The organism is Sorangiineae bacterium MSr11367 (genome assembly GCA_037157805.1).
In the GTDB taxonomy this organism is placed as follows: domain Bacteria; phylum Myxococcota_A; class Polyangia; order Polyangiales; family Polyangiaceae; genus Pendulispora; species Pendulispora rubella.
In genome coordinates this window covers 12,949,559-13,064,901 of record CP089983.1, presented here as the reverse complement: position 1 = coordinate 13,064,901, position 115,343 = coordinate 12,949,559, and the positions used below count along the sequence as shown (strand labels likewise).

The 115,343-nt window shown below is 64.1% G+C and carries 100 protein-coding genes (2 of these 100 running past the window's edge); 39 read left to right on the top strand and 61 right to left on the bottom strand.

The window, feature by feature from the left end; genetic code table 11:
* From LVJ94_51015 to LVJ94_50990, 6 genes are all read left to right on the top strand, one after another.
* Nucleotides 1-42: the end of a Gfo/Idh/MocA family oxidoreductase gene (locus tag LVJ94_51015; GenBank protein WXB05217.1), read on the top strand. Its footprint begins 960 nt before the window's first position; the window shows 42 of its 1,002 coding nt (coding positions 961-1,002); its start codon lies off the left edge, out of view; it ends in the stop codon at nt 40-42.
* The gene (locus LVJ94_51010) at nt 39-1,010 is read left to right on the top strand and encodes a sugar ABC transporter substrate-binding protein (protein ID WXB05216.1); all 972 of its coding nucleotides are present in this window, start codon (nt 39-41) and stop codon (nt 1,008-1,010) included. Before LVJ94_51015 ends, LVJ94_51010 begins: the two co-directional genes overlap by 4 nt.
* Nucleotides 1,011-1,174: 164 nt before the next feature.
* Complete coding sequence (locus LVJ94_51005; GenBank protein WXB05215.1) at nt 1,175-1,789, top strand: helix-turn-helix domain-containing protein; 615 nt, start codon at nt 1,175-1,177, stop codon at nt 1,787-1,789.
* Nucleotides 1,786-2,937, top strand: a complete 1,152-nt coding sequence (locus tag LVJ94_51000; GenBank protein ID WXB05214.1) for a pyridoxal phosphate-dependent aminotransferase — start codon at nt 1,786-1,788, stop codon at nt 2,935-2,937. The genes LVJ94_51005 and LVJ94_51000 overlap by 4 nt, the downstream gene beginning before the upstream one ends.
* Nucleotides 2,938-3,024: 87 nt before the next feature.
* Nucleotides 3,025-4,920, top strand: a complete 1,896-nt coding sequence (locus LVJ94_50995; GenBank protein WXB05213.1) for a glycosyltransferase family 39 protein — start codon at nt 3,025-3,027, stop codon at nt 4,918-4,920.
* Between the two features lie 2 nt (nt 4,921-4,922).
* Nucleotides 4,923-6,173, top strand: coding sequence for a glycosyltransferase 87 family protein (locus tag LVJ94_50990; protein WXB05212.1), 1,251 nt, complete (start codon nt 4,923-4,925; stop codon nt 6,171-6,173).
* Here the strand turns inward: LVJ94_50990 and LVJ94_50985 are convergent.
* The 8 genes from LVJ94_50985 to LVJ94_50950 all read right to left on the bottom strand — a co-directional run bounded on the left by LVJ94_50985 (nt 6,115) and on the right by LVJ94_50950 (nt 15,217).
* The gene (locus LVJ94_50985) at nt 6,115-7,032 is read right to left on the bottom strand and encodes a DUF1259 domain-containing protein (protein ID WXB05211.1); all 918 of its coding nucleotides are present in this window, start codon (nt 7,030-7,032) and stop codon (nt 6,115-6,117) included. The two genes, LVJ94_50990 and LVJ94_50985, sit on opposite strands and share 59 nt — an antisense overlap.
* The gene (locus LVJ94_50980) at nt 7,029-8,195 is read right to left on the bottom strand and encodes a multidrug effflux MFS transporter (GenBank protein WXB05210.1); all 1,167 of its coding nucleotides are present in this window, start codon (nt 8,193-8,195) and stop codon (nt 7,029-7,031) included. The genes LVJ94_50985 and LVJ94_50980 overlap by 4 nt, the downstream gene beginning before the upstream one ends.
* Nucleotides 8,183-9,664, bottom strand: coding sequence for a 4-hydroxyphenylacetate 3-hydroxylase family protein (locus tag LVJ94_50975; GenBank protein WXB05209.1), 1,482 nt, complete (start codon nt 9,662-9,664; stop codon nt 8,183-8,185). The genes LVJ94_50980 and LVJ94_50975 overlap by 13 nt, the downstream gene beginning before the upstream one ends.
* Entirely contained in the window at nt 9,661-10,503 is an 843-nt protein-coding gene (locus tag LVJ94_50970) for a TauD/TfdA family dioxygenase (GenBank protein WXB05208.1), read from the bottom strand. Before LVJ94_50970 ends, LVJ94_50975 begins: the two co-directional genes overlap by 4 nt.
* Complete coding sequence (locus tag LVJ94_50965; GenBank protein WXB05207.1) at nt 10,500-11,501, bottom strand: isocyanide synthase family protein; 1,002 nt, start codon at nt 11,499-11,501, stop codon at nt 10,500-10,502. Before LVJ94_50965 ends, LVJ94_50970 begins: the two co-directional genes overlap by 4 nt.
* Before the next feature lie 148 nt (nt 11,502-11,649).
* Nucleotides 11,650-12,498: a LysR family transcriptional regulator gene (locus tag LVJ94_50960; GenBank protein ID WXB05206.1), complete on the bottom strand. Its 849-nt coding sequence runs from the start codon at nt 12,496-12,498 to the stop codon at nt 11,650-11,652.
* A 285-nt stretch (nt 12,499-12,783) separates the two neighbouring features.
* Nucleotides 12,784-13,725 carry a DUF5829 family protein gene (locus tag LVJ94_50955; protein WXB05205.1) on the bottom strand — a complete coding sequence of 314 codons (942 nt, stop codon included), beginning with the start codon at nt 13,723-13,725 and terminating at the stop codon, nt 12,784-12,786.
* Nucleotides 13,726-13,762: 37 nt separating this feature from the next.
* Nucleotides 13,763-15,217, bottom strand: coding sequence for a hypothetical protein (locus LVJ94_50950; protein ID WXB05204.1), 1,455 nt, complete (start codon nt 15,215-15,217; stop codon nt 13,763-13,765).
* Between the two features lie 170 nt (nt 15,218-15,387).
* Here LVJ94_50950 and LVJ94_50945 point away from each other — a divergent pair, with 170 nt between their 5' ends.
* Nucleotides 15,388-17,556, top strand: a complete 2,169-nt coding sequence (locus tag LVJ94_50945) for a prolyl oligopeptidase family serine peptidase (GenBank protein WXB05203.1) — start codon at nt 15,388-15,390, stop codon at nt 17,554-17,556.
* Between the two features lie 54 nt (nt 17,557-17,610).
* On the opposite strand, the gene LVJ94_50940 is transcribed toward LVJ94_50945, so the two are convergent.
* Nucleotides 17,611-17,832, bottom strand: coding sequence for a hypothetical protein (locus tag LVJ94_50940; protein WXB05202.1), 222 nt, complete (start codon nt 17,830-17,832; stop codon nt 17,611-17,613).
* A 48-nt stretch (nt 17,833-17,880) separates the two neighbouring features.
* Nucleotides 17,881-19,152 (bottom strand): amidohydrolase family protein, encoded by a 1,272-nt coding sequence (locus LVJ94_50935; GenBank protein ID WXB05201.1) that lies wholly within the window; start codon nt 19,150-19,152, stop codon nt 17,881-17,883.
* A 319-nt stretch (nt 19,153-19,471) separates the two neighbouring features.
* Here LVJ94_50935 and LVJ94_50930 point away from each other — a divergent pair, with 319 nt between their 5' ends.
* The gene (locus LVJ94_50930) at nt 19,472-20,380 is read left to right on the top strand and encodes a LamG domain-containing protein (protein WXB05200.1); all 909 of its coding nucleotides are present in this window, start codon (nt 19,472-19,474) and stop codon (nt 20,378-20,380) included.
* Nucleotides 20,381-20,384: 4 nt separating this feature from the next.
* Here the strand turns inward: LVJ94_50930 and LVJ94_50925 are convergent, their stop codons facing one another.
* Nucleotides 20,385-21,278, bottom strand: coding sequence for a hypothetical protein (locus LVJ94_50925; protein WXB05199.1), 894 nt, complete (start codon nt 21,276-21,278; stop codon nt 20,385-20,387).
* A gap of 2 nt (nt 21,279-21,280) precedes the next feature.
* On the bottom strand, nt 21,281-22,945 hold the full coding sequence (locus LVJ94_50920; protein ID WXB05198.1) for a serine/threonine protein kinase: 1,665 nt from the start codon (nt 22,943-22,945) through the stop codon (nt 21,281-21,283).
* 525 nt (nt 22,946-23,470) lie between these two features.
* Here LVJ94_50920 and LVJ94_50915 point away from each other — a divergent pair.
* Nucleotides 23,471-24,112, top strand: coding sequence for a LysE family transporter (locus LVJ94_50915; GenBank protein WXB05197.1), 642 nt, complete (start codon nt 23,471-23,473; stop codon nt 24,110-24,112).
* Between the two features lies 1 nt (nt 24,113).
* Here LVJ94_50915 and LVJ94_50910 read toward each other — a convergent pair whose 3' ends face one another.
* The 6 genes from LVJ94_50910 to LVJ94_50885 all read right to left on the bottom strand — a co-directional run bounded on the left by LVJ94_50910 (nt 24,114) and on the right by LVJ94_50885 (nt 31,044).
* Complete coding sequence (locus LVJ94_50910) at nt 24,114-24,650, bottom strand: hypothetical protein (GenBank protein ID WXB05196.1); 537 nt, start codon at nt 24,648-24,650, stop codon at nt 24,114-24,116.
* A gap of 64 nt (nt 24,651-24,714) precedes the next feature.
* On the bottom strand, nt 24,715-25,695 hold the full coding sequence (locus tag LVJ94_50905; GenBank protein ID WXB05195.1) for a proline iminopeptidase-family hydrolase: 981 nt from the start codon (nt 25,693-25,695) through the stop codon (nt 24,715-24,717).
* Nucleotides 25,692-26,534: a ThuA domain-containing protein gene (locus LVJ94_50900; GenBank protein ID WXB05194.1), complete on the bottom strand. Its 843-nt coding sequence runs from the start codon at nt 26,532-26,534 to the stop codon at nt 25,692-25,694. Before LVJ94_50900 ends, LVJ94_50905 begins: the two co-directional genes overlap by 4 nt.
* Before the next feature lie 196 nt (nt 26,535-26,730).
* Nucleotides 26,731-29,340 carry an esterase-like activity of phytase family protein gene (locus tag LVJ94_50895; protein WXB05193.1) on the bottom strand — a complete coding sequence of 870 codons (2,610 nt, stop codon included), beginning with the start codon at nt 29,338-29,340 and terminating at the stop codon, nt 26,731-26,733.
* A 124-nt stretch (nt 29,341-29,464) separates the two neighbouring features.
* Entirely contained in the window at nt 29,465-29,770 is a 306-nt protein-coding gene (locus tag LVJ94_50890; protein ID WXB05192.1) for a hypothetical protein, read from the bottom strand.
* A complete protein-coding gene (locus LVJ94_50885) occupies nt 29,728-31,044 on the bottom strand; it encodes an FAD-dependent monooxygenase (protein WXB05191.1) in 1,317 nt (438 codons plus the stop codon). Before LVJ94_50885 ends, LVJ94_50890 begins: the two co-directional genes overlap by 43 nt.
* Before the next feature lie 93 nt (nt 31,045-31,137).
* Here LVJ94_50885 and LVJ94_50880 point away from each other — a divergent pair, with 93 nt between their 5' ends.
* The gene (locus LVJ94_50880; GenBank protein WXB05190.1) at nt 31,138-31,854 is read left to right on the top strand and encodes a TetR/AcrR family transcriptional regulator C-terminal domain-containing protein; all 717 of its coding nucleotides are present in this window, start codon (nt 31,138-31,140) and stop codon (nt 31,852-31,854) included.
* Between the two features lie 31 nt (nt 31,855-31,885).
* On the top strand, nt 31,886-32,638 hold the full coding sequence (locus tag LVJ94_50875; protein WXB05189.1) for an SDR family oxidoreductase: 753 nt from the start codon (nt 31,886-31,888) through the stop codon (nt 32,636-32,638).
* 3 nt (nt 32,639-32,641) lie between these two features.
* Here the strand turns inward: LVJ94_50875 and LVJ94_50870 are convergent, their stop codons facing one another.
* The 6 genes from LVJ94_50870 to LVJ94_50845 all read right to left on the bottom strand — a co-directional run bounded on the left by LVJ94_50870 (nt 32,642) and on the right by LVJ94_50845 (nt 37,276).
* Nucleotides 32,642-34,438 (bottom strand): hypothetical protein, encoded by a 1,797-nt coding sequence (locus LVJ94_50870; protein WXB05188.1) that lies wholly within the window; start codon nt 34,436-34,438, stop codon nt 32,642-32,644.
* A gap of 50 nt (nt 34,439-34,488) precedes the next feature.
* Nucleotides 34,489-34,938 carry a hypothetical protein gene (locus tag LVJ94_50865; protein WXB05187.1) on the bottom strand — a complete coding sequence of 150 codons (450 nt, stop codon included), beginning with the start codon at nt 34,936-34,938 and terminating at the stop codon, nt 34,489-34,491.
* 255 nt (nt 34,939-35,193) lie between these two features.
* Complete coding sequence (locus LVJ94_50860) at nt 35,194-35,703, bottom strand: hypothetical protein (protein WXB05186.1); 510 nt, start codon at nt 35,701-35,703, stop codon at nt 35,194-35,196.
* Nucleotides 35,704-35,762: 59 nt separating this feature from the next.
* Nucleotides 35,763-36,290: a DinB family protein gene (locus tag LVJ94_50855; protein ID WXB05185.1), complete on the bottom strand. Its 528-nt coding sequence runs from the start codon at nt 36,288-36,290 to the stop codon at nt 35,763-35,765.
* Nucleotides 36,291-36,299: 9 nt separating this feature from the next.
* Nucleotides 36,300-36,857 (bottom strand): hypothetical protein, encoded by a 558-nt coding sequence (locus LVJ94_50850; protein WXB05184.1) that lies wholly within the window; start codon nt 36,855-36,857, stop codon nt 36,300-36,302.
* A 32-nt stretch (nt 36,858-36,889) separates the two neighbouring features.
* Nucleotides 36,890-37,276 (bottom strand): VOC family protein, encoded by a 387-nt coding sequence (locus LVJ94_50845; GenBank protein WXB05183.1) that lies wholly within the window; start codon nt 37,274-37,276, stop codon nt 36,890-36,892.
* Nucleotides 37,277-37,604: 328 nt separating this feature from the next.
* On the opposite strand from LVJ94_50845, the gene LVJ94_50840 reads away from it, so the two are divergent.
* Nucleotides 37,605-38,444, top strand: coding sequence for a hypothetical protein (locus LVJ94_50840; GenBank protein WXB05182.1), 840 nt, complete (start codon nt 37,605-37,607; stop codon nt 38,442-38,444).
* Between the two features lie 13 nt (nt 38,445-38,457).
* On the opposite strand, the gene hflX is transcribed toward LVJ94_50840, so the two are convergent.
* From hflX to LVJ94_50825, 3 genes are all read right to left on the bottom strand, one after another.
* Nucleotides 38,458-39,834 carry a GTPase HflX gene (gene hflX, locus LVJ94_50835; GenBank protein WXB05181.1) on the bottom strand — a complete coding sequence of 459 codons (1,377 nt, stop codon included), beginning with the start codon at nt 39,832-39,834 and terminating at the stop codon, nt 38,458-38,460.
* A 74-nt stretch (nt 39,835-39,908) separates the two neighbouring features.
* A complete protein-coding gene (locus tag LVJ94_50830) occupies nt 39,909-40,478 on the bottom strand; it encodes a hypothetical protein (GenBank protein WXB05180.1) in 570 nt (189 codons plus the stop codon).
* 96 nt (nt 40,479-40,574) lie between these two features.
* On the bottom strand, nt 40,575-41,030 hold the full coding sequence (locus LVJ94_50825) for an Rrf2 family transcriptional regulator (protein ID WXB05179.1): 456 nt from the start codon (nt 41,028-41,030) through the stop codon (nt 40,575-40,577).
* A 157-nt stretch (nt 41,031-41,187) separates the two neighbouring features.
* On the opposite strand from LVJ94_50825, the gene LVJ94_50820 reads away from it, so the two are divergent.
* Nucleotides 41,188-41,679 (top strand): hypothetical protein, encoded by a 492-nt coding sequence (locus LVJ94_50820; GenBank protein WXB05178.1) that lies wholly within the window; start codon nt 41,188-41,190, stop codon nt 41,677-41,679.
* 3 nt (nt 41,680-41,682) lie between these two features.
* Here LVJ94_50820 and surE read toward each other — a convergent pair whose 3' ends face one another.
* Complete coding sequence (gene surE, locus LVJ94_50815; protein ID WXB05177.1) at nt 41,683-42,387, bottom strand: 5'/3'-nucleotidase SurE; 705 nt, start codon at nt 42,385-42,387, stop codon at nt 41,683-41,685.
* Nucleotides 42,388-42,479: 92 nt separating this feature from the next.
* Here surE and LVJ94_50810 point away from each other — a divergent pair, with 92 nt between their 5' ends.
* Nucleotides 42,480-43,355, top strand: coding sequence for an NAD(+)/NADH kinase (locus LVJ94_50810; GenBank protein ID WXB05176.1), 876 nt, complete (start codon nt 42,480-42,482; stop codon nt 43,353-43,355).
* Here LVJ94_50810 and LVJ94_50805 read toward each other — a convergent pair.
* Nucleotides 43,352-43,957 (bottom strand): TetR/AcrR family transcriptional regulator, encoded by a 606-nt coding sequence (locus LVJ94_50805; GenBank protein ID WXB05175.1) that lies wholly within the window; start codon nt 43,955-43,957, stop codon nt 43,352-43,354. The genes LVJ94_50810 and LVJ94_50805 overlap by 4 nt on opposite strands.
* Nucleotides 43,958-43,990: 33 nt before the next feature.
* On the opposite strand from LVJ94_50805, the gene LVJ94_50800 reads away from it, so the two are divergent.
* Nucleotides 43,991-44,749: an SDR family oxidoreductase gene (locus LVJ94_50800; GenBank protein ID WXB05174.1), complete on the top strand. Its 759-nt coding sequence runs from the start codon at nt 43,991-43,993 to the stop codon at nt 44,747-44,749.
* Nucleotides 44,750-45,298: 549 nt separating this feature from the next.
* On the opposite strand, the gene LVJ94_50795 is transcribed toward LVJ94_50800, so the two are convergent.
* The 9 genes from LVJ94_50795 to LVJ94_50755 form a co-directional block, all read right to left on the bottom strand.
* Entirely contained in the window at nt 45,299-47,032 is a 1,734-nt protein-coding gene (locus LVJ94_50795) for a hypothetical protein (GenBank protein WXB05173.1), read from the bottom strand.
* 93 nt (nt 47,033-47,125) lie between these two features.
* Complete coding sequence (locus LVJ94_50790; GenBank protein WXB05172.1) at nt 47,126-48,103, bottom strand: DUF6492 family protein; 978 nt, start codon at nt 48,101-48,103, stop codon at nt 47,126-47,128.
* 116 nt (nt 48,104-48,219) lie between these two features.
* Nucleotides 48,220-48,987 carry a glutathione S-transferase N-terminal domain-containing protein gene (locus LVJ94_50785; GenBank protein WXB05171.1) on the bottom strand — a complete coding sequence of 256 codons (768 nt, stop codon included), beginning with the start codon at nt 48,985-48,987 and terminating at the stop codon, nt 48,220-48,222.
* 19 nt (nt 48,988-49,006) lie between these two features.
* Nucleotides 49,007-50,923 (bottom strand): hypothetical protein, encoded by a 1,917-nt coding sequence (locus LVJ94_50780; GenBank protein WXB05170.1) that lies wholly within the window; start codon nt 50,921-50,923, stop codon nt 49,007-49,009.
* 143 nt (nt 50,924-51,066) lie between these two features.
* Nucleotides 51,067-52,410: a GH1 family beta-glucosidase gene (locus tag LVJ94_50775; GenBank protein ID WXB05169.1), complete on the bottom strand. Its 1,344-nt coding sequence runs from the start codon at nt 52,408-52,410 to the stop codon at nt 51,067-51,069.
* Between the two features lie 23 nt (nt 52,411-52,433).
* Nucleotides 52,434-53,294: a carbohydrate ABC transporter permease gene (locus LVJ94_50770; GenBank protein ID WXB05168.1), complete on the bottom strand. Its 861-nt coding sequence runs from the start codon at nt 53,292-53,294 to the stop codon at nt 52,434-52,436.
* Nucleotides 53,287-54,195 carry a sugar ABC transporter permease gene (locus tag LVJ94_50765; protein WXB05167.1) on the bottom strand — a complete coding sequence of 303 codons (909 nt, stop codon included), beginning with the start codon at nt 54,193-54,195 and terminating at the stop codon, nt 53,287-53,289. Before LVJ94_50765 ends, LVJ94_50770 begins: the two co-directional genes overlap by 8 nt.
* 1 nt (nt 54,196) lies before the next feature.
* The gene (locus LVJ94_50760; protein ID WXB05166.1) at nt 54,197-55,519 is read right to left on the bottom strand and encodes a sugar ABC transporter substrate-binding protein; all 1,323 of its coding nucleotides are present in this window, start codon (nt 55,517-55,519) and stop codon (nt 54,197-54,199) included.
* Nucleotides 55,520-55,635: 116 nt separating this feature from the next.
* On the bottom strand, nt 55,636-58,200 hold the full coding sequence (locus tag LVJ94_50755; GenBank protein WXB05165.1) for a DEAD/DEAH box helicase: 2,565 nt from the start codon (nt 58,198-58,200) through the stop codon (nt 55,636-55,638).
* A 74-nt stretch (nt 58,201-58,274) separates the two neighbouring features.
* On the opposite strand from LVJ94_50755, the gene LVJ94_50750 reads away from it, so the two are divergent.
* The 4 genes from LVJ94_50750 to LVJ94_50735 all read left to right on the top strand — a co-directional run bounded on the left by LVJ94_50750 (nt 58,275) and on the right by LVJ94_50735 (nt 65,210).
* A complete protein-coding gene (locus LVJ94_50750) occupies nt 58,275-58,928 on the top strand; it encodes a dihydrofolate reductase family protein (protein WXB05164.1) in 654 nt (217 codons plus the stop codon).
* 11 nt (nt 58,929-58,939) lie between these two features.
* Nucleotides 58,940-60,970: a primary-amine oxidase gene (locus LVJ94_50745; protein WXB05163.1), complete on the top strand. Its 2,031-nt coding sequence runs from the start codon at nt 58,940-58,942 to the stop codon at nt 60,968-60,970.
* 702 nt (nt 60,971-61,672) lie between these two features.
* On the top strand, nt 61,673-62,932 hold the full coding sequence (locus LVJ94_50740) for a cupin domain-containing protein (protein WXB05162.1): 1,260 nt from the start codon (nt 61,673-61,675) through the stop codon (nt 62,930-62,932).
* A gap of 463 nt (nt 62,933-63,395) precedes the next feature.
* Complete coding sequence (locus LVJ94_50735; protein ID WXB05161.1) at nt 63,396-65,210, top strand: hypothetical protein; 1,815 nt, start codon at nt 63,396-63,398, stop codon at nt 65,208-65,210.
* 17 nt (nt 65,211-65,227) lie between these two features.
* Here LVJ94_50735 and LVJ94_50730 read toward each other — a convergent pair whose 3' ends face one another.
* The 5 genes from LVJ94_50730 to LVJ94_50710 form a co-directional block, all read right to left on the bottom strand.
* The gene (locus tag LVJ94_50730; GenBank protein ID WXB05160.1) at nt 65,228-65,962 is read right to left on the bottom strand and encodes a hypothetical protein; all 735 of its coding nucleotides are present in this window, start codon (nt 65,960-65,962) and stop codon (nt 65,228-65,230) included.
* 163 nt (nt 65,963-66,125) lie between these two features.
* Nucleotides 66,126-67,730 carry an FGGY-family carbohydrate kinase gene (locus tag LVJ94_50725; GenBank protein ID WXB05159.1) on the bottom strand — a complete coding sequence of 535 codons (1,605 nt, stop codon included), beginning with the start codon at nt 67,728-67,730 and terminating at the stop codon, nt 66,126-66,128.
* Entirely contained in the window at nt 67,727-69,127 is a 1,401-nt protein-coding gene (locus tag LVJ94_50720; protein WXB05158.1) for an aminotransferase class V-fold PLP-dependent enzyme, read from the bottom strand. Before LVJ94_50720 ends, LVJ94_50725 begins: the two co-directional genes overlap by 4 nt.
* A gap of 27 nt (nt 69,128-69,154) precedes the next feature.
* Nucleotides 69,155-69,823, bottom strand: a complete 669-nt coding sequence (locus tag LVJ94_50715) for a hypothetical protein (GenBank protein WXB05157.1) — start codon at nt 69,821-69,823, stop codon at nt 69,155-69,157.
* Nucleotides 69,824-69,853: 30 nt separating this feature from the next.
* Complete coding sequence (locus LVJ94_50710) at nt 69,854-71,287, bottom strand: aldehyde dehydrogenase family protein (GenBank protein ID WXB05156.1); 1,434 nt, start codon at nt 71,285-71,287, stop codon at nt 69,854-69,856.
* Nucleotides 71,288-71,375: 88 nt separating this feature from the next.
* Here LVJ94_50710 and LVJ94_50705 point away from each other — a divergent pair, with 88 nt between their 5' ends.
* From LVJ94_50705 to LVJ94_50695, 3 genes are read left to right on the top strand one after another with little or no spacing between them, the layout of a single operon-like run.
* On the top strand, nt 71,376-72,320 hold the full coding sequence (locus tag LVJ94_50705; protein WXB05155.1) for a LysR substrate-binding domain-containing protein: 945 nt from the start codon (nt 71,376-71,378) through the stop codon (nt 72,318-72,320).
* Nucleotides 72,317-73,633 (top strand): hypothetical protein, encoded by a 1,317-nt coding sequence (locus LVJ94_50700; protein ID WXB05154.1) that lies wholly within the window; start codon nt 72,317-72,319, stop codon nt 73,631-73,633. The genes LVJ94_50705 and LVJ94_50700 overlap by 4 nt, the downstream gene beginning before the upstream one ends.
* Nucleotides 73,621-74,265, top strand: a complete 645-nt coding sequence (locus tag LVJ94_50695) for an ABC transporter ATP-binding protein (protein WXB05153.1) — start codon at nt 73,621-73,623, stop codon at nt 74,263-74,265. Before LVJ94_50700 ends, LVJ94_50695 begins: the two co-directional genes overlap by 13 nt.
* Nucleotides 74,266-74,291: 26 nt before the next feature.
* On the opposite strand, the gene LVJ94_50690 is transcribed toward LVJ94_50695, so the two are convergent.
* From LVJ94_50690 to LVJ94_50675, 4 genes are all read right to left on the bottom strand, one after another.
* On the bottom strand, nt 74,292-75,032 hold the full coding sequence (locus LVJ94_50690) for a hypothetical protein (protein ID WXB05152.1): 741 nt from the start codon (nt 75,030-75,032) through the stop codon (nt 74,292-74,294).
* Nucleotides 75,029-75,325 carry a hypothetical protein gene (locus tag LVJ94_50685; GenBank protein WXB05151.1) on the bottom strand — a complete coding sequence of 99 codons (297 nt, stop codon included), beginning with the start codon at nt 75,323-75,325 and terminating at the stop codon, nt 75,029-75,031. Before LVJ94_50685 ends, LVJ94_50690 begins: the two co-directional genes overlap by 4 nt.
* A 755-nt stretch (nt 75,326-76,080) precedes the next feature.
* Nucleotides 76,081-77,697, bottom strand: coding sequence for a tannase/feruloyl esterase family alpha/beta hydrolase (locus tag LVJ94_50680; protein WXB05150.1), 1,617 nt, complete (start codon nt 77,695-77,697; stop codon nt 76,081-76,083).
* A gap of 17 nt (nt 77,698-77,714) precedes the next feature.
* Nucleotides 77,715-79,094, bottom strand: coding sequence for an FAD-containing oxidoreductase (locus LVJ94_50675; GenBank protein WXB05149.1), 1,380 nt, complete (start codon nt 79,092-79,094; stop codon nt 77,715-77,717).
* A 180-nt stretch (nt 79,095-79,274) separates the two neighbouring features.
* Here LVJ94_50675 and LVJ94_50670 point away from each other — a divergent pair, with 180 nt between their 5' ends.
* Complete coding sequence (locus tag LVJ94_50670) at nt 79,275-79,973, top strand: pirin family protein (GenBank protein ID WXB05148.1); 699 nt, start codon at nt 79,275-79,277, stop codon at nt 79,971-79,973.
* 98 nt (nt 79,974-80,071) lie between these two features.
* On the top strand, nt 80,072-81,061 hold the full coding sequence (locus tag LVJ94_50665) for an amidohydrolase family protein (GenBank protein ID WXB05147.1): 990 nt from the start codon (nt 80,072-80,074) through the stop codon (nt 81,059-81,061).
* An 82-nt stretch (nt 81,062-81,143) separates the two neighbouring features.
* On the opposite strand, the gene LVJ94_50660 is transcribed toward LVJ94_50665, so the two are convergent.
* Complete coding sequence (locus tag LVJ94_50660) at nt 81,144-82,154, bottom strand: sugar phosphate isomerase/epimerase (protein ID WXB05146.1); 1,011 nt, start codon at nt 82,152-82,154, stop codon at nt 81,144-81,146.
* A gap of 21 nt (nt 82,155-82,175) precedes the next feature.
* Nucleotides 82,176-83,357, bottom strand: a complete 1,182-nt coding sequence (locus LVJ94_50655) for a Gfo/Idh/MocA family oxidoreductase (GenBank protein ID WXB05145.1) — start codon at nt 83,355-83,357, stop codon at nt 82,176-82,178.
* 329 nt (nt 83,358-83,686) lie between these two features.
* Here LVJ94_50655 and LVJ94_50650 point away from each other — a divergent pair, with 329 nt between their 5' ends.
* From LVJ94_50650 to LVJ94_50640, 3 genes are all read left to right on the top strand, one after another.
* Nucleotides 83,687-85,657, top strand: coding sequence for a DUF885 domain-containing protein (locus LVJ94_50650; protein WXB05144.1), 1,971 nt, complete (start codon nt 83,687-83,689; stop codon nt 85,655-85,657).
* Nucleotides 85,658-85,726: 69 nt separating this feature from the next.
* A complete protein-coding gene (locus LVJ94_50645) occupies nt 85,727-88,252 on the top strand; it encodes a penicillin acylase family protein (protein ID WXB05143.1) in 2,526 nt (841 codons plus the stop codon).
* A 43-nt stretch (nt 88,253-88,295) separates the two neighbouring features.
* Nucleotides 88,296-88,943, top strand: a complete 648-nt coding sequence (locus LVJ94_50640; protein WXB05142.1) for a hypothetical protein — start codon at nt 88,296-88,298, stop codon at nt 88,941-88,943.
* On the opposite strand, the gene LVJ94_50635 is transcribed toward LVJ94_50640, so the two are convergent.
* From LVJ94_50635 to LVJ94_50615, 5 genes are all read right to left on the bottom strand, one after another.
* Nucleotides 88,940-89,134 (bottom strand): hypothetical protein, encoded by a 195-nt coding sequence (locus LVJ94_50635; protein ID WXB05141.1) that lies wholly within the window; start codon nt 89,132-89,134, stop codon nt 88,940-88,942. The genes LVJ94_50640 and LVJ94_50635 overlap by 4 nt on opposite strands.
* A gap of 292 nt (nt 89,135-89,426) precedes the next feature.
* The gene (locus LVJ94_50630) at nt 89,427-90,149 is read right to left on the bottom strand and encodes a hypothetical protein (protein WXB05140.1); all 723 of its coding nucleotides are present in this window, start codon (nt 90,147-90,149) and stop codon (nt 89,427-89,429) included.
* Between the two features lie 15 nt (nt 90,150-90,164).
* On the bottom strand, nt 90,165-91,418 hold the full coding sequence (locus LVJ94_50625; protein ID WXB05139.1) for a hypothetical protein: 1,254 nt from the start codon (nt 91,416-91,418) through the stop codon (nt 90,165-90,167).
* A 204-nt stretch (nt 91,419-91,622) separates the two neighbouring features.
* A complete protein-coding gene (locus tag LVJ94_50620; GenBank protein WXB05138.1) occupies nt 91,623-92,105 on the bottom strand; it encodes a VOC family protein in 483 nt (160 codons plus the stop codon).
* A 2-nt stretch (nt 92,106-92,107) separates the two neighbouring features.
* Nucleotides 92,108-92,734, bottom strand: a complete 627-nt coding sequence (locus tag LVJ94_50615; protein ID WXB05137.1) for a TetR/AcrR family transcriptional regulator — start codon at nt 92,732-92,734, stop codon at nt 92,108-92,110.
* Between the two features lie 41 nt (nt 92,735-92,775).
* Here LVJ94_50615 and LVJ94_50610 point away from each other — a divergent pair, with 41 nt between their 5' ends.
* The 3 genes from LVJ94_50610 to LVJ94_50600 all read left to right on the top strand — a co-directional run bounded on the left by LVJ94_50610 (nt 92,776) and on the right by LVJ94_50600 (nt 95,253).
* Nucleotides 92,776-93,300 carry a GNAT family N-acetyltransferase gene (locus tag LVJ94_50610; protein WXB05136.1) on the top strand — a complete coding sequence of 175 codons (525 nt, stop codon included), beginning with the start codon at nt 92,776-92,778 and terminating at the stop codon, nt 93,298-93,300.
* Between the two features lie 183 nt (nt 93,301-93,483).
* On the top strand, nt 93,484-93,870 hold the full coding sequence (locus LVJ94_50605) for a hypothetical protein (GenBank protein ID WXB05135.1): 387 nt from the start codon (nt 93,484-93,486) through the stop codon (nt 93,868-93,870).
* 9 nt (nt 93,871-93,879) lie between these two features.
* Complete coding sequence (locus LVJ94_50600) at nt 93,880-95,253, top strand: amidohydrolase family protein (GenBank protein ID WXB05134.1); 1,374 nt, start codon at nt 93,880-93,882, stop codon at nt 95,251-95,253.
* On the opposite strand, the gene LVJ94_50595 is transcribed toward LVJ94_50600, so the two are convergent.
* Nucleotides 95,237-95,758: an exonuclease gene (locus tag LVJ94_50595; GenBank protein ID WXB05133.1), complete on the bottom strand. Its 522-nt coding sequence runs from the start codon at nt 95,756-95,758 to the stop codon at nt 95,237-95,239. The two genes, LVJ94_50600 and LVJ94_50595, sit on opposite strands and share 17 nt — an antisense overlap.
* A 212-nt stretch (nt 95,759-95,970) precedes the next feature.
* On the opposite strand from LVJ94_50595, the gene LVJ94_50590 reads away from it, so the two are divergent.
* Nucleotides 95,971-96,576: a chorismate mutase gene (locus LVJ94_50590; GenBank protein WXB05132.1), complete on the top strand. Its 606-nt coding sequence runs from the start codon at nt 95,971-95,973 to the stop codon at nt 96,574-96,576.
* Between the two features lie 573 nt (nt 96,577-97,149).
* Here the strand turns inward: LVJ94_50590 and LVJ94_50585 are convergent.
* Nucleotides 97,150-98,184, bottom strand: coding sequence for a hypothetical protein (locus LVJ94_50585; GenBank protein WXB05131.1), 1,035 nt, complete (start codon nt 98,182-98,184; stop codon nt 97,150-97,152).
* 37 nt (nt 98,185-98,221) lie between these two features.
* Nucleotides 98,222-99,502, bottom strand: coding sequence for a cytochrome P450 (locus LVJ94_50580; GenBank protein WXB05130.1), 1,281 nt, complete (start codon nt 99,500-99,502; stop codon nt 98,222-98,224).
* 641 nt (nt 99,503-100,143) lie between these two features.
* Between LVJ94_50580 and LVJ94_50575 the strand changes: the two genes are divergently transcribed.
* The 3 genes from LVJ94_50575 (at nt 100,144) to LVJ94_50565 (ending at nt 105,373) form a co-directional block, all read left to right on the top strand.
* Nucleotides 100,144-101,736, top strand: a complete 1,593-nt coding sequence (locus LVJ94_50575) for a cellulose binding domain-containing protein (protein WXB05129.1) — start codon at nt 100,144-100,146, stop codon at nt 101,734-101,736.
* Nucleotides 101,737-101,749: 13 nt separating this feature from the next.
* Nucleotides 101,750-103,519 carry a glycoside hydrolase family 18 protein gene (locus tag LVJ94_50570; GenBank protein WXB05128.1) on the top strand — a complete coding sequence of 590 codons (1,770 nt, stop codon included), beginning with the start codon at nt 101,750-101,752 and terminating at the stop codon, nt 103,517-103,519.
* Between the two features lie 732 nt (nt 103,520-104,251).
* Nucleotides 104,252-105,373, top strand: coding sequence for a glycoside hydrolase family 88 protein (locus tag LVJ94_50565; protein ID WXB05127.1), 1,122 nt, complete (start codon nt 104,252-104,254; stop codon nt 105,371-105,373).
* A gap of 146 nt (nt 105,374-105,519) precedes the next feature.
* Here the strand turns inward: LVJ94_50565 and budA are convergent, their stop codons facing one another.
* A complete protein-coding gene (gene budA, locus LVJ94_50560) occupies nt 105,520-106,302 on the bottom strand; it encodes an acetolactate decarboxylase (GenBank protein WXB05126.1) in 783 nt (260 codons plus the stop codon).
* 326 nt (nt 106,303-106,628) lie between these two features.
* On the opposite strand from budA, the gene LVJ94_50555 reads away from it, so the two are divergent.
* Entirely contained in the window at nt 106,629-109,121 is a 2,493-nt protein-coding gene (locus LVJ94_50555) for a discoidin domain-containing protein (protein ID WXB05125.1), read from the top strand.
* Between the two features lie 5 nt (nt 109,122-109,126).
* On the opposite strand, the gene LVJ94_50550 is transcribed toward LVJ94_50555, so the two are convergent.
* Complete coding sequence (locus LVJ94_50550; protein WXB05124.1) at nt 109,127-110,011, bottom strand: SMP-30/gluconolactonase/LRE family protein; 885 nt, start codon at nt 110,009-110,011, stop codon at nt 109,127-109,129.
* Nucleotides 110,012-110,120: 109 nt separating this feature from the next.
* Here LVJ94_50550 and LVJ94_50545 point away from each other — a divergent pair, with 109 nt between their 5' ends.
* Both LVJ94_50545 and LVJ94_50540 read left to right on the top strand, forming a co-directional pair.
* Nucleotides 110,121-110,993 (top strand): AraC family transcriptional regulator, encoded by an 873-nt coding sequence (locus tag LVJ94_50545; GenBank protein WXB05123.1) that lies wholly within the window; start codon nt 110,121-110,123, stop codon nt 110,991-110,993.
* Nucleotides 110,994-111,064: 71 nt separating this feature from the next.
* The gene (locus LVJ94_50540; GenBank protein ID WXB05122.1) at nt 111,065-111,799 is read left to right on the top strand and encodes a hypothetical protein; all 735 of its coding nucleotides are present in this window, start codon (nt 111,065-111,067) and stop codon (nt 111,797-111,799) included.
* On the opposite strand, the gene LVJ94_50535 is transcribed toward LVJ94_50540, so the two are convergent.
* Together LVJ94_50535 and LVJ94_50530 are read right to left on the bottom strand one after the other, a co-directional pair.
* A complete protein-coding gene (locus LVJ94_50535) occupies nt 111,775-112,416 on the bottom strand; it encodes a TetR/AcrR family transcriptional regulator (GenBank protein ID WXB05121.1) in 642 nt (213 codons plus the stop codon). The genes LVJ94_50540 and LVJ94_50535 overlap by 25 nt on opposite strands.
* A 40-nt stretch (nt 112,417-112,456) precedes the next feature.
* Nucleotides 112,457-113,329 carry a M23 family metallopeptidase gene (locus tag LVJ94_50530; GenBank protein WXB05120.1) on the bottom strand — a complete coding sequence of 291 codons (873 nt, stop codon included), beginning with the start codon at nt 113,327-113,329 and terminating at the stop codon, nt 112,457-112,459.
* 492 nt (nt 113,330-113,821) lie between these two features.
* On the opposite strand from LVJ94_50530, the gene LVJ94_50525 reads away from it, so the two are divergent.
* Nucleotides 113,822-114,919, top strand: coding sequence for an ATP-dependent DNA ligase (locus tag LVJ94_50525; protein WXB05119.1), 1,098 nt, complete (start codon nt 113,822-113,824; stop codon nt 114,917-114,919).
* Between the two features lie 43 nt (nt 114,920-114,962).
* Nucleotides 114,963-115,343, top strand: partial view of a hypothetical protein gene (locus tag LVJ94_50520; protein WXB05118.1) — the 5' portion only. 369 nt of this gene lie beyond the right edge of the window; only the first 381 of its 750 coding nucleotides appear in the window; the start codon lies at nt 114,963-114,965; its stop codon lies beyond the right edge, outside the window.

The following is a 115,343-nucleotide window of genomic DNA, read 5'->3' as shown; positions in this document are numbered from 1 at the left end:
CGCGAGGGTCGCCCCGTGCAAATGTCCGAGGTGCAGCCGTGAGGGCCCTCGCCGCGTTCACATTTGCCGCCCTCGCGCTCATCGCCTGCAACAAGGACAAAGGAAACGCGACGGCGACGGCGGCCACCAGCGAACCGGTGAAGCCCACCCCGGAATTGACCTTTGCATTGGTGTCGCATGCCAATGCCGGTGACAAATATTGGGATGTCGTGAAGACCGGCGAGGAGCAGGCCGGCAAAGATCTCGGCATCAAGGTGACGTACCAGGGCTCGGGCAATCCGCAGAAGCAGGCACAACTCATCGATGCGGCCGTGAGCCAGAAGGTCGATGGCCTCATCGTCTCCATGGCCAATCCGGAGGCGCTGAAGTCGTCCATCGAGGCAGCGATCCGCGCGGGCATTCCGGTCATCACCATCGACTCGGGGGTCGAAAAATCGGCCGAGTATGGCGCGCTCACGCACATCGGGCAGATGGAAAAGATCGCAGGGCAGGCGGCCGGCGAGCGGCTGGCCAAAAAAGGCCTCAAACGCGTCCTCTGCGTGATTCACGAGGCGGGCAACGTCGGACTCGAGGAGCGCTGCGCCGGGGCCAAGCAGGGTCTCGGTAAGCTCGAGCATTTGCAAGTCTCCATCAGCGACCTGACCGCGGCCACCGCCACCATCGCCGCCAAGCTGCAGGCCGATACCACCATCGATGGCGTGCTCACGCTCAACAACGCCGTGGCCACCGCCGCCGTCAACGCCGCCGAACGAGCCAAGCGCCCCACGGTGACCTTGGCGACGTTCGACATCGACGCAAACGTCCTTTCGAGCATCTCCCAGGGCAAAATCTTCTTTGCCATCGACCAGCAGCCCTTCTTGCAAGGCTACCTGCCCGTGTCGTTCCTCAAACTGTACAAAATGAACGGCACCACCGTGGGCGGCGGCCAACCCGTGTTGACCGGCCCCGGCTTCATCGACAAAGCCAACGTCGAGCAAGTTCAGAAATTCGTGCAACAAGGCACACGCTAAGAGAGAGAAAATCGAACCGCCAAGACGCCAAGAACGCCAAGGGTTGGAGGTTGGTGAAGCGGCGCGCTCCGACACATCAAATCAATCTTGGCGACCTTGGCGTCTTGGCGCTTCAACAGCCTTGAATTTGACAATTCGTCCAGATCGGACATAACGTCCGATAGATGGGTCGTGCTCGGGAAAAAGCCTTGGTTCGGCAGTGGTCGCCGGTTTGCCGGGCGATCGTGCGTCTTTTGGGGCCGCACGCGGAGGTGGTGGTGCACGATCGGAAGAGCGACACGGTGCTCGGCATCTGGGGCTCGCTGTCCGGGCGCGAAGCGGGCGAGCCTTCCCTGCTGGGCGAGCTCGACACGCTCACGCCGTCGGAGCCCGATGTGTACGGGCCGTACGAAAAGCTGCTCGCGGGCGGGCGCCGGTTGTCGTCGGTGAGTGCCATGTTGGACGACGTGGTGCTTTGCATCAATTTCGAGCGAACGTCGTTCGAGGAGGCCGCGCGCGTGCTGGCCGCGTTTGCAGCCCCCGCGGCGGCGGCGCCGGAGCCGCTGGTCGAACGCGATTGGGTCGAGTGGGTCGGACAGACCATCGATGCCTGCGTGCGCGAAAGCGGCCGCGCCGTCGAACGTCTCACGCGCGAAGACCGCCTCGCCGTGCTCACGGCCCTGGAAGAGCGGGGCGTTTTCCGAGTGCGCAAGGCCGTGCCCCTCGTTGCGCGCGCGCTGCGCGTCTCGCGCTCGACGCTTTATACCTTGCTCACGGAGACCAAAAGGACCGAGCCATGACCGCACTTCCCGATTTCCGACTCGAAACGCACTTCTCACGCTGGGAATTCGCCGCCCGCTACCATTTGACCGCGTCCGATGCGGAAAGCATGTCCATGGCGGAACTGCTCGATTGGGCCGACGACGAGGACCGCGAGGCATGGTCGACCCTGCGTCTCGGCTACACGCAGACCCATGGTGATCCACGCCTGCGCGAGCTGATTGCCTCGACGTACGACGGCGTCGCGCCCGAGCAGATCCTCTGTTTTGCGGGGGCGGAAGAAGGCCTCTACCTCGCCATGCAGGTCCTGCTCGCACGCGGAGATCACGCCGTGGTGGTCACTCCGAATTACCAGGCCGCGGAGACCGTACCGCTGTCCCAGTGCGAAGTCACCGGCGTCGCGCTCGAGGCCGACCGCGATTTCGCATTGGACATCGCCCGCATCGAAGCCGCGCTTTTGCCGAATACCAAGCTCGTCTCGGTCAATTTTCCAAACAACCCAACGGGCAAGGTCATCCCCAAAGCCGATTTCGAGCGCCTCGCCGCCTTGTGCGATGCGCGCGACATTCACCTCTTCAGCGACGAAGTCTACCGCGGGCTCGAACGCGATCCTTCGCGCATGCTTCCCCAGGCAGCCGACCTTTCACCGCGCGCGCTCTCGCTGAACGTCCTGTCGAAGGCCCTCGGCCTGCCAGGTTTGCGCATCGGGTGGATTGCGTGCCGCGACCGCACGGTCATCTCCCGGCTCGAGCGCGCCAAGCACTATACGTCCATTTGCAATGCGGCGCCGAGCGAGATCCTGGCCCGGATTGCCCTCAAATCGCGCGAGAAAATCTTGAAGCGCAATCGAGCCATCGTCGCCGAAAACCTGCCGCGCTTCGAAGCGTTCTTCGCGCGATATCCCTCCCTCTTCGAGTGGGCGCCGCCCGATGGCGGCTGCGTAGGCTTTCCCCGCTACCTCGGAAACGACGGCGTCGAAGCCTTTTGCGAAGCGCTGGTCGAAGAGGCGGGTGTGCTCTTGCTACCTTCCAGCATCTACCGATCGGAGCTCACGCCCACCCCGTCGGACCGCTTCCGCATCGGCGTCGGACGGCGCGGCGCCGAAGAAGCGCTGGAAGCGTTTGGGCAGTGGTTGCAAAAGCGCCCCGCGAACTCGACACACATATAACTTTCGCGAATGCCCACGATAATCATGATTTAGCCAGCGTTATCCGCGCTATTCCACTATAAATCCCTTTCATCGAAAGGGACGGCGATGTCTGTGGCCGAGAGCGCGTATGCACGGCGCGAACGCATTTCCATGTCGCGCGAGGCCATTGCGGCCGGGTGCCTGGCGGCGGGCGCGTTCGCGCTCCTGTTCTGGGGCGTCCATCGTGCGGATCCTCATTATTACTATGCGCCCGCCGTACGCAGCATGAGCGACAGCTGGCACGCCTTCGTGTACGGCGCGCTGGATCCGGCGGGAAGCATCACCCTCGATAAAATGCCAGGGGCCTTTTGGCTTCAAGCGCTCAGCGCACGACTGTTCGGTTATTCGAATTGGTCCATCGCACTTCCGCAAGCGCTGCTGTTCGGTGCGACGGTGTTGATGCTGTTCGACACCGTTCGCGCGTGGGCCGGCGCCAAGGCGGGGCTCGGTGCAGGGCTCGTCTTTGCGCTCACCCCCATCACGATCGCGTTGGGGCGCATCAACATCCCCGACACCACGCTGGTGTTTTGCCAAGTGTGTGCAGCACGCGCCATGCTGCGGGCCACCCATACGGGTCACCTGCGCCCGCTCCTCGCGGCGGCCGTTTGGCTCGGCCTCGCCTTCCAGGTGAAAATGGGCCAGGCCTTCGCCGTCGTGCCGAGCTTCGGCCTCGCGTACCTCGTCGCGGCGCCTGGCTCGCTGGGAAAGCGCATTACCCGCGGCGGTGCCGCACTCGTGGTGATGGCCGGCATCAGCCTGCTCTGGCCCCTGCTGCTCTGGCTCACCCCCGCGAGCGCGCGTCCCTACGTCGATGGGTCGGAGCACAACTCCGTTTGGGAAATGGTCTTCGGCTATAATGGATTGGGGCGTTTCATCCAACTAGGGAAGAACGCGCCCATCATGGCGGCGCTCGCCGGCGAATCGAGCTGGGATCGCCTGTTCGGCGCGACGCTAGGGCCGCAGATCGGCTGGCTCGTTCCGTTCGCGGCCCTGGCCTTCGTCGTGGGAATCGCATTGCGCCGGGGTAGCCCGCGCACCGATGCGCGCCGCGCAGGATGGCTGCTATGGGGCAGTTGGCTGCTCGTGCACGCCGTCGAGTTCTCCACCACGTCGGATATTCATCCTTATTATACCGCCACCCTGGCGCCGGCCATCGCGGCCCTCACCGGTGCGGGATTCGTCGCCCTGGCCGAGCCATGGGCGGCGGGCGCTCGACTGGGACGCGGGCTTCCCGCTGCCGTGGCCGCGACCGGCATTTGCGCCGTGTCCCTCTCCTTGCGCGAGAAAGAGTATCTGCCGTGGGTATGGCCCGCCGTCGCCGCGCTCACCCTCGTCGCGTGCGTACTTTTGACCCTTCGGCAGCGGCCACGGGTGGCGCTGCCCATCGCGGCCGCGGCGATGCTTTTCGCCCCGGCCCATTGGGCGGTTGCCGCATCGGGAAATCCGATGAAGGGCCTCTCGACGATCAGCCCGGTGGCCGGTCCGGTGCGTCCGCTGACCTCGAAGACCATGGCCGCACTGCATGGCTTTCCTGCGCACGTGCACATTCCCGTCAGCGTCGGGGATATGCATATGAGCACGCCGAATACGACCTTGATCGCCTACGTTGCGGCCCATCACCAAGGTGAACGCTACGTGTTCGCCGTCCCCACCGCCAACACCGCCGCACCCTATTTGCGGGCTGGGTACAGCGTGCTTCCCATGGGCGGATTCACCGGTTCGGCGGCCATGCCCACCGTGGACGAACTCGCCGCGGCCATCGCCGCGGGCCATCTGCGTTATGTGCTGACCGGCGGCTTTCACGGAAAAATGGGGGGCCCCGTCGCCCGTGAACGGCAGGCGTGGGTCCAGTCGCATTGCGAACCCGTCCCACCTGCCGACTACGAGAACCCCACAGAGCCCACCGGCCCGCCGGGCAGTCCAGAAGTGCTGTTCGACTGCCGCAACCTTCGAGGACACTGATCATGCCGCAATTGCCGCCGTCCCTCGCGTGGTTCGCCCGCCATGGCTGGGGCCTCGCCGTGGGGGGCACCGTGCTCCTGGCCACGCTCATCGCGCTGCATCCGTACACGATGCCCATGCGCTATCCGCTTCTGGACATGGTCGATTTGCGGACCTACCGCGACGGTGGCCAGGCCATTCTTTCCGGCACCCCGCTCTACACCCTCGCGTCCGGCGGCTACAAACTCGCCTTCGTTTACACGCCCTTTGCGGCGCTCGTGTTCGTCCCCCTCGCGTGGGTACCCTGGTGGCTGGTCGATCTGCTCGCGCCCATGGCGCAGTTGCTCCTTTTCGCGTGGACCATCTGGGTCGCCCTGCGCGCGCTCGGTCACCTGGACGGGCGACAGCTTCGGTATGCCACCTTGGGCCTGGCCGCCGTATTCCTCTTTTTGGAGCCGGTGCTTTTGACCCTTTGCTTCGGGCAAATCAACATCGCGCTCATGGCCCTGATCCTTTGGGACCTCGGCATCGCGCGCACGCCCCGCTGGCAACGTTGGCAAGGAGCCGCGGTGGGCATCGCCGCAGGAATCAAGCTCACGCCGGGGATCTTCATCATCTATTTGCTATGCACCCGACGCCCGCGCGCCGCCGTGGTGGCCACCCTGGCCCTTGCAGGCACCGTCGCCCTCGGCTTTCTGGTAGCCCCCGCCGATTCCCTTCAATGGTGGACCGGCACCTTCGCCCATGCATCGCGGATTGGCGAATATGGAACGTGCGTCAATCAATCCTTGAGCGGATTGGTCACCCGACTCACCCACGAAAGCCGCCCCGCCCAGCTACCGTGGCTTCTTCTCTGCCTGGCCACCGCCGGCGTCGGACTCACCACTGCCGCGGCTGTGCATCGCGCGGGTCATACCCTGCTCGGCATCACGCTCTGCGGCTTGACGGGAACCATGGTATCGCCCTTTTCGTGGACGCATCATTGGGTGTGGCTCGTCCCCCTGGCGATCGTGGCCCTTCACCACGCGGAAGAATTCCCGCGCACGACCCGCAGGGCCCTCTTCGGAGCATTCGCCGTATGCACGCTGGCATGGCCGATCGGCTTCGTCACCGGCCGGCACATGCCCGACATGTTCGGGCTCTTTGCCATCGGCTCATGGCATGGGCTCGAACTCGTCTATCACAACACCTTCATTCTTCTATACGCGGTGGTCCTCACGTGGGGCCGACGTTGGTCTTTTCGAGCGCAGCCTTCAGTGCCCGCGCCAGCTTGACCGCATCGTCGTTGGCCCAAAAGTGCAAATAGAAGAGGCGCGGCTCGTCCCACAAATCGTGGTGGTGCAGCTCGGCGATTTCGATGCCGTGCGCCCGCAAGGTGTCGACCACGCCTTGCACCTCGTCGGCGAGCATCGCAAAATCGCCATTGATGGCCGCCTTGCCCTCCCCCGTCGGCTGGAAGCGAAGCGACGCCATCGCGCCGAAGGTGGACGGCACGGACATCCCGCGCATCTTCATGCTCTCTTTGCGCGGAAAGAGGTAATGGCGCACGCCTGCATCGGTCACCCCGGTGGCGCCCAAAATCTGGTCCAACTTGGCCGTGTCCACGGTGTGCGCCACCGGCTTGGGCGGCGACGCACCCAGCGCCCCCGTTTGCGCGAGCGCACCGTGCACCAAGCGCGCAATCTCGACTTGGTCGCCGTCGGCCATGAGGTGAATCCACAGCAGACGAGGCTCCTCGCTGAGGAGGTGCTTGTGCATCGCGGCCATCTTCACTTGCGTGCCGGAGAGCTTGCTCATCACGGCCTGCGCCTCGTTCTCGGTGGCCACGAAGTCGGCCATCACCATGACCTGGTCGTTCTTCATCGGGTAAAAGATGAAGGACGTCGTATGCGTGAGCGACGAGGACAAGTCGAGTCCGCGCACGCTCAACTTCAAGTCGGTGCGCGGAAATTCGAATTTGTACAATCCGCCCGGAAAGGGTTTCCCTTGCTTGCCGAACACGCGGGCGACCGGCGCGTAGTCGTGGGCGGTCGCTCCCGTGGTCTCGGTGACGACGTGCGCATTGCGCGCACCGCCAGCGCATCCCGCCAAGCCGAGCGCCAGGGCAAGGGTGAGGGGTCTCGTGATGATCATACTTTCTCCCGTTGGTTTCTCGTGACGATGGCCAGTGCACCGGCGCCGCAAGTGACCGCGGTGATGGCCATGGGTAGCGGAGTTCCGTCGCGACCGAGCCCCGCGATGGGGGCGACGATCGCGCCGGAAAGAAACTGAAAAACGCCGAGCAGCGCCGACGCACTGCCCGCCGCGTGGGGGTAATTCTCCATGGCCAGCGCGGTGGCATTGGGGATGACCATGCTCACGCTGCACACGATGATGAACATGCCCAAAAGCAGGAGCGGCAGCCCCGCACCGCTGGTTGCCGCCACGAGAAGCGTCGCCGCGCCGGTGGCGGTGGTGGTCAATCCATAGCGAAGCAGCCGGCTCGACGGAATGCGCTGCACGAGGTACCGATTGAATTGCCCCGTGCCAAGCAGACCACACGCGTTGACGGCGAAGGCCAGGCTGTATTCTTGCGCCGTCAGATGGAACCCCTTTTGGAGCACGAACGACGACGCGGACAAATACGAAAAGAACGCCCCCATGGTCAGGCTCACCGCCGCCAGGTACGTGGCATACGTGCGATCGCCGAGAAGCGACTTGAAGGTCCCCAAGGTCCGGCGAAGGCTGTTCGCGTGTGACGGCGCGGGGAGCGGCGGCAACCCTTTGGCAACCGCCGCACAGGCCACGAGGCCGTAGACGACGAACACGGAGAACACCCCGCGCCACGAGGTGATCCGGAGCAGCTGCGCACCGACGATGGGCGCCACGATCGGCGCGACGCCCAGCACCATGACGAGAATGGAAAACGCGCGCACCGCATCTTTTCCCGAGTGCGTATCGCGCACGATGGCCCGCGCGATCACGATGCCCACCGCGGCGGCCAGTCCTTGCGCGAAACGAAGCGCGATGAGCCATGCCACGGAGCCCGCCAAGGGACAGAGCGCCGAGACGAGGACGTACCCCGCGAGCCCCGCGAGGAGCGGCCCTCGGCGACCGTAGCGATCGCTCAGCGGGCCGCCCATCGCTTGCCCGAGGGCCAACCCCGCCAAGCATGCCGTCAAAGTGAGCTGAATGCGCGCAGCACTCGCACCGAGATCCGCCGCCATCGCGGGAAACGCGGGAAGGTTCAAATCGATGGTGAGCGGCCCCAAGGCCGAGAGCGCCCCCAGAAGGACGAGGAGGTTTACGCGACCCACGGTCCGCGCGTCCAGCCCTGCAGATCGTAGTCGTCCATGCACTCTTGGACGAAGGCTTCGCAACGCTGAATCGACCCGCGCCGTGTGGCCCACTTCAGAGCGTCCAGGCGAATTTGCTCACCGTTGCCCGAGTAGTTGCGCTCGTACAGTTCGTGGCGCCCGCCGAACTCCGTGCCAATGGCATCCCACACCAGCTTGAACAGCTTGATGCGATCGAGCGCGCTGGCATCGGATCCGCGGTAAAAGCGGTCGATGAGGGGGCGAAGCTCGGGATTTTGCAGATCGCGGTGGCTGGAGGGAACGACCAGCGGCGCCCCGCCGAGGTGCGTCTCGAAGAGCGCGTGCACGCGGTCCCAGATCTGTGCATTGTACATCCGCATGGCCGACGCATATTCGAGCTTGGGCACCACGGTGCCGCCGGCGTTCGGCTCGGGATCGTACGCCATGGCGGTGGTGAGCCCCCACACCATGTCGCGCATGGTGATGATCTCCCCGACGGCGGCTTGCACGCCGCGAAACACGTCGGTGCCATTGACACGGGCGCCGCGCGAGAGAAGCCCGGTCATGAGATCGAGCTTGGTGGCCAATCGAATCCCCGATTGGAAATTGTACAGATTGGCGAAACCCGATTTGGCGTAAAACCCCGTCGAGCGCTCGATGTCGCGGTAGACGAGGACGTCTTCCCAGGGGATGAAGGCCTCGTCCAACACGAGCACCGCGTCGTTCTCGTCGAAGCGGCTGGCCAGCGGCTGATCGAAGGGCGCACTGCGCGCATACGGCGTTCGACAGAGCAGGTGCGCGCGCGGGTTGTCCATGCGGACGAAGAACACCGTGGCAAAGTCCTCCGCCTTGCCCGACTCGAGCACGGCCGAGGCCACGGGGGCGACGAAGCTCGCGTGCGTGATGGCCGAGCCGGTGGCGAGCATTTTCGCGCCGCTCACCACGATGCCCGCATCGGTCTCGCGCACGACCCGGATGAAGACGTCCTCCATGTCGTGGATGGGGCGTTTTCGGTCGATGGGAGGATTGATGATCACATGATTGAGGTACAGCGCCCGCTCGGTGAATTCGCGGTACCAGGAGACGGCGTTCTTGGCGAAGGGCCCATAATATTCGGAATTGACCGCCAGGCCGGCCATGAAGGCCGCCTTGTAGTCCGGCGTGCGCCCGAGAAATCCGTAGCCCAAACGCGACCAGATCGCGATGGCCTCCCGCGCATCGAGAAGGTCTTGGCTGCTGCGACTCGGCTTGAAAAACTTGTGCGTCCGAGTCCCGTAGACGTCGACGCCCGTGAGCGCGTCGGACGTCGCGGGATCGTGCAGTGCATCGTACATGCGGCGAATGGAGAGCGCCGAATTGCGAAAAGCAGGGTGCTTCGTGACGTCGGCGACCTTCTCGCCGTTCACGTAGACGTTGCGGGCATCGCGGAGGCTTTCGAGGTATTCCTCGCCGGTCAGCAAGCGATTCATTGGTACGACACCAGGCCAGGGTTGTTCAACGGAGGGTCCCCCAACACGTGCACGCGTTGGAGGTGGCGAGGGGCTCGGGAGACGAAGGCCTCTCGGCCGTGCAGCAAGGTGTAATTGTCGGAAATGACGACATCGCCGGGTTGCCAGGCGTGCGCATAGTAATTCTCCGGTGCCCGAAGCGCGGCCTGCAGGCTGCGGTGGAATTCGACGAGTTCGTCGGCGAAGACGCCGGTGAATTCGAGCGTCGGGTGGTTGACGAAGCTATCGTCGTCCGCGGCAGCCGGCTCGTTGTAGCGGATGACCGGGAACCCGCGATCGGGGTGGGGCGTCACCACCGGCGAGATGGTCTTGCTGTCGTAAAATTCCATTTTACGATGGTAGGTACCCGTCACCCTTTTCCAGAGTTCGCGCGTGGCGAGGGGCGCACGCTCGAGCGCGAGCACGGTGTTGGCGAAGGTGGTTCGCCCGCCCTGCCCCGCCAAGGGCGCGCGCACGCAGTGAAACATTTGAAACTCGGGGACCTGCGGCCGGTACATACCGTCCCAGTGCAGCGGGACGTAGTTGTTGTCGAAGATATGGTCCTGCGGATCGTCCTGCTCGATGAGCTCGAGCACCTTGCCGAAAGGCCAGATGCTCACCTCTCCCCAGCGTCCGCAGTAGTCGGCAAAGGCGTCGGCGCTGTCGAAGGGAAGAAAACCGCGCAAGACGAGCAAATGGTGTTTTCGCGCGAGGTCGCGCAGCGGACCAATGCGAAGTTCGCAGGGGTCGCGCTCGATCCCGCGGGCACGGATCATCATGCCGAAGGGCGTTACGGGAATGGTGTCGTACGTCATGGTCATGATGCACCCGTCAATTCGTAGTGGCTGGCGCGCCCCTCGTGGGCGACGACGCGTGCGCCGAGTGCTTCCGCCTCGGCGCGCTTGAGCAAAACGAAGTGCCCGCCCATGTCGACGGCCACGCCGTGCCAGGGGGTGAGCCAGCTGTCGGCCGTCTCCATCATGTGAATTCCGAGCTTTTCACTGCCGCAGGTCTGCGGGTGAATCGACAGTCGCACCGATTGCGGAAAATGCACCTCGAGCAGCCGGCCCCACGCTTGGCTGCGGCGAATGACCTCGTAGGCGCGGCGCCGGCATTCGCGCTGCAGGGCGCTGCGCGAGGCCGTACCATCCGGCCGCGTGGCGTCCTCCACGAGGAATCTCGTGATTCCGCAATAGAGGCGGTGCGGCTCCCCTCCGGCGCGGACGGCATCTCGCAGGGCCTCCAGCGATTCGCCGTACTCCTGCATGAGTCGCTCGCGCATGGCCTCGAAGGAGAGGCCCGCGAAGACTTGATCGAGGTTGAACGTGGCCAGCGCCGACGATGAAATGCGAGATATCATCGCCGACAGTTCGTGCTGGTAGCCGGTAATATCGATGTCGCGTATCCCGACGATGTCGTTAAAGACACGCCCGTCGGAGCAGAGAACGACGCGCGCACCGGGCGCATACTCGCGCCGGATCCGCTCGCAGAGGCTCGCGAGGAATTCGAGCGAGCGCTGTTCGGCCATGTCGGGCATGGGGCCGAGCACTTTGGTCGGATTGGGCGACTTTCCCGGAAATGCCGGAAGTATGAAGGAGACGGGCTCGCGGTTCGCGATGGCCGACACCACGCGGGCCAGGTGCGGTGCGAGGCACTCGGCGCAGGGCGAGTCGCCGCACGAGACGCCGGCCGCGGGCACGCGGCGAACGCGCATGACGTGCATCAAGAGCTGAGTGCCGAGAGCCCACGCTTCCTCGGGTGCAGCGATATCGAGCCCTGTCGATGGACGGGTGCCGTAACACGTTTGGGTCGTGTGCATGGTATGGTTTGTCGTTGCCTCGTGAAATCAGAGGGCGACTCAACTTAACGCGATGTCACCACCAAGACGAATTCATCGCGTCACTGACTGCAATAAGTAATAATTATACCTGTGCGCGCAAAAGAGCGGAGCACTCGAAGACCGAGGCTCAACCCGTGAGCGCGGCCGAAGCAATGCCCACCAGCGCTTTACCCGCGCGCGAGGCCAGTACTTCGTTGCGGTAAATGAGATATATCTCGTCGTGAAACGTCGGCATCGCCGGAACGGGACACAGGCGCATACCGGGCCCACATCGAGCCACACGCGAGGGCAGAATTCCAAACCCCGCGCCCGATGCGACGAGTGCACGAATCACTTCCAAACTGGGGCATCCGATGAAACGTCGGATCTGCAGTGAGCGCGCACCGAGTTTCTTCAGGACGTATTGCGTCTGCAAAAGCTCGGGGTCCCCAAAGAGATCGTGCTCGTAGCGCCCTCGCTCGACCTCGAACACGGTCACCACGTCGGTGCCCAGTTTTTTGAGCACGAGATCGGGGTGCACTACCGGATTGACCACGAACGCCAGATCGATACGAAAATCGATGACCGCCTCGGTGATCCGGCGTGATAGATCGTGGGCCAATTGAATCTCGATGCCCGGCGCTTGCGCGGTGAGATCATTGAAAAATTTCGGAAGCATGTACGCCCCGACCGAAGGGTGACATCCAAGCCGATACCGCCCTTTGACTTCCGTATCATCGGCCTTGGCCGCCGCCTGCACGGACTCCCACATCTCGAGCAAGTGAGCCGCGCGCCCGGCGGTCCGCTCGCCCGCCTTGGTCAATTGCACACCGGTGCGGGTGCGTAAGAGCAACTTCGACCCCACCGAAGCCTCGAGCTTTTTCATCGCCTGGGTAAGCGCCGGCTGCGTAATGCCCAGCCTCACGGCGGCCCGCGACAAGTTCGAGGTTTTGGCGATTTCGAGAAAGTACTTTAGCTCCGTAGCACTCGGCAGCATCGGCCCGAATCTCCCGCTCCGAGCCGACCTTCACCCGCCCTCAGGTTCTCCCGGCCCTTTCATGGGTCCCAGGGCAATGTGCATGATTGTTCGTGGCTCAACAAGGCAATGCCGATGCATTGGTGTGTTCCACCCCATGCAACAATGCTTCTAGTTCGATGAGAAGCCTTTCGCCTCATTGGAACTACACCCGATGACTACCCCAGAGCGGGCGCTCGGTCGATGTCAAAACAACGCGATAGCTGAAACACCGCGGGATCATTCGGTACGGAACTATTTCTGGCTCTACTGCTGCGCTGGCGCGAAACGCCACACGGCGGTGGCATCGGGGCCGACTTCGAGCGTCGAATGGCCGAGGGCCATGGACTCGTGGTGGGTCGGTCGCGTGAGGGCGAAACGCAGCTCGACCAACCCCCGGCGCACGGGGTCGGCGGTGACGCGCAACTCGACGCCGTCGCTCGTGGCAATGGCGTCTTCGCCGTTGCGAACGGCCACCCATCCAAAGGCGGCCAGCGACTCGGCAAACTTGTCGCGTTCATGGGAGGGCGCAAAGAAATGCGCTCCACGAACATCTCGGAGCAATCGCTCGGGGCGGTACTTTTTCGCGTTGAAGGTCGCGCGCGTGATGTCCTCGGGACCACTGCGAACGGCAGCGAACTTCCAGGACATGAACTCGGGCAGATATTCCATGACCCAACACTCGAGCCAGGTGCCATTGCCCTCGGGTATCACGGTCGCAGCTTTGAACCAGGGGATCTCACTTCCGTCCGAATCGTTGATTTTCAGCGTTCTCACCGGGATCGGTATGCTTGGACTCCGAACCTTGTTCGCCAAGGCGTCCAATTCGCCAATCTTGTCGACGCCCAGACCGATCCCGCTCTCCCCCGTCCGGCTTTTGGGTTGCGGACCGAAGATTTCGACGTAGGTCTCGCGACCGGTCACGTAGAAGCCTGTCCAGGAACGACCGTCGGCCTCGGTGGTCGAAAGCATGGTGCCTGCAAAGGTCTCCGTGACGAAGGGGTTCTTTGCGATCGCCGTCGCTGTCTCTTCGTCGAACTGCCCCAGGACGTGATTGAGCCGCACCTTTGACGCTGCGACTGCCGGGGCCGATGTCGCGGACACGGGCGGGCGCGCGAGCGATGGTGCACGGGAAGCGCATGCCGCGGCCACGAGACCGAGTGAGCTCACGAATCCTAGGGCAAGCCCATTGCGAGAAAGCGAGAACATGCGTCGGCTTCTAGCGCCAAGTTGGACCCTTCACAAATCAGGCAACGGGGGTTCGCCCCAGCGTCATGTCGACGTAGAGGGACAAGGCGATGCGAACCGCCGGAGGTGAATCGCCCCCCGGCAATCGCTGGGGCTCGGCGGAGAAAGAGATCTCGAGAACCTCGCCCGATATGACGGAGACGAAGTAGCTCTCGATGGAGAGAATGCCGTCCGTCCACGCGAAACCAGAGGCATTCGCGCCTGCAATCTGAGCATCGCATCGCTCGGGATGACCCTGGCGGACCCGCTGCCCCATGCATCGTGACGCAAATGCGTCCACGGAGTCGTCCGTGTCGTGGACGATGAAGGCCACCGAGATGGGCGCTTCGTCGGGTGGCCAGTCCCTGTACTCGACGGGGTGCGCGATCCAGGTGTTGCGCGCGCCGAAGCGTTTCACGGTCCACGCTTCGTGGACGCGAAGCTCGATGCCGTGAAGGCGAAGGTCATCCGCCATCGGGTCCGTTGGCTTCGATCGCGCGATCAAGCGAAACCATGCTTCGCCCGGCGTGTTCTTCATGGTCATCTCGACGTCGAGGCCATCGAGGGGCCCAGGGGACGGCGCCACGACATGCCCGCCGTAGAGCATCGGAGGGCTACCCGCCGCCTCGCCGAAAACGACGGCCAGTCTTGCACACACGGTTCGAAAGCTCCCGTGCGCGGTGTCCATCCAGATCCACGTCGTGTCCCGGCCCACGGTGAACGCAACCGCAGCCCGACCGTGAGCCTGGGCCTCGACCCTTTGCACGGTGGAGAGTACGGCGAGCAGATCGTCCACGAAGCGAACCGCATCCTGCACGCGCCCGCTCATCGTGCCATGCCACATGGCCGCAAGCTCGGAGCTCGTGTTTCGCCGAACCGATGGGACAAGCGCGCTGATCCCTCGTGCCCAGCGTCGTGCGATGGATCCACCGTCGTGGATATCTCGGGCCGCAATCTGCTGAAGCACTTCGTTCTCGGTGCATTGGCGGATCCACGGGGCGGCCGTTTCTCGCCATTCGCAGAGCCGCACCAACGCCATGGTCGCCTTCGCCGACTCCGCATGGACGGCATCGAGGCCGCGCTCGATGGCTGCCTCGATGCGCTCCCGGGCTCGCACGTCGAAGTCCGCATCGAGGAGGTGCCCCACGGCGGCGAGTTCGGGGGATATCCATGTTGGTTGATCGAAAGCTGCCCAGAGAGCGCGTTGACGGTGCGCGTTGGAGCCCGCCACGAGCAAGGCCACGGCGCCCACCAATTGAATGCGCCAATTGGGCTCGGCAAGGAGTGCGGTGAGCTCCCCATCGAGGCGGTCGCCACTTCGCGAAATGGCGTGACGTATGGCCTGCACGCTTTCGGTCGCGTTGGACGTGGGCCCTAGTAGCTTGAGGCAACGCGGCACGTGCGAGAGCGCGCTCGTTGTGACGAGCGGAGAAAATGCCCCTGCGGATGCGAGCTCGGAACTCTGCTGGTGCATGCGACCCACGTGGAAGCTTCGGAATGTACGCGCTCATCCCCGCAAGCGCTGCTCGGAGGAGCTCGTGCGAGGGCGCATTTTTCGCGACGTTGCGACGCCTTCCTTCCCGACAAAATAGCCACGGGCGTTGACGCGCAACTTCGCCGAGGTGATGGTCGACTCCCAGAGACATGAGAGCGTCCTTCGTCGTCGCCGTACTGGTTTCCGCTGCGGGCGCGTGCTCGCCGCATTCGAACACATCGCCCGCCAAGGTACGCCTCGCGGCATCGCCGCCTGCCGCCTCGACGACCGCCGCCAGCACACGGCCGGGCGTGGTCGAGACCTTTCACGGCGTGTCGGTCGCTGACCCATTTCGCTGGCTCGAAGACGGCAACGACCCGGCCGTTCTCGACTGGGCCAATTCCGAGGATCGCAAGGCACGCGCCGTTCTCGAGTCGATGCCGGAGCGGGCCGCATTGGCCGGCGAACTGGAGAAAATCAGCCGAAACTCGGAGTGGCTCGATTTGCCCATCAAGAAGGGCGGCCGCTATTACTATGGGCGGCGCGACGCCCCCCATGAGCGGGGCACCTTCTTCGAATACGATCCGGCCACCAAGACGGAGACGCCCCTGGTCGATTTGGACCGCCTGGATCCGAACGAACAGCTCATTGCGATGTGGTGGGACGTCTCACGCAATGGTCGCTACGTCGTTTTCCTCGTCAGCAACAAAGGTGGCGATGCTCTGGAAGGGCGCGTGTTCGACATCCGTGCCCGCGCTTGGCTACCGGATCGCGTCGGCAACATGCGCCATTCGTATCCCGTTTGGGACGAGAAGGAGAAGGGATTCTATTACACGTGGTCGCCGAACCATCTCGACCTTTCCCCGGAGAAGCGCTCGGCGCAATCGCGCATTCAGTATCATCTTCTGCGGACGGATCCGGAGGCGGATACCGTCATCAAGGAGCCACACCATCAAGACGGTGTCCTGGAGGTGCCCGGTCTGTCCGAAGATGGTCGCTGGCTGATTGCCTCAAGCTGGCACGGCACGACGAAGAACACGTTCACCGTTCTCGATAGGGCATCCAAGCAGAGCACGTGGAAGAGGCTTACCCCCGATCGCGAGGCGGTGTACCGCGGTGACCATCGCGGGAATCTGCTCTACGTGATGACCACGGAAGACGCTCCGCGCGGGCGCATGCTTCTCGCGGACATGCTGCACCCTGAGCGTGAACGATGGCGCGAGATCGTGCGCCAGCGCGACGACGCCACCATCACGAACTATGCGTTGTTCGAGAAGTACATGGCCCTCGAATACTTCAAGGGCGGTGAGAAGGAATATGCCATTCACCGCCTCGACGGGACGTATGTTCGCAACCTGCAGGCGCCCGGGTGGGGTTCCCTTTCGGGCATCGTGGTGGCCCCCCCGCACAGCGAGGGCACCTTATCCTTTTCGAACTACGCCCAGCCGATGACCCCCTACGTGGTGCGACCTCCGAACTTTACGCTGGAGCGATTTCCCGTTGCCAAGGAACAGGCTTCGGACACGGCGTACGTCACGGAAAAGATCCTCTATACCTCGCCCGATGGAACACGGGGGCCCATCTTTGTGGTCCGAGCCAAGACGACGCCACGAAACAGGCCTGCGCCGCTCATTCTTCATGCCTATGGCGCTTTGGGCATTTCACTGGAACCCGGGTACCGCAAAGGCATCGAGGCCTGGCTCGATCAAGGAGGGGTCTACGCCGAAGCCATGATTCGCGGCGGGGGCGAGTTCGGGGAAGAGTGGCACCGCGCCGGCATGAAGGAAAAACGCGCAAACGTTTACGCCGACTTCATCGCCGCCTCGGAGCAACTGATTCGCGAGAACTGGACCACTCCCTCGCAATTCGTCATTCGCGGAAAATCGTCGGGGGGCCTCCTCACGGCGATGGCCATGACCGAGCGCCCCGAGCTCTACGCCGGCGTGATCTCCGAGGTCCCCATCACCGATATGGTCCGCTACCGCATCGGAGGCTACGGGCCTCTTTGGATCAAAGAATTCGGCGAGCCAGAGAATCCCTCCGAATTCGCCGCACTCCTACGTTATTCCCCTTATCATCGCGTCAAATCCGGGGTTCGATATCCATGGGTCCTCGTCATGGGTAGCGCCGACGACGACCGCGTCAATCCCATGCACAGCCGCAAATTCGTCGCCGCCCTGCATGCAGCCGCCCCCTCCGCCACAGTCCTCTACCGCATCGAGCGAGACGCCGCCCACGGGGGCGCCACCACCGCAACCCGCTGGGTCCAAAGCGAAGCCGCTGCCTACGCCTTCGCCCGCGCCGCCGTCTCCGCTCATTCGAGTGTTGCTCGTCCGTAATTCCGACCTCGCACGGCTCACAATTCTCGCGACGTCGAGAGATTCCGCCTTGTTTCACCCATGCCGTACCGTCACGAAGCCTTCTTCCCAGTGGTCCTTGTCAATCTCGTAGCGGTCGATGCAAAAACCGTCCGGGTATTCCCTGAAGCCCGGTTGTTCCTTGAGTCGCAACACGGCCTCCTCCGCCTTCATTCGACTCGAATAAACACCAATGAACTTGATCTCTTCGGAGTCGTCCCGTTCGTAAGCATGCTGAACAATGAATACAGCGGCCATTCGCGTCATCTCGGACTCCGTGCATCATTGGCCGGAATGCCCGCAGGCTCAATAGGCGCGCGTGCCGTGTTTGTAGACGCGGACGATCGCCCGCGTGGCCAGGATGTCCGCCGTGGGGTCGCCCTCGACCAGGAGTAGGTCGGCGCGGGCGCCCACGGCGATGCGCCCGCGGTCGGTCAGGGCTGGGAAGAAGGCCGCGGGGGCGGAGGTCGCGGCGCGCAGGGCTTCGATGGGGGACAAGCCCGCTTCGACGAGCAACTCCAGCTCGCGGTGCAGGCTGGCGCCGTGGGTGACCCCCGCGTTTCCTGCATCGGTGCCGGCGAGAATCGGCACCACACCTCGCATCATCGAAACGGACTCCATCACGTGGGCGTAGCAGTCGCGGTCCGAGTTCACGCCCCAGCCCTTGGCGCGAAGGACGCGCTTCACGCGGTCGCTCAGACGGGGCTCGAGCCGAGGGTCGGCCAAAATAGCCTTGCCCGGCGCCAGCCCACATGCGCTCTGCAGCACTTCCAACGTTGGAATGACGAAGACGTGCCGGCGCCCCATTTCCTCCACGAGCCGCTGCACGGCCGCCGCGTCCCAGCCCACCGGCGTACCGTTCCTCAGCTGCCCGTTGAGTCGATCGATGAACAAGTGCGCGAGCCCATCGACGCCTGCGGCGACGGCCACCTCGGCGTCCGCGCGCGTGTTCACGTGGCTGACCACTCGGCGATCGCGGGCGTGGGCGGCGTCGACGACCGCGCGGGCCTTCTCCTCGTTCAGCGTGGGCAACTCGCTCGAGATGATCAGCTTGATGAACGACGACCCCTCCGCCACGCGGGCCGCGACGAACCCGTCGGCATCCTCCGCGCGTGCGAGGGTAGGGCCTTTGTCACCGAACTCCGTCCCGTGGCCGCCCGGGGCCGTCACCCAGTGGCCTGCCCCGATGGCGTCCGCCCGTTGAGGGTTGTCCTGCGCACGAATCTCCGCAAGCCGAGCCGGACTGGAGCCGCCCATATCGATTTCCGTCGTGACCCCGAAGGCCACGGCGTCGGTGAGCGACTCTTCACTCGCACTGCCGTGCGTATGCGCGTCGATGAGCCCCGGCAAAAGCGTTTGGCCCCGGGCGTCGACCACCTCGAGTTCGGCGCCCCCCGCATCGATGCACGCAAGCTCTCCGACCGCGGCGATACTCCCGTCGACGACGAGAACCTCGCCCCCGGCAAGCACATGATCACCGTCGAAAACACGGGCGCCGCGGAAATGGACCGCGCGATGGCCGTGGACGCGAAAACAGGACGGCTTGGGCGAACAAAGCCAGAAAGCGCCCATTGCCATGGCAACCACGCCCAATGCGCCCAAAATTCTCCAAACCATGCGCGGGACACTATTCGAGCGTCATAGGCAATAGCCACGCTTGAACTGCGCTTTTTGGCGCCGCTCGACAGGAGTTGCCATGCACCGCTCCGATGTTTTTCAATTCATTTCTCTTCCCGCCACACGTTTGCCTATTAAAAAGATCACGGCGTCCACCGCTCGAGCCGCTCGACAATTACCCAGGGCGCGATACCTTCTTCCCGATATGCGAGTGTCGACGACGGCCCCGCAGGGGCGAAGGCGAAGACGCTGCCAAAACGCTCCGTTTTCCCTCTTTCTCGTGTTCTCCGCGATTCCGTGGCTCGCGGTGCCCATTGCAGGCTGCAGCTTCTTGGCCGATCTCGATTTCCCGGGAGGCTCGGGGCCGCAACCGCCACCCGGCGACGAAGATAGCGGAAATCCATTATGGGACGGCGCAGGAGTGGACGGCTTCGATGCAGCGGACGCGCCGCCAGTGGACACTGGCGGCGATACCCTCGGCGATGCGACTCCAAACAAGGATGCCACTCCGACTGGCCCTCGATATGCCGAAGAGGTCCGCGCCGATAGTCCCGTGGGTTATTGGCGACTAGGCGACCGTTCGGGCACCCCCGCAAAGGACGAAATCAACGCCAACCCGGGCGCTTATGAAAACGGGATCTCATTCGGTGTCCCGGGCGTCGTTTCGAACGATACGGCCGTGCGATTCGACGGGGCCTTCGGAAGCCGCGTTCGCATCGGCGACGTCTTCGAATTTTCGGACAAATCGCACTGCACGCTCGAGGTGTGGGCCAAATGGGACGGCGGCCGCGGATATGTCATTGCGAAGAAATCCGTCATCGACGGCAAAGGTACGGGCTATTCGCTGTACGTCAGCCCCATGGTGAACAACCAGTCGCTCTGGATCTATTCTCGAAAGCTGGGCGACGTCTCCGAGTCGGTGAGCTACGCCGCAGCGGCCAGCACGAAATTTGCGCATGTCGCGGCCACCTTCGACGGCACGAAAGGCCGCATCTTCTTCAATGGCTCCGAGGTGAAGAGTGCAAACTTCAGCCTGAGCATGATCTCCACGGACGGAACCCTCTCGTTCGGAAGCAACTCGGGAGGCGATGATGCCTTCGAAGGCTCACTCGACGAAATCGCTATTTATGACCACGCGCTCTCGCCGGAGCGCATTCGCGCTCACTTCAACGCGGCCAACAGTAAGTAGGCACCTACCAAGCGCCGTCAATCCCGGCCATCGCGCCACCTCGAATCGGGCTTAGTGCGATGTGTGGGGTATTGCGCGCTTCGTTTTTCGGTGTCGATCCGGATCGGATAAACAAATAAGTAGCCACGCCTAGGCTGACCAAGGCGACGCCACCTCCGATGTCTGCGAGGAGAAGCTTGGTCCGCGTGCCGTCGACATCGGAGCCAGCGCAGTTCTTCGTTTTGGCGCAACCGTCGTGGTAGTCGCGCGTCTCCTGCAACCCGGTGATTCCGAAGTAGACCGCGCCCCCGGCGGCGAGCAACCCCACGCCCCCCAAGATGAACGCCGCCGTTCGGCCACCACCCCCGGACGATCCGGCGGGGGGTGGGGGCACCGACGACGCAGACGAATCGCGCTCGCGAGAGCTGCCTCGCTCGGAGGATGCCGCCTCGTCCTCGAACGTCGCCATCACCGCGCGGTTTCGCTCCCGCTCGTTGATCACCACCGTTTGCTCCACCGGCGCGCGCCCCTCGCTCTCGAAACGCACCTTGTGCATTCCGGGATCCATCGAGATGGCGCGGCCGTCGAGCCCCTCGATCAGCCGCTGGCCGTCGACGATGACACGCACGGCCGAGAGGGTGCGCGCTCCCGCGGTCTGCGCTCGAAAGACCACGGAGGGGGTGCGCGAATCGACGTCCGACAGCCAATTCACGCAGTCCTTCCGCACGACGGCCGGGCAGGACTCGCTCGCGCAAAGGAGGAACTTGCCCCGCGTCTCGACGAGCTTCTTTTCATCGCGCAGCTTTTGCCCCTGCTCCGCGGCGGCCGCGCATTGCTCTTTCGATTGTGCGGCGGCGGACGGTGCGAACAGGCACGCGATGCATCCGAGCGCACTCACCAGAACGGACCTTTTCGTCATCGTCATAGGCATTCGCGTTTGTATTGTTTGTGCCCCGCCGCATCGACGACGAAGGGCGGATCGCAGGTGGCCGCGCTTCCTTGCGGCGGAGTGGCCGGCGGCGCCGGCATGGCAATCGGCGTCGGAGCGCGCTTGTGACTCGGGGGCGCGGGGGTCACCTTCTTCGGAGAGGCACGCATACCGGCGTCGCTCTCCGTGGGTACGATGGCCCGCGCCTCGATGGCCGGTACCGGCGCGGCCGTCTCCGCAGGTGCCGCCGCCGATGCACGATGCGACGCCGATGGAGCCTGTGGCGCCGACGCGATGGCCGCGGCCTGCGGCGCGGGCTTGGGCGACAAGGAACCGCCACGCGCGCGCCACACCACGATCAACACCATGAGCGCGGCCACCGACCCCAAGGCCACCACCGCAAGAATGAAGGCGTTGCGCCGCCGGCGCGCACGCGAATACTCGAGCCACGGATCATCGCTGTCCGAGTCCACCGCAAGTCGCGCATGGCTCTCTGGGTGACTCACGGGCACGGGCGTGGGAACGAACGAGACGTCCGCATCGGGTAGCGTGCGGCGCAGGAAAACTTGAGACCCCGTGTGCGCGGCCAGCTCCGTCCCGGGGATCGGCCCCATGTTCGTCTCGGGCGCCGCGTCCAGCTCCTCGGTGGAAGGCTTGCTCTTCTCCAAGGCGGCGAGCCGCGCGGCCCGGCGATGCAATTCATTTTGCGCGACCGCCTCGACCCATTCGCCAACCTCGGACGACGAGGCGACGCCGATGGCTCGCTCCAACGCGACGGCCATCTCCCGTGCCGTGGAATAACGACGCGTCGGATCGCGATCGAGCCCGCGCAACGTGACTTTGTCCAGCGCGCCGCTCGTTTGCGCGGACATGTGGCCCTTCACCATGAGGGTGCTGGGGGGTGCCACCGGACGGTTGAGGATCTGGTCAATGACCATGGCCTCGTTGTCGCCTTTGAACAGACGATTGCCGGTAAGGAGCTCCCAGAGCACCACCGCCGCCGCGTACACATCCGTTTGGCGCGATGTCTCGCCGCGGAACAACTCCGGCGGCATGTACGAAAGCTTGCCCTTGAGCTGCCCCGAAATCGATGTCTGCACGCGGCCCGCGGCCTTGGCGACGCCAAAGTCGAGAAGGCGCGCAATGCCATCGCACCCCACGAGGACATTCTGCGGTGAGACGTCACGGTGCACGAGGCCGAGCAATTCGCCGTGTTCATCGCGCGCTTCGTGCGCTGCGTGAAGACCGTGCAACACGCCGCTCATGATGCTGCCCACGACGCGCAGCGGCGGCGGATACCCGCGCTCGCGCGAACGGCGCACGAGCCGTGCGAGCGATTCGCCGTGCACGTATTCCATGATGAGGAAAAGCTCGTTGTCTGTCACCACGATGTCCAACGTGGGCAGCACGTTGGGATGACGCACGCGCGCAGCCACCCGCCCCTCGTCGAGGAACATGGCAACGAAATCGGGATTTCGCGCGAATTGCGGGTGCAGGCGCTTGATGGCCACCACGCGCGCGAACCCCATGGGTCCATACCAGCGGCCAAAGTGCACCGCGGCCATGCCGCCCGATGCGATTTCAGCGTGCAGCGCATAACGCTTCGCGATCTGAATCGGGCTCGGAATCGGAGTGGGAGTCAGAGTCGCCGTGGGCACTGCGCTCCAAGCATAACCTATGGTTACTCTTGCTGCTTGCTCACTTTACGCGCACACACCTATGATTGAGATTACCGTCCCATCGGTTCCTTTGCTTCTTTAGTAATGTTCGAAAATCGGGGCGTTTGCGTAATACTCAACCGTCATCATTGCCAATGTTGTCGATGGCACTCGAAAGGTTCAGCGTCCCGCCAAACGAGCTACCCGGCATGCAAGTCGCTACTTCGCATCTCGCACAGGTGGTCATGTGGCGCCTCCGGCTATCTCCTTAAGATGAGCGTGCGAACTGCGAACGAGCGATGAGCGTCCCAACTGCGCGAATCCTTTTCGAGATTGGCAAACAGTGACAATGCGGGTGCCGTCTGTCGGCGGTGGCCACGACCGCCGCGGATTCGAGATCTCGATAGGCCCATGGGAAAATCTCATGGTCCAAAGGGCGCGGCGCGAGGACACCTACATATCCTCCATTGACATGCAAAGTAACAGTGGTCGCAGGTGCCAGCGCGACCCTACAGATTGGGCCTCATGGACGCTCCCACGATGCTGGCCTCGCTGGCCACCTTGGCCATTGCCCATTTGCTCGCATGCGCTTCGCCGGGTCCAAGTTTCATTTTCGTGGCGCAATCCGCTGCGAGCCGCTCGCGGCGGGCAGGCCTTCTCGCGGCGCTCGGCATGAGCGCAGGTGCTACCGTGTGGGCCGCGGGAGCCCTGCTCGGCCTCGCGGCGCTGTTCGAGCGGGTCGCGGAGTTGTACCGGGTGGCGCAGATCGCCGGCGGGCTGTACCTCGTCTACATCGCCTACCGCATTGCGCAGCACGCAAAGGATCCCCTGCCCGCGCCGGGGAGCGCACCGGCGGCCACCGATGCCCAAATCTTCCTCGGCGCGATGCGCGTGCAGCTCGCGAACCCCAAAGTGTCCGTGTTCTTCGCCTCCATCTTCATCACCGTCTTGCCGCGCGATGCGTCGCTCGCGTTCCGCTTGGCGGTGCTGCTGATGGTCATCGTCGACGAGACGCTTTGGTATTCCTTCGTGGCCACGGTTCTCTCGACGAGCCGGGCGCGCACGGTTTACGGCCGATTCAAGACGACGGCGGATCGCATCACCGGAGCCTTCCTCGGGCTGCTCGGTTTTCGCCTGGTCCTGCAGGGCGCCCGCGCCGTGAAGTGATTCAGATGTAGACCATGCAGGAGATTCCCTCGTCCGACAGACCGATGGAGCTCGTGGTCAACGCGCAGATCTGCGCAAAGCCGCGTTCGTCGAGCTGGGGCGGCGGGTCTTCCCATACGCATTGCAAACCTTGGCCCTGAGCCTTGCACTCGAAGCTCGGCGCAATGGCCGAAACCTGGGCGCCTGCATCCGCAGAGACCTGGAACACGATGCGATCGCAAAACTGCCCCCGTGTGATGACCTCGCAACTCGGGGCGGCGAAGTGGGCGTACCTCACGTGCGTCTTGCGAAGATCACATTGGCCACCATCTGCCGTCTTTTGATCGAGATCGCACGTCCCGCCCTCGACCGAGCCGCTGTCGGCGGGGCCGGTGTCCGGCAACGGTGTGGTGCTTTGATCCAAGGCGGCATCGCCACCCGAGGGAGGCTTGTCCGGTTGCGTATCGTTGTCGTCGCTGCAAGCGACGAACGCCACGAGCGCGAGGATCGCGCCAGCACAAGTGCCATAACTCCATAAGCCCCAACGGAATGAGCGCATATCTCCAAGGATGGCCAGAACCTCGTCGAGGTGGGCACAATGATTTTACCATTGTGCGCCACTCTCAGCTGGACTTCAGGAAGTCGATGAGCGTGCGGACGTACGCCAGCTGATCGTCGTACATGGTCATATGGGCGCCTTTGTCCGAGATCCAAGCGCGCGCATTGGGCATGAGGGTAGCCATTTTCCTCATGTCTTCGGGAGGCACCTCATCGTACTTCGCGCCAATGGTCAGCGTCCGCGTGCGGATGCGCGGAACGTCGGCCCAGCGGTCCCAATCCTTCAAGGTCCCGGTGACGTGCATGACGTTCGGGCCCTGCATGTAATTGTAAATGTCCCGGTTGAAGTGGCGAAAGATGCGCTCCATGGGCTCGGGCCACGGGCGGGGCAACCGGCACAGATGGCGCGTGTAGAATACATCCATCATGATTTGTGAGTATTCCGGAGCGTCGAACTTCCCTTCGCGTTCGTACTTCTCGAGGGTGGCCTGCGTCTCCTGGGGTAACTCGGCCCGCAAGGTGCGCGCATACGCCTCCGCCGACCGAACCCCGGGCGGCATGTTCGAAATGATGAGCCCCTTCAAATGCTCCTGGTACGCCAGGGCGTATTCGATGGCCAGGATGCCGCCCCAGGAGTGCCCGAGCAGATAGAACTGCTCTAGCCCGAGCCCCTTGCGGACAGCCTCCACCTCCTCGCGAAAACGCTCCACGGTCCAGAGCTTTGGATCGTTGGGTTTGTCGGAGTACGTCGAATCGAGTTGGTCGTAATAGTAAAACTCGATTCCGTTCTGCGGGAGGAAGTCCTCGAAGCATTCGAAGTAGCTGTGATCGACGCCGGGACCTCCGTGCAACAGAAGAAGCTTGATGGGCGCATCGCCCACCTTTTTGGTCCAGACGCGGTACCCGCCCTCGATCTCGATCATGCGGGCACCGCCGCTACGAATCCGTCCATCCGTCGGGAGCGCGGCGGTCGCGTGTTCGGACTTCGTGCACGCGGCCATGGTCAACGCTCCGGCTCCCGACAAGATGAACGAACGACGATTCATCGCTTGGGTGTGCCGGCCCAGACGATGGCGTTCTTCAACAGGGTCTTGTACGCGGTGTTCTCCATCAAATTGGGATGGTGGCCCATGAAGATGTACACGTTCTTGGCCTTGTACTTCGGGTTGCTCCACACCACGGGGTGGTCGCCGCCCATTTTGATGTCCGACGGCGGCTTGTACGAGTTCTCGTCCACGTTGGCGAGGACCTGAACGTTGGGCCTCGGACTCCTATCCCAAGTATACCATTCGTCCTTGGTCACCTGGAATTGCGCGGGTACGCCCTTGAAAATGGGGTGCGATCGGTCTTCGATGCGAACGGTGGCCTCGGCGAACGAGGCAATGTAGTTCTGATAATTGATCCCGCCGACGAATTTGCCATACCACGTCCAGAGCGGTTCCCCCTCCGGCTGGACCTCGGGGCCATACAAGCCCGCATGGTGCAGCCCCACCCAGCCGCCCCGCCCTTCGGCGATGTACTTTTCGAAGGCAGCTTGTGCCGTTCGATTCCAGCCCCAGGGCACGTAATTGAGCTGCAGAATCATATTGTATTTCGAGAGCACGGAGTCCGTAATGCCATTGGGACTCTCGACGTAGGTGATATCCAAATTGTTCGCGGGAGCAATCTGATTGAGCCACACCTTCGCCGCACGCACGAAGGGCGCGTGGATCTCGTCCTCGCCGTTCACTTGCAGCTGCCCGATGCTGAGCACCTTCAGTTTGGCCGGAGTCCCCAGTTCGATGCTGATGCCACCGGTAACATCAATGGCCGAGTCCGTCGCCTTCGAGTCCTCCGCGCCGTCGCTGCCACATCCCGCGGCGGTCACGAACAAAGCCAACAGCATGGCCGGTCGGGCGGAACGGCGGGCAAGAGCGGATGCATACGTCATATGGATCACCCCGTGAATTATCCAATGGCACTGCGCACGCCTCGTCTCCGGCGCGATTGTCGAGGTATAGGAATGCGCCTTGGAAAAGCAAGGCGCATTGTCACGGGGATGATTTAGCTGCCGGTCGGTTTGCGCGGTTTGCGCAACGAACTCAATAGAGATCGTGATCGAGCTTCACCAGGATGAACTCGTTGTCATCCGGGAGGCCCAGACCTTTGTGGCGACCGATGCTGCCAGGATAATTGTTGTCATTCGTCACCGCCAGAAGACGCGGTCCCAACACCAGGACGCTCTCGATGGTTTGGAATGGAAACGAAAACGGATTGCCGAGTCCCACATCCCCCGCGAGCGCGGTTCCAGCCGAAAGCTGCAGCGTGTCCGGAATCGCATTCAGATTGACGAGATCCGTCTTGATCACCGCCGCGCCGGAAGCCGCAGGCAACTCGACTTGGAAGAGACGCTTCCAACCATTGACGTCCCCCTGCGTTCCGTCGCGTTCGATGATGATGCCCTTCCGGTCCGCGAAGAGCACGAACTCGCCAATCGATTCCCCGCGTTCGGCATATTGATACTTGAACTGCGTCCCCGTGTAGCTTCGCGTCGCGGTATCGAATTCGCTGATGAGCAATTGGCCCGCCGGCGCACCGGTGAGCGGCTTCTCCAGCAAAGGATAGAGCTTTTTGCCATCGGGCGAGACGGCGAGGCCTTCGAAGCCACCGCTCGTCTGCGAGCGAACCGCATAGTCCAGGGTGGTGCGGCGGTATGGCCAGTACATCCCGGCCATCCACGGCGTGTTGTTCGCGTCGGAGAGCGACTCGGTCACGGGGGCGTTGATGTCGAGCGGCTGGAAGTTCGTCCCGTCGTCGCAATACGACTTTCCGTCCGCGTCCTTCCCCGTCGGGCAAATCGAGAAATCGCCGAACAGGTACACCGTCCGAATGTACGGAAAGCGCTCTTGCACCTGCAGCAAGGTGCGAAAATCGAAGCTCTGGATGTCGGCGCGATCCTCGAGACCGCGCTCGGTGATGAGCCCCGCAATCGCGGTCACGAACTCGCCCGGGCTCTTCGTGGTATCCGGCTGGCGCGGATCCAACTTCGTTTCGATGTTGAAGCGAATCCGTGCCGCGTTCTTCCAGCGTTTGGCGGCGTCCGCGTGCGATTTGCCTTCGCCGTTCTTGTAATAATCGACGTAAAAGTCGACGAACTCGAACACCTGCGCCAGGCTCGGCATCATGTAAATTTCGTCGGCACCGCGATGCCTTTGTGCCCAGAATGCGCGCGCCACCGGGGAGAGAGCGGGATCGTTCGTCTGCGGCGTTCCCGTGCGGATGACCCCATCGTTGAGAATCGGAGACGAGACGTCCTGGATGCTCGCCAAGGTCACGTCCTTGATGTGAACCGGCAATGCTGCCCCGCCCTTGCGGCGCGACTTCTTCGGCTCGCCCGGGAGAGAGCCTCGGAAATCCCGATCGTGGTACATCACGGGGACGTTGTCCGCGGTGAGCCCGCAGTCCATTTCCAAGGTGCTGATCAGATTGTCCAGGCCGACCTCGTACGACGGAATCGTATTCTCCGGCCGCAGGTCGCGCCCGCCGCGGTGGGCTTGCGCATCGACCTTCGAGCGATCGATCAAACCGTCGGCATCGAGCAAATCGCCCGGTTTGCCGTCTTTGTTCGCGTCATACGCGGCAATCGTGCTGTAAAGGATATCGGGCCGATCGGAAATGATGCCATTGACGCCTAGGTCGAGCATCTCCTTCATGCGCGGAGCGTCGTTCACCGTCCAGGTCACCACGGGGTAGCCCGCAGCCTGGATGCTCGGAAACGAGCCGGGGCTCTTGGTCAAGCGAACGATCTCGTCGTTGGCCGCTTGAAGCCCGGTATTTCCATTGGCGCCCGGCGTGTTGGGCTTGTCGAAATTGTCGCGCTGCGTGTTGAAACCACGGTTGCCCGTGGTGTCGGCATCGACCACGTGAACGTGCCACGGAGAGAACACCGGCGTCTTGGTCACACCGTGCGCGCGGCCGTGGGCCTTCGCCGCATTCATCACGCGAATGGCGGAAGCCTCCTCCAGCCACGGATTCTGCGGCGAGCGAACGAACTGCCCCGGGCGCTCGAAATCGGGCAGCGAATACGGTGCATCGAGAAGCTTGCCCGATGAATCGAAGTGCAAAAGAAATGGGCCGAATTCGTCGCCGATCCAAAGAGTGCCGTCGGCGGCCACGCGCAACGACTCCGGATCGAAGTCGGCACCGGTGAGAAGACGCCGCGAGGTGAATTGGTTGACGATGGTGAATTTCACCTTTTTGTCGGGATCGCGGAGCTCGATGTAGCTGAGCACGTCCACGCCGCCGGACCCACCGGAGCTGGTCTTGTACGAGGGCCGTACGCGGTAGATGCGCAACATGGCGTCGGCCGAGTTTTCAATCCCACCAAAGCCATTGTCGACCAGCGCATAAAACGACCCATCGCCGAGATCGACCAAGGACGAGAACCCTTGAACCGGCTGCGAAGGCCAGAAGCCGCCGGTGATCTCACCCGACGGCGGGCCGGGTGCGAAGGTCGCCGCCGGCAACACCGCACGACCGACCAGACCGGGGGGATCGCTCTCCGAAACGCCCCATTTGTCCGTCTTGCCGGCGTTCGCGCCGTCTTTGCCATCGTGCCCGGGTGCGCCGTTGGCGCCGTCATCGCCCGTGCATCCCACAACGAGAAACGAACCGGCCACAAGCCCGGCCACCGCCCGACCCAATCGAATCATCGCTCTATCTCCCTGCGTCCGCGCGTTTTAGCTCAGGCGACGCGTTTGGGCGCACGGTGCCGGCTTTTGGCGTCAATCTCTGTGACGATTTCGCGAACGGAACGTCAAATCTCGATTGCCCGACTCAGGAGAGCGTCGCGTGCGACGCTACGCGTGCAAGCGCATCGCGAAGCGCGCGCTCCGGATCGTCGGGCCGCACGGCGGAGCGCCACGCCACGTAGCCATCGGGTCGGATGAGCGATGCGCCCTCGGGCGAGAGACCGTACGCTGTTCGAAGGGCTTCTGTATCCAATGGCTCCACATCGGTGCCGATGCGCAGGCCTTGCACCTCGATGCCCAAGGAGGAACCGACGCGGGCGGCCGCGGTGATCCATCGGGCATCTTCGGTCAGGAGGACCCAGCCATGCTGGTAGAGATCGAGCGTGGACACCTTTTCGTGGCCGCCGCGCAGAACCCACGCGTGCGGTGCGCGCGTGCCAGGTGCCCCGCCCATTGTTCGGGACGCCGTGCAGGCGCGAGCTCCGCGCCGGCGCCGATCACCGCGTGCGATCGGTACAATTGGCCGAGCTCCATGGCAGCATCGTCGAAGACGGGCCCATGCGGCGCCTCGGTCGTGGCGAACGCCTTGAAGTCGGAACGCGCGAAGATCTGATCGTGGCGCAGCCATGCGATGGGGCGCCGCTCGGCGTCGTAGGTGTCGAGCAATGCCGGAGTCGAGACCCCCGAGAGAACGGAGGACAGCTTCCACGCGAGGTTGTGCGCATCCTCGATGCCGGTGTTCGCGCCATAGCCACCGCGGTTGGGCGGCAGCGTGTGCGCGGCATCGCCGGCGAGAAAGACGCGACCCGAGCGGAACGAGTCCGCGATGAGGGCGCTCAACTCCCACCGGCCCGTGGTGAGGATCTCGATCGGCAGATCGGGACGCCCCGTGGCCTTGGCAATCGCATCGCGCAGCCCCGCGTCGTCCCGCTCGCGATCGTCGGAAAAGATGAGCACCCAGCGGCCGTCGCGATAGGTGGTGAGGAACGCGCTCAGGTCGGGCTGCTCGATGTTGAACTGCGAAACACCGCTGCGGAGGTACTCGTCGAGCGGGGCGCGAAAGAGAACACTGCGCGCGGTCCGCATGAAGCCGCGCCCCGTGCGGCCGATGCCCAAGGCCTCGCGGATCGGGCTGCGATGACCGTCGGCGGCGATCAGGTACGCCGCGCGCACGGCGTACTCGCGCCCATCGGGCCCGCGCACGTGGACGGTCACGCCCTCGGCGTCTTGCTCGAAGGCCGTCATCTCGGTTTGAAGCCGCACGTCCGCACCGAGCTCGATGGCCTTGTCGCGCAGGATGGGCTCGAGACGATCTTGCGCAATGGCTGCCCCCAGACAGGGTGAATGCTCGATGGCCTTCGCCTCGTCCTTCTCGGGCGGCGACCAGGGCGCCTCCTCTTGGATCCATTTCCCGGCGAGGCTCTCGACCCGCGCGCGCCGCAACACCATGTTCGGCGGCGTCTGCGGGATGACGGAACCGAGCCCGACCGCTCGATACAGCTCGAGCGTTCGCGACCGGTAACCGACGGCGCGCGGATGCGGCGAGCTGCCCGGGTACCGTTCGATGAGCACGGTTGGAACGCCGCGCCATGCGAGAAAAAGCGCGGAAGACGAGCCGACCAGCCCGCCACCTACCACGACCACCGACGTTTCAATCGTTTCCATGGGACCTCCGATACACTGTATCTATCGATACACCGTATTGGTCCAAGTTGGCGTATTGTCAACGCTCCTGGGTTGAGCGCAAAGACGAAGGAGATGAGCGAGCGAACGAAGTCCACCCCGATCTGGGACCGCCCCGAGCCCGCGCCGCGGCCGACGCCGGGTCCACTGAGTCGCGAACGCATCGTTCGCGCGGCCATGGGCATCGCGGATGCGGAGGGACTCGTCTCCGTGTCGCTGCGCAAAGTCGGTGCGGCGCTCGAGGCGGGGCCGATGCGCTTGTACGGCTACCTCTCGACCAAAGAGGAGTTGCTCGAGCTCATGGTGGATGCCGTTTACGGAGAGATCCTCTCCGTGGGGCCCATCGAGGGGGATTGGCGCGAAGCCCTGCGAGGCATGGCGCATCGCACGCGCCAAGCCACCCGACAGCATCCGTGGTTCGTCGATCTCTTGGGCGGCCGTCCGAATCTGGGGCCCCATGCGCTTCGTTACCTCGAAACCTCACTTGCCACATTGAGCACATTGGCAAACATCGACGACGCGCTTCAGGCCTTCCGCACCGTCCACGCCTACGTGATCGGGGCCATCCGCAGCGAGGCCACCGAGCTGCGGGCGGAGCTGGAAACCGGGATGGACAAAGCCGCATGGCAAACCGCAAACGGCCCGTACGTCCTGCGCCAAATCGCCACCGGGCAATTTCCCATGCTTGCCAGGATCGTGCAGGAGGCCACGCACCCGTCGCCCGACGCGGTCTTCGACGCGGGCCTCGAGTGCGTGCTCGACGGAATCGCGGCGCGCCTCGCGCGCGGTTGACAAGCAGGCCGCTCGGGCTAGAGCCGTACCCATGACCACGAAGCAGGTGATGATCATCACGGGCGCCAGCCGCGGCATTGGTGCGGCCACCGCGCGGTGTGCTGCTGCACGTGGCTACGCCGTGGCGGTCAACTTCGCACGCGATGAAGGCGCCGCCGCACGCGTGACCTCCGAGCTGACCGCGCTCGGCGTGGAGGCCCTTGCGGTTCGGGCCGACGTGAGCCGGCAGGACGAGGTGCGCCGCCTCTTCGAGACGGTGGATGCCGAGCTCGGAGCGGTCACGGTGCTCGTGAACAACGCGGGCGTCGTCGATCGGCAATGCCGGGTCGACGCCATGGATGAAGAGCGGCTTTTGCGCATGTTCTCCATGAACGTGGTCGGAAGCTTCCTCTGCGCACGCGAAGCCATCCGACGCATGTCCACGCGCTACGGCGGCACGGGAGGGTGCATCGTCAACGTGTCCTCGGCCGCCGCACGTCTCGGCTCGCCCGGCGAGTACGTCGATTATGCCGCCGCGAAGGGGGCCATCGACACGTTCACCCTCGGACTTGCGCGCGAGGTTGCCGCCGAGGGCATCCGCGTGAACGCCGTGCGTCCGGGGATCATCCTGACGGACATTCACGCCAGCGGAGGCGATCCTGCCCGCGCCGAGCGTCTCGCGCCCCATTTGCCCATGCAGCGCGCAGGCACCGCCGACGAGGTGGCCGAGGCCATCGTGTGGCTCGCCTCCCCGGCCGCATCGTACACGACGGGCGCCATCGTGGACGTGACCGGCGGCCGCTGAAACCTAGTTCGCAGATAGTTCGATCATCGTCGACGCCATGCGCTGCGCGGGGCCGTATTTTTGATACGTAGCGCCCTCGGGAAGACTCGCCACGAGGGCGGCGGCCTCACCCCGGAGGCCAAACGCGACCGCATACCTGGCCACGGAATAGAGCCTCAGAATGGCCACCTCGTACGGGTAGATGCTCGTGTACGTCTCCGCATGTTTCGCAGCTTCTCGAATCGTTGCCATGAAGGCGATGAGAATGGCCCGCCCCTTGGCGAACTCGCCGCGGTCGGCAAGAAAGGAGAGGAGCACATCGAACACGGGGTGGACGGCGAGCCACGATTCGCCGACCGTGCTATTGGGAACCCCGGTTCGCGTGGCGACCTGGTAAAACCAGTGACGCAGCTCCTTGGACCGCGCGATCCATTCGGGGTGTCGCAACACGGCCGCGATGGCGGCATCCTGCATCTGGAACGTGTCGGTGGTTTCCAGGACACGTACGAGCATGGCGATGCGCTCGTCGTCACCCGCCCCACGAATGTCCGCGGCCGAACGAATTCGACATTCTGTCTCGCCGGTCGAAAGGACCGAGCCGTCCCAAGCAAAGATTTCCGACGACATGTCGCGAAATCGAGTTTCTGCATCGACGTCCGGCACCCAATGCGCCTGCTCCCGAAGAACCGCGCATCGAGTATACGTCAGGCGAAGGTCTTCCAGCTCGCCATCGAGCTCGCGCATTCGCTGGCGGCCCGCATCCGTGCCCACCGATTCATACTCGGGTGGAACGAGATCCTTCGTGGCTGAGAACACGGTACGCGTCGGCGGCGGAGCGCGCCCGGGGTACAGCGGGTGCCGAGGCACATCCAGCGCATAGAGGGCGCCGCTCGCCACGACGGCCAGATCGAAGGAGCGCTCCGAGAGCCCTTTCGTCAATGGATAGTCGCCCCGCCTCCCGACAATCTCGGTCATGAGAGCGCGGGCCGCGGGATCGGCGTGGAGGTGAGATCCCAATACCCGCATCGACTCGAGGTGATGCATCACGAGCTCGAACGAAATGGCATCCACGCCGCTGGTGCGCCCGTCGCGTGGCACGTTCAGCCGTCGGCGGACGTCCGGAATCCAGGCGCGAAGGAGATTTCGTGCTTCGGGGGATGACTCGTTCCAACGAGGACTCTCGACGACGCCGTACGCCACGCGCGCAACGATGAGCGCTTCGCGATCGTCTCGGGGAGCGTATACGAGCTTTCGAAGGAAGGCTCTTGCTTCAGGCACACGCGAAAAACTCGAGTGCACGAGTCGATCGAGCGCCAGATACCGAATCACGGATTTCGGCGGATTGGGCCCCTCCTCGTCGGGCGAAGGTCGATACGGCGTGAGCTGATCGGGATTGAGATCGACGAGGCGCATGAAGTATGCAGCCATGGTGTCCGTCGTCTCGTCGATGGCCCCCACCGCAAGCAAACGCGCGATCAGCATCCGCGAGAAGACCACCTCTCCGTGGCCGAAGGTCCCATCCCTCATCGCGAGGCGGAAGTCCGGGCTGCACGAAGGCTCGGGGAGGAGATCACGGCCATCCGGAAACAACGACGGGATCGTTTCCAGGATGTGTGCACCCACGACGGATGGCGACTGCGCGCGGGCCCACTCTCGACGAAGGAACGCGAACATCTCGTCCGCGGCGGGACGCCCCGTGCGGGGAACGTCGCCCGAAAGGCAGGGCACTCGCGGCGAAGAAACGGGGGGCGATGAGGAACCGCACCCCAGGCACGCGGACAGGAGGATCGAGAAGGCCGCGATCACACGTCGACGAATCATGTCCGTCGTTGGACACGCGACCCTCCCCGTCCCTGGGTCCTCGGCGTCGGTTACTTGGTCGCCGTACCGGTCAATTTGATGCTGCAGAAGATGTTCGCGGTGCCGGTGGCATCTGCGTGCAGCACACCGCTGGCATCGATGGATGCATTGGCCCCGGTCACGTCCACATTGTACGTGGTGCTGCCGTCGGAGAGTTCGCACTGGGTGCGTTGCTTGAGTTTGGCGTGCGTGGCATCCGTCTCGACGAATGGGATCTTGCATCCTTGGACGGTGACCACGATTTCGCCGGCGGCGCTCCCTGCGGTGACTTCACCCGCTTTGCCGGTGAGATCGAAGGCACTCGAAAGACAGGGGGAGGTGACTTGGCTTCCCGTTTGGAAGGTCCACGTACCCAGAAAAGCGTCTTCCAAAAGCGTATTCGACTCTTCCGCCGATGCCGTGATGCCAAAGGATGCCGTCGCCACACCGAGTACGAGGGCAGCACTCCACTTTTTGAACATGGCTCCTCCAATGCGGTTCGAATCTCTCGTAACGAACAATCGATTTACCTGCACCAGTGACCGCGCAATATGAATGGATTGCCCCGGTCGAATGCAAGCCATATTCACTTGATTCAATTACATGTTTCAAAAGACGAATGGCCGGACTGTCGCAACGCGACAAAGCCATTTACGTCACCGGGCTTCGTGGTTGGCGGAAGCGGGGCTTTGCGACATCCGTGAAGGACGGGTTACACCACAGTGAACGGACTGGCGCTAGGGAACGAACCAGCTGGTGCCGACGGTGATGAGGCTTCCGCGAAACACGGGCACGGTGGCCGTTCCCAAGGCGTAGCCGATGCACGACACGGCGCTGGCGGTGAGGTTCGAGGGGGTGTCGAGGACGACTTTGGAGATGTTCCCTGCCGGGTTGAAGGTCGCGGTGGCATGACCGTACCCGCGGGGGGCGCCGGCGGCGCGGCACGATGCGAGATCGATGGCGGCCAACGCCGTGCGGGCTTTGGCCGCGTCGAACGGCGGGGCCTCGTCGTCGTCGTCGGGCACCCGATCGCGCCTGGAAGGCGCCAGCGGCGGCGCATTTGGCACCTCGCGCATGGATCCGTTCACGAAGACGACCTGCTGCACGACCACGGGCTCGGCGTACCTCTCCGGCTCGGAGCGCGGGTGCCCTCCCGCGGGCCCATCGACGACGGTCACACCGCCTTGATTCAGCTGACCGCGGTAGCGGTACATCTCGCAGCCGCTCAGCCAACCGATTGCGGCCATGAGAATAAGGAAGCGGGGCACCATGAACGCCCCTTAGGCAGAAGTCGTGCCGCGACCTCTCACCCGGCGGCGCGAAGCAGGCGCAGTTGACCAATCTCGCTCGCGTTCTTCATCAATTCGGCATTCACCCAAGCAACCATGTGCGCGACCGTTTGCTCCGAATTGGGCCACGGAAAGGGTGCAACGCCATCGAGATCCGCGTCGGTAAGGCGCGCCAACACCTCGAGCCACTCGGTGCGAAGGTCGCGCAACCATCGAAGGCTCCCGGGGCCATCTCCCGGCCAGCCAATCGCCTCGCGGGCGCGCGGAGGGCGCTTTTGCGCGTGGTCGAGGGTCACGCTCCACCACCAACCGATGTGCCAGGTAAGCCACGCAATCGTGGGGACCGGAATGGGATCCAGCTCGGTTTCGGCCCAATCGGGGACCCACGGAGCCTCAGGTTGGAAACCGGGGCGCACCGTCCAAATGTGGGCGGCGGGCTCCCAGAGAAAATCTTCCGGGGTCAGCCGGTCCAAATGAAATTCGAACAATTGCCATGTCAAATCGAATTGCCAACGAAGAAGGTCGCGACGAGATACCGACATCATCGCGTCTTATCAGACTTTCGCGGCGATTTCCCCGAGCTGCGCCGAGACGATGCCGAATACGAAGTACAGCGCGGGCAGCCATGGCGCGACGCCCAGCAAGATGTCGATGTCGTCGGCATAGCGAAAGACGCCCGCCGCGACGAGTGCCGCCTCCACGGCCACGCCGCCCACGGCGGTCGCCACGGCGCAAACCAACGCCGGCTTGTCCCCGAATCGATGCCACGCCAACACGGCCAGGGCTACGACGACGAGCGTGCTCGGGACCAACGGCTGATGGCGCAACAACGCGGTCAGCGCATAAAGGCCCATGACCGCGGCAATGCCGGCGACGCCGTCGCCGACGGTGAGCGTCGCACGCGGCGCGGGCAAATGCAGGCGCAGCTCGGCGTTGGCCGCCGTCGCGAGGCCCACCAAAATGGGAAACCAAAACGGGCCATCCCAGATGAAGGGCGTCGACGTGGGAAAATACTGCGTCGTGCCGCTCGCCACGTGACCGTGATCCCCAAAAGGCGCGACGAAGGCGCCAATGGCAAAAAGGAGGAGCAAGCGCAGCGGCGGTAACTTCATGGCCTCGAGGCTACACGAGGACCGTCACCCGATCAGGGCTTACGATTTTCGCGCAGCATGAGGCGGTTGCCGTCGGGGTCTCGAAAAATGGCGACCAAGGCAACGGGTTGCTCGATGATCTGCGGTGTCTCGAACTCGACGCCGCGCGCTTTCAGCGTTTCGAAGGCCGCGCGGCAGTCGCTCGTTTCGAAGATGCACGCCCCCGGAACGAGCCCCGGCGCCGGCTTGGCATTCCCGTGGGTGCCGGGCCACAAAACGACCTGGAGTTCCTGCCCCGCGAGGCCCACGGTCAAAAATCGTGTGCCCGTGGGCAGCGGATTGTCCGCACGCTTCTCGAAACCGAGAACGTTCGTATAGAAATCGAGCGCCTTGTCCTGATCGTTCACGAACAAGGTCACATACGCCACTTTGCTCAGCATGGTCTCTCTCCTGCAGAGGCTTCGATCGTCCCTGCGATGACCTGACGACGGGCGCGCACGAAAGGTGACCCGGTTCGAGAAAAAAAATCGTTCACGAACGGTCCAGCATGCTTTCGGAAGACCCCGACTGGCGCGCGAGGCCAGTAGGGTGAACCCGTGAGAAGCACGCCTTCTCGGTCATTGGGCACGACGAAACGCCGTCATCGCTTGGACGAAAATATGATCCGGGCGCTTCGTCCCGAACATTGAACCTTGCGAGCCTCGACGGAGACCTTTCGTCGATGCATGGAGGGTTATTATGAAGATTGAACATCGCTTCGCTTGGACCATGTCGTGCGCAGCTCTGGCAGGGACCGTCGCAGCGTGCGCGGATGATTCGTCCGGCAAAAGCGACCAACCCGTGGCCGGTGGCGCCAAGGGCGGGGAAATCCACATTTACAACAAGAATACCGATATGGGCTCGTCGCACGAAGCCTCGGCCAACTTCTACGCGGGTGGTTGGACGGACGCCGTCGAGGCCCATTGCGAAACCACCACGGAGGGCAGCTGCATCATCTCGCGCTGCCAGCCGTTTACGCAGGAGGACTTCGCACGGCCCACCCCGGTGCCGGTCCCGGCCAACGCAGGCACCATCGAAATCCGCCGCTCCAACAGCGACAAGGTTCTCGTCTTGGATCCGATCCGCGGCGGACTCACGGAGTCAGGCTCGATTTGGTCGGGCGGCGAGGACATCTTCATCAAGGCTTCCGGCGATCCGGCCGGAGTCCCCGCGTTCGAAACCACGTTGAAGGCGCCATCCATGATCACGGTGAGTGTACCGGGGCAAACAGGTGGCAAAGACGTGCGCATCCCTCGCTCGAAGGATCTCGACGTGACGTGGACGCGGGAGGGCGCAGCCTTCGGGACCGTGAAACTCGTCCTTGGAGGCAGCGCCCGCGGCGATATGAGCAACGTTGCCTGCACCTACCCGGTGGAGAGCGGCGCGGGCAAGGTGCCTGCGAGCGTCCTCGGTAGCCTCGCCGCCGGCAATGGTGGTTTGCGGTTCGACCTCACCGAGGAAAGAACCGTCGAGATCGACGGCGGTTGGAAGGTCCGCGTTTCGGTTCGCGCGGGCGCTGCCGGTCTCGATCCGCAAGGTCTTGCGGGTGGAAATGTGATCTTCGAGTAACGTTCCGCGACGTCTAAGCAGCAAAGACACGGCGGAGGCGGGCGAGAGCGGCAGGGAGTGCTCGCACGCGGAGGCGAGCACCGCTTTCGTCGTAGTCCTCGGAGATCACCCGTGCGTACTCGTAGATTTCGGAGATGCGCGATTGTTTGGCGTACGGAACGATCAATTCTTCGTCGATCATCGAAAGCTCGAAGTGATCGATGATCGTCTGCCGGAGCGCCTCGACGTCCTTTGGATCGTGGGCGGAGAGCGCAATGGCGCCGCGATGACGGCGGATGACCCGTTGGCGGCCCTCTTCGTCGAGCCGATCGATCTTGTTGAGGAGGAGCATGCGCGGCACCACGTCGGCGCCAATTTCGGCGAGCACGCTTTCGGTGACCTCGAGCTGCGCCTCGTAGGTGGGATCCGATGCATCCACGACGTAGAGCAGGAGGGAGGCTTCGAGGGCTTCATCCAGCGTGGAGCGAAAGGACGCGACCAGATCGTGCGGTAGCTTCTTGATGAAGCCGACGGTGTCGGACACCAAAAGACGCGGTTTCGTGGCCGGAGAAAGGGCACGAACCGTGGTGTCGAGCGTGGCAAAGAGCTTGTCGGCCACCAGCACGTTGCTGCCGGTGAGGGCCCGCATCAACGAGGATTTCCCTGCATTCGTGTACCCCACGAGGGCGACGCGAAGTTGATCCTTTCGCGCGACGCGCCGATTCGCCTGCTGCTTTTGAATCGCCGCGAGCTCTTCGCGCAGTTCGGCGATGCGGTCGCGCACCTTGCGGCGATCGAGCTCCAGGGCCGCCTCGCCGGTTCCCCGGCCGCGCTGTCGCTCTTTGGATCCCGTCGACTCGCGCATGCGCGGCACGACGTAGTTGAGGCGCGCAATTTCCACCTGCAGGCGCGCCTCGCGGCTGTGGGCGTGGCGGTGAAAAATGTCGACGATGACGCCCGTGCGATCGAGCACCTCGGCGCCCGTGGCCTTCTCGAGATTTCTCGCCTGGCTCGGGGTGATGTCGTGATCGACGATCACCACCGTGGGCTTGCGCGTCTCCTCCTCACCGAAGGCTTCGTCGGCATCCGTCTCGGCCTCGAAGGCATCGTCCACGGCGTCGTTCGCCTTCCAGCGATCGCGAGCCTTCGATTTCCGTTCCTTCGCGGCCGAGGGAATGTACCCCTGGCCGCCGGTGAGGTCCGCAAGCTCTTTCAGCTTGCCCTCGCCAAGAACGGCCGCGGCCGCAAGTGCGTCTCGTTTTTGGGAGACGGTTGCGGCTACTTCGTAACCAAGCGTGTGAACCAACCGTCCGAGCTCGGCGAGATCGGCGGTATGATCGACGTCGGAAACGCCCGGCAGCTGGACACCAACGAGCACGGCAAGCGGACGGATGGGGGATGAGTTGGACACGGACTGCCGCTCCTAGCACGTCGGCGGCGAGAAGTCCGCGAGCACCTACTGGCCATTTGGCGCCAGACCCGAGGTCAGTGGGCCAGTGCGAGGCTTAGCAGCGTGGCGGTCTCGATGGGCGTCCATTGCAAAATAGGGTTCGTGATCTCGATGCGGGTGCGCGCCGAACCGTAGCCGCAGCTGCGAAGCCCCTCGTAGCGGAACGGTGCGGTGCTGCGCTTCATGTCGTAGGTGCACCGCCCGACGTATCCGCTCAAATGATTGGCCCCGACCTCGAAGCTCGTTTGGGCGGTGCCGACGATGCCCTGAATGCGCATCACGCCGTGGGGGTTTTCGATGACGTCCAAATTGAGCGGGCCGCTGCCGAAGATGCCGCGGGCACTCGCCCCGGAGAACGAGACATTCACCGGAACGTCGTACGCGCTGCCTTGAAAGCCGGGGCCTTCCGAGAACTCCGTGGAGTCGGGCGAGGCCGCCGAGGCGCGGTGCAGACTGATACGCGAGCCGATGATGTTGTCGTCTTCGACCGAGGCGGTGAAGGCGTGCGTTCCGCCGGTCCACAAAACGAGATTCGCCGCTGCGGGCTCGGGCCCCTTCGATGGCGCCGGTGACGATGATGCACACCCGCTCGCGGCCATGAGCATAAGCCCCCCGATAAGCCATTTGCTTTGTTGCATGATCCAATCATACCGCATCGCCGGGTTGGCGCCCGTGCACCCCTAGGTTGCCTTGCGTAGATTTCACCCGTGGGCTTTGGCGCCTTTCTTACCCAGATGCCACCCTTTGCGGCGCACGTCGGAGGCAATGTCGGCCACGGAGATTCCCCGAAGGCGCGTGAGAAGTATGGCCTCGGCGTCCGCCAGAGCTCCACCCAACGCGCGATTGACGGCCTGCTCCACCAGGCAACCCGGGCTTTCGACGCGGTGGCCGATACTGAACACGGTGGGGGTGCCCAGCGCGTCGTAGACCTCTCCCAGGGTCACCGAATCCAATCCGCGCGCAAGCGACCAACCGCCGCCGTGCCCCTTCTCGGAGTGAACGATGCCCGCCTCGCGGAGCCCCGCCATGGTCCTTCGCAAGACGACGGGGTTCATGCCCATCATGGGGCCGAGTGTCTCCGAGGTATGGACGCCGCCCATCTCGCCCATGTGCAGGAGAACATGAAGTGCCACGGAAAGGCGGCTGTCGCGTCTCATGATACCTCAAGTGCTACGTGAGACGTTCCACACGTCAAGGTCCTTCGCGCGAACCGCCGTGCGCGGCGCTTTGGGCCACGCGACGATTGTCCTCGATTAAAGGCTGGGACCGGTGCGGCACGGGGCGTGCTCTTCCTGGTTTTCGATGCGGCATTCCATGCGATCCATCTGGGTGGGGGCCACGCTCCTTTTGGTCGGTTGCTCGTCGAGCGACAACTCCGGCGGAAGTTCGAACGGCGACGAATGCCGGTTGAACGTGCAGCTGTCCGGGGGGCTCGACGCCAAACTCGGCGACAGTTCGCAAGCCTGCGTGTACTCGGCCCGATCCGTCGGCTTTGCGCCGCTCGATGGGAAGGTGCTCGTGGCCATGTTCGTACGGAAGATCGAGGCCGGGCAAACCGGAACGTTCGCCGCCGAGATGACCGTCGATGCGGGCCAAGATCGCTGGGCACGCGCCGTATGCAGCGTCGACGTCGCGAGCAACGTCCCCGCGCCGCCGACCTACGACGCGGGCATGTCGTTCAACCCGCACCTGCTCAAAGGCAAAGGCTCGTGCTCGACCCCTGCGGTCTTCCAAGGAGACGGGGGCACGAAGGCGCCGGTCGACATTGGGCCGTTCACCTTCACGTTCACGACGCTGTTCTATTGAGCCTCATCGATGCTGCAGAAGCTCCTCGAGCGCGGTTTGGTCCGTGAGGTCGAGGCGCAAGGGGGTGATCGAGATCCAATCGTGCTCGATGGCCCAGCGATCGGTGCCCGGTTCGGGGGATTCGATGGGTTTCACGGCGAACCAGAATATGTCGCGGCCGTGGGGATCTTGCGCGGGCACGATGTGGCCGTCGTAATGCCGCACCGATTGTCGCGTGAATTGCACCCCGCGCGGATGGGGTGGGAAGTTCACATTGACCAAACAGAGCTTGGGTAGCTCGAGGAGCTGCGCGATGACGCGGGCGATGTGCGGCCGCAAAATCGCGTAATCGTCCTCCGTTTCCGACGCGCTCAGCGCCACGCCGCGCATGCCGAGAAGCGAGGCTTGCTTGGCTGCCGCAAGCGTGCCCGAATGCCACATCGAATTGCCGACATTGAGTCCGATGTTCACGCCGGACAGAACCAAATCGACTTTTCCCCAGATGTGGCTGCCGAGGGCCACGCAATCGGCCGGCGTGCCATTGACGCGGAATGCATCGAATTGCCCCACTTTGGCGAGCCGTTGCGAGAGCGGTCGCGACGACGTCACGGCATGGGCCATCGACGATTGCTCGACATCGGGCGCGACAATCCGCACCTGTCCGAATTCCGACGCGGCCTCGGCCAGTGCGACCAGGCCGGGGCTGTAAATCCCATCATCATTGGTCACGAGGATGCGCATCCGCACGTGCGGTGCATGGATGGGGCCAAGACCAGGTCCACGCCGTGCATCCCGCGCCGTGCATGACGAGGCACGCCACCATGAGAGCGGCACTGCTCTACAATTCAGCGGCCGGCGGTGCCACGTCCGAGGTGGAACTCGTTTCGGCGCTCGAGCGCATTGGGTGGACGGTGCCGTTTCGCGTCTCCGAAGAGCACCTCGATCCGAACTTGTCCGAGCATGCGGACGTCGTCATCGTTGCGGGAGGTGACGGCACCGTGGCCACCGTGGCCAAACGCCTCGCACGCACCGAACTGCCCATGGCCATCGTGCCCATGGGCACCGTCAACAACGTCGCCCGCTCGCTCGGGCTCGATCTCGAGCCGATGGCGGCCATCGCCGGATTGGCCGCTGCGGCGAAGAGGCGCATCGATTTGGGTGTACTTCGCACGGGTTCGAGGGAATCGTATTTCGTCGAAGGATTCAGCGCGGGGTTTCTCGGCCACGTGCTCGGAAACAAAGCGAGTGATCGCCACAAGAAGGCCAGTCGCGCCTTCACCTTGATTGCCGACGCCTTGGAGACGTATCCCGCGCACCGCTACGCGGTGGAGGCCGACGGGCGCGATCTCTCTGGCGACTATGTGCTGGTGGCGGTGATGAACGCGCGCAGTCTGGGGCCGGCCCTCGCGCTGGCCGCCGAGGCGAAGCTCGACGACGGGCGCCTCGATTTGGTGCGGATTCGTCGTGACGAGAAGGGGGCCATCATCGAGGCCCTGCGCCGGGCGGAAAAGGAGGAGGACCTCGAGCTTCCCGCCTTCGAAACGAGCCGCGTCCAACGGGTGCGCATTCACGGACTCGGTCACTGGGCCCACTTGGACGACGAACCCTGGGAACTCGACGATGCCGTGGACATCGTCACGGCCGCCGGCGCGGTGCACTGGCTGGCGCCTCGGCAGGGCGTTCCGAATCGCACCTAGGGGAACTGCCCCTCGAAGGCGATGGCCAATGCGTCGGCGACGAGGCGCGAAAGGTCAGGGCGGCCGTCTTGTTCGGCCCAGCGCATGACCGCGGCGCGCATGGCCGCGCAGCAGGCGCCACTGGCGACCCAGAGACGGAATTCCCAATCGGGATCGTTCGATTCGTCGCGCAATGCTTCGACGATGGCCTTTTGAATGGCGTATTGGCCTTCCCATTGGCGTGCACGCAGCGCAGGTGTTTCCATCACGAGGCGAACGCGCGCGAGCAGGAGTTCTTTGCCACCGGGTGCACCCGCGCCCACCATCGGGCCGATGTCCTCGATGAGGGTGCGACCGATGCGCTGCACCAGGGGTTCGCTTTTGGGACGCGATGCGATGCGCTCGCCGACCCGCTCGTTGTACTCGTCCCGGAGCACGAGATCTTCCTTCGTGGGGAAGTGGCGATAGACGGTCATCGACGAGACGCCTGCAGCTTCGGCGACGTCGTTCACCGTGGTCTCGTCGTAGCCGCGCGCGAGAAAGAGGCGGGTGGCGTGTTTCTGCACGAGACGCCGCGTTTCCAGGCGCTGACGCTCGCGGAGGCTGGGCAGCTTGCGCTTCATACGTTACGTGCTACCAATGTGTTAGTTACTAACATGAACAAAACAGCGCTGGTTACGGGAGCCTCGAGGGGGATTGGACGAGCCATTGCCATACGGTTGGCGAGGGACGGCGCCACGGTCGCCGTACACTACGGTAGCAACGAGGCGGCGGCGAAGGAAACCGTGCGCGCCATCGAGGAGGCCGGCGGGCACGCCTTCTCGATCCGCGCGGAGTTCGGCATGCACGGCGACGTCGACGCGCTCTTCATCGGATTGGACGAAGGCCTGCGCGGCGAGCCTCTGGACATCTTGGTCAACAACGCGGCCGCGGCGCCCGCGGGCCCCATCGAGGCGGACAGCCCCCAGGCGTTCGACCGGCTCTTCGCCGTCAACGTGAAGGCGCCGTACTTCATCATTCAACGCGCGCTGCCGAGGATGCGTGACGGCGGGCGCATCATCAACGTGTCCTCGGTATGTACGCGGATTGCCGTGGCCTCTCAAACCTCGTTTGCCATGACCAAGGGCGCACTCGACATCATGGGTCGAACCTTGGCCAATGCGCTCGGGGCACGCGGCATCACCGTGAACACCATCGCACCGGGCGCCACCGCAACCGACGTGAACGAAGCCTTGTTCAAGGCGCCGGGCGTGGAGGATTTCTTCAAGTCCGTGACCGCGCTCGGCCGCCTTGGCCAAGCCGACGACATCGCCGATGCCGTCGCCTTTCTCGCCTCGAACGATGCCCGATGGATCACGGGGCACATGCTCGAGGCAAGCGGCGGCATTTACCTCGGACCGCAAGTCACTCCCTAGCTAGGTGCGTGTCCTTGGTTCTCGTGTGAAGCGCAACTGGAGCTCGCATGAGGAGACAGCGGGGGGCCGGGTACAAACGGGTGCGTGATCGCGCGCTCCGCGCAATCTCAGACGTGCTTCTTCTGGCCCTCTCTCTGCCAGATAAAAATGAGGGTAGGAAAAGTTCCGGTGGATGCGAGCAGATTTTGCTGCTTCCCCAACGAGGACTTCGGCCACCGGTCCGCGCCCACAGCGCTTCCCGTCACCGGCCACGTGTCGTTCCCGATAGCTGGACGCCGTTGGGCGTTGGTTCCCTGCCTTCTCGGGCACGCGGACGGCTGTTACCTCCCACTCATACCTTGCGGTAACCCATCATCCTGATCTGCGACCTTGCGCCCGCGGGATCCGGAGCTCCGCGCGCCAAGGTCTGTCCCGAGGCATTGCCAACCCTGGGCCAACCGCATCCATCGAGAAATGCCCCGATTCGCGCCGCGCGCCCCCTGTCCCGGACAACCTTATGCCTGTCCGGGACACCCACGGCTCGCGCGGTCGCTCCAGCCCTGGTTCGGGTTAGAACGCGGAGCTGGTCGGCTTGGTGTCGGCGCGCTGCCAGGCCTTTTGAAAGGCTTGCTGGGTCTCGGTCGCCTCTTTCGTCTTCTTTTGCGCGCGCAGCGCCTGCGAAAGGCCGAACAGCGCCCAGCCGTTCTTCGGATTGCGACGCAAATCCTCGCGGTAAACGACCTCCGCCTGCGCGGCCTTGCCGTTCTTCAGGAGCGCGGCACCGAGAACATGGCGCGCGGGAAAGAACCAATCCGCCGGCTCGTCGTAGGCCAGCGTATCTTCTTTGGCGACGGCCTCGGTCAGCAGGCGAATCTCCTCGGCCGCGTTGCCGCGCGCTTTGGCGACGCTCGCCTCACTCATACGGAGGGCCACGGCCATGACGAGCTTGGCGTCGTTCGTTCCGGCTTGGATATCCGCCGGCAATCCGTCGATGAGCTTACGCAACTTGGCGACATCGCCCTCGGCGTCCGCCGTCTTCTTCTTTTCGCCATTGGCAACCGCATGCGCGTAAAGCCACATGCCCGTGAGCAGCGTGTACTTCGCCTCGGGCGCCGGCGTATTGAGCATTTCGTCCCACATGCCGAATCGGACCAAGGCCGTGTACTTCGGCGAAAGGTACCAGTCCAAGCCGGGCATCATGCCGAGCACCTCCGGCGGGAGGCTCTCGCCGGCATTGCGGGCGGCGTCGAGCGTCTCGCTCCTGCGCCCCTCCATCGCCGCGGAATACGCGAGAAAGAGTCGATTGTGCGCCGTGTACATTCCGTAATAGCCGAGCGGGCGAATCTTGCCCATGTAGCTCTTGTCGGCGACGATGGCCTGGCGGTTCGCCTCCACCGCATCGTCGTAGCGCCCGACGCGCTGGTAGACGTGCGCGGGCATGTGCACGAGGTGCCCTGCCCCTTTCATCATGTTGGCCACTCGCTCGGCGGAGGGGACCGCCTTTTCCGGATGCGGCGACGCCTCCACGGCGTGAATGTAATAGTGATTCGCACCGGGATGGTTCGGGTCCTTGGCCAGCACCGCTTCGAGCGTGGCCACGATTTCCTCGGTGCCCGGCGCCGGCTTGCCATCGGCCCCCCAGAGCTTCCATGGATGGAGCATCATCTTCGATTCGGCGTACATCGTTTGCACGTCGAGATCGCCGGGGAAGCGTTTCGCGACATCCTGCATCGCGGCGGCGTAAGCCTCGAGGAACGGCTGCATCTGCGGCGGGTCGAGCGGCTCGGGCCCTTTGTAGCGCTTGGCCAGCGCGCCGATGAGCCCCTGCTCCACCGGCGTCCCCTTGGAGGCGTTCTGCAACGCGAGGTTGCGCGCTTGCCATGCGGCCTGCGCCCGATCAGGCATCATCGGCATGTTGTAGTTCGGCCCCAAGGCCAGCGACGCGCCCCACCAGCACATGCCACACCCCGGATCGATCTGCCCGGCCTTCACGAACGACCGCGTCGACTCGTCGTGGTTGAAGGCGTAAAGCAAGCGCATTCCTTGGTCGAAGTACTTCTGCGCTTCCGGCGAGGACGTGGTCACCTTGCGCGAGAAGCCACCCAAGTCATCGAACAAGATGGCGCCCTCACCCCATCGCGTGAGCGCATCGCTTTGAACCGGCGGAGCCGCGGCGGCATGGGTCGCCGTTTGCGCAACCGGCTGCGGAGCCGGAGGCGGCACCGGCTCCGGCGGCGGACTCGAACCGCATGCCATCAAAGACATTGCTGCCAAGAGACACCCCAAGCCCGTGAGCTTCTTCATGGTTCGTCGCCTCCGGAATGACAGCGCCGGAGCGTATCACCGTCGCTGGAGCGTGCGCGGCAACATCGATGACGAGCGACTTTCAAAAACGATTCAAGCGTTGGTGACGTGCCCAGCCGGTTGCGCTCCCCAGAGCGACAGCGGCACCCTCGCGGATTCGATGCGCAGGCGGCCTTCGTCGAGGTCGAGCATGAGCGGTCGCGGTGTCGCCGTCAGCCGCGCGCGCAACGACTCGGGGATGTAATCCATGGTGGCGAGCCGTTGTTCGTAATCGAGAAAGCTATGGCAACCCACGGCCTGAACGCCGTGGCGCCGCGGTGCAGCGAGCACGTCGGCCAAGTCGAACGCAGCCGTTTCGGCCGATTGGATCACGTCGATGGCACCGACGTGGCGCGAGACCACGCGCTCGGGAAACACCGCCGCGGCAAAGTGCCGATAGAGGACGTACTCGGAGGCCCCCGTCCACTTGCTGGCATCGGCGGTGGCCAAAAAGGCTTTCCAAAAGGGCTGTGCATGGTGGCGTTCGACGCGCCGAATCAGCTCGTCGACGATGGTGCGATCGAACACCATGTGGTGCTGCATGCCGCTGTACGGGTCGACGGTTGCCCACCCCGGAACGAGCCTTGCCGCAGAGGCCAGCGCGGTATGCTCTTGCGGAAGGGTGTGCTCGCGCGTCTCGAGATTCCAATGCAGCGGATACCCCATAGGCAAAAGCGATTGCCCCGCGGCATTGACGAATTCGATATCCGACACGAACGCGTAATCCGCATCGAGCACCAGCAAATACCGTTTTGCCTGGGACACGACGCGAAAGCACGAAAGCTTGGTCAATTGCTGAAAGTACCATGACGCATTTTCGTGGCGGCATCCGGCTTCGGCGAGGGCCGCCTCGACCTGCGCACGCGACGGCTCGAGCTTGGCCTCGTCGATCCAAGGCAGATCCAAAGGCAACGGCGCGCGCGCCACGAGATGAATGGCCCGAATCGGGTTTCGACTGTGCTGCCGCAAGTGCGCAATGCACGCGGCGATGTTTCGAAGGTCCTTGGGTGCGACGGGAATCAATACGTCCATTTCGGGTAATGCGGTATCGCGTGGCATCACCCGTCGATGGTACGCCTTCGACGGGCTACCAAAGCTCGATTCGCGATCGCCCGGACGCAACGCCGCGTTGCACCCGAGGTGCTGGCCTACGGCACGGCGGTGCGGCTCGAAACGGCGCGGTGATGGCGCATGTAGAGGTCGTCGCGCCAACGTAGAATGTCCTCGAAGGAGCGGGCGAGCGTTTCCTCGGTCCAACAGCTGCGGTTGGCGGGGGTGAGCGCGATGTACCGATCGTCGACGGGCGCGATGAATTGGCACACGACGGCCATGGCAACGTCGGCGTAGGAAAAGCTGCCGAGGATGTAATTCGAGCCGTGTGACAGGGCCTCACGGAGGGTGTTCAAGCTCGTCTCGAGTTGGGTGCGCGCGCGGGTGACGGCGTCGTCGTCGATCCCGTGCTTCCAGCGCAGGTAGCCGATGCCGGAGCGGACGATCGGGCGCAGTGCCGGGCGAAGCGCGCGGGGCACGAAGGGCGGGAGGTTGTCCAGTTGGGCGGCGCGATCGCCCGCGAGACGCACGAGGAACAAAGCGCGGCCCGCGCGAAGGGCCGCCTCACTGCAGTCGTTCCAGGCGCCCACGTCTTCCGCGCGACCTTCGGGAAACAGCGCCGCGGTTCCGCTTCCGAGATTCTCCGCGTGGCGGGCGATGGAGAACGAATCGGGGAAGACGCCGGCGTCGTCGAACAGCACGGGCACCGTGGCCTTCGAGCGAAAATTGCGGGTGCGGAGGCGAAGCGCGGGCTCGTCCAGCATGGGCTGGTATTGCCGGAAGGAATACGGAATACCGTGGTGGTTCAGGGCCCAACACGCTTTTTCGGTCCACGGGGAGAAGTCTTCGCCAAGGAGCTCGCGCATGACATGGCAAGCTTACCGGTCATCGGGGGCGGGCGGTCATGAATTGGTCCGGCGTGAGCGCATGGTCCACGATGCGCACGTCGCCGAGCCACCCGTAATACGCTTGTTCGACCTTGCTGTCGTAGCTGTATGCGCCGATGAGCCAAGGCTTGCCGGCCGCCGCGATGCCCACCGTCTCCGAACGCGGATTGCGCACCACGGGGGCGCCGTCCACGTACATGACGGTGTGGTGGCCGTCGTTGACCAACGCGACGTGGTGCCAGACATCGGCCGCGAAGATATGGCTCCAGTTCGTCTTGATGCCATCGTAGTTCGTTGGAAAAATCGCCCACTGCAGCATCGGTGAATCGGTAAACGACAAGGTGGCGAGCGGCTCGCTCGGGTCATCCCCCGTCTTGCCGGCGGCGCTGCCCGGTGCAAATCGACTGAGCACGCCCATCCATGCGTGCTCCGAACAGCAGTCGGACGGCGGCCGCACGAAGGTCTCGATGGTGTACCCGGCCTCGAAGGTCATCGCGTTGATCGGGGCGGCATCCGTGGTGCGCAGGTACGACGGCGGCTTGCTCTTCGAGCCATTGAAGAATAGGGCACCCCGACTCGGTTGAGCGGGGTGGTACTGGTTGGTCCAGGCGATGTCCGCCGCGGCGCCCCCCGAGGAGGTCACCCGCGCCAGGTCGTTTCCGCGCCCAGCTCGATCGGGAATCGTGTCGCCTACGGGTCCGCCGGCGCCATTCTCGAATCGATAATAGGCCACGGTGCCGGGAACGAGCACTTGCTCCACCGACAACGGCCCCGGCGGCAAGGGCACCGGCGCACCGCGGAAACCGGAAAAGCGTGATTCGAAGTCCATCGTCTCGACGAAGCGATTGTCCGCATCCACCAGCGCCACTTCACGCGCTTGCGCCGGAAGACGATTCGCCTCCGGAATGGCCTCCATGTACGGCGACCGCGTCGACACCTCGATCGTGCCATGTTCCAAGTCGAACTCGTACAGCCGAATCATCCCACTGCCGCCGTAATAGCGATCTTGGTAATTCGTCAAATGCAGATGCACCTCGTGCCCGGCGGTGTTCTTCATCGTGGTGCGCGCGGGCGTCCAGAAGTGCCCATTCAGGGTCAGAAACACCTGATCGTGATTCTTGATCACGTTGTCCCAAACCGTCTGCCCGTAGCTCGAAAGCACCGCGCTCTCATTGGGCGGATCGCCCGCGGCCCCTCGCCGGTCGACCAGCTCGTGCATCGTCGCAATGACCGGCAACGTCGGATGCTCGTTGATGACGTTCTCCGCCCAGCGCATCGAATCTTGTGACATGCGCCAATCCAGCGCCAAGAGCATCCACTTCTGCCCGCCACCGTCGAAAACGTAATAGCTATTGTAGCCATTGGGGCTCGAACCTCCCAAGGTGGGATGGTTGCCCGGCCGCGTCGGCAATAGATAATCGAGGTACGGTTCTTTGCCGCGCGCGTTGTCGAATTGCGAGGAACGCGTCAGATCGTGGTTGCCGGCCGGCAAGCTGTAGGGCATCCCGGCGTCGTCCAGAATCTTGTAAACGCCGGCCGCCGCCGCAAATTCGTCGGGGCGCGCATTCTCCGTGATGTCGCCCAAGCCGGCCGTGAAAACGATGTTGTACTCGCGTGCGTGATCGACAATCCAGCGCAGGCTCGCCGTTAGAACCTCGGGGTAGATGCGGTCCTGGTCGAACAGGTACTGCGTGTCGGGCACCACCGCCACGGTAAAGCGCGATTTGGGGCGCTCCACCTGGCACACCAACGGCCCCGCGTCGGGGACCGCAGCATCGGCAGGAGCAGCCGCGTCGGGCGCAACGGAGGAAGGGCCCGCGTCGGGTGCCAAGGCCTGCGAGGATGCATCATCATCCCCACCGCACGCGCAAAAGAGAATGACGACACTCGATAGGATGGGCGCAAAGTGCTTCACGATGGCGCCGGATGCTCGCCCAGCCCATGCTCGGCCACGTAACGATTGAGCGACGATCGCGTGCCGCAAATGCCGCCAAGTCCGCTACGAGGCGGCTCGCGCTGGAGTGCGAGCCCGAAGTACCGGGGTACAGACGAACGTCTTTAAACGCGCGAACGGTGCGCCGCGATGATCTCGGCGAAGCGGCGGCCGCTGGACTTGATGGTGCGGCGCTGCGTCTCGTAGTCGACGCGCACCAGACCAAAACGCTTCGCGTAACCGTAGGCCCACTCGAAGTTGTCCAAGAGCGACCACGCGAAATACCCGGCCAGTGGCGCGCCCTGTTCCACGGCGCCCGCACACGCGGCGAGGTGCTGCTCCAGATACGCGACCCGCTTGGGATCGTGCACGGAGCCGTCCGCGGCCACGGAGTCTTCGTACGCCGACCCGTTTTCGGTGACGTAAATTTTCTTCGCGCCGTACTCCCGCGTGACACGCAGCAGTAGCTCCTCGATCCCGGGAGCGTGCACTTCCCAGTTCATCGCGGTGTGCTCCAGATTCGGTCCCCGGATTTGGCGCACGAACGGCGCCGGGCGCGAGGGATCGTCGGTGACGACTTGCCGGAAATAGTAATTGATGCCAATCCAATCGAGCGGTGCGGCAATCGTCGCCAAGTCGCCCGTCTGCAATGGCAGATCCACGCCGTACACCTCGAGCATGTCCGCCGGGTACCCGCGCCCGTGGATCGGGTCGAGCCACCATCGATTCACGTGGCCGTCGGCACGCTGGGCAGCCGCGCCGTCGTCCTCGTTGTCCGTGCCCGGCAGGATCGGACTCAAGTTGTTCACGATACCCACGCGCGCCTTGGGGATCGCCGCACGCAGCGCCTGCACGGCGAGCCCGTGCCCCAAATGCAAATGGAACGAGGCACGCACCGCGGCATTCAAATCGGTCACGCCGGGCGCCATGGTGCCGTCGAGGTGTCCAATCCACGCCGAGCAGAGTGGCTCGTTGAGCGTGCACCAATGCTCGATGCGATCGCCCAGGCGCTTGGCCACCACGGCGGCGTAGTCGGCAAAGCGCAAGGCGGTGTCCCGCTCCGGCCACCCGCCGCGGTCCTGCTGCGCTTGCGGGAGGTCCCAATGGTACAGCGTTGGGAACGGTGTGATTCCCACCTCGAGCAACGCGTCGGTGAGCCGGTCATAAAAGGCCAGTCCCGCCTCGTTCACGCGCCCGTCGGCCAGCGGCACCACGCGCGGCCATGCGATGGAGAAGCGGTAGGCGCCCACGCCGAGCTCTTTGGCGAGCCGCAGATCCTCGGGCCATCGGCGGTAATGGTCACAGGCCACATCACCCGTATCGCCATTCGCCACTTTGCCCGGCGTATGCGAAAAGGTGTCCCAGATCGACGGCGCGCGCCCATCTTCGCGGGCGGCACCTTCGATCTGGTAGGCGGCGGTGGCTACGCCCCAGAGAAAGTCTTTCGGGAGAGCACGAAGGTCGGTCACGGCGATACCCCCTTTCGGTGGGATCATTTGATGGCGCCTGCGGTGAGCCCGGCAACGAGGTAGCGTTGGAGCAGGAGAAAACCCGCAACCACGGGCACGCTGACGACGAGCGAGGCGGCCATCACTTGGTTCCAGTACACATCGTATTGCGTAGCATACCCTTGCAGCCCGATGGCGAGAGTCCGTGAGCGATCGTTGGTGATGACCGATGCGAAGAGCACTTCACCCCACGCGGTCATGAAGGCGTACACGCTCACGGCGATGATGCCGGGCACCGCAGCCGGAACCACGATCTGGAGGAGCGTGCGAAGCGGCCCGCAACCGTCCACCGCTGCCGCCTCATCCAGTTCCCGCGGGATGGACTCGAAGTACCCCACCAGCATCCAGATGGAAAACGGCAGCGAGAACGTGAGGTACGTGAGAATGAGCCCCAGCCGACTGCCGTGAAGGGCCACCCCCGTGGAGTTCCCGATGCTGACGAAAAGGAGGAACAGCGGCAATAAGAAGAGGATGCCGGGGAGCATCTGCGTCGAGAGCACCGAAACCGTGAAAATCTTGCGGCCGACAAATCGGTAACGGCTCACGCCGTAGGCGGCAAAAATTGCAATCACTACCGAGAGAACGGTCGCGCTCAGGGACACGATGAGCGAGTTGACGAAGTAGTCCCAGAGCGGCACCGTCGACCAAATATCGATGTAGGGCCGCACGGTGAGGGAGCTGGGGATCCAGCGAAAGGGACCTTGGACGTCCTGCAGCGGCTTCAGCGAGGAGCTCGCCATCACCAGGACGGGGGCAAGGGTGAAGATGGTCAACGCGACGAGAAAGATGCGCCGCACCCAGACGAAGGTTGCCGAGGGGGCCATGGGCGAGACCGGCTTAGGCATCCGCGTCCCTCCAGCGGGCGGTCGCGACCAAGTAGACGCCGGTCACCAGCAGCAAGAAGAGCAAGAGGAGCACGGACATGGCCGAGCCCGAGCCGAAGTTCCAGGTGACGAACGACGATTGGTAAATATGAATCGAGATCAAATCCGCCGCCTCGGGCGCGCCTTTGCCAAATAGGATGTAGGGCGTATTGAAATCGTTGAACGTCCAGAGAAAGAGCACGAGCACCAATACCTGGTTCACCGGCCGCAGCGCGGGCATGGTGATCTCGCGGATTTGCTGCCAGACGCTGGCCCCGTCCATGGCCGCGGCCTCGTAGAGCTCGCGTGGGACGTTTTGCAGACCGGCCATCACCGTGAGAAAGGCGAATGGCCATGTCTTCCAAACGTGCACGATGATCAGGGAGACGAAGGCGTTGTCGCCAATGAGCCAGAAAGGCTTCTCGCTCACCAGGTGCAGCTGGTCATGCAGCACGTGGTTCACCAGCCCGGTATCGCGCTGGAACATGAACGACCAGGTGATGACCGCCGCATACACCGGCAAGGCATACGGCACCAAAAAGACGGCACGCAGGACCCCGCGCCCCCAAAACGGCTCCTGCATGAAGATGGCCGCCGCCACGCCGAGGAGCCAGGAAAAGGCGACGGCCAACAAGGTGAAGCTGCAGGTCACCCAAAAGGAGTTCAACAAGGATTTGCCAATGGGCGCGCTGAAGTCCACCGCGATGCGGTAGTTGTTCAGCGCGATCCAAGGCGCGGCCGACCAGTCGCGGATGAAAAACTGCGTCAGCTGCTTGAAGCTCATGAAGATGCCGACCGCCATCGGAACGATGTGAATCAGCAGCTCCATCACGAGCGCGGGGAGCAGCAGCAGGTAAGGCAAAAGCCGATGGCGTGACTTCACGTCAAGAGGCCGGCATCTGCTGCTGCGCCTTCACGAGCTCCGCTTTGACGCTCTCCGTGGTGGTCGGCTTGCCGGCGGCGGCGGCGGCGAGCAAATTCTTCATGGCGGTACCGACCAACGTCTCGAATTGGCTCTCGTTGGGAACCTGCGGCAGCGGGGCGGCATGCGCGGCCAGCACGTTCGAAATGGTCTTCAACTCCGGCGTGTTGAACGCGGGATCGTCCTGCGCTTCCTTGAGCGGCGAGATGGATCCATACGTCTTGTTGAGCGCAATGGATTCTTCCTTGCTCGTCATGAATTTGACGAACTGCAGCGCGCCGTCGAGGTTTTTCGTATTCTTGAAGACGGTCAGGTTGATGCCCGCCACCATCGATGCCGTGGCCTTGCTGCCCGTGGCCCCTGCCTGCACGGGAATCGGTGCCACGCCGATGTCGTCGGGGTTCATGCCGTGCGACTTGAATTTGGCGCCGGCGACCTGCCACATGAGCATGGCCACCTTGCCGTTGGCAAAGTCGGTCACCGATTGATTGGCCGCGTATTCCGCATTGCCCGGCGCCGCGATTTTATCTTGCGCAATGAAGTCGACGTATTGCTTGATGGCCGCCACCGCACCCGGGCTATCGAATGTGGGCTTGCCCGAGGCATCGAAGAAGTCGGCCCCGTGCTGCTTGGCCAGTGCAAAGGCGTGGTGCACGTTCTCGGAGAGGTTGCCCCCCTCGATGGCGAGGCCGTATTTGCCGCCGCCGGTGAGCTTCTTTCCGTCGGCCACCAATTCGTCCCAGGTGGTCGGCGGATTGGCAATGCCGGCCTGCTGAAAGAGCTTCTTATTGTAGTAGAGGCCATACCCCATGGAATAGAGGGGCACCGCGGTGGGCGGTTTGCCGTCGGCCCCCGTCGCGGCCATGGGCCCCGCCATGAATCGGTCCTTGCCACCGATTTTCTCGAACGTGGCGTCGTCGAACGGCAGCAGCGCGCCGGTGGACTGCAACGATGCGGACCAGGTATTGCCGATGTTGAGCACGTCGGGTCCCTGCCCCGACGCGGTGGCGGCGAGGATCCGCGTGAGCAAGTCGGACCAGGGTACGACCTCCAGATGGACGGAAATCCCCGTTTGCTGTTCGAATTTCTTCAGCTCGGGCTCGAGAATCTGTTTGTCGTTGTCCAGGCTGGTGCCCTGGTTGCTCGCCCAATAATTGAGCGTCTGCGTCTTGGGTGCGGGTTGGACGTTGCTCTCGCTGCTATTTCCGGTACTGGACCCCCGGCTACAGGCGGCGGTGAAGGCGACGACCAGTGTGGCGGCAACGGCAATCCGGTGGGTACGCATGACCAATCCCTCTCAGGGCGTGAATGGGCGCGAATGGTGCACAATGATGATACACACCAGCATTCACACGTCCACCCTCGTGATCCTTTTTCGACCGCGCCGCGGTGCCCTCGGATCTAGGTCGCGGTCGCGAGGCGCTCGACCCACTCGGAGGCTTCTTGCACGGCCTGCGTCGCGAGCGATTCGTCCACGGGGACGCCGTGGGCCTCGAGCGCGGTGAGATCGTGCAGCTTGGCCAAGGTCAAATGGGCCGAGGGCGGGAGGCGACCACGCGGCAAAAGATCGCGGTAAATGGCGGCGACGAGCGCCGTATGCTCGAGGGCGGGGGGACCACCATCGGCATCGATGAGCGCCCGCACGGCCGCCGCGAGGCCCTCGTAGGCCGCGCGCACGGCGTCGCTGGCAAAGCCGGCCTGCAGCACCACGCGTGCCAGGCGAAGGCGATCGTGCGCGCGCCCTTTTTGCTGCTGGTGGGCATGGTTCGGCGGGGGCGCGGTCGCGGGATGCGCGGGCGGCTCCTCGTTCGACTTGCCCGACACCGCGGGCGCAGGCAGATCGGCCGAGGGCATCGTGTTCGGCGCGACTTCCATGGTGGGAGCCTGCGCCGGGTCCTCGACGTGGCCCAGGATGTCGCGCACCTGCTTCAAGAAGAGGGCAAACGTCGGTGCGTCGAGCGCCTCGACGTCGCTCGACACATCGAGCGCGGCCGACTGCACGTTGCGCTTGCCGGCGAGCATCTTTTCGATGCCCCACTCGATGCCGTTCTCCGCGCAGAGGCAAATGACGGACACGCCGCGCGTCTGCCCCATACGGTGCGCGCGGGCGGTGCGCTGATCGAGGCGCGCCGGGCTCCAGGGCAAGTCGAGGTGGATGACGTACGTTGCCACCTGCAAATTGAGGCCGACACCCCCGGCGTCCGTGGAGAGGAGCACGCGCACGTTTTCCGACTCGCGGAACCGATCGAGCAGCGCGGGTCGCCGATCCGTGGGGATGCCACCGTGCAACGTCACGTGCCCGATGCCCTGCGCATCGAGCCGCTCGGCGGCGAGGCGCAGCATGTCGGTCCACTCGGAGAAGACGAGAACCTTGCTCGTTCCCTGCGTGGCAATTTCCCCGACGAGCGCCTCGAACTCGTCCAACTTGGGCGAGCCTTTGCGCAGCGGATCGCACAGTTCGAGCGCGGAGCAGGCTTGGCGCGCCTTCACCAAGGACGCGACCAGCTTTTTCTGCTCCTCGGGCTTGAGCGCCCGACGCTCGGCGATGGCCATGATGCGCGAGGCGTCGGCGCGGTATTCCCCTTCGAGCTCGCTCTGCTCGGGTAGCATCGTCGTGTAGCGCGTTTGCTGCGTCAGCGCGGGAAGCTGCGTGAGAACGTCTTCCTTGCGGCGGCGCAGAACGGCCGGTGAAATGCGGCGACGCAGCTCGGCGAGGTTTTTGTAGCCCACCACGCGGCCCTTCGCGTCCTGCTCGTGGAAGTCCAAATTGAATTTCCACAGGGGGCCGAGCAAATCCGGATCGAGAAGCTGGGCCAGCGAATACAAATCATCCAATCGATTCTCGACCGGGGTGCCCGTGAGGATGAACGCGAAGCGCGAGGGAATGGCCCGCAACGTCGCCGCCGTTTTCGTGCGGAAGTTCTTGGCCCGCTGCGCTTCGTCGTAAATGACGACATCGGCGTCGAGCGCCTGCAGGCGCGAAAGCTCACGCCAGGTCAATTCGTAATTGAGAATCTTGTACGGCGCGTCCGAGGCGAGGCGCTCGCGCCGTTCGTCCGGATCGCCGCCGATGACCACGGCGCGCTGGCCGGTGAAGCGCTCGAGCTCGCGCTGCCATTGGTGCTTCAGCGAGGCGACGGTTACGATGAGCACGCGCGAGGCTTCCCCGCGCTGGCGCAACACCTCGCAGGCGGCAATGGCCTGCGCCGTTTTGCCGAGGCCCATGTCGTCGGCCAGCATCGCGCGCGTGGCCGACACCAGGTGCATCGCCCCATCGCGCTGGTACGGAAACAGCGGGACACGCAGCACATCGACCCCGAGCCGGTCGTGCGCGTGGGCCTCGCGCACCTCGACACCGCGCGTCTCCTGCCAGGCGCGGTTTCGCAGCCGCTGCAGCGCGGGCACGACGGCACGCACGACGCGCAGGGCGTCACCGGTGACTTCCGGCTCGAACAGATCGCGGTGGGCGGCCTTGGCGATGGGCACGAGGCGGTTCGAGCCTTCCGGCTCACGCGCCCAGCCGAGCAGCGCGAGCTGCTTGTCCGTGACGCGCCCGAGCAGCTGCACCGACAGGCCCCCCACGGCGTGCACGGTCACCGTGGGCCGAGAGGGGGTGCGTGTGAGCTGGATGAACTCCGAGCGCATGGCGCGGTTGTTCCATACGGCGCGCCGGACGGCTTCCAGGTGCTTGCAGGTGCCGAGATCGTTCCCGAGGAAGTCCGCGCAGGTGCAGGTGTCGTCCGTGGCGGTGCCGGTGACGATGTCGACGTCGTAGCCGGTGCCGCTGGAGCCGGAGACGCGGTACGTGCAATCGACGGTCTCGCCGAGGGGCACGATTTCGAACGCCTCCACATGGGCTCGGTGGATGCGCGTGGCCACCTCGAACTGCCGCACGGTGGCGGCATGCCCGTAATTGTCGCAAGTGGGTGCTTGGTGGCGGACCGGTTCGAGCTGGATCTTTCGCATGCGCGCGAGGCTCTTTTTTGCCGCTGTTCGCGATCACCCGCAAGGGGTAAACACGGAATCGGAGGTGCTTGCTCATGTCCAAACTGCGCTTGCGGATCTCGATTTCCCTCGACGGCTTCGTGGCAGGCCCGAATCAGAGCGTGAAGGACCCCCTCGGGATCGGCGGCATGCGCCTGCATGAGTGGGCGTTTTCGCTCGATGTCTGGCGCAAGGCGCACGGCATGGAAGGGGGCGATAGAACGGAAAGCTCCGCGGTGGTCGAGGAGTCGCTGAAGAACATCGGCGCCACCATCATGGGCCGCAACATGTTTGGCGGGCACCCCGGCCCCTGGGCCGCGAAGGAGTGTTGGGACGGCTGGTGGGGGAAAAATCCGCCGTTTCACCACCCCGTGTTCGTGCTGACGCAGCATCCGCGCGAGCCTCTCGTCCTCGAAGGGGGCAACTCGTTCACCTTCGTCACGCACGGCATCGAGGCCGCGCTGGAGGCCGCGAAGAAAGCGGCCGGCGGGCGCGATGTGGCGCTGGCGGGCGGGGCGAGCGCGGCAAGGCAATACTTGGCGGCCGGGCTCGTCGACGAGATGGAGCTGCACCTCGTCCCGACGCTGCTCAGCCAAGGCGAGCGCCTGTTCGACGACGCGGCGGATTATTTGAGGGGCCTTTCGCTGGTGCATACGGTGGCCGCCCCCAATGTGACCCATCTCAAGTTCGCGAAGTTCGCAAAGCGGTAACGGAGGCGGCCATGGACGACGACGGGACGATTTCGCGGCGCGGTTTGTTTCGGAGTGTTGCACCGGGGCTGCTGCTCACGGCGTGTGCCTCGGACGCGAAGGAGGAAGCGGTCGTCTCGGCGGCGGCAGGCAGTGCGGTGACGGCGGCGCGGCATCCGTTGGACCCCCTTTCGAAGGAGGACATCGAGGCGACGACGGCCATTTTGCAGGCCGCGGGCCGCATCACGCCGCGCACGCGGGTGACGCCGTACCGGCTGCTCGAGCCGGACAAGGGCGCCGTGCTCGCAGGCGGCCCCGTGGAGCGCGAGATCGCCGTGGTGCTGCGCGACTACGAGCGGCACCTCACGGTCGAGGCCACGGTGTCGCTGACCAGCGGTGCGATCACGCGGCTGCGGGAGCGGCGCGACGTGCAGCCGGCGTTCACCTTGGAGGAGGTGAACGCGGGCATCGCGGCCACGATGGGCGATTCCGCGTTTCAGCGGGCCATCCGTGCGCGCGGGCTCGACCCGTCGGACGTGGTCTTGTACCCGTGGACCGCCGGCTACCTGGGGCCGGAGCACGCGCCGGGCCGCGGACGGTTTCTGCGCCTCGAGGCGGCGCTGCGCAAAAAGCCGAACGACAATTTCTACGCGCACCCCATCGAGGGCGTCGTTTCCACGATCGAGCTGGATACGCTCACCGTCGAGATCGACGATCACGGTGCCGTGCCGGTGCCGGAGCGGCCGAGCGAGTATACCCCCGAGGGTATCCGCGATCCGTCGAATGTCCCGTCGTTTCCGGCGGGCGTGCGCCGCGACGTGGTCCCCCTGGCCATCACGCAGCCGGCGGGGCCGGGCTTCGACATCGACGGCCACATGGTGCGCTGGCAAAAATGGCGCGTACGGGTGGGCTTTTCCGCGCGCGAGGGGATCGTGCTCCACCAGGTGGAATACGACGACCGTGGCCGGGTACGTCCCATTCTGTACCGCGCGGCCTTGTCGGAGATGTACGTGCCATATGGCGATGCGTCGCCGTCGCACAACTTCAAGAATGTGTTCGACGCCGGCGAAGTGGGCATTGGCGTCAGCGCCAACAGCCTGATGGCCGGTTGCGATTGCCTGGGCGAGATACGGCACTTCGACGCCTTCGTGAACGACGGCGCGGGCGGCGTGGTCACCTTGAAGAATGCCATTTGCCTGCACGAGGAGGACGTGGGCGTGCTCTGGAAGCATGTCGAGTTCAACCCCGATGGCTCGCCGCGCACGGAGATACGTAGGTCCCGTCGCCTGGTGATTTCGTCGATTTCGACGGTCGGCAATTACGAGTACGCCTTCTATTGGCACTTCTACCAAGACGGGACGATCCAATTCGAGGTCAAGCTCACCGGCATCATGGCCCCCGCGGCCATCGCACTGGGCCAAACGCCCATTTCGGGAAATTTGGTCGGCCCGGGAGTGTATGGCCCGAACCACCAGCACTATTTCAATGTGCGGATGGATATGATGGTGGACGGCGTCAACAATTCCGTGGCCGAGGTCAATAGTGAACCCATCCGGCGCGGGACGAGCAACCCGCGCGGCAATGCGTGGGTTGCCAAAGCGACCATGCTGCGAAGCGAGCAGGAAGCGCAGCGCACCATCGAACCGCGCACGGCGCGCTATTGGAAAGTGATGAATACGAGCTCGCGCGCCGCCTACAAATTGGCGCCGGGCCCCAATGTATTTCCCATGTTTCTGGAGGGCTCGCCCCAATGGCACCGCGGCGGTTTCGCGCACAACCATTTCTGGGCCACCGCCTACGACCGCGACGAAATGTATGCCGCGGGCACCTACCCGAATCAGCAGTTGAACCCCGGCGGCCTACCCTCGTACGTGCAAAAGAACCGCCCCCTCGTCGATGCCGATTTGGTCATCTGGTACACCTTCGGAACGCACCACGAAGTGCGCCCCGAGGATTGGCCGGTCATGCCGGTGGAGTGCGCGGGTTTCAGCCTCAAACCAGCGGGCTTCTTCGACGGCAACCCGGCATTGGACGTCCCCGCGCCGGAGTGCCATTCGCACTAAAATTCGAGAGTAGACAACGCTCTTTGAAGGGGCCTCCAGCGAAGCGAGGAGGCCCCTTCACCTTCGCCGCATCGACCGGCGACGCGCAATGTTGTGTACTTTCGCTTTCCCCATCGCCGGCAAATCAATGATGCCAATTGGCGGATGCATGCCTCTAACTTGCGCTTTGATACGCGAAGGCTCATAGAGAGTCCGATTGGATATCGGTGCTCCGACTTCCGACGACTTGTCGCGACGTCGCGAATTTTCTCACGGCTCGCATCATCGCGAGTTCGCGCGATGATAGGACAGCCTTACCTTACCTTGGGTCGCACGCGTGATCATGACGCGAACAATCCTCGTTCACAACATTTGCACCTCATAAAGGAGTTTGCATGAGCACACAAATAGATCCCTCTCACTTGGAGGCCGGAACGCCCGAAGACGCGGAGGTCGCGCCGATCATCCGGCGAACAATTGAGTTCGTCCCGAACGGACCTGAAAAAGTACGGGGATGGATTCCGCTCATTATAGCCTTTGACTTTCCGTCTCTAGAGAACGAGCCGGGGGAGGACTAAGAGCTGCACCCTGATTATTGGACCAAATCGTAACCACGAGCCGGCCGTCCTCTGGCCGTAACAACGCCGGAGGGCGCCCGGTCTCGCGGGAGACCAATGAAGAGACGCTCTGCCCGCTGCCACGAAAAAAAGGAGAATTTCGCCCATGAACACCTCTGACATACATTTGCAAGACTGGTTTCACCCGATTGAACTAAATCAGTTCCGGCAAGAGATTCTTGGTCGTCAATTGTTGTCAGTTCCACCGCGGGCCGGATTCGCCGAGCAACTTTTGGACGCGCTTCGAATCCGAACGATGAAGGATGCGTTCGACCTTGTGCAGCGGGGCGCCAGAACGGTCGCTTGGTTCCAACGCATGGACGGCACCCAAACGTCGGCCCCCGTTCCGCTCGAGGCCGCGCGACGCTTGTATGAAGCCGGCACGACACTCTATGTGCGGGAAATACGCGAGTACGGGCGTCACGAACAGGAAATGGCGAATCTTTTCGGCGTATCGCCAACTTCTGTCCAATTCACACTATTTTGCACTCGACGCGGGGGCACGACCGCCATGCATTTCGATGCGGCCGATATCATCACTGTGCAGCTCAAAGGGCGAAAGGTGTGGCGGATCGCGCCAAATGCCTTTGCACCGCTTCCGCTGCTCGGATGGGATCCTTCCAAGCCAGTCCATCCCTCGCAGCGACTTTACGCTCCCGGCCCACCACCTGTGGAGCTACCTGCAAACGCTACAATTATCGAGATGACCCCTGGCGCAGTCGTGCATATGCCACGTGGCTTCTTGCACGAGACAGCATCCGTCGATGAAGATTCGCTCTCGTTGAACATCACGATCGTCTCTCCCACCCGCGCTGAAGTCGCGCTCCACGTTCTAAAGAACGAGCTGCTTCGTGACGAATGGTGGAGAGAACCCGCCTATAACCTTCAGCGTAACGATGCAAGCGCCCCTGCAATCGCTCGCGCAATATCCACTCGATTGTCCGAAGCGACCTCGCGAATCTCGCCGCAAGATGTTGCCCCAGTCCCAGCAGGCGTCCGGGACGCTATCACAACGCGATTCTTGCGCGCCGGCCAGGCATCCTTCGGGGTCTCGTCGTACGATCGCGTTCGCGGAATAGCCTTCACGGAGATAACGCGTTTTGAGTATCATCGTTCTGCGGTCGAGCGCGTTGAGCTACCGATGGCATTCGTCCCCGCCTGCGACTGGGTCAATGGTTTGACCACAGGCAACTCATTCGACGTCAACGATCTCGTTCGTGCCGCTGGCGTCACCGCGAGCGACGCCACACGCATTCTGCGCCTGTTGGAAGACTGCGGGCTCGTGCGCATCAAAGAGGGGGCGACCTCGTTGTTGAACGCAAATTCGGAAATTGCGCCCGAGTACCATCTGGGGAATTCGCAATAATTGCGCAGACTTACTCATTGCGCCATGTGGCCACTTTCGAAGGGGTGGGCGCCCGCGAACCCGGGCGCCTGAACCCCGGCGGCCTACCGTCGTACGCGCAAAAGAACCGCGCCCTTTCGTCGATGCCGACTTGGTCATCTGGTACACCTTCGGACCCCACCACGATGTGCGCCCCGAGGCCGGTCATGCCGGTGGACGGCAACCCGGCATTGGACGTCCCACCACCCGAGTGCCATTCACACTCGGCTGGCGCGCCGCAACCGGGCTGCCTTGGGTCCGTATCCCGCGCTAGTGGGAACGGCGCCTCGGGCGTTTTTACCGCAATTGGCTACCGCGTGCGCGTGCCTACCGGCCGTAAAAGAAGCCGATCCCACCATTCGCGAGCGCGATTTGCGTAAATCCAATTTTGGATATCGAAGCATGACCGGCGTATGCTTGGCATGGACGTCGATATGGAGCTCCGATGCTCCGTATTGGCGAGGAGCTGGTCACCGCTCGAGTCCTGCCGATGAATTTTCGCCTGCTCGTCTTTCCACGTGCACTCTGGCTTGCGTGCCTCCTCGCGGTGGCGTTGGCGCTGCCCTCCGTCTCGGCGGGCTTCTATTTCGATGACCAGTTGGCCGTGTTGCGCCTCGAAGGCATTGCACCGGACCCTGCGCCGGGGCCATGGCAGCTCTACACGTTCGCAACGGGGGAGCCGGGCCAGCGGCAGTTGATCGTCGACCGCGGCCCGCTTCCGTGGTGGACGCATGACGAGCTGCGCCTCTCCTTCTTTCGTCCGCTGTCGAGTGCGCTGCTCGCGTTCGATCATGCGATCGCCGGGCGGCATCCGCTGCCATACCATCTCCACGCGATCGCGTGGTACGTGGCCGCGGTCATTGCCTCCGCGATGCTCCTGCGGCGCCTGTTGCCAGAGCGCGAGGCGGCGCTCGCAACGCTTCTCTTCGCGATGTCACCCGGGCATTGGATGCTCGCGGCGTGGCCGTCGGCACGGCACGTCGCCGTCTCGGGCGTGTTCGCCCTGATGGCCATCGGAGCGCATCTTCGTGCGCGGACGCGCGCACAACCGCTTTCGCTGGGAGCTCTCGCGTGCACGGTGCTGGCTCTTGCCGCGGGCGAGACGGGGCTCGGCGTGTTCGCGTACGTCGCGGCCTACGAAGTCATCGGGCGGCGCGAGGCCATCGCCCTCCGACTCCAAGCGCTCGTGCCGTGGGGAACGCTTTTCCTGGCGTATGCGACGCTCTACAAAGCACTGGGATTCGGGGCGCGAGCCTCGGGCGCATACCTCGACCCCATCGGGCAGCCCGCGGAGTATCTCGCGCTCTTGCCATCGCGGCTTGCCGTCTACACCGAGGCCGCCCTCGTCGGCGTGCCCTCGGTGTTGAGCGCGATCATGCCCAAGTCGACCCCGATTCTCGCGGCGCTGGGTGCCGCGGCCGCCATCGCGCTGGCGCTCTTGTTTCGGCGCGCGTGGCTCACGCTCGCGCCGGAGCTGAGGCGCACCTTGGCGTGGCTGCTCACCGGTGCTGCACTCGCGGTGCTTCCCGGGGCAGCCGGCTTTCCGGGCGATCGGGTGCTCTTCTTGACGAACATCGGCGTGACCTCCGCCCTGGCCATCGTGCTGCTTCACGCGGGCGCGCGGGTCGACCGTGCCACGCCCGTGTGGCGGCTACCGGCAGCGCGGACGGGAATCGGGCTCTTCGGGCTACTGCACATCGTCGTGGCACCGCTCCTCTTCGCGGCGAGCGCGAAGAAACTCGCGTCCGTGTCGCACACCGCAATGGATGTGGCGGCACGCGCCGAGATCCCCGCACGCGACGGAGTGAATGTCGTCGGCATTGGCATGTCGGATCCGATCCTAAGCATGTACCTCGCCAGCGAACTATGGCTGGCACCGCGTCCCGAGCCACGTCCGCGCGTCGTTCGGCCGCTCAGCGGGGCGCCATGCGACCATATCGTCAAGCGCACGGACGATCGGACGCTCGAGATCACTTTGGTAAAGGGTACGCTGTTCGACGACCTGTTCACGTCCTTCGTTCGGCCGAACGACGCGCCGCTGCGCGCGGGTCATGTCGTGTCACTCGGCACCTGGATCGTGCGCATCGTCGACGACGACGCGGGCCGGCCCACACGCTTCGCCGTCACGTTCGATCGATCGGTGGACGATCCGTCCCTCGCTTTCGTCGTCTGGCACGACGGAGCGTTGCGCGCATTCACCGCTCCCCCCGTCGGCCACGAGGTCACGGTGAAGCACGAAGCCGGGCCGATGGGAATTTGACCCCGAGCCAATCCCGTCTAGTTCGGAGCGTCGTGGCAAGCCGTACAGCCGGCGGCGCCTCCCGGTGCACCGCTATCCATCGTGCAATCCGCGGGCACATCGAAGAATTCCTTCGAAACCGGGTGTGTCGAGAAATTCGAATATTCGATGAAGAAGCCCTTGGGCCAATCCTGACAGGATCCCCCGCCTCCGAAAATGCGCGGCATGTGATCGGCGCGTCCGAAGACGTAATTGAAGCATCCTTGCAGGCCACCGTCCAAGCGCTCGGATTCCACGGCAAGCCGCTGTTGGTCGCTCGTCGAGCCGTGCGCCTGGGCGACCGCCTTCGTGCTCACGAGCCAGTCCGGGCGCGGTGCGCCGAACTCGGCGGATAGTGAACAGTGTCCGTTGGTGGGAATGAAATAGATCCGACCTTCGCGCATCAACATCGTACCGGCCGTGCCGATGGGCGGGCCGGGTCGGCCGCCCGCGGGAGGCACCACGTCCGTGCGCATCGCGCGCAGTTTCCAATCATAAGATACGTGGCCGGTCCACGTGTTTGTCGTAGCCCCATTGGAGTCGACATCGGACCATTTGATATCGGCATTCCATTCATCGGGCCACACGGGAATGCCACCGTCCGAAGAGGTCACATCGGCCGAGTCGGCATTGGGAGGCCGTTCCCCTTTGGACGTCGAGTCGGAGCACGCAGCCATCCATGCGGCAAAAAAGAGGGGAAAGGTGAATCCTACATAAGCGATTGTCGATTGCATCGTGCCGATCGATTTAGCCTACGGAAACGACTTGGCAACGAATCGTATGATTTCGTATCGGGTTGACGTTCCCCTGACGATTGTTTGTCAGACATCGCCATCGTGACAGAGCGGACCGTACTGTCCCACTGTGAGTCTCTCCGAGCGTCAGCGAGACACCGTGTTAGTTGCGCTTCATACGCGCGAACATGCCCTTTTGGGCGTCGTAGAGGCGGGTGAACTCCATGTGCTGCGCGTCGTAGATGGCACGGTTCGCCGGGGTGGGCTCGAAGGTGCGGTGCACGGGGACGAGGGAGCGCACGTCTTCGAGGCGGATGGCCTGGAGGGACAAGGCCACGAACAAGGCCATGCCGCGCAGGTTGGCGTGCAGCGGCTCGTCGACGCGCTCGATGGTGCGGTCGAGCACGTCGGCCATGATTTGGCACCAGAGATCGGCCTGGGCGCCGCCGCCGATGATGCGGATCGGATCGAGCCTTCGGCCGGTGAAGCGCTCCACGGTGCGATGGAGCCAGCGCGTGTTCTGCGCCACCCCTTCGAGCACGGCGCGAATCAGGTGGGGGCGCGAGGTGCCGAGCGACAAATTGTGAAAGCCGCCGCGCGCGTTGGGATCGTCGATGGGGGAGCGCTCCCCATTGAGCCACGGGGTGAAGATGACGCCGTTCGCACCGACGGGCGCCTGCGCCGCCAGCCCCGTGAGTGCATCCCAGGGGATCTCGTCGTGCGTCGCGACGCCATTGGTCGAGGCGAGCACGTTGTCGCGCAGCCACCGCAGGCACTGCCCCGCGCTATCCTGATTGTCCGCCACGAGGTACCGATCGGCGCGAAGGCCAGGAACCGTGGCGATTTGATGGAAGACGTCGGTTTTCTTGTACGGCACCGGGCAACTGATCCACGACGTGGTGCTCACCGCGAGGTGCGGCTCGTAATCGAGCACCGTGCCCGCGCCAATGCCCGCCGAGTGAAGATCGGGCAAGCCGGTGAAGACTTGGACCGACGCGGGAATGCCCAATTCCGCGGCAACGTCCGCGCACACCGTGCCGACCACCGACCCGGTGGCGACGAGTGGCGCGAGCTTCGCCGGGTCGACCCCGGCCTTGCGCACCAGCGCTGCATCGTACGCGAGCGTCCCGCAGTGGCGATTGTCCGTGAGCCACGCGGCGGTCATCGATGCATGCGATGCCGCCGCCACCCCGGTGAAGCGCATCGAAAGGTAGTCGACCGGCTCCAGGTACCAACGCGCGGCCTGCGCAACGTCGGGCTGGTCGTGGGTCAAATGCAGCATATGCCCAATGGGATCGGCGCCCGACGTCGACGGGATCCCCGCCGTTTTGCGGATCCACAGGGCCAAGGCCAGAGGCCCGTAGCCTTGGAGAAACCCGCCGACACGGCGCTGCACGTGAGGCCCGCCGCGCGTATCCATCCACATGATGCAATCGCCGACGGGCTTCCCCGATGCATCGACGGGAACCGTGCTGCCCCATTGCCCGGTGACGCCAACGGCAACGATGCTTTCGGGCTGCACCACCCCGGACGCGATGGCCCTGCGGGTCACGTCCGCGATGATTTGCCACCACTCTTCCGCATCCTGCACGGCGCCCCCGCCCTCGAGAAACCGCGTTCGAAGGGAAATGCACTCGCGAAAGACGACGTGCCCGCCCAGCGACAGCAATCCCACTTTGAGACCGCTGGTCCCGAGGTCGATGGCCAGAACGAAGCGACCGTCGCCGCCCCAGGCCGCGCCCGCGTGGCCGTTCGTGCCCGAGGTCACTCGGGCACCGCCTGGTGCGAATCGAGCATTTGCGCCATGAAGGCGCGAATGAACTCACCGGCCTCCGGCGTCATTCCGCCCGGAATACCGCCATAAATGGCCCCGCTGCGCGGAGCATCCCCCGTGTGCCGTTTGGCATAGGCCACGGCCTCGGCGAGGTCCTTGGTGAAGTTCTCCACCACTCCGGGCTGCGTTTGCGGGCGCGTGACCGCCATGTGAATGGCATTCGGGTACTGCTGCCCATTGAAGCGCCAGCCGCGCTCGCGCATGAAGTCGTTGACGTGGTAAATGTCGAACACGTCCGAGGTGAGGCTGAATAGAAACGTGGGCTTGCCCAAAATGCGCAGTTCCGGGTGCGAGCGCACGGCCGCTTGCATGGCCGCGGACGCCTCGAAAATGGCCTTGGCGTAGCGCATGTACCCTTCCCGCCCCAATTGCACCATGGCCGCCCACGTGGCCGCAATGAGCCCGCCGGATCGCGACCCCTCCATGCCGGGCGACATGTATTTACCACCGCTCCACTCGGGCATCATGAAGTAAATCGCGTTACGTATTTCCTTGTCGCGAAAGAGCAACGTCGACGTACCCTTGAGGGCATATCCGTATTTGTGCGTATCGGCGGAAATACTGGTCACGCCGGGAATGCGGAAGTCGAACGTGGGAATGTCGTAGCCGAGCTGCTCGCCAAAGGGCAAAAGGAAGCCCCCCAGGCATCCGTCGACGTGCAGACCGACCTTGCGGGCCAGGGTCACCTCGGCGAGCTGCGAAATGGGGTCGATGGTGCCATATCCGTAATTGCCGGCCGAGCCGACGACGACCACCGTGTTGTCGTCGATGTTCTTGGAGACCCAATCGACGTCGACGAGGGTGGTGCGCGGATCGATGGGGGCCGTGCGCAACTCGATGCCAAAGAGGTGCGCGGCCTTGTCGAAGGCCGGGTGCGCCGTCTCTGGTTTGATCATGTTCGGATGAACGACGCCGCGCTTTTGGCGGGCGTATTCACGGTAGGCGAGCATCGCGTGCAGGATGCTGCCCGTGCCGCCGGTGGTGACCATGCCCGCGGGGGTCGTGCCCTGGATGGCGCCGGCGTTGAACAGGTCGAGCGCCATGGCGATGATTTCGCCCTCGAAGCGGGTGGCGCTGGGGCACATGTCGCGCTGCAGCACGTTCTCGTGGCCGAAGAGCGCAAAGGCCTGATTCAAAAAGCGGTAATGCTCGTGGTCGCCGCAATACATCGTCCCCGAGCATTTCCCGGTCTCCCACACCGTATTTTCCTCGGTGGCGAGGGAGCGAAGCTCGGCGAGGATCTCCTCCCGCGGGCGGCCCGTTTCCGGCAATCGCCGAAGAACCGGAAAGCGGCTTTGGTACGGGTAAAAGTTGGATTCGTCGATTTTCATGGGTCGATTCCTCGGGGTTCGAAACGGCTAAAAGCGGGCGGCCACGGCGATGCCGCGCGTATGCGGAAGGACGAGGGGCGAGAGCCACGCTCGGGGGGCCGGCGCAGCCTCGAGCGCGCCCGCACGGTAGCGTTCGCGCGCGCGGAGGGCTCCCGTGGGCTGCGTGAGGATCTGAAGCTCGCTGAGCGCGATCCCGATGCCCGCCGAGAGCGCATTGTTGCCCCAGTCATCGAGCGCATACCCCAGGCTGGCGCCGAGCCCCACGTTGAAGCCAATGGCCACGGCGTGGCTGTACCAGGCGATGCCGGCCGCCTCCTGATCCGCGTCGCGCTCGAGCAGCGCCTCCGCGCGGGCCAGCGCCTCGCAATCGGCGGGCGCCGTCGCGTCGAGGCTGCGGGCATCGCGCATCACACGGAGGGGAAAAAGCAGGAGAATCGCCGCGGGCAGCAGGGAGACGCCGCTCCACACGTACCCGCCGGTGCGTGCGTTGGTGTCGCTCTGGAAGGCCGCGAGGGTGAGCGACCCTGCCGCCACACCGACGCTGGTGAGGCCCCAGCCGAGGCTCCACGTGCGTGCGTTCGCGGCGTCGCGCTCGAGGTGCTCGCGGATGAAGCGCACGCGCACCTCGGCATCGGGACACCTCTCCTGCGCCGCGCCGACGGACGGCGCGGCGAGGCACACGGGTATGGTGAGCATGGTGAGCACCAAGCCGCACCGGCGCATCCTTTACGACTTGGGCCCGAGCGCGAAGTCGGCAATCTGGTTGGCCATTTCACCGTAAGGCGGCGTGAAGGCGTCGAACAAATCGCCCTTGCCGCGCACGAAGACGCCGCGCGGGTTGGAGAACTCGCGGAAGCCGTCGATGCCGTGGTGCCGGCCGGTGCCGCTTTCGCCGATGCCGCCGAATCCGAGCGAGGGCACCGCCCCGTGCGCCGCACAGGCGTTGATGCAGGCCCCGCCGGAGATGGTGCGCCCGAGGATGTCCTCGGCGACCTGCTCGTCGGCGGCAAAGACGTAGAGTGCGAGGGGCCGCTCGCGGCCGTTCACGTAGTCGATGGCCTCGTTCAACGAGTCGTACGACTTGATCGGCAGAATGGGGCCGAAGATTTCCTCCTGCATGAGGGCGAGATCCTCGGGCGGGTCGAGCACGAGCGAGAGCGGCATGCGGCGGGTGGCGCGGTCGACCTGCGCATCGTTCTCCAACGTGATGACCTCGCAGCCTCGCGTGCGTGCCTCGGCGAGCATGCCCACGAGGCGATCGAGGTGGCGTTCGCTGATGATGCCGGCGCAGTCGTCCGAGCGCGAATAGCCAGGCATGCGCTCGAGCATGTGCGCTCGCGCGTGGCGCACGAAGTCGGGCACGCGCGCCCGCGGCACGAGACAGTAGTCCGTGGAAATGCACATCTGGCCATTCTTGATGGCCTTGGCCCCGAGGATCTGCGCGACGTTCTCGGCGGTGATGGCATCGTCGTGGAGCAGCACGGGGCTCTTGCCGCCGAGTTCCAAGGTGACTGGCACCAGGTTCTGCGCGGCCGCCTTGGCCACCTCGCGTCCGATGGCCGGGCTTCCGGTGTAAAGCAGATGGTCCCAGCGCATGTTGCAAAACGCGCGGGCGAGATCCACACCGCCGGCGACCACGGTCACGTGATCGGGCGCGAAGGTCGCCGCGATCATTTCGCGCAAGACCTCACCACAGGCGGGCGTGTACTCCGAGGGCTTCATGATGGCGCGGTTGCCGGCGGCCAGCATCTCGACGAGCGGGCCGAGGGAAAGGTCGAAGGGGAAATTCCACGGGACGATGTTCCCGATGACGCCCTTGGGCCTGCGGCGGATGGTGGCCCGTGCGGATCCGAAGATCGACGGATCCGTGAAGCGCTCTTCGTCGGCGGCCCACACGGCGACGTTTTCGGCGGCGTACATGGCGCGGGTCACGACGCCAAGCACTTCGGCGAGGTCGCTGAAGGCCTCCGGGTGCACCGAAAAGTCGGCGCGAAGCGCTTCCTTGATGCGTGCGCGGTGCGAGGTAATCATGCGAATGAGCGCCGCGATGTGGCCACGGCGTTCATCGATGCTGGGGTAGAGGCAGCGCACGAACGCGGCCTTCTGCGCGGCAAAAGCCTGGTGCAAGTGCGCGATGGCAGCTTCGTCGGATGTCGGCATGGGTGGCTCTCCTCCAAACAGGGACGCTAGGTGCCGCGGAGAAGGCTGTGAAACATCTTTTCCGGAACCGATTTACAATCGTTTGGCTGTGGATCTGCACACCCGAAAACTGCGCTATTTCCTCACGGTCGCCGACAAGCTGAACTTCAGCCGCGCGGCCGAGCATCTCAAAATCGCGCAGCAGGCCCTGAGCAAGCAGATCGCCGAGCTGGAGGAGCTGGTGGGGGTGCCGCTTTTGCGACGGACGACGCGCAGTGTGGAGCTGACCCCGGCAGGGCGGATTTTTCTAGAGTCGGCGCGCACGGCGCTGGAGGCGCTCGAGGCAGGTGCAGCGGCGGCCGAACGGGAGGGGCGCGGCGTGACGGGAACGTTGCACGTGGGCTTCGTGCCGGGTGCAGCCCTGGAGCTGACAGGCGCCATTTTGGAGGAATTCCGCGGGCAGCACCCGAACATCGCGCTCGACCTGCGCGAGTTCGCGCTCGAGGATCCATCGGCGGGGCTCGCGGAAGGATGGGCCGACGTCGCGTTCATCCGCCCGCCCGTGACGCTGTCGCAACTCGACTTCGAGCCGTTGTTCACCGAGCCCGTGGTGGCCGCCCTCGCAAAGACGCACCGCCTCGCGGGCCGCACGTCGGTTCGCGTGGGCGAGCTCCTCGACGAGCCGATCGCCGTGGCCCGCTCGACGGATCCCGCGTACCGGGCGCAATGGAGTTTGACGGCGTTCCGCGGCGGCGGAACGGCGCGCATCATCGACACGAGCTCCCAAACCGAGGAAATCGGCATGGTCGCCATGGGCCTCGCCTGCAGCGTCACCCCCGCCGCCGTCGTGCGCTTTTTGCCGCACGCCGGTGTCTCCTACGTGCCGGTGGAAGACCTTCCCGGCAGTACCCTGGGCATCGGCCGCCGCCGCGATCGGCCCAATCGATTGAGCGACCATTTCGTCGCCGCCGCGCGGATCGTGAGAGAGAAAGAACGAGCGGTCATCGAGGCCATCGAGCATCCGTTCGCATGCCAGAAGCCCATCGACGGATGACACGGCGCTCGGACATATGGATGCTCACCGTCGCGCTGGGGCGCACGGCCGGGCGGGATGCCCTTCGTGCGGCCCTTCCAGTGTATTTGGCGCTCTTCGTCGTGTGGCAGGTGTTGCTGAACGAAGAGGCCATCGAGGTACTGTCCTCGCCTCGCTATGGAAGCGTCCGGGCCGTGATGTGGATGGTCTGGCTCGTCTTCACCCTGCCGGCGGCACGTGCGCTCCTTGCATCGCCCTCCACGTTCTGGCTTCGCTCCTTGCCCATTCGCCACGCGACACTCTTGCGCGTTCAAGCGGGGTTTCTCGTGTTGGCCGAGCTTCCGTGGGGATACATTTGGGGGCGCGGCAGCGGGCTGCTTGCGGGAGGCGCGGTCGTCCTGATCGCGGCAACGGCCCATGCGGTCATGATCGCCCCGGGTCTATCGATCCCTCGCATCGTAGCTGGGGTCGTCGCGGTGGCGGCCATCGTCGCTCCCTTACCCACGCGAGCTCGATGGGGTTCGCACGATACGGCGTGGCTCGCGTCACTCGCGATCGATGGTTCGTCCTTGGCGGTCCTGCCCCTCGTGCTCGGCGATACCTGGGCGCGTGCCCCGGAACGTGGACGCCGAACCCACTACGTCTGGGTTCGCCGCAGCTCACGCTTGCTCACGCTGGCAACCGCCGTCGGCGCGATCATCGTGCGGGGGCACACGGCGATTTTGGTCCGTGGCGCGTCACTGGCCGTGGCTTCCGCGACCTGCGCCTACGCGGCCTTCCGTGCGGGCGAAGCGACGACGGTCGGAGCCCAAACGGCCCTCGCGAACGCATTCGGGGTGCCGGCCATCGTGCTCGCGTCCTTCGGCGTCGCTGGGCCGCTCCTTCGCGCGGAGCGCGGCATGGCGTGGTTGCTCGACGCCAACGCGGTCCCGGCACGTCAACGCCACGTCGCGACGGCCATGGCCGCGGCGCTTTTTGGTGCGGTACTCGCGGGGATGCACATCTCCATCGCGCTCCTCGCAGCCCGCGTGGACAGCGCGTCGGGCTTGGCGATTGCGCTCGAGAGCATCGTGACGGGGGCATCGAGCGCCGCGATCACCGTTCACGCCTCGCGTTGGTGCATTCGTGACGAAGCACGGGACGCCAAACGCGTGCTCGCGGTGGCGGCGCTCTTCGTGCTCGTGGCCGCCTTTTCCGCGATGGCCTTGGAGCAAGCCATGCCCATCGTTTGGCTATCCGTCGCGCTCGTGACCGTGTGCTTTTTCCCGCGCGCCTTGCGGAGCCGAAACCATCGTCCCCTGCTCGCCTCATCGTCCGAACCATGCTCGAAGTAGACACGCTCACGAAGTACCTCGGCGGTCGCCGAATCCTCGACGCGGTATCGTTCTCATGCGCCCCGTCGCAAGTCTTGGCGATTGTCGGTCCCAACGGAACCGGAAAATCGACCCTGCTGCGAATCGTCGCCGGCGTCATTCTTCCAGATCGCGGACAGGTGCGCGTTCGCGGAGTGTCCGTCTCGGGCGACGACCCGGCCGGGAGGCGTGGAATCGGCTATGTCCCCGATGCCACCGAGGTGCTGCCCGAGCTTCTCGTGTGCGAATTCGTGAATCTGGTCGCCGCGCTCAAGGGTGTTCGCGACGAGGGTCCACGGGCACGACGCCAACAGCTCGGGCTCGATGAAACCTGGAACCAGCGCCTGGGGACACTGTCGTTCGGACAGCGCAAACGCGCGTTCCTTCTCGCCGCTCTCCTGGGAGATCCGGACGTTCTCGTCCTCGACGAGCCCTCGAATGGGATCGACCCAGAGGGGATAGGGCTCGTTGGAACGATCTTGCGCGACCATGCGCACGAAGGCGGTGCGGTCCTTCTATCGACGAACGATATGCCGTTCCTTACATCGCTCTCCGCGACATCCATGATTCTCGAGAACGGGACGCTGGGGGCGATTTCGCGGAACGCGCGGTAATAGCGCTGCAGCCCGTGCCCCGAGCGTCAACCGCCCCCGGTCGTGGAGTGGGGGGCCGCGACGGGTTTCGATTGGGGAGAGCCGCGTTCGCGGAGCACGATGGAGAGAAGGACGAGGCAGGCGATGGAGAAGAATTCGCTTTGCCAATTCTGAAATGACTCGAACCAGAATTGCGCCGTCCCGACGTAGACGAACGTGGTGACGACTTCTCCACCGTGGCGGAGTTGCTCTTCGTTGTACTTGCTTGCACCGCCCACAGCGTGAAGCGCGAACGAGAGGGCGAAGAGGAAGAGCAACGCGAGCGAGAGGGATCGCTGATAGAGCGCGAGCACGATGCCACCCCGCCGCACGGGCCACGGTGCGTTCGGGTCGCCGCGTTTCTCGTTGGGGTCTTCGTCGACGTCCGAGGGGCCGTCGGTCGCCTTCGACTCGGACGAACCCCGTTGGCGAAGAAACTTGGTGAGCACCACGAAGAGTGCAATCTGCAAGAATTCGCTCTCCCAGTTCTCGAAGACGGCCTCCATGAAGTCGCCACTGGCGAGGTACTGGCCGAAGGTCGCAGGGATGTCGTGGTGAACGCGTGCTTGCTCGTTGGCCACGTGGAAGCCGGTCAGGGCTTGCCCGATGAACGAGCCCAAAAAGAGCAGCAGGGCGGCGACCGAGAGACCATTCTTGCGAAGGAACTTCGGCCACCGCCCTTCTCCGCGCGGCCATACGCTGCGATCCCTTTCACGGGGGGCCGCCACGACGTCTGGCTGCCCCCTCACGACTCGATCCGCGGCGTTCCTGACTCTCGCTGCGGCTTCTCGGCGAGCTTTCGTCCGCCAAATCCACCCGTGGTGGTGGGTGCAATGGCCAAATGCACGACCTCGTACTTGCGCCCATGGATGTTCATGTTGCCCGCATCCCGAGCGCGCTTGAGGATCTGCTCCATCTGCCGCAACGCCATGTTCCGCGTGGGCGCCTTGCATTCGCAGCCGGCCACCAGCGGGCAATGGGCGTGGACCATACCGTCCTCTTCGTATTGGAGGATGATGGGAAGGTTTCGAAGCGAGTTCACTGGCAAGTCCTCCTGATGAGAAACTGGCCCCCCAGGTGAACGGAGTTCGTTCGTCGTGCCACCCGCACGATCCGCGCCAACCATCGGTTCTCGAAGGAGCCGCCTCCGACGGGGCAGGCGACGGAGGTATCCGTCGAGGCCGAGAGGCAAAACGCTACACCGCGCGAGCGCTCGAGCACGCCGGCGGACGCCCGCGCTTTTGGAGATGGCCGTCCGAGGGGGGGCCCCTGGTTTCGGAGTGAAGCACGACTCGGATGGGGAGAACCGCGCGCGACGGGCGGAGGGCAGATACACGGGTGCGTGATCGCGCTCCGCGCAATCTCAGACGTGCTTCTTCTGGCCTTCTCTCTGCCAGACAAAAATGAGGGTAGAAAAGGTCCGGTGGATGCGAGCAGATTTTGCTGTTTCCCCAACGAGGACTTCGGCCACCGGTCCGCGCCCACAGCGCTTCCCGTCACCGGCCACGTGTCGTTCCCGATAGCTGGACGCCGTTGGGCGTTGGTTCCCTGCCTTCTCGGGCACGCGGACGGCTGTTACCTCCCACTCATACCTTGCGGTAACCCATCATCTTGATCTGCGACCTTGCCAGCGAGATGTCCGGAGCAGCTCGCTCCAAGGCCTGACCCGAGGCAGTGCCATTCTCAGGCCAACCCTCATCCATCGAAAAATGTGCCGCGCCGTGCCGCGCGGCCCCTGTCCCGGACGACGTTGTGCCTGTCCCGGACACCCCGCGGCCCCCGCCGTCGTTAAGGGGTTCACTCCGCGACGCAGCGGAAGCTGCTCGCGCTTTGCACGTTGCCGCTGACGTATTTGGGCCAGGCGGGGTAGCGGCAGAGGGGGCGGGTGCGGCCGTGCGTGTCCTCGTGGAGATCGGCCATGGTCAAAGTTTCGGGGGCGGTGCCCGATTCGACCCATTGTTCCAATGCGGCCAGCGAATCGATGGCCGGGAGGAATGGCCCGGTGCCGTGGCCGACACCGGGCATCAGGTAGAAGCGAACGAATTCGTCGACGGTGGGGCCGCTGAAACGCTGGACCAAGGCTTCGTAGTACTCCACGGCGGAACCGGCGCTGATGATCTCGTCGGCAAGGCCATGCGTCATGATGATCTTGCCGCCCTTGTTGCGAAATACCGAGACGTCGCTGCTGGTGGCATCGCAGAGGGCGGAGACGTCTTGGACGCGGGTTTGGTACGCGCCGGGGTTCGAGGGATCGAGGGTCAGCGACTCGAACTTGGCATTGCGCGCAATGAAGTATTTCGCCCATTGGTCGCCGGTCACCCATTGGTTGGCGTCGTCCTTGCTGGCGGGATTCGATGGCTTGCGCGAATTGCCGAAGTCGCGCGTGGTGTACCGCCCCGCGAAAACGGCGCCCGCGAGGATATCGTAACCCGCATACCGGGTCACGCCATTGGCCAGCGGATAGGGCAATGACAACGGCGACGCGACGGTTTGCACCGTGGCGATTTGCGCATCCGACAAACAGGTATTCCCGGTGTCGGCGCCGTTCGCGCAGCGTTCCGCGCTCAGGATCGCCGCCGACTTGGCCCGGCAGGCCACCACATTCGCAATGAGGCCGTCGGTCGCACCGTCCAACGCATCGCACGCGGCCATGACCGCGTTTTGCAGGTGCACGATCTTCGTCTTGTTCAGCCAACCGCTCCCATTGTTTCCATAGAGCGCGCGCCCCAATCGGACATTGCTCAGACGCACGGCGGTGTAGTTCAAGGCCGGGCGATTCACCACGATGCCATCGTAGTCCGCCGGCCAGCGCTGTATCACGGTGAGGCCATCGCGCCCCCCCGTCGAGTTCCCGTAGAAATACGTCCTCGTGGCGGGCGCCCCATAGCGTGCTTCGATCAGCGCCGCCGCGGCATCGCGGGTCTTCTTCAGCGCCAATCCGCCGTAGTTGGCCAACGCTTCGTCGTTCGCGGCAAAGGAGCCGTCCGTGATGCTCTTGCTTTGATGCCCCGAGTCGTCCCCGAAGGTCACGTACCCGCGCGCGAGGGGTATCGGCGTCCCGACGGGCGCCATGTCCAATGGGTCCACGCCCGAGATCAGCGTGCCATCGAATCCACCGCCCCCGTATTGCAACGCCTTGCGGTTCCAATTCGTAGGCAGGTTCACCTGGAAGTAAATCGACGGCGCCTTGGGATCCGTCGGCGGGATGTGCCCATTGACCTGGCAGTACTCACCGCTCGAGGCGATAAGCTTCGCACTGTCCACCCGCGGCATCGTGCGAAGCGCCGTGCACGCGGACGCGGCGCTTTGCAGAACGACGGCCGGAGGCGGCGAGTCGGCGGGCCCTCCTCCATCGTGACAAGAAACGATGCCGACCACGCCGACCCAACCCCAAAGCGAAACGCGCTTGCCCATGGATGGGCGCGATTCTCTCACGCCCCCGGCTTCAATTCTCCTAGCATCGTGGGAATCAGCTCCGATACCGTCGGGTGAATCCCAACGCTGCGCTGCAATGTCGTATAGGGAGCGTCCGCGTACATCGTATCGAGAATACCGTGGATGGCCTCGTCACCCTCGATGCCAAGGATGGTGCCACCCAGGATTTTCTTGGTGGCCGCATCGACAACGACCTTCATGAAGCCCTGCGTTTCGCCCTTTTCGACGGCTCGGCCAACGCGCGTCATCGGGCGCTTGCCAACGAGGTAGGGCTTACCCGTTTTCCGGACCTCGGATTCCGTGAGGCCCACGCGACCGAGCGGTGGATCGACGTAAAGCGCGTAACAGGGAATGCGATAGCTCACACGACGCGGGTCGTCATCGAGCAGATTGGCGGCGATAATTTCGAAATCATTGTACGACGTGTGCGTAAACGCACCGCGGCCGTTGCAGTCTCCCATCGCCCAGATGCCTGGCACGTTGGTCCGCAATTGGTCGTCCACCACGATGTAGCCGCGCTTGTCGAGGGTGACACCCGCTCGGTCGAGACCGAGGTCGTCGGTGTTCGGCCGACGGCCCACGGCGAGCAGCACGTGCGATCCCGTCACCGAGCGGTCACCGGCCGCACAATCGAGCCGAACCGTCACACCGTCGGCCTGCGCCTCGAAGGCCATGCACTCGGCGCCCAAACGAAACTCGATGCCTTCGTTCTCGAGAATGCCCTTGAGCGCATCGGAGACCTCCTCGTCCTCGCGCGCGACGATGCGGGGGCCTTTCTCGATGACTGTGACCTTGCTGCCAAAGCGCCGGTACATCTGGGCAAACTCCAGCCCGATGTAGCTGCCGCCGATGACCACCAGGTGCGGCGGCAAGAAGTCGACCTCGAGCATCGACGTATTCGTGAGGTACGGAATGCGATCGATCCCCGGCAGCGGCGGGATGCTGGCGCGCCCGCCCACGTTGATGAAAATGCGCTCCGCCGAGAGGCGTTCCTCGCCGACCACCACGGTATCGCGCGACTCGAAGCGGGCGTGACCTTGCAGAACGGTGCAATGTTCCATGCCGCGGAGCCACTTCTCCACGTTGTTGCGCGCGTTGGTCGCCACCGTTTGGGCCCGCGCCTTGACCTTGGCCATGTCGATGCCGACGGCGCCCTCGACGAGGACCCCGTAGTCGCGGGCGTGCCGCACGACGTGGGCGGCCCGCGCGCTGGCCACGAGCGTCTTCGTCGGCATGCACCCTGTGTTCACGCACGTGCCGCCGAAGAACTTGCGCTCGACCAGCGCAACCTTCATCCCCGCGGCGGAGAGGCGGCCTGCCAGGGAAGGGCCCGCCTGACCGGCCCCCAGAACGATGGCATCGAAGCGCCGGGTCATGGGCGCACCTGCATGGAAACTAGGGAAGAGCTCTCGTTGTTCATGGTGCCCTCGACGATAGCGGTTTCGGAGACGGCTTCACGGACCATCTCCTTCGTAGATGATCAACGTCAAACGTTTGCCGGTTTACCAGATGATTCAGCGGAAGCATGCTGTAGCCATGGAAGTGAGGTTCTCATCATGATGACCGTTCGACCGGCCCAAGAGCGCGGCCACGCCAACCACGGTTGGCTCGACAGCTTTCATAGCTTCTCCTTTGCGGGCTACTACGACCCAGACCATATGGGGTTTCGCGCGCTCCGCGTCATCAACGAAGATCGCGTGGCCAAGAGCCAAGGCTTCGGCGCTCACCCGCACCGCGATATGGAAATCATCTCGTACGTGCTCGACGGTGCCTTGGAGCACCGCGACTCGATGGGGACCGGCTCGGTCATCCGCCCAGGCGACGTGCAGCGTATGAGCGCAGGCAGCGGCGTGGTGCACAGCGAGTTCAACGCATCGAAGACCGATCCGGTGCACTTTCTCCAAATCTGGATCATCCCCGAGCAGCGCGGCATCGCCCCGAGTTACGAGCAGAAGACGTTCACCCGCGAAGAGAAGCAGGGGCGCTTGCGCACCGTCGCCTCCCCCGATGGGCGCGATGGCAGCGTCACCATTCATGCCGACGCCATCGTATATGCGGGCATCTTCGGCGAAGGACAATCGGGCGAACTGCCCCTGCGCCCCGGGCGACACGCCTGGGTACAAGCCGCGCGCGGACGGGTGCGGGTCAATGGCCGCGAATTCCAACCGGGCGACGGTGCGGCGATCACCGGCGAGGGCAGCGTCCGCATCGAGGGCATCGATGGCGGCGAGGTCCTCGTGTTCGACCTTGCGTGAGAATCGACCTTTCCCCGGGTCGAAAATCAGCCGAACGTACTCTTCGCCGGCCACCTGTACGCGCGCACCTCGCGCAGGCGGCCCAGAATGCCTTGTTCATGAGACAAAGAGACTTTCTCCATATCGTGCTCGCGGGGGCCGCACTCGTGGGCTGCCAGGCTGTTTCCGCGAGTCCGCGAGCCGTGCCGGCGCAGACGACGACCCCGACCAGTGCTTCGACGCGCGGGGAGGATCGGGGCCCCATCATCGACGTTCACATGCATGCTTATCCGGCGAATGTGGCGCTCGCGGCCTCCCTCACCAACCCGGCCACGGGCAAGGCCCTGACCGTGAAGGACGGGGAGGCGCATCTCCAGGCGTGCCTCTCCGAGATGAAACGACTGAACATCGTGAAGGGCGTGGTGAGCGGCGGGGACGGAGATCGTCTCGCGGTCGCCGCCCATTGGCGCGAAACCGCGCCCGATCGCATCTTCGCCGGTGCAGGTGTGAGAGGCTCGGCCGAGATCCCATTGCCCGACCTCCGCGTCTTGCGAAAAGACTTTGCCGATCACCGGCTGCGCGTATTGGGCGAGGTCTCCGCCATGTACGCCGGTCTCACGCTGAGCGATCCGAAGTACGACCCTTACCTGTCCCTCGCCGAGGAGTTCGACATCCCGGTATCCCTTCATACCGGGTTGGGGCCTCCAGGCATTTCGTACGACGAGTGCTGCCGCAACCTCCGCGCGAGTCACGGCAATCCCATCTGGATCGAGGAGGCCCTCAATCGTCACCCGAAGCTTCGCGTGAACCTGATGCACGGCGGCTGGCCGTACCTGCAGGAAACGATTGCCGTGATGAAGACGTACCCGCAAGTCTATACCGATCTAGGCGCCATCGATTGGATCCTGCCGCGAAGCGAGTTCCATTCCTATCTTCAGGCGCTGGTGCGGGCCGGCTTGGGCAAGCGCATCATGTTCGGATCCGATCAGATGTATTGGCCCGAAGCCATCGGCATGGCCGTCGAAGCCGTCGACGCGGCCACCTTTCTAACGCCTTCCGAAAAGCGAGATATCTTCCACGACAACGCGGTGCGATTCCTGAAGCTCTAATGGCGACAAGAAGGGTTTATGGGCGGTTCCTCCTCGACGAAAGACGCGCCAAACTGCCTCGCAGCCTGGCGCGCCAAATACATTAGCCCCTATCGGAGCTGAAGGCCGCGTCGAAGGCGGCAGACGGAGGGTCGAAGGCGAGGCGGCGCACGAAGGCAAGTGCTTCGGGTGCGCCGACGAGGCGGTCCATGCCGGCGTCCTCCCATTCGATGGAAAGGGGGCCGTCGTATTTGATGGCATTGAGCGCGCGGAAACAGTCTTCCCAGGGCACGTCGCCATGGCCGGTGGAGACGAAGTCCCATCCGCGGCGCATGTCGGCCCAGGGCAGGTGCGAGGAAAGTCGGCCCCGGCGGCCGTCACCGGTGCGCACCTTCGCGTCTTTGCAATCGACGTGGTAAATGCGATCGGCAAAATCGAAGATGAAGTTCACCGGATCGAGATCTTGCCAGACGAAATGGGAAGGATCCCAATTCAGGCCAAAGGCGGGCCGCCGGCCAATGGCCTCGAGGGTGCGCTTCGTCGTCCAATAGTCATAGGCGATTTCGCTCGGGTGTACTTCGTGGGCGAAGCGCACACCCACCTCGTCGAACACGTCGAGAATGGGATTCCATCGGTCGGCGAAATCGCGGTATCCGGCCTCGATCATCGATTCGGGAACCGGCGGGAACATGGCCACCGTGTGCCAGATCGACGAGCCGGTGAAGCCCACGACGGTGGAGACGCCCAGGCGCGCGGCAGCCCGCGCCGTGTCCTTCATCTCCTGGGCAGCCCGCTGCCGCACGGCCTCGGGCGAGCCGTCGCCCCAGATGCGCGCGGGCAAAATGCCTTTGTGCCGCGCGTCGATGGGATGATCGCACACCGCCTGGCCGACGAGGTGATTGGAGATCGCGAACACACGAAGTCGGTATTTCTCGAGCAGCTCGCGCTTGCGGCGGACGTAACCGTCGTCGGCGAGGGCCTTGTCGACCTCGAAGTGATCGCCCCAGCAGGCGACTTCGAGCCCGTCGTAGCCCCACTGGGAGGCGAGCCGACACATTTCTTCGAACGGAAGATCGGCCCATTGGCCGGTGAACAACGTGACTGGTCGGGGCATCGTTTTTCTCCTTGGTCGACGTCAGACGGCGGGAACGTCCATCCAGGCGGCGTTGCGTGAGGCACTGCGCTCCACCGCCTCGAGCACGAGCTGCACGCCCAGCGCCTCGGCGAAACTGGGTGAGGGCTCGGTGCCCTCGGCAATGGCATGCACGAAGTCGCGCGCCTGGTGCGTGAACACGTGCTCGTAGCCGATGATGTGCCCGGGCGGCCACCATGCGGCAATGTACGGGTGCTCGGGCTCGGTGACCAGGATGCGCGTGAAGCCGCTCTCGGTGCCCGCGCGCGCGCCCGCGTGGAATTCGAGCTCGTTGAAGCGCTCCAAGTCGAAGGCGAGCGAACCGAGTGAGCCGTTCACCTCGATGCGCAACGCATTCTTGCGGCCCGTGGCGAAACGCGTGGCCTCGAAGGTGCAGAGGCCTCCGCCGGAGAGCCGCCCCAGAACGACCGCCGCATCGTCCACGGTGACGCGGCCGCGCGCCTGCGATTTCGTCTCGGCGCTGGCCGAAAGTCCCGTGCTCGCCACCGGCAGGGGCCGCTCGCGCACGAAGGTCTCCGTGAGCCCAGCCACGCCGGTGATGCGCTCGCCGGTCACGTGCTGCGTCATATCGAGGATGTGCGCACCAATGTCGCCGAGGGAGCCCGAGCCGGCGCGCTCCTTTTGCAGACGCCAGACCAGCGGAAACTCCGGGTCGACGATCCAATCCTGCAAGTACACCGCACGCACGTGGCGGACCGCCCCGATGCGCCCCGCCGCGATGAGCGCGCGCAAATGCGCCACCGCCGGCACACGGCGGTAGCTGAACCCGCACATCGCTCGCACACCCTCGCGGGCCGCGCGCGCAGCCGCCGCGGTCATCGCCTCGGCCTCCGCCACCGTGTTGGCCAGCGGCTTTTCACACAAGACGTGCTTGCCGGCCGCCAGCGCCGCAATGGCAATCTCGGCGTGGCTGTCACCGGGTGTGACGACGTCGATCACGTCGATGTCCTTGCGGGCCACCAAGGCGCGCCAATCCGTCTCGGTTTCCCGCCAGCCGAACTTGCGCGCGGCCGGCTCGAGCTGCGCCGCATCGCGCCCACAGAGCACCGCCATATCGACACCGCGCGGCAGATCGAAGACGCGATGCACCGTACGCCAGGCCTGCGAGTGGGCGGCGCCCATGAAGCCGTAACCTACCATTCCGATTCGCAACGGATTGCTCAAGGTCGTCCTCCTTACGGTCAAGCTTCGATGAGACAGATCATCATTACAGCGAGCTGGGCGCTCCGTCGAGACGGAACGTCGTTCCTCGATTTACCGCCTGCAGAACGGATCGCCGATCTCCGTGGTGACGATTCGTCCACCGGCCGCCACCGTTAGGGCATTGACGTCGTGCGCGAAGCAAACGACGAACGACGAGCCACGGCAATGGCGACAAGGTCGTGACGGAGGTGCGTGGGTCGGCATCATTCACGAATCGTACTGCGAAGACGCCATTCACGTTGGCGCGATTTTCGGTGGCCACGCCGGACGAAGGGACTAAGTAGGGAAGAATGACTAAATTCCTTTCGCGCGCGATGACAGCAGCGCTCTTCGCGTGGGCGTGCGTCGCTTGTTCCTCGTCCGACGACAATCCCCCCGACGACAGCTCGGCCGATGCGAAGTATTCGGCCGTCGAACGAGATTACGTTCTCTACTTTCTCGATCGCAATCCGGTCGTAGCCACGTATTTGGGCGGTGCCGCGCTGGATGCCAAGCTCGCCAACGTGGACGGACGGCTTCGCGATCATTCGGCATCGGCGCTCGCCGCAGAGGATCAGGCGCTCGGCGGCTTCAAGCAGCGCCTCGAGGCCTTGGATCGGAATGCGCTTTCGGCCGCCCACCAGATCGACCGCGACGTGGCGCTTGCGCAAATCGAATTTCAGCTCCACCTGCACCAAGTGCGCAAATACCAAGAGCGCTCGCTGGATACCTATCTGGACGAGCCCTTCCGCGGTGTCGATTGGCAGCTTCAAGGGATGACCGACGCCGGCAATGGCAAATACGGCACCGAGGCCGAGTGGCAGCGCGTGATCGAGCGTGTCGGCGCCGTGCGCGCGTACCTTCAGCGCGCGCAAGATCAGCTTCGCGCGGGCATCGCCAGCGGCAACACCGCCGATTGGCGGATGCTGCGCATCAATGGCATCGACTCGGCCGTGGCCGATGCCGAATACTTCCGGAAAACGCTCCCGGACATCGCCGCCGAGCGCATTGGCGGGGCGCAGCGCGATGCACTCTTGAACGCCGTGCGCAACGCCTCCGCCGAGGCCGCTGCCGCGTACGAAGCGTTGCACCAGTTCGTGGCGAGCGAGTTTTTCGTCGAGGTAAAGAAAGACGTCGTCGAGAAAGCTGGGCTGAAGGCGGCATTCCAGGCGGATCGGTATGCGCTCGGTGAGGCCGAATACAATTGGGCACTTCGCAACAACCTGCGCCTCACCAAACCGGCGGCGCAGCTCTACGAAGAGGCCCAGGCGGTCATCGAATCGACGCAGCGAGAAATGGTGCAACTGTCGCGGATCATCGGCCAAGAACGCAATCTGGCCTTGCCCGTGGACGACATGGAGGTGGTGCGCGCAGTGTTCGGCGAGCTCTCCAAAAAGGCCCCGAAGAACGACGACGAAATGGTCGCGTGGTACCGCCAAGCGGGCGAGCGATTGGTCGATTATGCGCGCAAGACGGGCCTCTTCGAGATGCCCAACGAGTACAAATTGGACGTGACGGTCACGCCGCCGCCGCTCCAAGGATCGATCAGCGGTGCGGCGTATTATCCGGCACCGCCGTTCAAGGAATCGGGGGTCGGACGCTTTTACGTGAGCCCGACGAAGAACAATCCGGTTTCCCTGGCGAGGAACAATGCCTCCGCACTCGCCTATTTGGCCGCCCACGAAGGGTTCCCCGGCCACGATTGGCATTACAAGGTCATGACGCAGTACCGCAATGACATCGCGCGCGTCCGATGGTTGACGCCCGGGGCGGTGGAGGACTCGTCCTCCATGTGGGAAGACTCCGGGGCGGCCGAAGGCTGGGCGCTCTATTCGGAGGCGCTAATGGCGGAGCCGCAGCCCAATTACGAGCACGGATTCTACAGCTCGGACGAACGCCTCTATCAGCTGAAAGGCAAGTTGACGCGGGACGTGCGCGTGCGGATCGATACCGGGATTCACCTCGGTCGCCTGTCCTTCGAAGCAGCCCAGGACCTCTTCTCCCAGGTCGTCGACTTTCTGCCGGGCCCCTGCCAAGGCGCGACGGACGAGACCAAAAAGGCCAGCTGCGACGATGCCTTCGGCGCCATCTTCCGCTATTCGAAATGGCCCACCCAAGCCATCACGTACCGCCTCGGCAAAGAGGCCATTCTGGATTTGCGTACGGAGGCCAAAGCGCGCGCTGGAGACCGCTTCTCTGCAACGGAATTCCACGTACGCTTCATGAAACAGGGCACGATTCCGCCGGGCTACTTCCGCGAGCAGTTCCTCTCGGGCTTCTAAATATCGGCGCAAGTGTAGAAGCGTGCATTTTCGGCTCGACGAAGGAGGCATTCGGTCTATCCAAAGACGATGTCTTTCTCATTTGCTTGGCGTCATCGAGGGGCTCCTCGATGGCGCCACGGGCTATGGCCCGTCGGTCAAGCCTTCGCGCTGTTCTCGTTGATCTCGTCGAATGGATGCAGTGATCCCGCCCCCGGGGGCCGCGTCGAGCAGGAGCAGCGACCTGGCCCCGTTTATCGGGCGGTGATTCAGCGAACCCAACACGGCATTCCGCACATCACGGCGCCAAACTTCGGGAGCATCGGTTTTGGTCAGGGCTATGCCCTCGCCGAGGATCATGCGTGCACCCTCGCCGATCAGATCCTCAAGGTGCGCGGGGAGCGCGCCAAGTACCTGGGCGAGGGCCCCGGTCGCGCGCACGTGACGAGCGATTTCGCCTATCGTCTATTGGATCTTCCGCACCGCGCCGAGGAAGCGTTCGGGAAGCAGCCTGCCCCCGTGCGCGACGTGCTCGAGGGGTATGCGGCGGGCTTCAACAAGTACCTGGCCGATACCGGGGCGCAGAACGTTCCAGGCTTTTGCAAAGGCCAGCCGTGGTTGCGCGCGATGACGGCCAAGGAGCTGCTCGCGTACCATATCAACCTCGCCCTCACGGCGAGCGCCTCGCGGCTCATCGACGCCATCGGATCGGCGCAGCCACCGGGCGGGGCGCCTACGGGAACGCTCGATCCTTCGGAGGCGATGAAGCGTCTGCGCGAAAACGAAATTGGCAGCAATGGCTGGGCAATCGGCTCGAGCCGATCCAAAAGCGGTTTGGGCATGTTGCTATCGAATCCGCACTTTCCATGGGAAGGGGAAATGCGGCTCTGGGAGAGCCATTTGACCGTGCCCGGAGAGCTCGACGTGTACGGTGCCACGTTGATCGGATTTCCCGGTGTCTTGCTCGGATTCAACCGCGATGTGGCGTGGACGCACACCTTTTCCGCCGGCCGGCGCTTCACGGGCTATGCGTTACGTTTGGTTCCGGGAAAGCCCACGCACTACCTTTACGGCAACGAAGAGCGGACCATGACGGAGCATCCGCTCACCGTGGCCATTCGCCAGCCGGACGGCTCGGTGAAAGAAGAATCGCGAACGTATTATACGACCCACTATGGTCCCGTTCTCTCGATTCCGACGGAGCTTCCCGGTGAGCCGTTCATGTGGAACGCGGAACACGCTCTCACCTACCGCGATGCCAATTTGGACAATACGAACTTCACGGCGCAGTTCCAGGCCATGGATCGGGCCAAGAGCCTCGAGGAATTCCAATCCGTGTTCGCCACCACCCAAGGCATTCCCTGGGTCAACACCATGGCGACGGATCGGCAGGGAAATACCTGGTACGCGGACGCCTCGGCGACGCCGCATTTGAGCGCCCCGGCCCTGGCGCGGCTCGGCGCCGATCTGGCCGATCCTGCGAGCCTCCCGGGCAAGGCCATGGCCAAGCTGCAATTCATCGTTCTCGATGGGAGCGATCCCACCAACGAATGGGTCGCCGAAGATGGCGCACGCTCCCCGGGCCTGGTGCCCTATGCGCAGATGCCCAAACTTGCGCGCCAGGACTTCGTCTTCAATGCCAACGATGGACATTGGCTGGCGAATCCTGCAGAGCCCTTGGTGGGGTATTCGTTTCTCCATGGTTTGGAGAGGCAACCCCAATCGGCGCGCACGCGGATGAATGCAGTATATCTGACCGAGACCGCGGAAAATGGCGCATCGGGGCCCGACGGCCGATTCACCTTGGACGAGGTGAAGGCCACCGTGTTGAGCAACCGCAACCTGACCTCCGAGTTGCTGCTCCCGCAGGTGGTCGCGCGCTGCCGTGGAAAGACGACGGGCCACCACCAAGGCCGGCCGGTGGACATCACCCAGGCTTGCTCCCTCCTCGCACAATGGAACGGGCGATTCGATTTGGACAGCGTGGGAGCGATCGTCTGGCGCGAATTCATGGGCGCGTACACGAACGAGAGCCTCTTCGCGGGCGGGGAGCTCTTCGCCACACCCTTCGATCCTTCGAACCCCGTGACGACGCCCCACACGCTGAAGCCCGCGCCGGCCGAGGGAGACGATCCTCTGCTCGACAAGCTTGCCCAGGCGGTGGACACGTTGAAGGCGGCGCATGTTGCGTTGGATGCGCCGTTGGGCCAAGTCCAGTTCATCGTCCGAGGCAAACGCAAACAGCGCTTCGGGCTGAATGGCAGCAACGGCCGAGAGGGCGCGACCAATGTGATGACGTACGGCACGGCCAACAATTCGTCGTCCGAGGAGCGCTATTCCGTTCGCGGCACGCCCATCAATGCGGCGTCGGGCCTCACCGCCGACGGTTACGTCGTCAACTACGGCTCGAGCTTCATCCTGGCCATGGAGTTCGCGCCCCACGGTGCCGTTCACGCCGACGCGCTGCTGACCTACGGCGAGACCGGAAACCAGGACGCGCGTGCCTTCACCAGCCAAACGGAGCTTTTTCTGGCCAAGAAATGGCGAAAGGTCCTGTTCGCCCCCGAGGAGATCGCGACGGATCCTGGGCTGACGGTGCAGGTCATCGAGCAGTAGAAGGGCCTTGAATAGAATGCGCCATCCGCACGTACCACGGAGGATGGCGCTTCCTTCGAGCACGTGGTTGGCGTTGCTCGGCGTGATTTGCAGCGGCTGCGGCCCCCGGCCCAGCATGCGCGCGACCTCGGGGCCATCCGCCGAGGGCGGCTTCGCCATCAGGGATGTGCGCGAAGGGAATACCCCGCCCGCTCGTTGCGAGAGCTTGTTTCGGCACCCGATCGCGCCCATGCCCGCGATGGTCGGCAGCGGCGATCCGCAGGTGGGCTTCGGGAAGGAGCTGCTTTCCCTTCATGACATTTCGGGCGACGATCGATGGTCGCCCCCCGTACGCGAGCATGCCAGCTATGCATGGTCGTCCGACGAAACGCGCGTCGTTTCGGTCACTGGCTCGCACGATGGGCCAGTCGAGCTTTTCGTGTGGGACGTGCGCACGGGGGCGGCACTCGCCATGTGGCCGTTGCCTTCGTCCTTGGCGCACCTCGCCGATCTCGCGGTCGCGCCGGACGAAGGCGCCGTGGCGATGTTGGCGCTCGACGCCCAGAAGAACACGAGACTGGCCATCGTCGATCTCGCGAACGGGCGTGTCACGGAATTCGGCCCGACCCAGCAAGCTCGCAACCTCCGCTATGCCACCAACGGACAGCGCATTCTCGTTCACGATCGCGACCCGGTTGCGGCTTCGATCTAGAGCGTGAACTCGCGGCAACTGCTCTTCCGGGACTCGAACCCGTCGCTCGGGATGGCACTGCTTCCCGACGGCGAGCGTCGCGTGGTGTTGCGGAAGGTAAGGAAGAAGAACTCGGATTTTTGTTTCCATTCGACGATCGCCATCTGATCGACGTTGGAAACCCTCATGCCTACCTGATCGATCCACTTCATCCCAAGTACGATTTCGAGCTACCCCGTCGCGTCGACCGCGCACGGACCCTGCTTCGCGTGTCGCCCAGCTACCGCCAGGCCATTCTCGACGATGGTCCATCACGCTTCGTACCGATCGATCTCGATCACCGGCCGAGCAGCCCCGGGCGCGCGCACGGGCACGTGCTGCGCGCCTCCCCCGATGGTTCCCTCGTCCTCCTGATGGGGCGTTCTCGTCGGACGGCGCGCGTCTCATGGCCTACACGAACCGTGGGGCACGCATCCAATTCCTCGTGCGAGGAGGACGCTGAGGTTACATCCCCGTCAATACTTTGGCCAATTGGTACGCGCCCGTATCGCGCCACGTCGCCAAGTCGCGGGTGCGGCGGGCCTCCGTGGAGAAACTGGCCATGGCATCGAGGACGAGTTCGCCGGTGCGGGGGATGACGAGTACGAGATCGCCGTCACGAGTGGGCGGCTCTTCGGGGGCGAGCGTGTCGAAGAAGAGGGCGCCCGTCCAATGCGATTCGCCCACATAGTTGAGCGCGACGAGCCCGATCAGCGGGTGCGTCGTGCGGGGCGGCGCGGCCGCGTCGGGGCCGATCAGCATCGCGAAGAAGGGCTGCCCGTCGTGCAGGACGAGCGTGTTTGCAGGGCTGGGCACGCGCTCGTTGCCGAGCAGCACCTGCGGCGCACGGCGGGGTGCGAGGTTCGAGCGCGCAAGCAGGTATTCGCCGGGCGGGAGCGCTTGGAGCACGCCGGCGCCGGATTCGGCGCGGGAGCCTTCCGCCCATTGGAGATAGGCCCACTCGAGGGATTCGGGCAGCGTGCCGGCTGAAAGGAGACGCCCGCCCGGCAGCGTCTCCATCGTCCATCCGTCGTCCGGCGACATCGGCTGCTGGAAACGCCAATGGGGTGCACCATGGCTGCCGACGTCGTGGACCGGGGCGATTCCCGACGTGTGCACGCCGAACGCGGTCGGTCCGGGAGGGATCGACAGCTCGGCGAGCACAGGTGAAATCGCGCGAAGGTTCATGGTCTCTTCTTGGCCTTAGTCCTTGTGCGGCGCAAAGTGAATCAGGTGCAACTTGCCATCGGGCAGGCGTACGATGGAGTACGTGGCATTGCGGATTTGCACACGCGTGGCGGGCTGGCCATTCGCCGAGTTCACCCCTTCCACGGTGTTGCGGAAGGGGTGCTCGCCCCTCACCGGCGGATCCCCGGGGCGCAGGTTCGCGAGGTCGTCGGCCCGCGAGTTCATGATGTCGCGCAGCGCTTGCTCGCCCTGACGGCCCGAGCGAAAAACGGTATTGTTCTCGAGGGGATTCCCATTCGCATTGCGCCGCGATTCCGCGAGCTGCGCGGGATCTTGCCCCTCACGCGGAACGTGGGCCCGGGCGTGCCCGGTGCCGTTTCCGAAGGTGCGCCCCTCGGATTCGTCCAGGAGCCGCGCAGCATCGGCGCGCGAGTGCGCAGCCGCCCCCGCCGCTTCGTCTGCGCCTTTGCCAGCGCCTTCCGCGGCCTCGTCGGCGCCTTTTCCGGCGCCTTCCGCCACTTCCTCCGCGGCTTTGGCAGCCTCGTCGGCGTGACGCGCTCCTTTGAGCCCGGCCTTGGCCAGATCGCCGACGCCGGGCACCCACGCAATGGCGGCGCCGCCGAGCTGCGCCCAGCCACCGGGCTTGCCTTGGACCACGGCCTTGATGCCCGCCACCGTGTCGCGCACATCGGCGATTTGGCCCACCACCGGAATGAAGCCGGTGATGACCTGGCCCGCGAGCCCGGACCAGCCGTGATCCCCTCCAAAGTCTCCTTGAATGGCGCCTTTGAAGAAGTTTCCAACGCCGCCCCAGAAGCCGCCGCCTCCCCCGCCCTTGTCACCGCTGCTGCCGCCGTTTTCCGCGCCCCCGCCCGCACCTTCGCCGCCCGTCCCGCCCGATCCATCGTTGGTGCCGGTACCATTGTCGGCGGTGGCATTGTCGGACGAGTTGCTTCCGGGTTCGCCCGACGTGCCACCGGGCGCATTGTCATTTCCGGCGCTCGTAGTGTGAATTCCACCGCCGGCACTGAATGTCTCGGATCCGCCCTGAAGCGTCCGCTCCGCCGTGCGTGCCGCCTCGGTATTGCCCTTGCCCAGCAAGCGGTAACCCGCGGCGACGAGCAGCAGGATGGCGACGAGCAAAAGCCCATATTCGACCGCGGAAACTCCGCGTCGATCGAAGAGCAATCGCCAGCGAGCGCGCGCGGCCAGTGCGCGGCTCGCGGCTGAGATCTCGCCGTTCACACGACGCGGGCCACTCGCATTCATACGCCCAATGGGCAGCAATGCATGTGCCATTGGCACCGGCGATTGTTTTGCATCGCCGGCACCTTGATTTGGAATGCCATTCACACCACGTGTTCTATGGAAACACCGTGGAGCGCGACAAGTGGATCACTTCAATCCGTCCAAGTGAACGCCATACGTTCCACCGCGGGAAACGAGCGTTCCCACGTCATTGCACGGCCCGTTTCAGCCTTCGTCGTAGGCGCGCTGCAGAGTGGCGAGATCCATTTTCTTCATTTTGAACATGGCCTCCATGACACGTTTTACTTTGGCAGCGTCTTTGTCGTGAATCATTTCGAACATACGCGCGGGAACGATTTGCCAGGACAATCCAAATTTGTCCTTGAGCCAGCCGCACGGACCTTCCTCGCCCCCGGCGGAGAGTTTGGCCCATAGGGCGTCCACTTCATCCTGGGTGTCACAGTTCACGAAGAGGGAGATCGCCTCGGTGAATTTGTATTGCGGGCCGCCATTGAGCGCGATGAAACGTTGACCTTCGAGCTCGAAGGTGATGGTCATGACCGAGCCTTTCGCCTGCGGACCGGCACCGCTGGATCGGGCCACATCGAGGATCTTCGAATCCTTGAAGATGGAAAGATAGTGCTCGACCGCCTCTTCGGCCTGGGAATCGAACCACAAGAACGTCACGATCTTTTGCTTCGCGGACATGGTCATACCTCTTGTTTGCGTTTGGATCGGTCGAATTGGGTTTCAAGGTAGCGGCGCAAATGCTTCAACGAATCGGCCGCGATCTCAGGGCCCTGTTTGGCTTTGGCCAGAACGAAGGCGCCTTGAATGACGGCGATGGCGAACGAAGCGAGGCTCTCGGCGCTCCAAGGAGCGTCGGGCGCGTAGCGTGCTTTGGCCGCCGATACGTGGGCAGCAATGGTTGCAGCGTGCGCGTCGAGGTGCGCGTCGCACGCGATGCGAATGGCCGGATGCGTGTCGTACGCTTCCTGAACCATCGTGCCGAAGAGGCACGTGAAATCGGGTAGCGCGCCCGTGAGCATGGCGATGCGAAAATCGACGTAGCCAAGAAGTCGATCGAGCGGGTCGTCGATGCACTGATACGGCGCCGCCTCGAACGCGGCATCCGCCAGCTCGCCAAAATGATCGGCGGCGGCGAGCGCCAGGTCTTCCTTGCTCTTGAAGTGGTGGAAGAAGCTTCCCTTGGTGAGCCCCGCGGCCTCGCACACGTCCTCGATGCGCGTGGCCGAGTAGCCTTTGGCGCGGATGACGTACAGCGCAGCATCGAGCAGTTTCCTCTTGGATTCGTGCTGATTTGCCGCCTTTTTCATTCCATACCCACTAGTTGGTATCTACATACCCACTGGTTGGTATGCTGTCAAGGAAGGCGGCCTGGTTCATCATGGACGCGATGCCGGTCCCCCCATTCCACGCCCGGGCGCTGTCCCATGAAGATGCGCAGCAGATTGCCCAATGGCGGTACGCGGGGCCGTGGAGCATTTACGATGCACACGCCGACGACGGGCTTCTCGACGGCAACGATGGATACTTCGGGCTGGTAGACGCTTCGGAGGGAAGGCTGGCCGGCTTCGCCTGCATCGGCGCCGAGGCGCGCGTGCCGGGGCTCGCGGAAGAAGCGGGGCTCGTGGACATTGGGGTGGGCATGCGCCCCGATCTCGTAGGCCGCGGATTCGGGCAGGCCTTTCTTGCCGCGGCGCTCGACCACGGCCGGACGATGCTCGGCCCCGTGCGATGGCGGGCCGCGGTCCAGTCGTGGAACGAGCGCAGCCTGCGGCTCACCGCACGCCTCGGGTTTCGTGCCGTGGGCAAGCACACGTGCGTCCAGGCAGGGAAGAACGTCGAGTACCTCGTGCTCGTGACCGACGACGCGCGCTAGCGAGCTCCATTCCGAATTTGGGACGGCCGTCCCATCCTGACGATCCCGAGAGCGGAACCGCGCGCGAAAACCCTGCGAATTTCGCTCGAACGGCGCGGGCACGGGCGTTGCGATGGGGATGGCTCACATGCCGCGAAACGCGGTTTGAAATTTCCCCGTCACCTTCCGCGAAAGACCACCATCATGAACACGTTCCTCACCCGCTTCGTCCCCGCCGTGATCTGCTCCGCCGTGCTCGCCGCCACCGCGATGGGCTGCCAGCGTGAGACCAAGGGCGCGACCACCGTGATCACGGCGGCGGCGGCCGGAACGCTGGATCGCGATGCTCCGATTGCCGCGAAGAACCATCGCGAGGTCGCGTTCTATTCGGCGCGCACGCAAGGCGAGTCGGAGACGAAGATCTTTCTCCGCGGCCACGCGGGCGAGGCTCCGCGCCTCGTGTACGTGGACGCCGAACCGGGCGAGCTCGTGTCCGTGAGCGACGACGGCACGCACGGAGTCTTTCGCCGGTACATCGCGCCGGGCCAGACGACGGATATCACCATTGACCTTCAGAAAAGCGAGAGCTGATTGCCGCCGATGCTGCGCCACGCCATCCCGTGCTTCCTTCTCGCGGGCGCGCTGGGTTCGATGGGGTGCTCGTCCGCCGGCGCAGAAGCTTCTCGCGCACGCGCCGCGAGCACCGAGCATGCGATCGCGATCACGCACGTGACGCTGATCGATCCCGCGAGCGGGCCGCGGCCCGATGTCACCATCGTGATGGTCGGCCATCGCATCACCGCCGTGGGGCCGTCGGCGAGCACACCGGTGCCCGAGCATGCGCAGGTGCACGATGAGACGGGGCACTTTGCGGTCCCGGGCTTTTGGGACGCCCACGTGCACCTGACGCAAATGGGCATGGACTCGATGCCGCTTTTCGTGGCCAACGGCGTCACCAGCGTGCGCGACATGGGCAGCACGTTCGGCGACATCGTGCTCTGGAAGCAAGCGTGGAGCACGGGACAGCCCGCACCGCGCGTCTTCGCGCCGGGCCCGAAGATCGACGGCAAGGGCGAACTGTGGGGCGACAATTGGCTCGTCACCACGCCCGACGGCGCCCGGCGCGCGGTGGACGATCTCGCGGCGTATGGCGTCGACTTCATCAAAGTGCACGCCGGCCTATCGCGCCCCGTCTACGATGCGCTCGCCGACGAGAGCCGCAAGAAGGGACTCTCCTTCGCGGGCCACGTGGACGAAGACTACCCCGCCGCGTGGGCGGCAAAGTCGGGCCAACGCACCATCGAGCACGGGAGCAGCATGGTGCCCTGTTCGGACACGGTGCGCGCGCAGCTCCGTGCCGACCCGAAGCTGGTACCCCTGCTGAAGTGGGTTTGCGCGAGCTCGAACGACGACGTCATGCCCGAGCTGGCGCGCGCCGGCGCATGGCTCACGCCCACGTTGGTGTCATGGCGCGGAAAGACGATGCTGCTCAAAGAGGCACCCTCGCTCGAGGGCTACCGTTACGTATCGGCGGCCTTGGAGAAGCGCTGGCTCGGCGATGGCGAGGAGACCGCACCGCAGCCCATCGAGCGCGAGGTGCTCGCGCAGTTCGGACCACTCGCCGCGAACGCACACCGGGCCGGGGTGCACTTGCTCGTGGGGACGGACATCGGCGATCCGTACGTGGTGCCAGGCTTCGGGCTGCATGACGAGATGCAGCTTTTCGTCGAAGCCGGAATACCGCCCCTCGTGGCCCTCCGCAGCGCGACCCTGGAGGCCGCACGCGCCTTGGGCGCCGACGCCACGACGGGCTCGATCGAGGTGGGCAAGAGCGCTGACGTGGTGCTCCTCGACGCCGATCCGCTGGCGAACATCCGCAACACCCGCCGCATCGGTGCGGTGGTTCAAAATGGCCGATGGTTCGACCGCGCCGCGCTGACCGCGCTGCTGGAGCCGCTCACTCGAAGGAAATAACGAGCCCCATGCGCTCCTTCATCTCCAACAGAGCCTCGGCATTGCCGAGCGCATCGTCGATGGGATTGTGCGTATGGCGCGTCCTGCGCAAGTGTTTGAACGTCTGGAACGTGTCTTTGACGACGCCTTTGTAGAGCGAGCCAAGGTTCAGCGAGCTGTATCCAAAGGGATTCCGCCCGAGAAAGTGGTGGAAGTACCAATTGATGAATTGCCAGTCGAAACCATTGTTGTCGGAGATGAACAATCGCCGATTGCGGGCGTTCTCCTTCAGCCATTGGTCGAACTCGGTCATCACCTGCTTCGGTTCGTCGAACGCGAGCGTCTCCTCGCGCGAGAAGCCGCTGATGTGCAATGCCTCGGACACCCATTGGTCGGAAATGGGCCGTAGCCGGCCGTAGAAAGTCCGCGAGAGCCCCGGCTCGACGATCACGGCGCCGAAGCAGATCATCGAGTAATCGCCCGGAATGGGGCCATCGGCTTCGACATCGACCATCACGTAACTCATACGAGCATCCCCTCTCCCGGCGGCATCCCACCCGTGCCCCGGGAAGCTCCCAGCGTCCAACGCCTTCGGATCAATTTCAACCGGCGAATGACGCCCGAGTAGGCCGCGGAGGCGGCGGAAGCGGCCAGGGGCGCACGCCGCATTAACACTGTGATGGGGAGGACGTTCGCCGGCGTGAGCACGTTACGGGTCTGCTAGAGAAAGACGCTGCCATGCAAATCGTGAGGTCGCTTCGGGTCGCGTCGATGATGCTCTCTCTTGCCGCCTGCGCCGGCGGGGGCGTAAGCGCGCAGCAGAAACCGGCCACGGAGCCTGCGGCGCCGTCCCCTGCGGACAAGGCGGTCGCGTCACTTGCCTCGCTGGCGAGCGAACGCTTGGGCGTCGCGGATCGGGTTGCGGCTTCGAAGTGGGGCACGGACAAGCCCATCGACGACCCGCCGCGCGAGAAGCAAGTGCTCGACGACATGGCCAAACGCGCATCGGAAATGGGTGTCGACAGCGAAGCCGTGCAGCGCATCTTTCGCGATCAGATCGAAGCCAACAAGCTGGTCCAGCGCGGGCTTCATCAGCAATGGGCAGCCGCACCGGCGACCGCCCCCACGACACGCCCGGATCTCGCCAAGGAGGTCCGCCCCGCGCTGGATCGCATCGGTGGCGATCTTTTGACGGCCATCCGCGACGCCCAGCCGGTCCTCACGAGCCCGCAGTGCGCCGCTTCGGTGGAGCGCGCCCGCGCCCAGACCGCGACCAGCTTGGACGAGCTGCACCGGCAAGGCCTCGAGCGCGCACTCCAGCACGCGTGCAACGGCGCACCCTGAAATTTCGCGGCCGGTTCACGCGAAATCACAGGCATCATGAACCTCCGCGTCCGCGTCATCGCCGCCGCCGTCCTTCCCTTCGTGCTCGTGGTGGGGACGCTGGCGTTGCACTAATGGAATCCGATTCGCGACGTCACGACAATCGGCGTATGTCCATCCAGCATGGTAGGCCGCCAGGAAAATCCGCGCATTCTTCGGCAGGAGGCCCGCGCCTTCGAGCTGGTGCAAAGCGTTCTCGCAGGTGGGCCGAGGCCCGCATTGGGAGCCGGGTCGTCGAAGATGCTTCGGCATCTGATGGGCTTGGGTCCCATGGACATCTCGTTCACGCGCGAGACGTTTCTCGCGGATCGCGGTCATCAGAGGAAACGCCGCTTGGATCGCGCATCGGCGCCATGCAGCAACGGTGTTGGGTGAAATCCTGACCCGCGCCCACGTCGATCGGGTCTCACGGCCCATGCTCGTAGGACTGCCGGCGGCAACCGTAGCGTGAAGAGCGGTCTTGAGTTGGTGCGTCCGTCATCGAGCCCCCTGCAGCCCACGGCATCGGTGATCCCGATGCCGAACGCGCGGTATTCATAGAGCTTGACGGCCGGTCAACGCCGGCTCCAGATATGCGACTTTGGCATCGTTGGCATCGCGGTACCGGTACGTCCTTTTGGACCAATCGTAGTTCCCGCGCATCCACGAGCGCATCCCGGCCGCGTAGCGCGAGAGCACGGCCGCATGTTGGGGAAACGCGGAAAACAGCGCTCCCTCGCCGGCAAAATACGATTGGACCTCCGCCTCAATCAGTTTCCACACCTCGGCCACGGCCCGCCGCGTGCCGAGGCCGCGCGCATGTTCGACCAGGTACGCGAGGTTATGGTATTCGCCAAGGCCACGCTCCTTCTCCAGGGAGTACACGTCGTTGGTCCAACATACGACGTTGCATGCGGCGTCGAGCGCCTTTTGAAATACCGTACTATCGAACACCTCGCCGGGAAGTTCGACGTTCTCGACGATTTCAATCAAGTCCATACACACGTAAATGGCACCGGTGTGACGTCGCTTGTCGATGTACTCCTGCTCCGTCGGAATGGTCTTTCGAACGCGGTTTTCCGCCTCCCACGAGGCCGCGGCGAAACACTCCGTCACATGCCGGATGAAGCGCCGCCGCCACGCCGCGCTCGCACTCGATGGGGCGATGGTTCGCCGCCACAGATCCGACAGCGCGGTGATCGCCGCAGGTTCCGCATCGGCCGACGTTCCGCCGCGTGTCGCCCGTGCCCGCGGATCATCCGTGGCCTGAAGGGTCGTCAGGATCGCGCCCATGACCCGTTTGACGTGGTCGAGGTCGCGGCCAAAAATGCCGTCGTCCAATTCGTCATCGACCAAGAACAGCCACGCAAACCAATCGGCGATCAGGTGAACCCCCGCCTCGCCGGCGTCGGGATACGTAATCGAAGCAAACCCCGCGAAGTCGGCGCGAACGAAACGTTGTTCGGAGGCTTTCTTCCGCACCAGACGAAGGTCGCTCACCCACGCGTCCAAGTGGGCGCGCGCGCTTTCGATGTACGGGCTAGTCTTGGGCAGAATAGTCTCGAAGACACGATCGGAACCGTCATCCATGATGAGATGAATTCCCTTTGCAAATAAAAAGAAGAAATCAGCGTTCGTGCACGAGAAGGCGCACCCCGCCCCTTGGGTGCAACGTAATGAGTTGGTCGGCCACCGTCGGACCTTGATCCGGTGGTATTTCCAGTCGATAACGCTGGGCCACGATGGCGAGAATCAATTGCAATTCGGCCAGTGCGAAGTACTTGCCGATGCAAATACGGGGGCCGCTTCCGAAAGGAAAGTACGCGTGCTTGGGACGCTCGGCGATCGCCTCGGGGGTAAAGCGCTCGGGGTCGAACTTTTCCGGATCTTGCCAAAAATTCGGATGGCGGTGGGTTACGTAGCTATTGAGGTAAATGTTGGTTCCCGCAGGAACGTGGTACCCGCCGATGTCGTCGTCCTCGATGGCCGCCCGCATCGTTTGGTACGCCGGAGAATACAGACGAAGCGTTTCGTCGACGATCTGCCGGGTGTACGTAAGATTGTTCAGGTCCTGATACGTGGGGATTCGCCCCTGGAGTTGCGTGTCGATCTCGTTAACGAACCGCCGCCCTACCTCCGCATGCTTGGCAATGAGATACAGCGCCCAGGAGATGCCGCTGGTGGTCGTTTCGAAGGCCGCAATGACCAAATTGAGCACTTCGTCGTAGAGTTGCTTGATGGGCATGTGACCGCCGTCGTCTTCGTACGTGGCGCGCATGAGCATGCCCAACAGGTCGTCCCGAACATCGTTCGTCGCGATCCGTCGGTCTACGAAATTTTCCACGAAAGTCTTCATGCGCTTCGTTGCGCTGCGCATCATGGTGCGACGCCGGCTCGGGAAACTGAGAGGCGGAAACGGGTTACGAAACAGCGATCCCAAAACCTCGTTGGCGTCGGCGAAAGCGAGCTCGAAATCGCGGGCCGTCTCGCTCACGTCCGCGCTGAACAGCGAGCGCGTCACGATGCGTAGGGCGATCTGTCCGGCGTCGTCCGTGACATTGACCGGCGTGCCCTTGCCAGCGCTCGGCCGCCACATCTCCGTCAAATGAATGGCCTCTTGGATCATGTTCTGCGTGAAGAAGCCGACGACGTTCGGGCGAAACGTCGGTTGCATCAATTTGCGCTGACGCGCATGATCCGGACCGCCGGGAGTACGAATGAGTCCATTACCGAGCACGGTCTCGGCCAGATCGAATATGACGACACCCTGTTTGGTATAATTCTCCGCACGGCGCACGAGCACGTGTTCGACATGATCCGGATGGTTGACCATGACCATGGGAAATCCCAGGATGTGGAACTTGAAGATATCGCCGTAGCGCGCCGCCGATTTCGTCAAAAACGTCACGGGGTCCCGGCGAAAGCCAATGTGATTTCGCGGATCCCAGGGGTTGACGGTAGGTAATTTCGCGGGTCGTTTGGACGTAGGCCGTGTGTGCCGGAGTGTATCTTGCCCCGCACTCGAATTCATTGTTCCTCCCGATGGGCGACGTAACTCGATGGTTATTAGCGCCTACCGCCTACTGGTCAAGAATTAACCTTCACCAGGACGAATCCCGCCAACCATTGTCAGGTAATGCGCCAACATGATGTCGATTGATCATTCGCGGCAGCAAATCGACTTCGTTCGATTCAAATCCAAACTATCGAATACGTAAATTTCATGACGCCCACGTTAGCTGCGGGCAAGCCGATCGCTGGTACCGTCGGCGATCGACTCGACATGTGTCGAGGTGCATGAGAATCCGCCAGCGATCGGCGCCGAGCCGGCGGGTCACGTACGGAAGTTTCGTCAAGGGATTTCGACCCGCCTCTCGAAGATCCCACCGTGATCGACCCGATCACGGCGGACCCGATCCGGTACGGCATGATCGCGGCGATCACACGCAAAAAGAAGGCACGTTAGCGAGAGGAACGAACCTTGCGTAGGCTCGCTCACCCTTGCGCGTAAAGCACGCGAATCATGAGCCGAAAGGGGGTAATCGACCCATGTTCACCATTCGATTTTATCTTTTCACGTTCCTCGTGGCCTTTGCCATGGTCGCCGTTGGCCATGATGCGACGGCGGAGGTGTTGGCCAATGGGGTGACGGCGACGTTCACCAAAGCTTCGGATTGGGGGTCGGGGTACGAAGGCAAATATACGATTGCCAATTCGGGAACGACGGCCATCACGTCGTGGACCGTGGAGTTCGATCTTCCCGCGGGCCACCGAGTCGGTTCGCTGTGGGATGGATCGTACACCGCCAGCGGCCAGCACGTGACGGTGAAGAGCACGTGGAATGGAAACGTGGGCCCGGGCGGGTCGGCCAGCTTTGGATTCAATGTCGCGTACTCCGGGGCGTATTCCGCGCCTACCGGGTGCAAGATCAACGGCGGCGCGTGCGAGGACGGCGGGCCCACCAATCCGCCCGGGGCGCCGGGCGTCCCCGGCACGCCCAGCGTCACGGGTGTCACGAGTTCGTCCATCTCCTTGGCGTGGGGCGCCTCCTCGGGCACCGTCACCGCCTACCGCGTTTACGAGGGAACCACCGTGCGCGCCACGGTCTCCGGAACCTCCACGACCCTCTCGGGTCTCTCGGCCTGCGCCACGCGCACGTACACCGTGGCCGCCTACAACGATGCCGGCGAATCCGTGAAAAGCGCCGCCGTCACCGGCACCACCAGCGGCTGCACGCAAGGGCCGCTGCCGAAGCACTTCCTCACCGGCTATTGGCACAACTTCGTCAATCCCGCCGTGGAGCTCCGGCTGCGCGACGTGCCCGCGGAATACGACGTGATTGCCATCGCCTTCGCCGAAGCGACGGCCACCGCCGGCGCGGTGACCTTCGGCGTCGATTCGGGGCTATCCAGCGCGCTGGGCGGCTACAGCAATGCCGACTTCAAGGCCGACGTGCAGACCCTCAAGTCACGCGGCAAGAAGATCATTCTCTCCGTGGGTGGCGAGGCCGGGCGGGTCTCGGTGAGCGACAACGCCTCGGCGACGAACTTCACCAACAGCGTGCGCTCGATCCTCACGGAATACGGATTCGACGGCGTCGACATCGATCTGGAGAATGGGCTCAACCCCACGTACATGGGGCAGGCTCTGCACGCGCTGCGATCGCAGGTCGGCTCGAGCCTCATCATCACCATGGCGCCGCAGACCATCGACATGCAATCCACCGGCGCGTCGTATTTCCAGCTCGCGCTGAACATCAAAGACATTCTCACGGTGGTGCATACCCAATATTACAATTCGGGATCCATGCTCGGGTGCGATCAGGCGCAAGCCTACAGCCAGGGCACCGTCAATTTCATCACCGCCCTCGCCTGCATCCAATTGGAAAACGGATTGCGCCCCGACCAGGTCGCCCTCGGCCTCCCGGCGGGGACCGGTGCGGCCAACGGCGGCGTCGTCGCGCCCTCGGTGGTGAACAATGCGCTGGACTGCCTGGCGCGCGGCACCAACTGCGGCAGCTTCCACCCGCCGCACACCTATGCCGAAATCCGCGGTGCGATGACCTGGTCGATCAACTGGGATGTCAGCAACGGCAACAACTTCGCCCGCACCGTGCGGCCTCACCTCGACACCCTCCCCTGAGGAGTAACACACCATGAAACGCTTCTTCCCGCTCGCCGCGGTTGCCGTTCTCGCGGTGCTCTTCCATCTGTCCATTGCCTTCCCCGCTCGTGCTGCCAACTTGCTCGCGAACCCCGGTTTCGAGGCCGGCTCGCTGTCGGGTTGGTCCTGCTCGAGCGCCTCCGCCGTGTCGAGCCCCGTGCGCTCGGGGAGCTATGCCCTGGCCGGCGCGGCCAGCTCGTCGGACTTCGCGCAGTGCACGCAAACCGTATCCGTTGTGCCAAACACCGCGTACAGCCTTTCGGCGTGGGTGCGGGGCAACTACGTCTACCTCGGCGTCACCGGAGGCTCCAACACGTGGACCCCCTCCGCGGCGGCCTACACGCAGCTCACCGTTTCCTTCACCACGGGCGCAAGTCAGACGACGGCACAGATCTTCGTGCACGGCTGGTACGGGCAAGGCACCTATTACGCCGACGACGTGAGCCTCGATGGGCCGGGCGGAGGCAACCCCGGCGCACCGGGCGCACCGGGAACGCCCAGCGTCGGCACCGTCACCAACTCGTCCATCGCCTTGTCGTGGGGCGCCGCCTCGGGCACCGTCACCGGCTACCGCGTGTACGAAGGATCCACCGTGCGCGCCACGGTCACGGGCACCTCGACGACGATTTCCGGCCTCGCGGCATGCTCCAGCCATAGCTATTCCGTCGCCGCGTACAACGATGCCGGCGAATCCGCGAAAACCGCCGAGGCCTCCGGCAGCACCAGCGGTTGCACCAATTCGGGGTTGCCCAAGCATGCGCTGATTGGATATCTCCACGCCAGCTTCGCCAATGGCTCGGGGTACATCCGCATGGCCGATATCCCGGCGGCCTGGGACATCATCAACCTCTCCTTCGGCGAGCCCACCTCGGTGACCTCCGGCGACATTCGGTTCACGCGCTGCCCCGCGTCCGAATGCCCCAACGTGGAAAGCGACTCCGAGTTCATCGCGGCCATTCGGGCCAAGCAGCAGCAGGGCAAGAAGGTGCTCATCTCCATCGGCGGCCAGAATGGGCAGGTGCAGCTCACCAGCACCGCCGCGCGCGACGCCTTCGTCAGCTCCGTGTCGGCGATCATCGATCGCTACGGTCTCGACGGCTTGGACATCGATTTCGAAGGCCATTCGCTGTACCTCAACGCGGGCGATACCGACTTTCGCAATCCCACCACGCCGGTCATCGTCAACCTGATCGCGGCGCTGCGCAGCCTCAAGGCGCGCTACGGTGCCTCCTTCGTGCTCACCATGGCGCCGGAGACGTTCTTCGTGCAGGTCGGCTACCAGTTTTACGGCGGCGCCGGCGGCGGGGACAACCGCACCGGCTCGTACTTGCCCGTGATCCACGCCATGCGCAACGACCTCACCGTGCTGCACGTGCAGGACTACAACTCGGGGCCGGTGATGGGGCTCGACAATCAGTACCACAACATCGGCAATGCGGATTTCCACATTGCCATGACCGACATGATCAAGGCCGGCTTCTCCGTGGCCAGCACCGGCTACACCTTCCCCGGGTTGCGGCAAGATCAGATCGCCTTCGGCCTGCCCGCGGCCACCAGCGCCGGCAACGGCTACACGCCGCCGGCCCAAGTGCAGGAGGCGGTGAACTGCCTGGTCAAGGGCCAGAGCTGCGGCGGCTACAGTCTGCGCGGCGGCACCTCGTCGAGCTTCCGCGGGCTCATGACCTGGTCGATCAATTGGGACCGCTATTACAATTGGGAGTTCCAGAACAGCCACGAGCCGTTCCTCAACGCCCTGCCCTGACACGGCGTGTCCCGAAAATCGCTGCCTAAGCAACCTCCCCCGGCGTGCAGTCCAATCGCCGGAGGAGGGGAAGGTAGGACCTTTCTCGCGAATGCGAGTTCAGGTTCGGAGCGACCCCGACACGAATGACGCGTTCCGCCGCGGTCGCGAGGCCTCGGCGGAACAGGCCAAGCCGGCAAAAAAACGCGAACCCGCGCAACATGGACCACGCGAGTGCGTCTTGATGTTCATGGATGGGTGGCCCGCATGACGGGGGGCGGCGACCGACCGCTCTCCAGAGGTGGACACCTTTCCGTGCACGTTACCCGCATTTTTTTGCGCGTGACCCCATTTGGAGGTACGTTCGTGATTGCCATCCAGGCCAATAGGGAATTGAATTCGACGTGATGATGCACGAGCTCGTGGACGGAGCCACTCGCTGGATCGGAGGGGACGACGTATTACCCGTCGCCGTTGCGTTCGTGCTCGTGGTGGTCGCGTGGTGGTCCGAAAAAGTGCGCGTTGATCGTTGTCGATCCGAGCGCCGCGCCGTGTACGGACGCATTTCCGAACCAGCGGTAGCCATCAAACGATGGCGACGTCACCTGCAAGACTCGCAGGCCTGATTCGCCGGTCTGATTCCAGCCGGATTCGAGCGCTGTTCCAAAGGCATCCCACGGACGCCTTTGGAGCCGGGCGAAGCTTGACACCGGTGTCACGCACCCCGATAGTCCGTGAGCGGAGGGTACGAACATGCGCATTCGACGATTTGGCTCCGTGACCGCGTGGGTCGCCGCCGCAGCCATCTCCGCAGGAACCACATTCCAGGCCGCACCGGCCCACGCCGCACCGGAGGCCGAGCCCACTGTGCAGGCCGCCTGTCCGGTCACCGACGCCATGATTCGGGCGGCCAACTACTGGGTCGCCCACGGGACGGACCTGGCCTCCACCAGCTGGCAAAACGGCAGCTTCTACACGGGCAATCTCGCGGTCGTATTGGCCACGGGTCAATCGAACCACCGCACCTTCCCCTGGGCGAAGGCAAACAACTACGCCCTGGGTGTCGATCCGAATCGTCCGTTTTCGCCGGATGGACAGGCAGTGGGTGAGGCCTATCTGGACCTTCACGTGCACTTCCACCCGGAACCAGAAAACCTCGTTCCGCTTCGCCAGCAGATCCTCGATGAGGTGGCCAGCGTGGAACGCGGGCACGTCGGCTATTGGAATTACGCGGAGGCGGTAAATCGATCCATGCCGTCGTTTGCGCGCCTCGGCGTGATGGATGGGAACGCCGCGATCCTGGAGGCGATGCACAAGCTCTTTCATCACAGCGAACGCGTCACCGGTGGCGGGCTTTTCAACGAGCTCACGGGACTCTGGCGCCACGATGCCGTCACGCCAGTCTTCGGTTCGCGCACGAACGGCGAAGCCTTCGCGGGCTTGGCCAAGGTGCTCGAAGCGCTCCCCAGCACGGATCCGCACCGCGCGGAGTACCTGCGCGTGTTCCAGCGGATGGCCGTGACCATCCAGTGGACGCAACGCCCCGACGGATTCTGGAACGTGGATCTCTTGAACCCGTGGAACCACCCGGGCCCGGAAAGCGGTGGCACCGCGTTGCTCGCCTACGGCGTAGCGTGGGGCGTCAACCACGGCGTGCTCGATCCCGCCGAGTACACGCCCGTGGCAACGAAGGCCTGGCAAGCCCTCCAGACCAAGGCGCTGAATACGGAAGGCTTCCTCGGCTACGTGCAAAAGGCCGACGCCAAACCGTGGGATCCACCTGGAACCGCCACGGAAACCGCGGCCTACGGCGTGGGCGCCTTCCTACAAACCGGCCGCCAAGTCGCCCTCCTCACCCCCGGCTGCCACCCTTAGCGGCTCGCTCTCAGCGGTGTAAACGCAGGGGAATTTACATGAAGGCGGGAAGGCGGGAAGGTTTTTAGATTTCACTGAGCTCACTGAGCCCACTGAAACTCTAAAAACCTTCCTGCCTTCCCGCCTTCATGTGATCCCTCATTCTTCTAGTTGTTCACCGTGAAGCGGAGGCGCTCGAGGGTTTGGACGTCGATCGTGGCTGCGTTGGTGGAAGCTTCGAGGACGTGGCCGCCCTTTTGGTGGTCGTCCGAGACGAAGTGGAAGTGGTAACCGGTGGCGTTGGTCGTGCCTAGGAACTGCGGCAGACGGAAGCCGACCATGGTGCCCGTGACGTTCGCGTGCGTGAACTCCACTTGCGACTTCGTCGCCTCCGCGAGCGGTGCGTACGGGGGCGACTGGCGCCGCGGGGCGCGGAGCTTCAGCGTGGAAAAGGTACCGTGCACCTTGAGGGCGAGCATGCGCGTCGCATCGGGGGACGCATTGGTGATGAGCGCCTGCAGCGCCGCGAGATTGGCCACCGGTGAGCTCACCGGGACGCGTTGATCCGCGTGGAAGAAGGTGACGGCCGCAAACGGCGTGTGCTCGTTGCGATCGGCCACGCGCGGCACGCCGTCCGATGGGACCTTGTAGACGACGCCGTCCAACACGACCATCTCGCCGTCGAGCGCATTGTACGTCCCGAGGCCGAAGTCACCGTTGGGCGCGAGATCGCCCACGAGCGCCGGCCCGTCGTAGCCACCGCGAATGAGCTGCTCGAGCGTGCCGAATTGCGTGAGCGTCGACTTCTTCCACGCATCCTCGCGCGTGCGCGCGTCCTGCTGCGTTGCGCTGGTGACCTCGTGGTTCGCCGGCGCGGGCTTTGGCGAACCGGCGCAGCCTGCAGAAACGATGCACGAGATGAAAACGAACCGCGATGCCCAACGATGCATGTGCACTCTTTTAGGGGTTAGGGGTTAGGGGGATCAGAAGACTAAGGCGGCAGGGGGGTTCTGACCCTTAACGCGAATCCCAACCCCCTTGGCCCCCAGTGACGCGTCGCGCTGACGCGACATGCTGACACGTTGTGCCAATTAGCTGAAGTGAAACGAGGCCCGGACCCGGCGCCTTTGTTGGTGACAGGTTCACCAATTAATGCAATTTAACGACTTATCAGTGCAAATTATTGACGTGTCGCTGCAAAACGCGAGCGTCACCTGGGGTCCACCTTCGGTTGGGACGCGCTGAGCGACCCCGCGAACAGAAAGGTAAGGGGCACATGGGTCAGGAAACACGGCCGGATCACCGGCGGACCGTTGGCCGCGCGCTCGTTGCGCTCGGCGCGCTCACGCTTGCATTGCAAAGCGGGGCATGTAGCTCGGACGAACGGACGAATGGGGAGGACGTTGCAAAAGATGACATCGGGCAAGCAGCGTCACCCGCCACGGCGTATCCGGCCGGACGCGGCGCCGCGGTCCCCTGGATCGAGCACCAGGCGGAAGACAATCCGACGAATGCGCAAGTCATCGGGCCTTCGCGCATCAAATGGGATGCAAACCACATCGAGGCAGAGGCCATTGGCCGCAAGGCGGTGCGCCTGACGCAGACAGGGCACTACGTGTCCTTTCGCACGACGGCGCCGGCCAATTCGATTGTCGTGCGATTCTCCATTCCCGACGCCCCGAACGGCGGCGGCATCGACAGGACGCTCGGCCTCTATGTGAATGGCACGCGCGTCAAGACGCTGAACCTCACCTCGCGCTACGCGTGGTCGTACAAGGGAGGCCTCATCGGCGATCCCATCGTCGACACGCCCGCCGAGCAACCGCACACCTTCTTCGACGAAGTGCACGTCCTGCTCGATTCCATTCCGCAGGGAGCAGAGGTGAAGCTGCAGCGCGATGCCCAGGACACGGCGGCGTTTTACGTGATCGACCTCGTGGACTTCGAGCAGGTCGCGCCAGCGAAGACGATGCCCGCGGGCTTCCGCTCGATCACCGAGTTCGGCGTGCAGCCCAACGACGGATTGAATCACGCGACGGAAATTCAGAATGCGCTGCGCGCCACCTCCAAACTGTGGTTCCCACCGGGCGAGTATTTGGCCACCAGCATCTCTGGAGGCAATGTCGGTTTGGACAACCCGGGCACCGAGGTGCGCGGTGCGGGTGAGTGGTACACGACCCTGCGCGGACCCAAGGCGCTGTTCTTCTGCATTGGCGCCAATACGAAGTGCGTCTATGGCGATTTTGCCGTCTTCGGCGAAGCGAAGGCGCGCGCCGAGGAGACGCAGGGCGTGCAAAAGGCATTTGCCGGCCCGCTGGGCAACGGCTCGCTGCTGGAGAATCTGTGGATCGAACACGAGGTCGGTGCCATTTGGGTGGGCAACGATCCTCCGTACCAGGATGCACCGACGCAAAATTTGACCATCCGCAATTGCCGCATTCGCAACACGTATGCCGACGGCATCAATCTGGACAACGGCACGTCGAATTCGCTGGTCGAGAACGTTCACTTCCGCAATACGGGTGACGACGCGGCCGTCGTTTGGTCGATCAAATGGACGAAGTGGGTCAAGGAGATGACCTACCGCTTCGGCGACAACTACATCAAGCCCGAGGCCAAGAATGCCCCCGACCAGGGCATTGGGCACGGGAACACGTTCCGCCACATTACGGTGCAGATGCCCTGGCGCGCGAATTGTTTTGCGAGCTATGGCGGGTACGACAACCACTTCGAAGATAGCATCTGCGAAGACGTGCTCACCTACCCGGGCATCCTCATCGACAACGAGTTCTCCTCGTATCCGTTCAGCGCGCCGGTGACCGTTTACAAGAACATTTCACTGAACCGCGCCGGCGGCACGATGTTCTTCGAGAATACGTCGCGGCCCTGGAACCACGGCGCGCTCAAGCTGTACATGCGCGAGGGCGACGTGAACGACATCCTCGTGGACAACCTGGAGATCATCGACCCCACGTTCTCGGGCATCGAGTTCCGCGGATTCGGCCATGCGTATGCGCCACCCGGCGAACGTGTTTCCGAGGAGTATTTGACGGCGGCGGACAATGCCAAGTACACGAACGTCACGCTGAAGAACATCAAGATTACCAACTCGGGCACGTACGGTATCGAAATCGTCGACAATGCCACGCGCGGGCAGGTCACCTTCGAGAACGTGTCGGTCGCGGGCTCGGTGAAGGGTCCGCTCGATCAGGGCGGCGCGCCCGGATCGTTCTTCAATCGCGTGGGCTCGAACCCCGGCTGGGAGCCCAATGGCGGTGGCGGCAACGACGCAGGCACGCCGGATAGCGGGCAGCCGGATAGCGGGCAGCCCGACAGCGGGCAGCCCGGCGGCAATCTGGCCTTGAACAAGCCGGTCAGCGAGAGCAGCCACACGCAGAACTACGCGGCGACGAACGCGGTCGACGGCAATGCGAGCACCTATTGGGAGAGCAACAACAACGCCTTCCCGCAGACGCTCACCGTGGACCTCGGAGCGGCGCGCAACGTGAACAGAATCGTGCTCAAGCTCCCGCCGCCGTCGGCCTGGGGTGCGCGCACGCAAACCTTGTCCGTGCTCGGCAGCAACGACGGATCGAACTTCGGCACCACCCTCGTGAGCTCGCGCGGGGTCAATTTCGATCCGGCCACGGGCAACCAGGCGACCTTGACCTTCACGACGACGTCGCAGCGCTACATCCGGCTGAACTTCACCGGCAATACGGGTTGGCCGGCCGGGCAGGTCTCGGAGTTCGAGGTGTACGGTCCCTGATGGGATTAGCGCGGAATAGGAACGAACGAGACGGTATTTTCGGTCATATTCGGAAGTAGTACGCGAGTGCGCTTGGGGTCGTATCCAATGTCGGCCCCAAGCGTGTTGGCGAAAAGGGTTTTCGCAGCCGCGCCGGCGCGCACGCTGTAAATGGCGGGGCCGTTCCAGCTGGAGACGAGGAGCTCGCCGGTCTCGCGTTTCACCACACCGTCGAGCATGCCGGTGGGCAGGGTGGAGCGCTGGAGGATTTCGCCGGAGAGGCTCAAGGTGATCCACTCACCGCTTACCAGCGTGACGATTTCGAGCTTGCCGTCGTTCCACGCGATGCCATTGGGCGAGCCGAGGTCACCGCGGGCGATCGGGCGCGGGGTCTCGCCTTCCTTGATGGCGTAGACGGCCTCCGTACCGTTGGGAACGAAACGGGAGCCTTCGCGGCGGACGGCGGAGTCCGTGACGTAGACCGTGCCGTCGGGCGCGGCGTCGACGTCGTTCAAGAACGTGGCGCCGGGGATGGCGATGCTGCCGCGTGATTCGCCGGTGTCGGCGTCGTAGAGGCGCACGCGGTCGATGTCGGCGACGTAGAGGGTGCGGCCGACCAGGGCGGTTCCTTTCGGCGCGCTCAACCCGTCGGTGGCGCCGCGGCCGTCGATGAAGCGGAGCGCGATCAGGGTGCCGTCGGGTGCGACACGCGAGATGAAGCCATCGTGATCCACGGCGAAGGGATCGCCCTGGATGTTGCTCACGAAGTATTGGTCGCCCTCGGGGTCGTAGAGCACCGACTCGGGCGCGGCGAAGCCCGAAAGCGGCGGCGGCGGGGACGCGGCCGGCGTGCTCGCGCATCCGACAACGGCGAGGAAAAACGGTGCGATGAAGAGAGCATGCGATGTCATGCGCGGGAACCTAGAGTGCGCCTCGGGCGAGCGTGTGCCCGCTCCGCTCGATCGTGTGCCCGTTCCGCTCAGTTGCAGGGCGCACCGGCACGGGTATTAATGGAGCGTCATGCTGCCTCGCGCCGCCGCCATGGGGAACTTGATCGCACTCGCCGAAAAGGCCACGGAGCGTCAGGGCGCAAACCTGACCGCGGCCGATGGGGCGCGCCTGCTCGCTTATGCATGCCGCTCGCGCGAGCGCATCGCGCGCGTCGAGGTGGAGTCGCCCTGGATGGTCTTCGTCCTCGAGGGGCACAAGCTCGTCGACATGGGCGCCACGCACATCGTCCGCGCCGGCGAGGCGCTGCTCCTGCCGCGGGGCATGTCGATCGGCATCACCAACGTGCCCGATCCCGAGTCGCGGAACTACCGCGCGCTGGCCGTGGAAATGCTGGGCGACTCGCATGCGCGGCTGCTCCGGCACCATGCGGACCTCGCGCACGGTACGTGGCTCACGGGCAAGGCGCGCACCTTGCGCGTCGGGCTCACGGTGTTGCAAGCGCTGGCGCATTTCTGCGAAACGCTGCTCGATCCCGGGGCGCATCCGCGCATTTTGCACCACCGGCTCGAGGGGCTTTTGCTCGCGCTCCTCGTGGAGGACGAGCTGCCGCAAGCCTCGATTGCGCGCGCCCAAGCGTCGACCGACGTGGTGCGCGCCGTGCGCCACCTCGTGCGCGAAGCGCCGGATGCCCCATGGCCCGCGCAGAGTGTGGCACACCGCCTGGGGCTCTCACCCGCGACCCTGCGGCGCCGTCTCGGTCGCGACGGCACCACCTTGCGCGCGATTCTTCTCGACGAACGCCTGGCGCTCGCCAACGTGCTGCTCGGCGACGGCCGGCTCGCGGTGGCCGATGTCGCGCGTCGATGTGGATACACCTCCGCGGGGAAATTCTCGCGACAGTACGCGCGGCGCTTCGGCGTCTCTCCGAGCGCCGCGCGCTGAGGCAAACGCCGCCCAAAGCACAACGCGACCGTCGATTTGACGGACGACGGTCCACGAGCAATTCTGCTCCGATGTCCACGCCCCCCGATGTCGACTCCGCCGCTGCGGCCGCGCTTCCCCGCGACGAGCTCGTTGCGATGGTTTCTCGCGCCCACGAAGGCTCGGCCTACGCCGAAAGTACCCAAGCGGGGCGCGCCTTGGCGGCTCAATCGAAGCTGCCGAAGATCATCGCCGAGAATTTGGGGGCAGGTTTCGGGCAGTGGAGCTTCTTTCCCGATGCCGGGGAAATCGTCGATTTTGCGTGCGCCTACACGCCCCCCTCGACGGAGGACGAGATCTGGGCGATCGCTCGCGGGTGGGCTTCCGACGACGCGGCATCGCGTCACACGATCCTGGCCCTCGTCGGTCGCGAGATTCTGCAGCACGAGCTTCGTCGCATTCCCGTGCCCAAATTGCTCGAGTTGGTCGATGAGGCCCGTCCCGCACGCGCCCTCGCCCTGCGTGCCAGCTTGGGCCTCGAGGTTCCGCCGGCCGCGGCCGCGAAGCCCGCTCGAAAGGAAAAAAAGCCAGCGGCAGGCAAGGCCGCGCCCAAGCGGGAAATCCCAACGCGCATGCCGCGTCCTACCGCCACGCCGCGCGCCAAGGCCGCACCCGAGGCCCCGCCGAAACGATTCGCGCATCCGAAATTCGGAGAAGGAGTGCTCGAGCGTCAAGATGGCACCGGCCCCGAGGCGAAGCTGACCATCAAGTTCGATTCGGGATCGAAAACGCTGCTCGCACGCTACGTGACGGAGCTTTCGACGTGATGAACGCCGCATCCGCACATGAAACGGGCGTGCCGGTCGAAGATGTCCATGGCCAGGGGTAGCACGGCGAGGAGCCGCTCCTTCGATACGCCGTCCCGCGCTTGAACGGAGATGCCATGCATCAAGATGGCAAAGAGATCGCCCAGCGCCTGGGCGTCGGTGTCGGGTGCAAGCTCGCCCTCGCCGACGGCCTGCTCCAAGCGCTCGACGATGGAGGCCGTGCGGGCGCGGCGGTGCTCGGTGAGCCAGTCCAAGATGGGGGCGTTGTCCTTGGCCATGTTGGTGGCCGCCGTCACGACCATGCATCCATGCGGCTTGCCCGGGCGGGTGTACGTCGCGGCGGCTTCGCGCAGCATGCGCTCCAGGGCGCCGCGTGCGGTGGGCTCCTCCGCGAGGGCGCGCGTGGCAAATCCGCCTTCGCGCGCCTCGTAGAGATGCACCGCCTCGCGAAACAGGTCCTCCTTCGAGCCGAACGCCGCGTAAATGCGCGCCGAGGCGATGCCCATTTCGGACACCAGATCCGACATGGACGTCCCCTCGTACCCGCGAGCCCAAAAGGCATCGCGCGCCCTCAACAGCGCTTCGTCGCGATCGAATTCCCTGGGTCGGCCGGCCATGATTGTCTTATTGAATGAAGGACAAATAATCCAATTTCCGTCAGGGACAATCCGGGATCACGTTCCCATTGTTGTCCTTGGCTTCGTCATTGCCCCAGCGCGCTAGGTAGTACGCCGAGACGTACGCGTTGTGGCCGTTCTTGCCCGCGTAGGTCAGGTCCAGGTCCGTCCGCAGCCACCAGTGGTTGAACTGATCGCCCTGACGCACCTCTTTGCCCCATACCTTGCAAAAGACGTAGTTCGTGCCCTTGTAGAGCTCTCCCTGGGCATCGGACATGTTCGCGTCGTTGTAGCCGACGGCGTTGGCGAAGGTGTCGACCCACCACTGGCCTCCCCCGCCGCCTCCGCCGCAATTGTCGCTGGTTAGATAATTTTGATAATACTGACCAGGATACGGCAGCCCCGATCCATTGATTGTAATATTCTGCCCCACGCCGTTGTACAGCTGCTCGTAGTGGATGTGCGGGCCCGTCACGTTTCCGGTGGCGCCGGTGAGACCGATCTGCTGCCCTTGTTCCACCCACTGGCCGTGGGAAATGGAGAATTGCGAAAGGTGGAAGTAGTACGTCTTCCATCCGCCACCGTGGTCGATGACCACGTAATTCCCTGCCCCACCTGCTTCGTAGTACCGATACGCGGTTCCGGCGGCCGAAGCGACATTCGGCGTTCCGTTGGTCGAGCCGCCGTCGGTGCGGATGAAATCGAGTGCGCGGCGGACCTCCGCCGAGTGGTGGCTGAACGTCCATTGCTGGCCACACGGAAATGGCGCCTTGAAATTGGGCGCGAGCATGGCGGCGGCCTGCTGCTCGAGATTGGACACCTGTTCGACCGGCTCCGGCGTCGTCTCCGAAGCGCACGCGAAAAGACCGGTCAACAGCGGCAACACAGAGACTGCGACGCGAATGGCTTTCATCGGTCCCTCTCCTGGCATTGGGGTGACACAACCCGCTCGTGCGATACCCATGTCACTTTTAGCAGTAATACAACGTTGTCAGTAGTGAGATTTGATATCTCCGACACGAAATAGGTCTTACATCGCGGAGCGTCGCGACCTACCGCGGCGTCTCGCGATCTCTGATTTACGCGCATCAACTGAACGGGCTTGCTCGTCATGAGCAACTTCTGCCCAACCACCGTCGTTCGATTTCCGTACGCGAGGCGCTGGCGCGATCCATCCTTCGAACATGGATTGTGCGACCCGATGGCTTTCACGCGGTGGCGCGTACGGCATGCGTTCACGAAATCGTCGGAATCCATTGCGTGGCTTATTTGGAAAATGTTGTTTCCAAATCGTCGAAACGCATTTCGACGCAGCGCACGTGAGGTCCCCCATGTGGGCGTGGCGCGTCACCCGAGCCGGATCCGCCCGCTTGACCTCGCCGCCGGGCCTTGAGACCCTTGTAGGATGCACCTACCGGTCCCGCCGCCCGTCCTGCCCATGCTGGCCAAGCGTGTCTCCGCCCTGCCCGAGGGCGAAGGATGGATCTTCGAGCCCAAGTGGGACGGCTTTCGTGTGCTCGTCTTCCGCGACGGCGAGGAGATCTTCATTCAGAGCCGCGACGAAAAGCCGCTCAATCGTTATTTTCCCGAGCTCATGGATCCGCTCCGCGCCCAGTTGCCCGAGCGCTGCGTGCTCGACGGCGAATTGGTGATTGCGCGGGGCAGTGCGCTCGACTTCGAGGCATTGCAACTTCGCATTCACCCGGCCGCGTCGCGCATCAAGCTGCTCGCGGGGGAGATGCCCGCATCGATGGTCTTTTGGGACGTCCTCTGTCTGGGCGAGAGCGATCTGCGGGAGTTGCCCTTTCACGAACGGCGCACCCGGCTCGAGTCGTTGCTCGCCGCGGCCGAGCCTCCGCTGCACCTCACGCCGGCCACGACAGATAGGACGTCCGCGGAAGACTGGTTCAAGCGATTCGAAGGCGCCGGTCTCGATGGGGTGATGGCCAAGCCCGCGGCGGGCGTGTACGAGCCGAACAAGCGCGTCATGCTCAAGGTGAAACACGAGCGCGAGTGCGATTGCGTGGTGGCGGGCTTTCGCTGGCACAAAGGCGGGGAGCACACGGCCATTGGGTCGCTGCTCCTCGGCCTCTACGATGACGCGGGCGCACTGCAGCATGTGGGCGTGGCGGCCAGCTTCACCACGAAGAAGCGCGCCGAGCTCGTCGAGTATCTGGCGCCTTACCGCGAACGTGCGTTGGAGAACCATCCCTGGAAGCATTGGGCGGAGGCGATGGCGCCGGGTGAGGATGCCGCACCGGGGCAGCGCATGCCGGGGGGCAAGAGCCGTTGGAGTCAGGGCAAAGATCTCTCGTGGGAGCCCCTCCGCGCCGAGCTCGTGGTGGAGGTCGCCTACGATCATATGCAGGGTTCACGCTTTCGTCACACCGCACACTTTCGCCGGTGGCGCACGGACAAGAAGCCCGCCGATTGCACCTACGCGCAGCTCGAGGTGGTGGCACCGCACGAGCTGTCTTCGATTTTTGGAGCGGCGAAGCGCTGACGGCCGTTTACACCGAGAGGCCGACGGTGGATTCTGCGAGCGCATGCAACGGGCGTGGCGCCGAGGTCTCTTCCTAGGAGGCATCCTGGTGTTGGCCGGGATGGCGTGCTCGCTCGACGGGTTCAGCCGCGACTTCGACGAGAGCGCACGGCGAGGCTGCGAGCCGGAACGGGGCGTGAAGCTGTGCAAGGACTTCGAGGAGAACGAATCGTACCTTGCCGGTTTCGAAGCCGACGTGGGCGACGGCGGAGGCACCCTGGGCCGCGACACGGTGGCCTCGATCTCGCCACCAAGCTCCTTGGTGGCGGTGCTTCCCGCGGAGGCAGCCCGCCGCGTCGCGGTGATGTCGAAAGCCTTCGTGGGAGCAGATCCGACCCGAATCCGCCTGGCAGCCCAACTGCGCCTCGTCGCGTTTCCGCAGGTC

What these genes read in the sequence shown, in the direction of transcription:
- LVJ94_50785 (WXB05171.1), bottom strand. Translation starts at nt 48,987, where the DNA reads ATGCGCGAGCTCCTTGGCGAAGACTTCTCCCCGTGGACCGAAAAAGCG.
- LVJ94_51000 (WXB05214.1), top strand. Translation starts at nt 1,786, where the DNA reads ATGACCGCACTTCCCGATTTCCGACTCGAAACGCACTTCTCACGCTGG.
- LVJ94_50970 (WXB05208.1), bottom strand. Translation starts at nt 10,503, where the DNA reads ATGACCATGACGTACGACACCATTCCCGTAACGCCCTTCGGCATGATG.
- LVJ94_50645 (WXB05143.1), top strand. Translation starts at nt 85,727, where the DNA reads ATGTCTTTCTCATTTGCTTGGCGTCATCGAGGGGCTCCTCGATGGCGC.
- budA (WXB05126.1), bottom strand. Translation starts at nt 106,302, where the DNA reads ATGCATCGTTGGGCATCGCGGTTCGTTTTCATCTCGTGCATCGTTTCT.
- LVJ94_50845 (WXB05183.1), bottom strand. Translation starts at nt 37,276, where the DNA reads ATGCTGAGCAAAGTGGCGTATGTGACCTTGTTCGTGAACGATCAGGAC.
- LVJ94_50615 (WXB05137.1), bottom strand. Translation starts at nt 92,734, where the DNA reads ATGAAAAAGGCGGCAAATCAGCACGAATCCAAGAGGAAACTGCTCGAT.
- LVJ94_50905 (WXB05195.1), bottom strand. Translation starts at nt 25,695, where the DNA reads ATGAATCGTCGTTCGTTCATCTTGTCGGGAGCCGGAGCGTTGACCATG.
- LVJ94_50850 (WXB05184.1), bottom strand. Translation starts at nt 36,857, where the DNA reads ATGAAGTTACCGCCGCTGCGCTTGCTCCTCCTTTTTGCCATTGGCGCC.
- LVJ94_50915 (WXB05197.1), top strand. Translation starts at nt 23,471, where the DNA reads ATGGACGCTCCCACGATGCTGGCCTCGCTGGCCACCTTGGCCATTGCC.
- LVJ94_50985 (WXB05211.1), bottom strand. Translation starts at nt 7,032, where the DNA reads ATGATCATCACGAGACCCCTCACCCTTGCCCTGGCGCTCGGCTTGGCG.
- LVJ94_50810 (WXB05176.1), top strand. Translation starts at nt 42,480, where the DNA reads ATGAGAGCGGCACTGCTCTACAATTCAGCGGCCGGCGGTGCCACGTCC.
- LVJ94_50950 (WXB05204.1), bottom strand. Translation starts at nt 15,217, where the DNA reads ATGCACCAGCAGAGTTCCGAGCTCGCATCCGCAGGGGCATTTTCTCCG.
- LVJ94_50805 (WXB05175.1), bottom strand. Translation starts at nt 43,957, where the DNA reads ATGAAGCGCAAGCTGCCCAGCCTCCGCGAGCGTCAGCGCCTGGAAACG.
- LVJ94_50620 (WXB05138.1), bottom strand. Translation starts at nt 92,105, where the DNA reads ATGTCCGCGAAGCAAAAGATCGTGACGTTCTTGTGGTTCGATTCCCAG.
- LVJ94_50940 (WXB05202.1), bottom strand. Translation starts at nt 17,832, where the DNA reads ATGGCCGCTGTATTCATTGTTCAGCATGCTTACGAACGGGACGACTCC.
- LVJ94_50995 (WXB05213.1), top strand. Translation starts at nt 3,025, where the DNA reads ATGTCTGTGGCCGAGAGCGCGTATGCACGGCGCGAACGCATTTCCATG.
- LVJ94_50865 (WXB05187.1), bottom strand. Translation starts at nt 34,938, where the DNA reads ATGTTCAAAAAGTGGAGTGCTGCCCTCGTACTCGGTGTGGCGACGGCA.
- LVJ94_50735 (WXB05161.1), top strand. Translation starts at nt 63,396, where the DNA reads ATGCTCCGTATTGGCGAGGAGCTGGTCACCGCTCGAGTCCTGCCGATG.
- LVJ94_50820 (WXB05178.1), top strand. Translation starts at nt 41,188, where the DNA reads ATGCGATCCATCTGGGTGGGGGCCACGCTCCTTTTGGTCGGTTGCTCG.
- LVJ94_50660 (WXB05146.1), bottom strand. Translation starts at nt 82,154, where the DNA reads ATGCCCCGACCAGTCACGTTGTTCACCGGCCAATGGGCCGATCTTCCG.
- LVJ94_50585 (WXB05131.1), bottom strand. Translation starts at nt 98,184, where the DNA reads ATGGATGACGGTTCCGATCGTGTCTTCGAGACTATTCTGCCCAAGACT.
- LVJ94_50750 (WXB05164.1), top strand. Translation starts at nt 58,275, where the DNA reads ATGTCCAAACTGCGCTTGCGGATCTCGATTTCCCTCGACGGCTTCGTG.
- LVJ94_50960 (WXB05206.1), bottom strand. Translation starts at nt 12,498, where the DNA reads ATGCTGCCGAGTGCTACGGAGCTAAAGTACTTTCTCGAAATCGCCAAA.
- LVJ94_50745 (WXB05163.1), top strand. Translation starts at nt 58,940, where the DNA reads ATGGACGACGACGGGACGATTTCGCGGCGCGGTTTGTTTCGGAGTGTT.
- LVJ94_50545 (WXB05123.1), top strand. Translation starts at nt 110,121, where the DNA reads ATGCTGCCTCGCGCCGCCGCCATGGGGAACTTGATCGCACTCGCCGAA.
- LVJ94_50860 (WXB05186.1), bottom strand. Translation starts at nt 35,703, where the DNA reads ATGGCCGCAATCGGTTGGCTGAGCGGCTGCGAGATGTACCGCTACCGC.
- LVJ94_50795 (WXB05173.1), bottom strand. Translation starts at nt 47,032, where the DNA reads ATGAAGAAGCTCACGGGCTTGGGGTGTCTCTTGGCAGCAATGTCTTTG.
- LVJ94_50565 (WXB05127.1), top strand. Translation starts at nt 104,252, where the DNA reads ATGCGCATTCGACGATTTGGCTCCGTGACCGCGTGGGTCGCCGCCGCA.
- LVJ94_50630 (WXB05140.1), bottom strand. Translation starts at nt 90,149, where the DNA reads ATGAACCTTCGCGCGATTTCACCTGTGCTCGCCGAGCTGTCGATCCCT.
- LVJ94_50695 (WXB05153.1), top strand. Translation starts at nt 73,621, where the DNA reads ATGCTCGAAGTAGACACGCTCACGAAGTACCTCGGCGGTCGCCGAATC.
- LVJ94_50740 (WXB05162.1), top strand. Translation starts at nt 61,673, where the DNA reads ATGAACACCTCTGACATACATTTGCAAGACTGGTTTCACCCGATTGAA.
- LVJ94_50760 (WXB05166.1), bottom strand. Translation starts at nt 55,519, where the DNA reads ATGCGTACCCACCGGATTGCCGTTGCCGCCACACTGGTCGTCGCCTTC.
- LVJ94_51005 (WXB05215.1), top strand. Translation starts at nt 1,175, where the DNA reads ATGGGTCGTGCTCGGGAAAAAGCCTTGGTTCGGCAGTGGTCGCCGGTT.
- LVJ94_50925 (WXB05199.1), bottom strand. Translation starts at nt 21,278, where the DNA reads ATGACGAAAAGGTCCGTTCTGGTGAGTGCGCTCGGATGCATCGCGTGC.
- LVJ94_50720 (WXB05158.1), bottom strand. Translation starts at nt 69,127, where the DNA reads ATGAAAATCGACGAATCCAACTTTTACCCGTACCAAAGCCGCTTTCCG.
- LVJ94_50870 (WXB05188.1), bottom strand. Translation starts at nt 34,438, where the DNA reads ATGATTCGTCGACGTGTGATCGCGGCCTTCTCGATCCTCCTGTCCGCG.
- LVJ94_50600 (WXB05134.1), top strand. Translation starts at nt 93,880, where the DNA reads ATGCTGCGCCACGCCATCCCGTGCTTCCTTCTCGCGGGCGCGCTGGGT.
- LVJ94_50935 (WXB05201.1), bottom strand. Translation starts at nt 19,152, where the DNA reads ATGGCAATGGGCGCTTTCTGGCTTTGTTCGCCCAAGCCGTCCTGTTTT.
- LVJ94_50590 (WXB05132.1), top strand. Translation starts at nt 95,971, where the DNA reads ATGCAAATCGTGAGGTCGCTTCGGGTCGCGTCGATGATGCTCTCTCTT.
- LVJ94_50710 (WXB05156.1), bottom strand. Translation starts at nt 71,287, where the DNA reads ATGCCGACATCCGACGAAGCTGCCATCGCGCACTTGCACCAGGCTTTT.
- LVJ94_50575 (WXB05129.1), top strand. Translation starts at nt 100,144, where the DNA reads ATGTTCACCATTCGATTTTATCTTTTCACGTTCCTCGTGGCCTTTGCC.
- LVJ94_50730 (WXB05160.1), bottom strand. Translation starts at nt 65,962, where the DNA reads ATGCAATCGACAATCGCTTATGTAGGATTCACCTTTCCCCTCTTTTTT.
- LVJ94_50540 (WXB05122.1), top strand. Translation starts at nt 111,065, where the DNA reads ATGTCCACGCCCCCCGATGTCGACTCCGCCGCTGCGGCCGCGCTTCCC.
- LVJ94_50895 (WXB05193.1), bottom strand. Translation starts at nt 29,340, where the DNA reads ATGATTCGATTGGGTCGGGCGGTGGCCGGGCTTGTGGCCGGTTCGTTT.
- LVJ94_50955 (WXB05205.1), bottom strand. Translation starts at nt 13,725, where the DNA reads ATGTTCTCGCTTTCTCGCAATGGGCTTGCCCTAGGATTCGTGAGCTCA.
- LVJ94_50535 (WXB05121.1), bottom strand. Translation starts at nt 112,416, where the DNA reads ATGGCCGGCCGACCCAGGGAATTCGATCGCGACGAAGCGCTGTTGAGG.
- LVJ94_50680 (WXB05150.1), bottom strand. Translation starts at nt 77,697, where the DNA reads ATGGGCAAGCGCGTTTCGCTTTGGGGTTGGGTCGGCGTGGTCGGCATC.
- LVJ94_50965 (WXB05207.1), bottom strand. Translation starts at nt 11,501, where the DNA reads ATGCACACGACCCAAACGTGTTACGGCACCCGTCCATCGACAGGGCTC.
- LVJ94_50800 (WXB05174.1), top strand. Translation starts at nt 43,991, where the DNA reads ATGAACAAAACAGCGCTGGTTACGGGAGCCTCGAGGGGGATTGGACGA.
- LVJ94_50650 (WXB05144.1), top strand. Translation starts at nt 83,687, where the DNA reads ATGACTAAATTCCTTTCGCGCGCGATGACAGCAGCGCTCTTCGCGTGG.
- LVJ94_50840 (WXB05182.1), top strand. Translation starts at nt 37,605, where the DNA reads ATGTCGTGCGCAGCTCTGGCAGGGACCGTCGCAGCGTGCGCGGATGAT.
- LVJ94_50625 (WXB05139.1), bottom strand. Translation starts at nt 91,418, where the DNA reads ATGAATGCGAGTGGCCCGCGTCGTGTGAACGGCGAGATCTCAGCCGCG.
- LVJ94_50945 (WXB05203.1), top strand. Translation starts at nt 15,388, where the DNA reads ATGAGAGCGTCCTTCGTCGTCGCCGTACTGGTTTCCGCTGCGGGCGCG.
- LVJ94_50700 (WXB05154.1), top strand. Translation starts at nt 72,317, where the DNA reads ATGACACGGCGCTCGGACATATGGATGCTCACCGTCGCGCTGGGGCGC.
- LVJ94_50855 (WXB05185.1), bottom strand. Translation starts at nt 36,290, where the DNA reads ATGATGTCGGTATCTCGTCGCGACCTTCTTCGTTGGCAATTCGATTTG.
- LVJ94_50635 (WXB05141.1), bottom strand. Translation starts at nt 89,134, where the DNA reads ATGAAGTGGATCGATCAGGTAGGCATGAGGGTTTCCAACGTCGATCAG.
- LVJ94_50830 (WXB05180.1), bottom strand. Translation starts at nt 40,478, where the DNA reads ATGCTCATGGCCGCGAGCGGGTGTGCATCATCGTCACCGGCGCCATCG.
- LVJ94_50550 (WXB05124.1), bottom strand. Translation starts at nt 110,011, where the DNA reads ATGACATCGCATGCTCTCTTCATCGCACCGTTTTTCCTCGCCGTTGTC.
- LVJ94_50715 (WXB05157.1), bottom strand. Translation starts at nt 69,823, where the DNA reads ATGCTCACCATACCCGTGTGCCTCGCCGCGCCGTCCGTCGGCGCGGCG.
- LVJ94_50770 (WXB05168.1), bottom strand. Translation starts at nt 53,294, where the DNA reads ATGCCTAAGCCGGTCTCGCCCATGGCCCCCTCGGCAACCTTCGTCTGG.
- LVJ94_50900 (WXB05194.1), bottom strand. Translation starts at nt 26,534, where the DNA reads ATGCTGTTGGCTTTGTTCGTGACCGCCGCGGGATGTGGCAGCGACGGC.
- LVJ94_50555 (WXB05125.1), top strand. Translation starts at nt 106,629, where the DNA reads ATGGGTCAGGAAACACGGCCGGATCACCGGCGGACCGTTGGCCGCGCG.
- LVJ94_50880 (WXB05190.1), top strand. Translation starts at nt 31,138, where the DNA reads ATGAGCGAGCGAACGAAGTCCACCCCGATCTGGGACCGCCCCGAGCCC.
- LVJ94_50640 (WXB05142.1), top strand. Translation starts at nt 88,296, where the DNA reads ATGGCGCTTCCTTCGAGCACGTGGTTGGCGTTGCTCGGCGTGATTTGC.
- LVJ94_50610 (WXB05136.1), top strand. Translation starts at nt 92,776, where the DNA reads ATGCTGTCAAGGAAGGCGGCCTGGTTCATCATGGACGCGATGCCGGTC.
- LVJ94_50875 (WXB05189.1), top strand. Translation starts at nt 31,886, where the DNA reads ATGACCACGAAGCAGGTGATGATCATCACGGGCGCCAGCCGCGGCATT.
- LVJ94_50990 (WXB05212.1), top strand. Translation starts at nt 4,923, where the DNA reads ATGCCGCAATTGCCGCCGTCCCTCGCGTGGTTCGCCCGCCATGGCTGG.
- LVJ94_50910 (WXB05196.1), bottom strand. Translation starts at nt 24,650, where the DNA reads ATGCGCTCATTCCGTTGGGGCTTATGGAGTTATGGCACTTGTGCTGGC.
- LVJ94_50675 (WXB05149.1), bottom strand. Translation starts at nt 79,094, where the DNA reads ATGACCCGGCGCTTCGATGCCATCGTTCTGGGGGCCGGTCAGGCGGGC.
- LVJ94_50605 (WXB05135.1), top strand. Translation starts at nt 93,484, where the DNA reads ATGAACACGTTCCTCACCCGCTTCGTCCCCGCCGTGATCTGCTCCGCC.
- LVJ94_50885 (WXB05191.1), bottom strand. Translation starts at nt 31,044, where the DNA reads ATGGAAACGATTGAAACGTCGGTGGTCGTGGTAGGTGGCGGGCTGGTC.
- LVJ94_50525 (WXB05119.1), top strand. Translation starts at nt 113,822, where the DNA reads ATGCACCTACCGGTCCCGCCGCCCGTCCTGCCCATGCTGGCCAAGCGT.
- LVJ94_50825 (WXB05179.1), bottom strand. Translation starts at nt 41,030, where the DNA reads ATGAGACGCGACAGCCGCCTTTCCGTGGCACTTCATGTTCTCCTGCAC.
- LVJ94_50665 (WXB05147.1), top strand. Translation starts at nt 80,072, where the DNA reads ATGAGACAAAGAGACTTTCTCCATATCGTGCTCGCGGGGGCCGCACTC.
- LVJ94_50670 (WXB05148.1), top strand. Translation starts at nt 79,275, where the DNA reads ATGATGACCGTTCGACCGGCCCAAGAGCGCGGCCACGCCAACCACGGT.
- LVJ94_50755 (WXB05165.1), bottom strand. Translation starts at nt 58,200, where the DNA reads ATGCGAAAGATCCAGCTCGAACCGGTCCGCCACCAAGCACCCACTTGC.
- LVJ94_50595 (WXB05133.1), bottom strand. Translation starts at nt 95,758, where the DNA reads ATGAGTTACGTGATGGTCGATGTCGAAGCCGATGGCCCCATTCCGGGC.
- LVJ94_50570 (WXB05128.1), top strand. Translation starts at nt 101,750, where the DNA reads ATGAAACGCTTCTTCCCGCTCGCCGCGGTTGCCGTTCTCGCGGTGCTC.
- LVJ94_50790 (WXB05172.1), bottom strand. Translation starts at nt 48,103, where the DNA reads ATGGACGTATTGATTCCCGTCGCACCCAAGGACCTTCGAAACATCGCC.
- LVJ94_50530 (WXB05120.1), bottom strand. Translation starts at nt 113,329, where the DNA reads ATGAAAGCCATTCGCGTCGCAGTCTCTGTGTTGCCGCTGTTGACCGGT.
- LVJ94_50975 (WXB05209.1), bottom strand. Translation starts at nt 9,664, where the DNA reads ATGAATCGCTTGCTGACCGGCGAGGAATACCTCGAAAGCCTCCGCGAT.